Genomic DNA, 109,701 nt, shown 5'->3' with positions numbered 1-109,701 from the left:
CTCGACCAGGACCTGCGCACCCAGCTCGCCGCGGTGGTCGACTCCACCCCGGTCACCGTCCTGCTCCAGGACGCACTGGTGATCGTCACGCGCCTGGACGTGGGGCCCGAGCCACGGGGATGACCGGCCCCCTCGCGGCCCCCCTACGTGAGTGATGTTCCCGGCTATGGCCGTGAACATCACTCACGGGTCAGGGGTGCACGGGGTCGGGCCGGGGTCGAGCATCGGCTCCGGGTCGTCGGGCAGGGCGACGGTGCGCCGGGGGCCGGCGCGGTGCCCGAGGAACGCGGCCCGGTTCGCATGGCCCATCAGCAGCGGGAGCAGCTCCCGGGCCGTGACGACGCCGTACCAGCCGGCGTGGGCGGGCGCCTCGCCGAACGCGGTGACCGCGTCGGGGCGCACCGTCGGGCCGGCGACGACGAGCGGGGTCGGGTCGCCGGTGTGCAGCACCCCGCCGGTGGACGGGGTGGCGTGGTCGCCGGTGACCGCGACGACCGCGCGATCGGCCCGGTCGAGCAGGCCGGCGAGCCCGCGATCGGCGGCCTCGAGGACGTCGAGCTTCGCCCGCGGCCGCTTCGTGTGCCCGGCGTCGTCGGTGGCCTTGATGTGGACGTGGACGAAGCGCGCGCCGGCGTCGATCAGCTCGTCCGTCGCGGCCAGGCGAGCTCGGAGATCCGCCGTCACGTCCTCGCCGGGCCGCAGGTGCCGGGACGCCATCCCGAGCACGGAGGCGAGGCCCCGGTAGAGCCCGGTGCTGGTCACCGCGGCGCCGGCGACGCCGTTGTGCTCCGTGAACGACGGGACCGCCGACCGCGCGCCCGACCACTTCGTCGTGAGCACCTCCAGCGTCGGGAGACCGCGGTCGGCGCGGGCGCGGTTGACGGGGTGGGCGCGCAGGGCGGCGCGGGCGTCGCGCAGCAGCGCCTCCAGGGCCGCGGCCGTCGGGGCGGCCTCGGGGGCCTCGGGCCCGTCGGACAGGGGCAGCACCCGCAGCCACGGGTGGCGGTCCTCGAAGAACGGGTCCGAGTCGGTGACGGCGCCGCTCGCGTGGCCGGTGAGCGCCAGCAGCGCCTCGCCGCGACGGGGGAGCGGGGTGAGCTGCGCGTCGTGCCGCCGGGCGAGCCCGGTCAGGTCGTCGAGCAGCCGCGCCGCGTCGTCGGTGTCGTCGGGCCCGACCCGCCCGGTGATCCAGACCCGGCCTGCCTCGTCGGTCTGCGCCGTCCGCAGCGCCGCGTGGGTGACCGCGACCCCGGCCGGCACGTCGACGCCCGCGCCGAGGGCCTCCAGCACCGCGCGGCCGGGGAACGGCACGTCGGCGAACCCGAACATCGCCCAGTGCGCGAGCTCGGACGACGGCGCGCGACCCCAGCCGAAGGGCAGGTGCCAGCCGGACGCCCCGCGGGCCGCCAGCGCATCGAGGACGGGCGTGTCCGCGGCCTCGGAGGGCGTGCGCCCGCCGAGCTCGGGCACCGGGCGGTCGCCCAGCCCGTCGAGGACGACGAGCACCAAGGGCAGCCGGTCGTCGTCGAGACGCGGCTGGGTCTCGCCGTACCCGGGCGACCTCACGGTCGCGCCGCCAGGAGCTCCCGCAGCACCGGCACCGTCGACGGGAGCGCCATCGCCTCCCACGTCCCGTCGGCGAAGCCGTCGCGGATCGCGGCGGCGTCGAGCTTGGTCGCGGGATCGCCGTCGACCACCGTCACCGCGTAGCCGCCGTCGGCGAGCCGGCCCGCCTTGTCCTTCTCCCACGCCGAGAAGGCGCGCACGAAGTGGCGGGCCCCGAGCGGGACGTACTCCGGCCACAGCTGCGGGCGGGTGAGGTCGAACGGCACGACGGAGGCGCGGTCGGCCAGCCCCGCCCCGGCGAGGGCCGCGCGCAGCAGCCGCAGGCGCTCGAAGTAGGTGAACGGGTTGGCCGCGTCGGTGTGACGGTGCGTCGACGTCTCTGCCTCGTGGCGGGCCCCGGAGTCGGGGTTGGTGACGGCGACGACGAGGTGGTCGTGCTCGGCGAGCGCCAGCGCGAACAGCTCGAGGTGCTGGTGGTGGACCGGCTGGAAGCGTCCGGTGACCGCGGCCAGACCGCGGGGGCGGAGTCTCATCGCCCTCGCCGGAGCAGCCCGCGCGCGATCGCGTTGCGCTGGATCTCCACCGTGCCCGCAGGGATCTTCAGGTTGCGGGCGAGGCGGAAGAGCTTCTCCTCCGGCGAGCCGAGCCGCAGGCCGGTGCCGCCGTGCACCTGGACGGCGCGGTCGGCGACGCGGAAGAACGCCTCGTCGTTGATCACCTTGACCAGACTCATGAGACGCGGCGCATCGGCGTGCAGCGGGATCCCGAAGGCGCCGCCGGGCATCGCGTCGAGCTCGGTCTGCGCCTGCAGCGACGCCGCCCGCGCCGCGTACACGTCGGCGTCCATGTCGGCGAGCATGTGCTGCACCGCCTGAAGCTCGGCGATCGGCCGCCCGCCCGAGGTCCGCTCCCGGGCGCGGTCGATCGCCCGCGCCAGCAGCCACTCGCCCCAGCCCGCGCACATCCCGCCCCGGCAGAGGCGTCGCCAGTTGATCCAGGCCATGGCCAGCGCGAACCCGTCGCCCACCTCGCCGACGACGTTCTCGGCCGGCACCCGCACGCCGTCGAGGTGCAGCTCGCCGGTGAGGCCGTCGTCGAGCATCGTCGGGATGTCGCGTCCGCGGGAGAACCCGCGGGCGCTCGCGTCGACGAGGAACATCGACAGCGACCGGGTGCCGGCGCCGGGCTCGGTGACCGCGGTGACCTGGACGACGTCGGCGAAGTGGGCGTTGGTGATCCAGGCCTTGGTGCCGTCGAGGATCCAGTCCGAGCCGTCGCGGCGCGCATGGGTCTCCATCGCCAGGACGTCGGTGCCGACGGAGATCTCGGTGTTGGCGAACGCCGCGGTGATCTCGCCGGCCAGCAGCGGCTCGAGCCACCGTTCGCGGGCGGCGTCGGAGCAGTGCTCGATCGCCGGGTTGGCGCCCTCGGTCCAGCCCAGCGCCGCCAGCCCCAGCCCGAGACCCGAGTGCCGGTAGACGAACTCCTCGACGTGCTGCATCTCGGCCCGGGTGAAGCCGCCACCGCTCGGCACGTGCGGGTTGTAGAGCCCGGCCGCGGCCGAGCGGCGCTGGACCTCCCGGCGCGCCTCCCAGACGGCGGGGTGCATGCGGCCGGCCTCGTCGAGGCGTGGGTTCCAGGGCGAGCCGACGTCCCGGCGGGCGAGGTCGGCCTCCAGGGGCTCGACCTCCGCGGCGAGGAAGGCGGCGAACCGCGTGGTGTAGTCGGCGACGCGGTCGGTGGCGCCGGCGGGGGAGATCGTCACGGTCATGCCCTACGGCCGGTGGGGGTGCCGCGTCAACCGTCCTAGGGTCGGGGCATGCCGCTGCTGTCCGCCGGGTCCTCGGTCCTGCTCGTCGTCGACCTGCAGGAACGCCTGATGCCGGCCATCAGCGCGGGGGCGGAGGTGGTGCAGAACGCCGCCCGCCTCGTCCACGGCGCCGGCCTGACCGGCGTCGACGTCCACGCCACCGAGCAGAACCCGGCGGGCCTCGGCCCCACCGTCGGCGAGATCGCCGACCTGCTGCCCCGTCCCGCGCAGCCGAAGACGTCCTTCGCCGCGAACGTCGACCCCGGCCCGGGGACGATCGTCGTCGCGGGCTGCGAGGCCCACGTGTGCGTGCTGCAGACCGTGCTCGCCCTGCGCGCCGCCGGACGGGACGTCGCCGTCGTCGCCGACGCCGTCGGCAGCCGCGCCCCGGCGAACCACGGCCGGGCCCTCGAACGCATGCGCGCGCACGGCGTCGACGTCGTCACCACCGAGATGGTGCTGTTCGAGTGGCTGCACGACAGCGACCACGCCGCCTTCCGCGACGTCCAGAAGCTGATCCGCTGAGTCAGGCGCCGGGGGAGCGGACGACGAGCAGGAGCGTGTCGTCGTCGCGGTGCCCGTCGGTGTGCACGTCGACGGCCGCCAGGACGGCGTCCGCGACGGCGTCGGCGTGGGCCCCGGCCGGCAGCGCCTCGAGGGCCTGACGCAGCCGGTCCTCCCCGAACTGCTCCCGCCTGCCCGCCGCGCGGGCCTCGGTGACCCCGTCGGTGTGGAGCACGAGCGCCGCGCCCGGCGGCAGCGTGATCGTCTGGCTGGCGACGTCGGCCTCGGCGCGGATACCGAGCACGCGCCCGCCGCCGTCGAGCTCGGTGACCTCACCCCCGGGATGCCAGACGACCCCCGGCGGGTGCCCGGCGGCGGCGAGCTGGACGGTCAGTCCCGCGGGCTCGGGGGCGTCGTGGTCGGTGATCTGGGCGTAGACGGCGGTGACGAAGCTCCGCGCGGTGTCGAACCAGTCGTGCAGGACGCCGTTGACGGCGGTGAGCACGAGGGCCGGGTCGGGCTCGCTGTGCCCGAGGGCGCGGGCCGTGGAGCGGGCCAGCGCCGTGGTGCGGGCGGCGTCGGCGCCGTGCCCGCAGACGTCGCCGACGACGACGCCCCAGCCCGTGGGCGTGGCGAACACGTCGTAGAAGTCGCCGAGGACCTCGCCGCTGTACGAGTGCCCGTCGGTGGGGCCCCGGTGCCGCGCGGCGATCTCCATGCCGGGGACGCGCGGGGGGTGCTGGGGCGTCAGGGACTGCTGCAGCGTCTCGGCGAGCTCGACCGCGGCACCCGCCTGCCGGCGGGCGGCGTTGGCGAGGGCGTCGGCGCGCTCGGCGCGGTCGTAGGCCCGGCGGGCGTCCCGGTCGGAGGCGCGGGCGGCGCGGTCGGAGACCAACAGCCGGTGGGCGAGCTCGTCGGCCGAGCGCTGCGAGACGTCGAGGTCGGCGCGCAGGGCCATCTCGTCCCCGGCCGCCCGGGCGATCCCGGCGAGCCGGCGGACCTGCTCGTCGGTCCAGGGTCGCGCGTGGGTGTCGACGACCGTGAGCGAGCCGAGCACGGCGCCGTCCGTGTCGCGGATCGGGAATCCCGCCCACGCGCGGATGCCGACGGCGAGCACGGCGCCGGACTCCCCGTCGCGGGAGGCGCCGTCGGCGTCGGGGACGACGACGGGGCGCTGCGCGTCGGCGACGAGCCGGCAGAGGGTCTCGGCGACCGGCACCTCCCGGTCGATCGCGTCCGCGCCGGGGGCCGCGTGCCACACCCGGACGCCGTCGTCATCGAGGCGGCTCACCAGGGCGATCGGGGCGGCCGCGACGTCGCAGGCCAGCTCGGTCAGGCGGTCGAACGGCTCCGCCGGGTCGGGCGGCGGGGTCGGGACGGGGGATCGGTGCTCTTCGACGTCACCACTCACCTTCTCCACCTCCCTGACGCGGCTCGGCTGCCTGACGACGGCTTGAGTGCCTGACGACCTCGCTGTGCGCGACCGACGCGACCGATTTACCCACGACGGTCGCGCACAATCATTCCAGGCGCCGGCCCTTCCCGTCGCCCGAGGCGACGCCTCGGCGCGGCGTTGCTCCCTGCGGCTCAGCGCCGGTACGCAGCTGCCGGATGGGAGTCCGCGACCCGGGGGCCCGCCCCGCCGAGGACCTCGCGCAGCGTCCCGGTCGCCGGGGTGGCGGGCATCCGTCCGCGGCGCCGCAGCTCGGGCACGACGAGCTCCGCGACGTCGACGAACGTGCCCGGCGTGACCGCGTAGGCGAGGTTGAAGCCGTCGGCGCCGGTCTCGTCGACCCAGCGCTCCATCTCGTCGGCGACCTCGCCCGGCGAGCCCACCGCCACCGGACCGCGGCCCCCGACGGCGAGGTGCGCTGTGACCTCGGCGAGCGTCCACTCCCGGTCCGGGTCGTCGCTGGTGAACGACGCGAGCGCGGAGCGGCCCGCATCGGTCTCGACGTGGCGCAGGGGCTCGTGCGGGTCGACGCCGGACAGGTCGAGGCCCGTCCAGCCGCCGAAGAGCGCGAGCGCGCCCTCGGTGGAGGCCACCGCGAGGTACTCCTCGTACTGCGCCCGCGCCTGCTCCGAGGTCTCGGCCACCACCGGCGCGAGCTGCACGAACACCGTCACCGACTCCGGGTCGCGGCCGGCCTCCGCCGCCGCGGCGCGGATGCCGGCCACCGACTTCGCCACCACCGTCGTCGACGGCCCCGAGACGAACACCGCCTCGGCGTGCCGCCCGGCGAACGCCAGGCCCCGCGGCGACGCGCCGGCCTGGAAGATCGCCGGGGTGCGCTGTGCCGAGGGCTCGCAGAGGAACGGGCCCGGCACGTCGAACCAGGTGCCGTGGTGGCCGATGTCGTGGACCTTCGCCGGGTCGGTGTAGACCCCGCGCTCGGCGTCGCGCACGACGGCGTCGTCGTCCCAGGAGCCCTCCCAGAGCTTGTAGCAGACCTCCAGGTACTCCTCGGCCATCTCGTAGCGCTGGTCGTGGGCCAGCTGGTCGCCCAGCCCGAGGTTCGCCGCCGCGCTCGCCAGGTAGCCGGTGACGACGTTCCAGGCCACGCGGCCCTTCGTCAGGTGGTCGAGCGTCGTGAAGCGGCGGGCCAGGGCGTAGGGGTGCTCGTAGCTCACCGACACCGTGATGCCGAACCCCAGCCGCGACGTCGCCGCGGCCATCGCCGGAACGGGCAGCATCGGATCGCCGAGCGGGACCTGGGTGCCGGCGCGCAGCGCGCCGTCCCGCGAGCCGCCGTAGACGTCGTAGATCCCCAGCACGTCGGCCAGGAACAGCGCGTCGAACCCGGCGTCCTCGAGCACCCGGGCGAGGCCCACCCAGTGCTCGACGTCGGTGTAGCGGAACCCCTCGTCGCGCGGGTGGCGCCACAGCCCCGCCGACTGGTGGCCGGCGCAGTTCATGGCGAACGCGTTGAGGTGGATGCGGCGGGACACGTGCCTCCTAGGGTGCGAGCGGCTCGAGCGCAGTCTCCCGCGCCAGCAGGGCGGCGGCCGTCGTGAGCACCGACAGCACCGCGAGGAACGCCACGACCAGCCAGAACGAGCCCGTCGCGCCGACGAGTGCGGCGGCCACGAGCGGCGCGAACCCGCCCGCGACGACGGATCCGATGCCGTAGCCGAGCGAGGCGCCGCTGTAGCGCAGGCGCGTCGAGAACAGCTCGGCGAACCACGCCGCCTGCGGCCCGTACATCGCGTCGTGGGTGACGTTGATGCCGAGCACCATCGCCAGGACGATCAACGTCGTCGAGCCCGTGCCGACCGCGAGGAAGAACAGGGTCAACGTGATCGTGCCGCCGACCGAGCCGACGAGGTAGGGCGTCCGCCGGCCGATCCGGTCGGACAGGACCGCCCACAGCGGCGTCGTCGCGAGCCCCAGCGCCGAGGTGATGACCACCGCGAGCAGGCCCGCGCTGCTGGCCTTGCCCAGCTCCCCGGCGATGTAGGTCAGGCCGTAGGTCGTGAGCAGGACGAACAGGGCGATCTGCGAGAGCCGCAGCCCGGTGGTGAGGACGACGTCGCGCGGCGCGGCGCGCAGCACCTCGACGACCGGGAGGCGGGCGACGTCGCCGCGCTCGCGCAGGGCCCGGAACTCGGGGGCGTCCTGGATGCGCAGCCGGATGAACAGCCCGACGCCGACGAGCACGATGCTCGCGACGAAGGGCAGACGCCACGCCCAGGCCAGGAACGCCTCGTCGCCGGCGATCACACGGACTCCGAACAGCGAGCCGGTGGCGAGCAGCATCCCGGCCGGCGACCCGAGCTGGGTGAAGCTGCCGAAGAACCCGCGGCGCCGCTGCGGGGCGTGCTCGACGGCGAGGATCGCCGCGCCCGCCCACTCGCCGCCGACGGCGAGGCCCTGGACGATCCGCAGGACCACCAGCAGCGCCGGCGCCCAGACGCCGATCGTGGCGTAGGTGGGCAGCAGCCCGATCGCCGTGGTGGCGACGCCCATCGTCACCAGCGCCGCGATGAGCACGGCCTTGCGTCCGAGCCGGTCGCCGAGGTGACCCGAGATCACCGCGCCGATCGGGCGGGCGCCGAAGCCCGCCGCGTAGGTCGCGAACGCCGCCAGCGTGCCGGCCGTCGGGCTGATCGACGGGAAGAACAGCTGGTTGAACACCAGGGCCGTGGCCGTGGCGTAGAGGTAGAAGTCGTACCACTCGATCGTGGTGCCGATGGCGCTCGCGAGGGCGACGCGGCGCGGGGTGTGGGCCGACTCGGTCGGCAGTGGGCTGGCGGTCGTGGACACACGGGCTCCCGGGACGGGGGAGGGACGGGGAGGCGTCGTGAGCCCGGCGCCGGGCTCGTGTGTCAGCGACAGCCGGAGCTGACGACGCGCATGAGGTCGACGTGGAGTCGCCACGTCAGCACCCTGCGCTCACCCATGGCGGGGGATGTTCGCGACCCCAGACCCGGCGAGTCAACCGCCGGGGAGCAGCGTCACGTCTCCGCCGGGGTCGCGGCCCCGGCGAGCGCGGGTCGTCCCGTCGCCGCTCCGCGAGGGCCTGACAGGATCACCTTGCCGGCCGCGGTGACCGGGAGGGCGGTGATCGCGCCGAGCAGCCCGCCCGCGAACGCGCCGACGAGGACCGCGAGCAGGCCGGTGACGCACGATCATGGTGGGACGCCGGTGGGTGGTCCTCACCGCAGCGCGTGACCCGGGGTCAGGTCGTCCGCGGGGCGTCGATGAGGCCGATCTGGCGGGCGCGGGCCACGGCCTCGCGACGGCTCCCGACGCCGAGCTTGTGGTAGATCGCGCGCTGATGGGTCTTGATCGTGTTCAGGGAGACGGCGAGGTCCTGGGCGATCTCGACCGACGAGCGCTGGCTCGGGAGGAAGGCGAGCACCGCGCGTTCGCGGTCGGTGAGGGGGTCCCGGACCGCCTCGAGATCATCCGGACGGTGGGCGAGCACGTCGTCGACCAGGGGATCCAGGGCGCCGAACGCCCCCTGGTGGGCCGCGAGGTGGGCTCGCAGGGGTTCGGCGAGCGCTCGGAGCGGGCGCAGGAGGTCGAACCGGGCGGCGAGGCGCAACGCGCGGCGCAGCTGCTCGTGGACGTGGGCGTGCTCCTCGAGCGTCGCGGCGATCTCGGCGTCGACCAGGAGCGGCTCGACGATGCCGAGCGAGGTCAGGAGACGGAGCCGCCGGGCGAACACCGGGGCGAGGAGCCTGCGCGCGCCGGGGTCGCGCGCGGTCACCCACAGCAGCCGCGCGTGGAGCAGCGCCGCCTCGGCGGACCCCACCAGTCGGGGGGCGACGGCCCGCGTGACCTCACCGGCCTCCCGGGCCCGGCCGAGGCCGAGGGCCGCGTGCTGCTCGAGGACGGCCGCGAGAGCGACCTGCGGGATGGGCAGGGCGAGGTCGACGGCCGCCATCCGTGCGTGGCGCATGCCCTGCCAGCCGGCGAGCGGCAGGCCGGTGTCGTGGTCGGCGGCGGCGCGCAGCGTCCCGAGCGCCGACGCCACGTCGGGGTGCGCGCGGTCGCGGGCGTCCTCGGCGGCGTGGAGGTGCGTGAGCGCGGCCTCGGGGCGGCCACCCAGGATCTCGTCCGTGGCCATCAGCACCCGGGCCCGCAGGTGGCCGGGGCTCAGGCTCCAGCCGTGGCTCGTCGCGCGGACGATCGCGGCCCGGGCGTGGGCGCGGGACCCCGACCGGTCGCCGCCCAGGGACCGAGCCAGGCCCAGGGTGCTCTGGGCCTGCACCGCGAGGTACGGCCAGTCGTGCCGCTCGGCCAGGGCCAGCGCCTCGGTGGCGTCGCGGCGCGCCTGGTCCGGCTCGCCGTCCACCAGCCCGCTGGCGCGCGCCATCAGCGCCAGGGCCCGCAGCGGGGCGCCTTCCACGACCTCCGGCCGGATCGCCCGGGCGGCGGCCCCCACGTCGTCCGGGCGTCCCCGCGCGAGGGAGGCCCGGATGGTCACGGCCCGGCGGAGGACGGCGACGTCGTCGCACTCGTCGCCGGGGGCCCCGGCCGCGGCTGCGGCGACGAGCTCGTCGGCCCGGCCGAGGTCGCCGTTCTCGAGGGCCGCGAGGCCGAGCAGGAGACCGACCCGGGGATCGGCGGCGGCCCCGATCAGCTGCTCGGACCGCGCCAGGGCGGTGAACTCCCCGCGTCCGAGGAGCTCGACGGCGCGGGTCCGGACCAGGAGCTCGGTGGCCTCGACGTCGCCCGCGAGGCCCGCGCACCGGAGGGCCTCGACGTGGTCGCCGCGGGCGTCGTGCCACTCGGCGGCCCGCCGGTAGAGGCCGCGGAGGTGCTCCGGCTGACCGCGCCGCAGCCGGGCGAGCGTGTGGGACCGCAGCAGCTCGTGCACGCGGTAGTACTCGCGACGCCGGTCGGTGGCGGTCACCATGGCGGTGCTCGTCGCGAGCCCGTCGAGGACGTCGCCGGCGTCGTCGTGGCCGGTGAGGGCGACGGCGAGGTCGAGGTGCATCGGCGAGGTCACCGTCGCGGCGGCGAGGACCGCGTGCTCCCGCTCCCCGAGGTGGGCCAGGACCTCGCCGACGAGGTAGTCGGCCACGGACCGGTCGTCGCCGGCGAACTCGCGGACGAAGGCGGCCGGGTCGTCGCGGCGGTGCAGGGACAGGCTGGCGAGACGCAGGGCAGCGACCCAGCCCTCGGTGCGGGCGACGAGCGTCGCGGTCTGGTCGTCGTCGAGATCGAGCCCCTCACGACGGAACAGCTCCGCCGCCTGCGGCTCGGTGAACGCGAGCTGATCGGCGCGCACCTCCCCGAACCGGTCGTCGAGCCGCAGCCGGTCGATCCCCACGGGCGGGTCGTACCGGCTGCACAGCACGATCGTGAGCATCGGGAGGGGATGGCGCAGGAGCTCCTGCAGGCCGGTCAGGGCGCCGTGGTCGGCGATCGTCTGGAGGTCGTCGAGGACCAGCCGGACCCGGACGGTCATGGCCTCGAGCGCCTCGAGGATGGCGGAGACGGTCTCGACGCGCGCGGAGTCGTCGCTCCACGAGGGCGCGACCCGGTGCAGCGGGCTGTCCTCGGCCACGGCCGGGCAGACCGTCAGGGCGGCGAGCACGGAGGTCCACCACCGGCGCTCGTCGCGGTCGCCTGCGTCGAGCCCCACCCACGCCGCGGCGACGTCCGGGTCGGCCCGGACCCAGTCGGTGACCGCGGCCGTCTTGCCGTACCCGGCCGGCGCGCTGACGAGCACGACGCGACCGCGCTCGCGGGGAACGCTCTGGGCCTCCAGGGCCGCCCGCACGGACGGACGTTCCACGAAGCCGGGCGGCCGGAGCGGCACGGTGATCTTCGCTCGGCGCATGCCACCCCCCGCGACCGGTCTGGTTCAGTCGTCAGGCCTGTTCTAGCGCGCCGGAGGGTCGCGTGGATCCCCAGCCTGCCGACTGATCAGGTCGGATTTCGCGGGTTGCCACGTGTGTCGCACCCGGTTCTCCCGGCTTGGTGACGCCCGAACAGGTGGTCGATCGTCCGTCTGCGAGCCCGTCCGTGACTCATGTAAAGCGCTCCGGGCGTTGATCAGCTCGGGCTTGCAGGGTTGCATGCGCATCCCGGCTGGTCCGGTGGGTGGCGATGAGGTGCCTCTGAGGGCGGGCGATCTGAGGGTCGTTCGGGCCTTGTTCGGCTGATTGCCACCGCTGGCCTGGCCACGGTGTCCCGGATGAGGGAAGTAGGCCGATGCCGGTCGAGGTCGGGCCTGGTTGCAGCACATGAGTGGGAGCCGTCGTCAGGACGCGCACGCCGCCTTTGGGGACCGTGGCCGAGCAGACACGCCGCCCGATCCGGGCCTGGTCGGAGCTGATGTCAGCGACGACGAAGGAGTGGGGCAGCGTGGGTCGACGGCTGGTCGGGATCGATCTGGGGATCGCGAGCGCGCACACGGTGCGGGTGCTCGACGGCGAGGGTCAGCAGGTGTGTCGGCGTCGTTGTGCGCCGACGGTCGAGGAATTCGCTCGGGTCGAGTCCGCGGCGCTGGCCGGGGCCGAGGCGGGAACGCGGTTGGAGGTGGTGATCGAGCCGACCGGACCGGCGTGGTTACCGGTGGCGGTGTTCTTCACCGGCCGCGGCCACACCGTCTACCGAGTCTCGAGCGCCAAGGCCGCGGACCTGCGGCGGTTCCTGTCCCGGCACGCCAAGAGCAACGGCATCGATGCCGACACCCTGGCCCGGCTGCCGCTGGTCGCCTTACAGGGGCTGGCGCCGGTGGAGTTGCCCGGGGTCGAGGCCGCAGCGCTGGACCGGCGGGTGCGGGCCACAGATCGGTTGACCCGGGCCGCCACCGAGCACAAGGTGCGGATCAAGGACCTGGCCCGCCAGCTGATGCCGGCCACTGCGCTGACCGGCGATCTCGGCGTCGCCGATCTGGCCGTGCTCGAGCGCTTCGCCGACCCCCGCGTGTTGCTGCGGGCCGGGCCGGCCCGGCTCACCGCCGTGATCGTGAAGGCCTCGCACGGCCATCAGGGCGCCGAGCGGGCTGCGGCCTGGCGGGCGGCGGCGACCGAGGCGGTCGAGCTCTACCGGGCCTACCCGGCCATGCCGTTCACCGATCTGGCCGCCGAGGTCGCCAGCGAGGTGCGACTGCTACGCGCGACCCAGGCCGAGCTCGCCGGTCACGCCCAGGCGCGCGAGGAGGCCTATCGGTGGGCCGATCCCGGCCAGCTGGCCCGCAGCCTGCCCGGCCTGGCCGCCGTCGGTGGCCCGGCCCTGGCCGCGATCATGGGACGGGCCGATCGCTTCCCGTCGGCCCGTCACTTCAAGTCCTTCACCGGGCTCGCCCCGCGGGCCTCGGAGACCGGCGAGACCGACCGCAAGGGCCAGCCCATGAGCAAGGCCGGCCCGGCGCTGCTGCGCACCACCCTGGTCCGCGCCGCCGACCACGCCCGCAAGCAGGACCCCCAGCTGGCAAGGATCTACTACACCCAGGTCGTCGAGCGCGGCGCCGAACACACCAAAGCGCTCTGTGTGGTCGCCGCTGCCCTGGCCGAACGGGCTTGGACGGTCATGCGCCGCCGGATGCCCTACGTCGTCTGCGACACCGACGGCACCCCGGTGAACCCCGAGCGGGCCAAGACCATCATCGCCGAGCGGTGGACCGTCTCCACCGAGGTCCGCGCCCGCCGCCGCAGCCGCAAGCACCAGCCCCCCAAGACGAAGGCGGGGAAGGCCCCTCAGCAAGTCCTCGCAGGACATGAACGGTCAAACGCACGCGGCGTCGACAAACGAGGCGACCTTCCCCACCACGGATCCTCACGCCGGCCCACCACCACGCGCAAGGCTCCTTGACACCCCGATCCCCGATAGGGAATCAGCCGACGAGGGCCGAGATGCCGTCCCCGAGGAGCTTCAGCCCGATGACCACCAGCAGCACGCACATGATCGCGGTGTTGTGGGCGGCCATCCAGCCGCGCAGGCGTTCCAGGATCCGCTGCGACCGTGCGCCGAGGCCGAGGTAGATCGCGAGCGGGACGCCCGGCCCGAGGGTGCCGAGGAGCACGAACAGCCCGAGGGCGACCGCCTGCCCGCCCGTGGAGACGCCGGTCTGGGCGATGGCCGCCGCGGCACCCACCGTGATGAGCAGGTTCTTCGGGTTCGCCGCGGAGAGCGCGAGGCCCAGGCCCGCCGACTTCAGGGGGCTGAAGCGGTCGATGCTCGCCATCCAGCCGGGGAGCGCCGCGGTTCCGCCGCGGGGGCGGCGGCGCCACTGCAGCCCCGCGAGCACGATCAGCGCCACCCCGAGCAGGAGGCTCACGACGCCGACCCAGGTGGCCGGCGCGCTCCCGTCGCTCCCGTCGGTACCTCCGGAGACGAGCAGGACGATCGTGCCGACCACGGAGAGGCCGACCAGCCAGCCGAGCAGGAACGACGGTCCGTTCACCCCGCCGCGCGGGGTCGCCAGCATGAGCACGACCGCGATGATCGGGATCGGGCTCAGGGCCACCCCGAGGGCGAGCGGGAGGACGGCGCCGATCGCGCTACCCATGGTCGGTTCCCTTCTCGAGGATCCCGACGCGACGGCGCGATCGGCGAGGTCGAGGCACGTCAGAGCGTCGGGTGCCGACGATGGTGGCGCCTCACCCCCCGCGGGTGACCTCGCGCTGCGCGGCCGGGCCGGTCGAGGTCGGCGGCGTCCCTCCGCCCGCCGCGTCGCGACGTCGCGGCACCGCCCCGTCGTCCCGGCTCATCCCCGTCGGAGGAGGCGCACCCGCACACGCCACCGCCATCGTCTCCCTCGATGGCAGCGAGCCCAGGGAGGCCGGACATGTCGAGCGGCCGCTACGAGTTCCGCGTCCAGGGTCGGCTCTCCGACGACGTCGCGGGCGAGTTCGACGAGCTCGAGGTGGCCGAGGCGGTACCCGAGACCGTCATGCACGGCGAGGTCGTGGACGAGGCCCACCTCCACGGCATCCTCGCCCGCTTCCAGTCGCTCGGGCTGCGCGTGGTCTCGATGCGCGAGGTCCCCCGCTGACGTCGCCGGAGCCCGCTCCGCCCGGCCGTCCCACCCGACCCTCCGCGCCCGGGCCTACGCTCGCGGCGTGAAAGCCCTGCTCCTGGAGAACATCCACCCTGTGGCCGCGGATGCGTTCCGTGCCCAGGGTGTCGACGTCGACGCGCGTTCGGGCGCGATGAGCGGGCCCGAGCTGGCCGATGCCCTGTCCGGGGTGTCGGTGCTGGGGATCCGGTCGAACACCACGATCACCCCTGACGTGCTCGAGGCCGGCAAGGACCTGCTGGCTGTGGGATGTTTCTGCATCGGCACCAACCAGGTCGACCTGGGTACGGCGGCCGAGCGGGGGGTGGCGGTGTTCAACGCCCCGTTCTCCAACACCCGCAGCGTGGTCGAGCTGGTCCTCGGGGAGATCATCGCGCTGGTCCGGCGGCTGCCGGAGAAGAACGCGCGGATGCACGAGGGTGTGTGGGACAAGTCGGCGCGCGGCAGCCACGAGTTCCGCGGCCGGACCCTGGGGATCGTGGGGTACGGCAACATCGGCACCCAGCTGTCGAACATCGCCGAGGCGGTGGGGCTGCGGGTGATTTTCTTCGACACCGCCGACCGGCTCGCGCACGGCAATGCCCGCAAGGTCGAGTCGCTGGAGGCGTTGCTGGCCGAGGCCGACATCGTGAGCCTGCACGTCGACGGGCGCCCGGGGAACGCGGGTCTGTTCGGCGCGGAGCAGTTCGCGTTGATGAAGCCGCGGTCGATCTTCATCAACGCCTCGCGCGGCATGGTGATCGACGACGAGTCGTTGCGGGAGAACCTGCTCTCGGGTCACATCGCCGGGGCGGCGATCGACGTGTTCCCCATCGAGCCCAAGGCCCAGGGCGACGTCTTCGAGTCGCCGTTGCGCGGACTCGACAACGTGATCCTGACCCCGCACGTGGGCGGGTCCACCCAGGAGGCGCAGGAGGAGATCGGCGGCTTCGTCTCCACCAAGCTCCTGCAGTTCACCGGCACCGGCGTCACCGCCCTCTCGGTGAACCTCCCCGAGGTGGCGCTGCCGGCGGCGCCGACGGCGTCGCGCATGGGCTACCTGCACACCAACACGCCGGGCGTGCTGGCCGGGATCAACCAGGTCCTGCTCGACAGCGGGGTGAACGTGGTCAGCCAGGCGCTCTCGACCCGCGGCGAGCGCGGCTACGTGCTCACCGACACCGACAGCCCCGTCCCCGAGGACACGCTCGCCGAGCTGCGCCGCTCCCCGCACACGGTGTGGCTGCGCACCTGGACGTCCTGACGCCCTGACCTCGGTGCCGCCCGACCCGCGAACCGGCGCCGTCTGAGCGACCATGCCTCGTATGAGTGACGGGGGAGAGACGGCCGTCTCGGCGGATGAGGACACCAAGCTCGCACGCACCGTCGGCACGGTGCTGCTCTTCTTCTTCATCGTCGGGGACACGCTGGGCGCGGGCATCTACACGCTCGTCGGGACGATGGCCGAGGACGTCGGCGGCGTGCTGTGGCTGCCGCTGGTGATCGCCCTGGTCGTGGCGCTCCTGACGGCCGGGACCTACGCCGAGATGATCAGCAAGTACCCGCACGCCGGGGGCGCCGCGCGGTACGCGGAGCGGGCGTACAAGACGCCCTTCCTCACCTTCCTCGTCGGCTTCTTCATGCTCTCCTCCGGCATCGTCACCGCGGCCCTGCTGGCGAACGCGTTCTCCGGCGACTACCTCGCGGCGTTGGTCGACCTGCCGGTCGTCCCGGTGACGGTCGTGTTCCTGCTGCTCCTGACCGCCATCAACCTCCGCGGCGTCCGGGAGTCCCTGGCCGCCAACGCGGTCGCGACGATCATCGAGACCAGCGGGCTCGTGCTGGTGATCGTCGTGGCGGCCATCGTGTTCGGCAGCGGCGGCGGCGACCCGTCGCGCGTCCTCACCCCCTCGCCGGACCAGCCGCTGCTCGTCGGCGGGTTCGCCGCCTCGGTGGTCGCGTTCTTCTCCTTCCTCGGCTTCGAGGCGGCGGCGAACATGGCCGAGGAGGTCAAGCGACCGGGCCGGGCCTACCCCCGCGCACTGTTCGGGGCGGTCGCGACGGCCGGCCTCGTCTACCTCCTGATCGCGCTCGGGGCCGCGATCGTGGTGGAACCGAACGTCCTGGCGACGTCCACCGGCCCGCTGCTCGAGGTGATCACCGCGTCCGGGCTGCCGATCCCCGGGTGGCTGTTCTCGCTGGTCGCGCTGGTCGCCATCGCCAACGGCGCGCTGCTGTTCATGGTCATGGCCAGCCGCGCGACCTACGGGCTCGCCGAGGCCGGCCTGCTGCCGTCGGTGTTCGGCCACGTCGCCTCGACCCGGCGCACGCCCTGGGTGGCCATCGTCGTCGTCGGCGCGGCCACGATCGGCATGAGCTTCGTCGGCACCATCAGCACGCTGGCCGACACCACCGTGCTGCTCCTGCTGTTCGTGTTCATCTCGACGAACGTCTCGTGCCTCGTGCTCAAGCGCGACGAGGTGGCGCACGAGCACTTCCGGGTGCCCTCCGTCGTCCCGGTCCTCGCGATCATCGCGAGCATCGTGCTCCTCACCCAGCAGTCGCTCGAGATCTGGCTGCTCGGCGGCGCCTTCGTCGTGGTGGGCACGGTGCTGTTCCTGCTCGCCCTCGTCGGCAGGCGCCGTGTGGAGCAGGGACCCCAGGAGACGACGCCGGCGTCCTGACGCCAGCGCGCTCCCTGCACGTACGTCGGCGTCCTCGTGGCGAGGTCGTCGGGCTCCACCCACCGGGCCGGAGTGGGACCGGGCCGGGTCAGCTCCGGGTGCCGACGGCGGTCATCAGCAGGGTCGCGAGGTCGGGGTGCACGGCGAGCACCTGGCCCGGCACCACGTCGAGCTCGTGGAACGCGCCGCTGCGCCGGTGGACGGCGTAGACCGCGCTGCTGCCCTGGGCGAGGACGAGGTGCTCCTCGAGCTCGCCGCCCTTGGACCGACGAGCTCGGCGACGCCCGCGCGTCAGACCGCGTAGCGCTCGGCCATCGCGGCGGCGCGGTGGTGCAGCGCGGCCCGCAACGACGGCGGGGTCACGGCCTCGGCGTCGGCACCGAGCTGCCACAGGGCCCATTCGGCGTGGCGGGCGTCCTGGAACGTCACCTCCAGGCACCGCCGGCCGTCGGGGTCGGCTCCCTCCGCGCGGACGGCGAGCGCGGTGCCCAGCAGCTCCTCCCGCCGGGCGGGGTCCAGCCGGACCTGCACGACGAGGTGCTCGCTGCCGGCCAGGAACTGCGCGCACCGCTCCCGCCAGAACCGGTCCAGGTCGACCTCCTGCGGGCGCTGCGCCGGCTCGGGGAGCTCCCGGGCGGCGAGGATCCGCGACAGCCGGTAGGTCCGGTCCGCGCCGGACCTCGTGGCCAGCAGGTAGCCCTTGTCCCGCACGGTGACGAGGCCGATCGGGTCCACCGTGCGCCAGCGCGGCGCCTCGTCCGGGGCCGCGTAGTGCAGGCGCAGGCGGCGTCCGGCGACCACCGCGCGCCGGACCTCGCCCATCGTCGTGCCCGGCACCTCGTCGGCGACCAGGCGGCGTGAGAGCAGGTCGGTCTCCGGGTCGACGAGGATGCGCCGGGCCGCGTCACCGGCGGTGTCCCGGTGCCCGTCGGGCATCCCGTCGACCACCTTGCGCATCGCTGACGCGAGCGCAGGCCCGAGGCCCACCATCTGCTCACCGCGCCCCGACCCCGCCGTCAGCAGGGCCAGGGCCTCGTCGTGGTGCAGCCCGGTGAGCTCGGTGCGGTAGCCGGGCAGCAGTGCGAAGCCGCCGTGGCGGCCGCGCTCGGCGTAGACCGGCACACCGGCGGCGGAGAGCGCCTCGATGTCGCGCAGCACCGTGCGGGTGGAGACGTCCAGCTCGCGGGCCAGCGTCTCGGCCGTCGACCGACCGCGCCTGCGCAGCAGCAGCACCAGGGAGATCAACCGGTCGGCGCGCACACCGAGACCGTAGGCGAAATCACGACACGAGGTGTCGTACTTCGTCGCGAAGGTGCTCGCACGGCGTCCGAGGGGACGCGACGAACGGGATCGGAGCTGGTGGAGCGATGGAGCGGACGGCGGTGAACCCGGTGACGTGGTCGCTGGCGATGGGGTTCAACCAGGGTGAGCTGGTCGCCGGGCACACCCGGACCCTGTACTGCTCGGGGCAGACGGCGATGAGCAGCGAGGGCGAGCCCCGGCACGACGGCGACCTCGCGGCGCAGCTGGCCCTGAGCCTGGACAACCTGGAGGCCGTGCTCGGCGAGGCCGGCATGTCGGCGGCGGATCTCGTCCGGCTCACCGTCTACACCACCGACGTCGACCTGCTCCTCCAGCACTACGGCGTACTCGCGTCGCGGCTGGGCGCCGCCGGGGCGGCGCCGACCACCACGATGCTCGGCGTGACGCGGCTGGCGATCCCCGGCCAGATGGTCGAGCTCGAGGGGACCGCCGTCGCATGAGGTGACGATCGGGGGTGCGACGGGTGCGATCGGTGCGGCGATGGTGGGTACGCCGTCACCCGTGCCGCGGCGCGACGACGTGCCGCACGACCCCCAGGAGGACCGCATGACCGCCCCCGACGACATCGCCGACCCCGTCGACGACGACCCATACGCCTCGGCCACCGCGGTGGCCGTGTCCGCGAGCAGCATCCCGGGCGAGTTCCTCGTGCCCGACCTCGTCGAGACCTTCACCACCGATCACCCCGAGGTGGTGGTCGACACCGTGGTGACGGACTCGGCGGGGGTGTTCGCGGCGCTGCGCGACGGCAGCGCGGAGGTGGGGTTCGCGGGCGCCGAGCCCGACGGCGACGACCTGGACGCCGAGGTCGTCGCCGCCGACGAGATCGTGCTCGCGGTGCCGCGTGGGCACGCGCTGGACACCTCGGCGCCGATCAGCGTGGCGCAGCTCGCCGCGACGCCGCTGGTCGAGCGCGAGGAGGGCTCCGGCACGCGCCGCTCGTTCACCGACGCTCTCGCCGCACGGGGCACGCCGCTGATCTCCGATCAGGAGTGGGTCATCCGGGACACGAACGAGGGCGTGATCGAGGCCGTGGCCGCCGGTGAGGGCGTCGGCGTCGTCAGCTCGTGGGCGCTGGAGCGTCACGCCCGCAGCGACGTCCGCACCGCGCGGATCGAGGGCGACCCGATCGAACGCTGCCTCTACCTCGTGCTCCGGCGCGACGACACCCTCGGCCCGGCGGCGACGACGTTCGTCGCCCACACCCGCGAGCAGGCCCAGGTCTGACGGTCAGGCCACGCCCTGGTCACCGCCGGCGGACACGAGGACCGGGGGGCTCCCCGGGTCGTCGCCCGCGGGCTCGTCGAGGGCGTGCCGGTCGAGCGCCCGCTTGAGCTCGCCGAGCTGGGCGGCGGCCCGGCGACGGCGTTCCTCGAGGGCGCCTACCGCCGCGGTGGCGGCGTCGACCCGGGTGGCCGCCTCCTGCTCGGCCGCACGGGCGCGCTCCTCCGCCCGACGGCGCCGGTCCTCGGCGTCGGCCAGGGCCGCGGCCGCCTCCGCCCGACGCGCGGTCAGGGCGGTCTCGACGTCCTCCTCGATGCGGTGCCGGCGGGTCTGCGCGTCCTCGTCCCGTCGCCGGCGGTCGGTCGCCGCCTCGTCCTCCAGCCGCGTGACCTCGACGCGGGTCCGCTCCACCAGCTCTCGCTGCTCCGCGACGAGCTCCTCGTGCTGGCGCTCGGCGTCGTCGCGGGCGCGTTCGGCGTCACGGCGCAGGGCCCGGGCCTGCTTCTCGGCCTCGGCGACGATCAACGCGGCCTGCTCGGTGGCGTGGGTCAGGCGGGCGCGGCTCCGGCCGTCGGCGTCGGCGACGATGCGGTCGGCGCGCGCGAGGGCCTCCGCCTCGGTCGCCCGGGCGCGCTCGCGGATCCGCTCGGCGACCGCCCCGGCGTCGGCGGCCGCCTGCTCGCGGACCTCGTCCGCCTCCTCCTGCGCGAGCCGCAGCAGGTGCTGCAGCCGGGTGGACGCCCCGTCGAGGGAGAGGGGCCGGGACACCATCCGGTCGATGTCGGTCCGGGCCTCGCGGAGCTCCGCGCGCGCCTGCTCCTCGGCGCGCACCATCGCATCGCGGTCGGCGGTCATCACCCGCAGGTCGGCCTGGGCGCGGTCGAGGGCCGCCTCCACCTGGTCGCGGTCGTAGCCCCGGCGCACCACGTCGAAGCCGACGCCCCACCACGGGATCCGCCGGTCCTTCGCCGGGGCTCCCGTCCCCGCGGCTGCCCCGTTCCCGGCCGCGCCCTCGTCACCCATCGCGTCCTCCCTGTTCGCCCCCAGCACGGATGTGTGTCGAGCCTCGTCCGGGGGCCGGAGGCGGGGTAGGGCCGATGGGCGCAAACACCGGTCACGGTCGGGGAACGAGGCCGGTCAGAGCTGCGGTGTGACGGTCATCTGGTCCTCCCGGTGGCGTGCACCGGTCCAGGAGAGGCCGTGCCGCCACGGCACACTCGAGGCGCTGTGAGCGGCACCATGAGCCGGGCCGCGAGGTCAGGCGGTGGTCCGACGCTCGCTGTCCAGGTCGGCCATCGCGAACGCCGGGTACCGCTCGCCGGCGACGGCGCCGCGCGGGATCAGCGCGGCCAGCTCCGTCGCCTCCTCGGCGGACAGGGTGACGGGCTCGAGCATCGTCGCCACCTGCGCGACCCGCCGTGCGCCGACCACCGGCACGATGTCGTCGCCGCGGGCGGCCACCCACGCCAGGGCCAGCTGCGCGACCGTGGCGCCGCGGCGCTCGGCCGTCTCCGTCAACCTGGCCACCAGGGCCTCGTTGTGCTGGCGGTTGCCGTCGGCGAAGCGGGGCGTGATGCGACGGCCGCCCTCGAGCGACCCGCTGCCGCCGATGAGGCCGCGCGAGAGGACCCCGTACGCGGTGATCCCCACGCCGAGCTCGCGGCAGGTCGGCAGGATCTCGTCCTCGAGGTCGCGCTGGAGCAGGGAGTACTCGATCTGCAGGTCGCTGATCGGGGTCACCGCCGCGGCCCGCCGGATCGTCGCCGCCCCGACCTCGGAGAGCCCGACGTGGCGCACCCAGCCCTGCTCGACGAGCTCGGCGATCGCACCGACGGTGTCCTCGATGGGCACGGCCGGGTCGAGACGGGCGGGCCGGTAGACGTCGACGTGGTCGACGCCGAGGCGCTGCAGCGAGTAGGTGAGGAAGTTCCGCAGCGCCGCGGGGTGGGCGTCGACGCCCTGCAGCGTGCCGTCGGGGCCGCGCCGGGCGCCGAACTTCACCGAGAGCACGACGTCGTCGCGGTCACGGCCCCGCAGCGCCCGCCCGATCAGCGCCTCGTTGTGGCCGCTGCCGTAGAAGTCGCCGGTGTCGATCAGGGTGCCGCCGGCGTCGAGGTACGCGTGCACGACGCGGAGGCCCTCGTCGTCGTCGACGGCGCCGTACGCGCCGGAGAGGCCCATGGCGCCGAGGCCGGGCGAGGTGACCTGCGGGCCGGTGCGGCCGAGGCGGCGCCGTGCGGGGGAGTGCTCGGGGGAGGTCGTCATGGCTCCACCGTGCGTCGCCGGAGCGCGGACGGGCAGGGTCGACCCATCCAGGGAGCGGTCGACCCTGGCTGGGCACGCCCCGGGCGTCGATGCTGGGGGACGTGATCGACCGCGCCGGGCTCGCCGACTTCCTGCGTCGGCGCCGCGAGCTCCTCCGCCCGGCCGACGTGGGGCTGCCGCCGGGAGCGCGGCGCCGCACGCCGGGGCTGCGCCGGGAGGAGGTCGCGGCGATCGCCGGGGTGTCGGCGGACTACTACACGCGCCTCGAGCAGGCCCGCGGGCCGCACCCGTCCGCGTCGGTCGTGGCGGCGGTGGCCCGGGCGCTGCGCTGCGAGGTCGACGAGCGCGACCACCTGTTCCACCTCGCGGGCCACACCCCGCCCCCGCGCCGCGCCGGCCGGCACGTCCCCCCGGGCCTGATGCGCCTCGTCGACCACCTCATCGAGGTGCCCGTGCTGGTGCTCAGCGACCTCACCGAGGTCCTCTGGCAGAACCGGCTCGCCGACGCCCTGACGGGCCCGCTCGCGCCGGAGCCGGGGCGCGCCAACAACGGGGCCTGGCGCTGGTTCACCGATCCGTCGTTGCGCGCGATGTGCCCGCCCGAGGACCGGGCGGGCCTGTCGGCGTCGCACGTGCGCGACCTGCGGGCGGTGTGGTCGCGACGGGGCGGGGACGCGGACGTGACCTCGCTGGTGACCGACCTCCGCGCGGCGAGCGCGGAGTTCGCGACGCTGTGGGAGCGCCACGAGGTCGCCGAGCGTCGCGCCGACCGCAAGCGGTTCCACCACCCCGAGGTCGGCCTCGTCGCGGTGACCTGCGAGGTCCTGCTCACCCCGGAGTCCGACCTTGCGCTGCTCGTGCTCTTCCCCACCGAGGGCACCGACGCGCGGGAGAAGTTCGACCTGCTGCGTGTCATCGGCACCCAGGAGCTGCACCCGACCCGGTCGTGATCCCGGCGACACACCCGGCTGAACACCCGGATGACGTCGGTGCGCCTCGACGCTCCGGAGCCGTCGCTGTGGTCCCATCCGCGGCACGGGCTGCCTCAGCGCGTGACGAATCGACTACTGCGGGCACCGGTGCCCGCGTGAGGAGCAACCGCTCGTGATCATCCTCGGTGTCATCCTGATCATCCTGGGCTACGTGCTCAGCATCCCGATCCTCTACACGATCGGCATCATCCTGGCCGTCGTCGGCCTGATCCTCACGATCCTGGGTGCGGTGGGACGCGGGGTCGGGGGCCGCAAGACGTACTTCTGACCCCGGTCCGCCCGCCGGGCGCCGACGGCCTGTCGGCGCCCGGCGGCGGGCCGGCTCGGGGTCCGTCAGCGCGGCGCGACCGTGCGCGCTCCGCGCTGGGCGGCGGCGGTGCCGCGGGACGCGCCGCGGCCCACGAGGGACAGGCCGCCCGCGGCCACCACGCCGATCACGCGGCCGGCGATGCGCACCGGGTTGAGCGCCTTCGCGAGCTCGTCGAGCGGCGCGGCGGCCGACTCCGTGACGGCGTGGATCTGCTTGCCGATGCGGTCGGCCGCCGTCTCGGCCTGCTCGTCGACGCCCGCACCGATGGTGGCGGCGCGGTCGGCGCCCGACACGAGCTGGTCACCGGCCTCGCGGGCGGTGGCGCCCACGCGGGCGGCGGCGCGGCGGCCCGCGGCGCGGGTCTCACCGGCGACCTCACGACCGGTGCGGTCGACCTGATCGGTGATCTGCGCGCCGGCGGTCTCCGCGATGGTCGCGGCGTCGTCGGCGGCGGCCTCGAGGCTCTTCTCGCCGCGGCTGACGGCGTCGACCTGCTCGCCGATCCCGGAGGCGGCGGCGTCGGCGGTGGCGCCGGCGTGCTCGGCCCCGGTGCGGGTGTGGCCGGCCACCTTCTTCGCGGTCACCGACGCGTCGTCGGCGACGTCCTCGGCGGTGTCGGAGACCTCGGCGGCGGCGGTCGAGGCGGTCGTGCGCGCGCCTTCGCCCGCCGCGCTCGCGGCGAGGGCGGCCGCGGTGCGGGCCGTGTCCTGGGCGTCCGACGCGACGGTGCGGGACTCCCGGACCTTGCCGTCGGTGCCGTGCACGACGACCTCGCCGCCGCCGTCGTTGGCGACGATCTCGACGGCCCGCTTCACGGCCTCGGCCTGGGTCGGGGTCTTGGCGCTCGGACGCTGGGCGTCGGGCCTCTCGACGGCCCAGCCGTCGTCGGTGGGCTTGACGTGACGATCGGACACGGGCGGGCTCCTCAAGAAGGGGGTACGACAGGGGACTGCCCGCAGGACGAACGGGCAGGCCCCTTCGTCACCGGATCACCTGGTGACCCTGGACTCACCGTACGTCCGCGTCGGGCCGGGCGCCGCCGTTGTCGCGACCGTTCTGTGGTCGCGTCCCGGTCGATCGATGGTGAGATGGCGACCGTCCCCCGCCCCGCACGGACCGCCCCGGGAGGCGCGCGTGGAATCCGCGATCGACACCCACCTGCAGTGCCCGCGCACGTTCTCGCGCCGGGCGGGGGAGGACTACCGGCCGCCGTTCCCGGTGTGGGTCGCGCGCGGCGCCGAGGACCTCACGCAGGTGGTGATGGGCTACTTCGGCGTGCAGTTCCGCGGCGAGGAGCACCGGGCCGAGGCGCTCGCGGCCCTGCGCCACATCGTCGACGGGTTCGGGTGCGACGACGGCCCGGGCGCCTGGGACACGACCCACCACGAGGACGCGGCGGGCTACGACAACCTCGTCGCGGTCGGCTACTGGCGCGACCCCGACACCTACGGGCGCTGGCTCGCGCGGCCCGAGGTCGCCGGGTGGTGGGACTCGGACGACCGGCTCACCGCGAACGTCGGGTTCTTCCGCGAGATCGCCTCCCCGCGGGTCGACCAGTTCGAGACGCTCTACCCGTTCACCGACCGCCTCCCCGGCGTCGGCGGGGTGATGGACGGCGTCAGCGACGAGGTCGAGGAGCACGCCTACTGGGGCTCGATGCGCGACCGCATCCCGCTCTCCCAGACCGACCGGATGCGCCCGGCGGGGGAGCTGTCGGCGGAGGGCGACCCGGCGCGCGGCGGCCGTGTGATCGTCCGGGGCCACGACAACGTGGCCCTGATCCGCTCCGGCCAGGAGTGGCCGGACGCGGAGCCCGACGAGCGCGAGCTGTACCTGACCGAGATCGAGCCGGCGCTGCGGGCGGCCATGGACTTCCTGCGCGACCGCGGGCACCGCCTCGGCTGCTACAGCAACCGCTACGTCCGGTCCGTCGACCTCGACGGCGTGCCGATCGACAAGACCTACGCCATCTCCCACTGGCGCTCGCTCGACCGTCTCGAGCAGTGGGCCGAGACCCACCCCAGCCACCTGCGGGTCTTCGTCGCGTTCGTCAGCACGGCGAAACGGCTCCCGACCCTGCGGCTCTACCACGAGGTCTCGGTGTTCGACGCCGGCGAGCAGTACTACGAGTACGTCAACTGCCACCCCGCCACCGGCCTGCTGCGCGACGCCGTGCCGGCTCCCGCCTGACCGAGGTCGCCGTCACGGATTGGACGAACCGGTGAGTGCGCACCCTTCGGTGACCCCCACCTGAGGAGTGCGATGTCCAGCCTGACCCGCCCGCTCGTCGTCGGCGTGACCGGGATCGCCGGTCACGCGCTGGCCGAGCAACTCGGTCCCCAGGAGAGCCACACGCTCGGTCTGGCGCGCCGGGGCACGTCCCCGGTGGACGGCGTCGAGCCGCTGCACGCCGACCTCACCGACCCGGAGGCGCTGCGGACGACGCTGCAGGGGACGAAGCCCACCTCGGTCTTCCTCACCGCCTGGGCGCGGCAGGAGACCGAGGACGAGAACATCCGCGTCAACGGCGCCATGGTCCGCGACGTCCTGGACGCCGCCTGCGCCGACGGCACCGTCGAGCACGTCGCGCTCGTGACCGGGATGAAGCACTACCTCGGCCCGTTCGAGGCCTACGGGCAGGTCGACCTCCCGGAGACGCCGTTCACCGAGGACACCCCGCGGCGGGACGCGCCCAACTTCTACTACGCCCAGGAGGACGAGCTCATCGCCGCCGCCGGGCGGCACGGGTTCGGCTGGAGCGTGCACCGCGCCCACACCATGATCGGCTACGCGGTGGGCAACGCGATGAACATCGCCTCCACCCTCGCGGCCTACGCGGCGCTCTGCCGCGAGACCGGCCGCCCCTTCCGCTTCCCGGGCTCCGCCCAGCAGTGGCACGGGCTCACCGACATGACCGACGCCGGCCAGCTCGCCGACCAGATGACGTGGGCGGCCACGACGCCCGGCGCGCGGGACGAGCCCTTCAACACCGTCAACGGCGACGTCTTCCGCTGGCGCTGGATGTGGCCCCGGCTCGCCGAGCTCCTGGACGTCACCCCGGAGGGCTTCGACGGGGAGGTCGTCCCGCTCGAGCAGCAGACGGAGGGCATGGCGCCGGTGTGGGAGCGGATCGCCGAGCGCGAGGGCCTGCGTGAGTCGCAGCTCGACCGCGTCGCGTCCTTCTGGCACACCGACGGCGACCTGGGTCGCGATGTCGAGTGCGTCACCGACATGACCAAGTCGCGTCTCGCGGGCTTCACCGGCTACGTGCGCACCCTCGACGCGTTCGCCCGCGTCTTCGACCGTCTCCGCGACGAGCGGGTCGTCCCGGCCTGAGCGCGATCACCGTCGCCGGTAGGCGTCCCGGAAGGCCGGCACGGCGTCCGCCCCGCTCACCGCGTCGGGGCTGATCACCTCCTCGACCGGACGGCCGCGCAGCACCTGCTTGACCGGACGTTCGAGCTTCTTGCCGGTCAGGGTCCGCGGCACGGCCGGGACGGCGGCGATCAGGTCCGGGACGTGGCGCGGGGACAGGTGGCGGCGCAGCCCGCTCGCGATCCGGGCGCGCAGGTCGTCGTCCAGCTCGGCACCGGGCACGAGGGCGACGAACAGCAGCAGCTCGCCCGAACCGCCCTCGTCGTCCTCGAGGTGCACGACCAGGGAGTCGGCGACCTCCGCCATGTCCTCGACGACGTCGTAGAACTCGGCGGTGCCCAGCCGCACGCCGCCACGGTTCAGCGTCGCGTCCGACCGGCCGGTGATCACGCAGCTGCCGCGGTCGGTGAACCGCACCCAGTCCCCGTGGCGCCAGACGCCCGGGTAGGTGTCGAAGTAGGCCTCGCGGTAGCGCTCGCCGACCGGGTCGTTCCAGAACCCGACCGGCATCGACGGCATCGGCGCCCTCACCACGAGCTCGCCCAGCTGCCCGACCACCGGGTGGCCGTCCTCGTCGAACGCGGCGACGTCGTGGCCGATCCCCGGGCCGGACATCTCCCCGCGGTAGACGGGTTGCCAGGTCCCGCCGCCGACGAAGCCGCTGCACACGTCGGTGCCCCCGCTGAAGGGGTTGAGGATGAGGTCGGGCCCGAGGTGCTCGTAGACCCAGTCGAACGCCTCCGGCGGCAGCGGCGCCCCCGTGGTCCCCAGCTGGCGGAGCTCCGGCCACCGCGGCGGGACGACGCCCTCCTTGCGGCAGGCCGTGAGGTACCCGGGGCTGGCGCCGAGCAGCGCGACGCCCGTCTCCGCCGCGAGCCGCCACTGCGCCTCGAGGTCCGGCCACAGCGGGTTGCCGTCGAGCAGCACGACGGCGCCGCGGTGCAGCAGCACCGAGATGGTGATGTTCCACATCGCCCAGGCGGTGGTGGTGAACCACAGCGTCCGGTCGCCGGGGCGGATGTCGAAGTGCAGGCCGAACAGCCGCAGGTGCTCGAGCAGGATGCCGCCGTGGCCGTGGACGATCGCCTTCGGCAGCCCGGTGGTGCCCGAGGAGAACAGCACGTAGAGCGGGTGGTCGAACGGGACCTCGTCGAAGGACGGCTCCCCGGGCTCGGCGAGCAGCTCGTCCCAGGCCATCGCGTCGGGCACGGGGTGCGGCCCGTAGTCCAGGCCGACGACGTGCCGGACGCTCGGCAGCCCCTCGCGGATCGTGGCCAGCTCGTCGCGCTGGTCGATCTCCTTGCTCCCGTACCGGTACGACGCGACGGCGAGCAGCACCGTCGGCTCGAGCTGGCCGAGCCGGTCGACGACGCTGCGGGCACCGAACTCCGGCGCGCACGCCGCCCAGACGGCCCCGAGGCTCGCCGCCGCCAGGAACGCCACGATCGTCTCCGGGACGTGCGGCAGGTACCCGACGACCCGGTCGCCCCGCCCCACCCCGAGGCGCTGCAGGCCGGCGCGGGCGCGTCCCACCTGCTCGCGCAGCTCGCCGAACGTGAGCTCCCGCGGCCCGCGCGTCTGGGAGCGGGCGATGATCGCGGTGCGGTCGGTGTCGGCCTCGGTGCCCATCATGTGGGCGGCGTAGTTGACGCGGGTTCCCGGGAACCATTGCGCGCCGGGCACCGACGACGAGCCGAGCACCCGCTCGTAGCTCCCCGGAACCCCGTAGTGGTCCCAGATCGACGCCCAGAACGCCTCGGGCTCGGCCACCGACCAGCGCCAGAGGTCCCGGTGGTCGTCGAACTCCAGGCCGCGCGTCGACGACAGGTGCTCGAGGTAGGCCCCGAGCCCGGTCCCGTCCACCGGGCCCGCCGGTCGCATCAGCGTCGGTTCCCCGGGAGCGCTCATGCTCGGAGATGGTGCCGTGGTGGGTGCGTCACCGCGAGGGTCGCGCGCGGTCCCGGAGCTGGGTCGCGATCGACCAGCGATCGATCAGCGAGGTCACCGCGGCGATGCGGCCCTCGTCGAACCGGTAGAAGACGTGCTCCGCGAAGGCGACCTGCCCGCCGTCCGGCGTGAACCCGAGGAACTCCTCGCGGGGCGTGCACCGGAAGACGAGGCGGCACGCCACCCGGTCTCCGGAGACGACCACGAGGTGCGGGTCGAACACGAGGTCGGGCACGGCGGCGATGTCGGCGGCGATCATGTCGCGGTAGCCGCCCCCGGTGATCTCCTCGTCGTTGTAGGTCAGGCGCTCCTGGACGAAGTGCACGAGGTCGTCGAGGCGCCGTTCGTTGAGGACGGCCAGGTAGGCGTGGTAGCGGGCCTCGAGGTCGTCGGTCATCGTGTCGGCTCCATCGCTTCCGCGAGCAGGGGACGGTAGCGATCACTGGCGAGGCGCGCGGTGTCGAGGTCCGCGCGCGTGAACCAGGCGATGCGGTCGTGCTCCTCGGGGGCGCTGTTGGCTGGCACCCCGACCCATGCGCGCACGGTGAACAGCGTCAGCTCGACGAGCGGGTCGCCGGTGCTCACGGGGACCCCCGTCGCGTCCAGGAGCCGGACGCCGAGCTCCTCGCGGCACTCGCGGTCCACGGCCGCCCGGGCCGTCTCGTCCGGGTTGACGTGCCCTCCGGGCAGGTCCCACACGTCGGGGTACCACCGCCGGTCCGGCCGGCGGTGGCACAGCAGGACGCCGCGGTGGTCCACGAGCGCCGCGGCGACGACGACGTGTCGCTCGCCCTCGGGCATCATCGCGGATCCGCGGACCGGGCCACCCTCAGGGCCCAGGCCACGAACGCCGTGTTGCTGATCAGTCGCAGCGTCACTCCGGTGGGGCGTTCGATCCAGCGCCCGCGATCCGGCCGGGTCCGCAGCGCCGCGTCGACGTGGGTGACGAGGAAGACCGCGATGAGGCCGGCGGCACCCTGTGCGCCCCGCCGCCGGGTCGCGGGGTGGAGCAGGGCCGCGCTGACGGCCAGCTCGGCGGCACCCGAGACGGCCACGGCGGGCCGCGCCCACGCGGCCATCCACGGGGGGACGACGGGTTGGAGGACGGTCGGCACCGCGAAGTGGGCCACGCCGGCCGCCGCGAAGATCGCCGCCAGGACGTCGGTGTCACGGGGTCGCCGGTCGCGCGTCATGACCGCGCCCTCTCGGCCACCGCGGGAGCCGGGGACCGGTCGTCCGGCTCCCGCAGCCACCACACGCTGATCGCCAGGATCCACACGACGAACAGGCCGAGCGGTGCGGCGATCCCGCCGAGGATCCCGTTGCCCGAGTTCCACGGGCCCGTGAGCGTGCCGACGCCGCCGACCGCGCCGACGTTGGCGACCACCCCGACGACCGCGATCCACCCCGACCACCGGGGCAGGACGTCGGAGGCGAACGCCACGACGGCGACGGCCAGGAAGAACGCGACCCCGGCGAACGCGGCCGGTGCAGCGAGCACGAACCCGCCGACGTGCAGGGCGTAGGCGCTCGCCGGATCGACACCCGCCACCAGGCCGGCGGCCAGGACCAGGCCGATCGCCACGTTCAGCGCCGTCGTGAACATCCACGCCGCGCCGACCGCCGTCCAGGACCACGCGCGGACGCGGACGTCGGCGCCGAGCCGTTCCGCGAGCGCGCCCAGGAAGACGAGCAGGAAGAGGTAGCCCACGCTCACCGAGAGCGCCACGACCTGCATCGTGGCCAGGTCGGTGGACCAGTAGCCGACCACCGTGCCCGCGGACCGGAGGTCGGGGAACCTCGGGACCGCCACCGCCATCGGGGCCCAGCACAGGCACAGCAGGACGCCCGCCCACGGTCCCCAGCGCACCCGTCCCGTCATCGCCCGCTCCCCTCCGCGAGGAACCGGGCGAGCCGCTCGGGATCGGCGTGCAGCATCGTCGATCGCACGACCACCCCGTCGCGGACGTCGTAGATCCCGACCTCGTCCTCGTCGAGCCGCCGCCCCCGTGCCTGGTCGACGGCGTGGTGCCGGAACACCGCAACGACCCGCCCGTCGTCGGTCTCCCCGAAGCTCGCCCCGAGCGGCTCCCGCCGACCTCGGTAGGGACCCCACGCCCGGACGAACGCCTCGGCGTGGTCGCGCGCCCCGCGCCGGCCGCGGTACACCCCTCCGTACGGCAGCGACGGCGCCTCGCGGATCTCGATCCCGTCGCCGTAGCAGTCGAGCAGCGCCGGCAGGTCCCCGGCCTCCACGGCCGCGAAGAGCCGGCGCACCACGTCCGGTCGCTCCGACATCGGGGACCCCCCTCGTGTCCGACCGAGTTAGTAGACCATATCGTCTAATTGATCGGCACCCCGTGCGGCCGAGGTCGTCACGCGGGCTGCAGAGCCGCCCGCACCGCGCGCCCGAGCGGCTCCCGGAGATCCGGGGGCGGCGGCCGCCGGACGAGGAGATGGCGGCGGATCGCTCCCAGGGGGAGGTCGACGACGGCGAGGACCGTCTGCTCGACCGCGGCGCGGGTCGCCCGGCCGTGGAGGCGGGTCGCGAGGTCCTCCAGCCCGCGCTCGAGCGGGGAGTTCACCGTCGCGAGCTGCCGGGAGAGCTCCTCGTCGCGCAGGTGCCGCCCGACGTCCTGCTGGCGGAGGAGGATCAGCAGGGCCGCGTCGTCGGGCTCCTCGCGGGCGAAGTCGTAGAGGCTCAGGGCGGCCGCGACGCCGACCGTGACCGCGTCCTCGCCCTCCAGCGAGGCGAGGAACCGGGCCTGCGACGCCCGGACCGCCCGCAGCCACATCGTGGCCAGCAGGTCGTCCACCGTCCCGAAGCGGTGGTAGATCGAGCCCTTCGGCGCCCCGCTCGCCACGACGATGCGGTCGACCGTCGCGGCACGCAGGCCCTCGCCGAGCACCAGCTCCCGGGCGGCGTCCAGGATGCCGCCCACCGGATGACGTTCCGCGCGGCCCACCCGGCGCAGTGAACCAGAGTCAGTACAGGAGCTTGCGGTAGTTCTCCGGCGCGTAGCGGTTCTCGAGGTCCTCGAGCGAGGAGTCGGGGCTGGTCCGGTGCGCGATCTCGGCGACGCTCGGGAGGTCGACGGCCGGCCACGCGTCCGGGTCCCAGAGGTGGGAGCGCATGAGGGCCTTGGGGCAGTGGAAGAAGACCTCGTCGACGGTGACCTCGGTGAGGATGCGCGGACGGTGCCCGCGGATCTCGAACGCCGCCGCCTCGTCGGGGTCCAGCAGGAGCCGCGCCCGTCCGTTCACCCGCAGGGTGTCCCCGCGTCGCGGGACGAGGAACAGCAGCGCCACCTGGGGGTCGTCGAGGAGGTTGATCATCCCGTCGACCCGGCGGTTGCCCGGACGGTCGGGGAGCAGCACGGTCCGGTCGTCGGCCACGAGCACCGCACCCGCCGGGTCGCCCTTGGGGGAGACGTCCATCGAGCCGTCCGCCCCCGTGGTGGCCAGGAAGTGCAGGGTCGAGCAGGCGATGAAGGCGCGGTCGACGTCGTCCAACGTCGCGCGGACCTTGGTGCGGGCGCGGGCGATGGGCTCGCCGACGACCGCCCGCAACTGCTCGAGACTGGTGATCTGCGTACCGCCGCGCGTCCCCGACCCCGTCATCCTCCCGACGGTAGTGACCCGTCCCCGCGATCCGCGAGCACGACCGGTGCCCCCTGCGCCGGGGTGAAGAGCTGCCGCCGGACGGCCTCGCGCACGTCGGAGCGCGTGCGGGCCCCGTGGTCGGCGGCGATGAGCCGGTCGGCGATCGCCACCGAGAAGGCGATCAGGCAGCGGGCCTCGAGGTCCTCGTCGTCGGCGCAGACCGGCCCCAGCAGCGTGCGCAGGTAGGCGATCCGGACGTTGTCGACGCGTCGCAGGCGCTCGGCGACCGCGGCGTCCCGGCGGGCCCAGTCCCGCACCGCGAGGTCGATCGGCCGCAGCTCGGCGCTGAAGGTGAGCTCGGCGGCCCGCCGCGCCCGGCCCATGGCGTCGCCACCCTCGCGCTCGACCTTCTCGATGACGCGCTCGGTGCTCCGGGACTCCCAGGTGTCGAGCACCTCGTCCAGCAGGGCGCGCCGGTCGCCGAAGTAGCCGTAGAAGCCGCCCTTGCTGACGCCCAGCGCCCGCGCCAGCGACTCGATCTGGACCGCGTCCGGGCCGCCCGCGGCCAGCGCCTGCAGCCCCTCGTCGATCCACCGGTGCCGGGCCGTGCGGGCCACCGCCATGGACCGCCCTCTCTGTCGGACAACTTCTATACGGCACCGTACACATGCTGGTAGCGTCCCGAGCCCGGTATACGACGTCGTATAGACGAGGTCACCATGAGCATCACGACGTGCCACGGCCTGCGGATGCCGCCGGGCCAGCGCCCGGTCGAGGGGTTCCCGAGGTTCGGCACCCATCTCCACCACCCGCCCCCGGAGGTCCCTCTCGACCACGCGATCGAGGTCGGCGGGGCGGTGACCGCCGCGGTCTCGATGACCTCGGCGGACCTCGCCCGGCTGCCGCGCTGCGAGATCCGCGCCGATCTCCACTGCGTCGCCGGGTGGTCGGCGGTCGACCTGCGGTGGGAGGGGGTGGCCTTCGAGACCGTCTTCCGGGAGGTCGTCGAGCCGGTCCTCGACCGGAGCGCCCCGGTGACCCACGTGGCCTTCGTCGGACTGGACGGCCACCGGTCGGTCGCGACCCTCGAGGACGCCCTGGCCGCGAACGTCCTGATCGCGGAGAACCTCGACGGCCGGCCGCTCGACGCCGACCACGGCGCGCCGGCCCGGCTCGTGAGCCCGAGCCAGTACGGCTTCATGAGCACGAAGCACCTGAGTCGCATCGAGATGCGCACCGCCGGGCGCACCGGCGCTCCGCGGTCCCTGGCGGACCGGCTGCTCGAGGAGCACCCGCGCGCCCGGGTCTGGGAGGAGGAGCGCCACGGCAGCCTCCCGGGGCAGGCGGTGCGACCGATCTACCGGCTGCTGATCCCGCCGATCCGATACCTGAGCGCTCGGGGCCGACGGAGCACGCCTGCCAAGTGATCCCGGACGTCAGCGCACGCGGGCCGGCTCCGGGGTGGGCGTCGTCGTCGCCGTCATCGCCCGGGAGGTGCAGTGGCCGAGCAGGTCGAATCACCGGCGAGAAGCAGCCGGCGTCACCGCCCGCGCGGCGGACCGGGACAGATCCTCGACGAGCTGGATGCCGGTGGCCTCGTCCGGCTGGTGCTCGGTCAGCGCGACCAGGAGCACCGGGTCGCCGGCGACGGTGACGGCGCCGACGGACCCGACGACCCATCGCCCGCCGTCGGACTCGTCCGGTGTCCATCCGTTCTTCAGCGCGGACGTCGTACCCGGGTCCGCGGCAGCGCTGACACCCCACCGCTGGTCGTCGGCGACGCGGGTCATCAGGTCGAGGGCGTAGGCGCGGGAGGTCGGGTCGAGGGGAGAGGGGCCGGTCAGCGCCGCGAGCAGCGTGACCTGGTCGGACGCCGGTGTCGTGCTGCTGCCCCAGTGGTCGACGAGGCGGGTGGCCCGTAGCCCGAGACGGTCGTTGGCGGCGTCGATGGCGGGCACGCCGCCGACGGCCTCCCACAGGGTGGAGGCGGCGTCGTTGTCGCTCTGCGTGATCATCGGCGCGGCCAGCTCCCGGTCGCCCTCCGAGGGCTGCCCGCCCGCGTCCTGGCTCTGCAGCAGGAGGGTCTGCAGGACGTCCAGCTTGACGACGCTCGCCGTGGCGATCGGTGTGTCGGGCGCGTAGCCGAACGTCGCGCCGGTCGCGAGGTTGCGTGCGGCCACCGAGACGTGGCCGATCGAGTCGCCCTGCACGAGGCGGTCGATCGCCGCGGTCGCCTCGCGAGCGGCCTGGGCCGGGTCGACCACCGGGGCGGGGTCGGGGGGGCGCGGCGCGGCGACCGGCGTGGGACCGGACGCCGCCGGCCGACCGGCATCGGTGGCGGCGGCGAGGGCGACCAGGGCGAGGACCAGGACGAGGAGGAACGCTCGCCCGAGGGCTCGGCGTCGCGGCCGAAGGGGCTCGATGTCCCGGGTGCGGGGCACCACCAGCGGAACGGTCGGCGGGTCGCGCGGCGGCGCGGGGCGAACCGCCCGGGGCAGGGGCTGGTCGTCGAGCGCGCGCCGGGACTCGACGATGCGGATTTCGACGAGTCGCCGCCGGGGCTCGCGACGGGCAGGGCCGACCGTGACCGCGTCCGGGCCGCGCCAGCCGTCGTCGCGCACCGCTCCTCCTCCACCCCGTGTGCGCACGGTAGCGACTGGTGTGGCAGATGCGTCAAGAGGGACGGATGTGACTGCTGTGACGATTCGTTCGTGGGTGTACCCGTTCGCCGGGGGAGTGGCCACCACGTCGTGTCCGCGTGGGCGCGGCGGTGGCGGCCCTGACTCCGGAGCGCTGAGCACCGCAGCCGGGCGGCGGTGACACCCGGAGGATCGGACCGTTTCACCGGGATCGCTCGCCGGGGAAGCCTGCTGCATGACGCGCGCCGCATGGCAGGGGACGGGGCCGACGACGCCGGGGGACGGGTCCCGCCCGCGGGTGGTCGTGGTCGGTGGTGGGTTCGCCGGGTACAACGCGGCCCGCTCCCTGTCGCGCACCATGGGCGGCGCGGTGGAGATCGTCCTGGTCAGCCCGACCAACTACTTCCTCTACCTGCCGCTCCTGCCCGAGGTGGCGAGCGGCGTCCTGGAACCCCGGCGCATCTCGGTGTCGTTGGACGACACGCTGGCGACCTCGGTGACCCACGCCCAGGGCGAGGTCGACGGGCTCGATCTCGCGCAGCGCACGGTGCGGTGGATGGACCCGGAGGGCCGGCACCACGCCACGACCTACGACCGCCTCGTGCTGGCCGTCGGCAGCGTCCACAAGCTCATGCCGATCCCCGGGCTCAGCGAGTTCGCCCACGGCTTCCGCGGCATCCCCGAGGCGCTCTACACACGCGACCACCTGATCCGCCAGATCGCGCTCGCGGCCGGCAGCGACGACCCCGACGAGCGCCGGGCCCGGTGCACCTTCGTCGTCGTCGGCGCGGGCTACACCGGCACCGAGGTCACCGCCCAGGGGCAGCTGTTCACCCGCGACCTGGCCCGCGCCCGCGGGCTGGACGAGGACGACGTGCGCTGGGTGCTCGTCAGCCGGGGCCAGGTGCTCGCCGGTCTCGACCGGCACCTCTCGGCGACCGCCGACCGGGTCCTGCGCGAGCGGGGGGTCGAGGTGCGCACCGGCGAGACCGTCGAGCACGTGACCCCTGACGGGGTCCGGCTGGACAGCGGCGAGCACGTGCCGACGCGCACCCTGATGTGGTGTGTCGGTGTCCGCCCCGACCCGCTGATCGAGGACGTCGGCCTCGAGCTCGCCGAGGGACGGGTCGTCGTGGACCCCACCCTGACGGTGCCCGGCCACCCCGAGGTGTTCGCGTGCGGCGACGCGGCGGCCGTCCCCGATCCCGGGAGGCCCGGGGAGTTCACCGCGATGACCGCCCAGCACGCGGAGCGCCAGGGGAAGCTGGCCGGCCGCAACGTCGCGGCGTCCCTCGGGCACGGCCGGGCCCGGCGCTACCGCCACCGGGACCTCGGGTTCCTCGTCGACCTCGGCAGCACCGACGCCGCGGCGAACCCGCTGCACCTGCGCCTCTCCGGCCTGCCCGCCAAGACGATCACCCGCGGCTACCACCTGCTGTCGATGCCCGGCAACAGGCTGCGCACCGCGGCGGACTGGGTGCTCGACGCCGTCCTGCCGCGGCAGTCGACGCAGCTGGGTCTGGTCCGCTCGGTCTCGGTGCCCCTCGACACGTCGTCGCCCGAGGTGCCGCACCATCCGCAGATGGCCTTCCCACCCGAGCGATCGGGCTGAGGCCCCGGATCGCGGCTCAGACGCCGGACGGGTCCGGAGACCCCGACTCAGGGCGCGAGCACGTCCGGGAAGCCGAACATTGCGACGAGCGCCGGGTCGTGGAACTTGACCACCCGGGAGACGCCGCCGGCCGTCGGGGCGAGGACCACGATGCCGTCGGCCCGCGGGGTGCCGTCGCGGTCCCGGCGGTACACCGCCGCCGCGGGGTGCCCATTGGCGGTGGTGGCGATCATGCGCCAGTCGCCCGGGGCTCCCAGCACGTACGTGTCGAGCACGTGGAGGCACATCGCCCGGCCCGACTGCCAGTCCCGGAAGGGCGTCGCCTCGAGGGTGGCGTCGGTGCGCAGCACCTGTTCGAGCAGGCGGGCGTCGGAGTGCTCGAAGGCCGCGATGTACCCGTCGAGCAGTGCGCGGGCCCGTCGGTCGGTCGGCGGCAGCAGTCCGCTCGGCTCCGGCGCGACCTCGTCGAGGCGGGCGCGGGCGCGCTGGAGCCCGCTCTTGACCGCGGCGGTGGTGGTCCCGAGCACCTCGGCGGTCTCGGCCGCGGAGAACGCCAGCACGTCACGCAGGATGAGGATCGCGCGCTGGCGGGCGGGGAGGTGCTGCAGGCCGGCGACGAGCGCCAGCCGCACCGTCTCGCGGGCGACCACCACCGCGGCGGGATCGTCGGCCGGAGGGGCGATCCAGGCGTCCGGCAGCGGTTCCAGCCACGAGACCTCGCCCGGCGGGACGGGACCGGGCGGGTGATCGGTGCCGTCGGCCGGTCCGGCCAGGCCGGACGGCAGCATCCGGACCGGGCGCGCCGCCGATGCCGACAGGCAGACGTTGGTGGCGATCGCGTAGAGCCAGGTCCGGAGCGAGGCCCGGGCCTGGAAACCCGAGTACGACCGCCACGCGCGCAGATAGGTCTCCTGCACCAGGTCCTCGGCGTCGTGGGCCGAGCCGACCATGCGGTAGCAGTGCGCCAACAGTTCCCGGCGGAACCGTTCAGGCTCGCCGCGAACGTGGTCCCGCCCGCCGACTCCAGCACGACATCGACGCCGGCCCCGTCGGTCAGGCGCAGCACCTCGGCCGCGATGTCGCCGCCCCGCGAGTCCAGGACGTGGTCGGCGCCCAGGGCGAGCACGACGTCGTGCTTGCTCGGCGACGCGGTGGCGATGACCGTCGCGCCGAGGTGCTTGGCCAGCGTGACCGCCGCCTGACCGGTGGCGCCGGCCGCGGCATGGATCAGCACGCTCTGCCCGGCGGTGGCGCCGCCCAGGAGCCGGAGGGTCGCGAGAGCGGTGGGCCAGTTCACGACGAGCCCGAGCGCCTGCTGCTCCGTCCACCCGGCCGGCACCGGCACGGCCGCGGCGGCGGAGAGCACCATGTACTCGGCGAAGGCGCCGTCGCCGACGCCGACGACGTGCGCCCCCACCTCCGGGCCGGTCACCGCCCCTCCGCGGGCGACGACCTCGCCGGCGGCCTCGAAGCCGGCCAGGTAGGGCGGCCTCGGTCCCTCCGCGAAGGCGCCGTGGGCCTTCGAGACATCCGCGAAGTTGACGCCCGCGGCGCTCACGCGGATCAGGACCTCGCCCTGGCCGGGCCTCGGCACCGGCGCGTCGGTGATCAGGTGCATGTCCTGCGGGCCGCGCAGGGACGTCTGCTGGAGCGCGCGCATCGTCGCGGGGAGGCCCATGGTGATCCGTCCTTCGGGGTCGGTGTCTCGGGGGAGGCCGACCTGTCCTGCGGTCACGCCTCACACCTGTAGACCGCCGCGACCCCGCAGAGGAATCGGTCGCCCGGCGTTCTGCCGCATCCGTATCGGGCGTAGCGGACGTAGTACCCGGCATCACCGTCCGCCCGAGGTTGGAGCTCCATGATCCCGACACGCAGGATCCTCACCGTCGTCGCCGCCGCGACACTCGCCCTCAGCACGTCCGTGGCGCTCGCCGGAGCCGCACAGGCGGCGGAGGGTGACCAGCCGGCGCAGGTCTCGGTGGTGCACGGCATTCCAGGGCAGCCGGTCGACGTCTACGTCAACGGCACGGAGACCGTGTCGGACTTCGCGCCGGGCACGGTCGCGGGCCCGCTCGAGCTGCCCGCCGGCACCTACGACCTCGCCGTCCGGGCTGCGGGCGCACCGGCGTCGGAGGCCCCGCTCGTCGCGGCCGAGGACGCCGAGGTCCCGGCCGGGGCGAACATCAGCGTCGTCGCGCACCTGTCCGAGCAGGGCCAGCCGACCCTCACCCCGTTCGTCAACGACGTCGGCTCGCTGCCGGCCGGTGACGCCCGGCTCGTGGTGCGGCACACCGCGGCGGCTCCCGCCGTGGACGCCCGGGTCGACGGGCAAGCGGCGCTGAGCGGGCTCACCAACCCGAACAGCGCCCAGGCCGACGTCCCCGCCGGCACCGTCTCGGCCGACGTGGTCCTCGCCGGGACCGACGACGTCGTCATCGGTCCGGCATCCCTCGAGCTCGGCGAGGGCACGGTCAACATCGCCTACGCCATCGGCTCGGCGAGCGACGACACGCTGCAGCTGGTGACGCAGACGATCACCGGTGCGCACAGCGCCCCCGGTGGCGTGGCCGGCGGCTCCGGCGGGCTGGCGGACGACGGCCTGCCCGTCGGTCTCGGCCTCGGGGTCCTGGGCCTGCTGGTGCTCGCGGGTTCCGGCGCGGCCTGGGTCCGTGCGCGCTCCTGACACATCACGCCCGACGCCGCCCCGCCCGGGGCGGCGTCGACGCGTGTCCGCCCTGACCGGCGTCGCCGTCGGCGCTCTCCTCCTGTCCGCCGGTGCCTTCTGGCCGGCCGGCGACCCCGCGTCCTCGTCCCCGTCGGCCGCCGCGGCGCTCGCCGCCCCCGCGCCCCCACCCCGCGTCACGGCGGCCGCGTCCACGCCGCGCCCGGAGGCGTCACCGGTCGGCCTCCGGATCCCCTCCCTCGGTGTCGACGTGCCGGTCGTCCCGGTCGGCGTCGACCGCGCGAGCGGGGGCATGGCGATCCCCGAGGACGTCGCCACCGTCGGCTGGTACCGCTACGGCCCCGGGTTCGACGCGCAGCAGGGCTCGACGGTCCTGGCCGGCCACGTCGACCGTGCCGGGCAGGAGGGCGCGCTGTTCGACCTGCGGGAGCTCGAGCCGGAGGCGACACTGGTCGTCGCGGGTCCGGACGGTCAGGTCCGGTCCTACGCGGTCGTCTCCCGCGATCAGTGGTCGAAGGACCAGGTGCCCCTGGAGCGGCTGTTCGCGCGGACCGGTGCGCCTCGTCTCGTCGTGATCACCTGCGGCGGCCCTTTCGACGAGGGCACCCGGTCGTACCGGGACAACGTGGTGATCACCGCGGTTCCCACGGGAGGGCCATGACGTCCGACGACGAGGTCCGGCTCGCCGAGAGCTTCGTCACCGGCGACGAGGCCGCGCTGCGCACCGCCTACGACCGGTGGGGACGTCTGGTGTTCGCCCTGGGCCTGCGAAGCCTGCCCGACCGGGTCGACGCGGAGGACATCACCCAGCAGACCTTCGTCACCGCGTGGCGCGGCCGGCACACGTTCGACCCGCACCGGGGCACGCTGCCGGCGTGGTTGCTCGGCATCGCGCGCCGGCAGGTCGCCGACCGGCTGCGGGTGCTCCAGCGCGAGGCCCGGCTCCAGCGCGTCCTCGAACGAACTGAGGACCCCCCCGCGCCCGAACCCTCGGCGGACCGCGTCCTCGACCGCATCGTCGCCGCCGACGAGCTGACCCACCTCGTCCCCCAGCAACGGCGCGTCATCGAGCTCGCGTTCTACGACGACCTCACGCACGCACAGATCGCCGCCGTCACCGGTCTACCCCTCGGTACGGTCAAGAGTCACCTCCGGCGGGGGATCGAGCGTCTCCGGACGAGGAGGGAGGTGGAAGGTGCCGCATCCCGACCGTGAACGACTGACCCTGGTCGCCCTGGGCGAGCAGCCCGTCGTCGACGCCCTCTCCACCCACCTCGACCAGTGCGCGCAGTGCCGCAGCGAGGTGACGGCGATGCGCGACACGGTCGCGCTCGCCCGCGAGGCCGGACCGGCCCCGCTGGAAGCGCCCCCCGACCACGTCTGGTCCAGCATCGCCGCCGAGCTCGCCCTCGAGGCCGACCCTGCGCCCGGCCCGGTTCGTTCGGCCCGGCCGTCGCGCCGGCGTCGGGGCCTCGTCGTCGGCGCGCTGGCCGCGGCCGCCGCGCTCGTCGCCGCGGTGGCGATCGCGGTCGCCGGTGCGTTCACCGAGGACCCGCCCGCGACGGAGCAGATCGCGTCCGCCTCCCTGTCCGCGTTCGCGGCCGGACCGCCCGGTGCCACCGGGCAGGTCAGCGTCGTCGAGGCCGGCGGCGAGCGGCGCATCGAGGTGAGCGCGACGATGCCGCCTGCCCCGGAGCAGGGCTACTACGAGGTCTGGCTGCTCGACGAGCGCACCAACAGCATGATCGCGATCGGCGCCCTCGGCGAGAACGGGCACGGCACCTTCACGATGCCCGCGGGCCTGGACATGGCCGGCTACTCCGTCGTCGACGTCTCCGCCGAGCGCTACGACGGCGATCCCGCCCACGCGGCGAGCGTGCTGCGGGGGACCCTGTCGTCCTGATCGTCGGGACGTTCGGCCCTCCCTGGGGCCTCGGCGAGGGACGATGCTGGCGACCGCGGATGTCGTCGCGTTCACGCTCGTCGTCCCCGGTCGTTCCCCCCGAACCCGCTGAGCTGCAGGAGAAGGAGCGTGCCGTGACCACGGTGTTCCTGGTGGACGATCATGAGGTGGTGCGGCGGGGGGTGTCGGACCTGCTGGACGGTCACGAGGATCTCGAGGTCGTGGGTGAGGCGGGGTCGGTGGCCGAGGCCCTCGGTCGCATCCCCGCGCTGCGGCCGCAGGTGGCGGTGCTCGACGTGCGCCTGCCGGACGGCACGGGGATCGAGCTGTGCCGGGAGCTGCGGTCCCGGATGCCCGGGTTGGCCTGTCTGATGTTGACCTCGTACACCGATGAGCAGGCCATGTTCGACGCGGTGCTGGCGGGGGCCGCGGGCTATGTGATCAAGGACGTCCGGGGCAACGACATCGTCAACGCGGTGCGCGAGGTGGGGGCGGGGCGTTCGTTGCTCGACGGACGGGCGGCGAGTGCCCTGATGGCTCGGTTGCGCTCGCGCAGTGAGGCTCCGGACCCGTTGGCGGAGCTGACGGTCAAGGAGCGGGAGGTGCTGGGGTTCATCGGGGAGGGGCTGACGAATCGGGAGATCGGTCAGCGGATGTACCTGGCGGAGAAGACGGTGAAGAACTACGTGTCGGCGTTGCTGGCGAAGTTGGGGATGCAGCGCCGGGTGCAGGCCGCCGTCCTCGCCAACAAGGTGAGGCCCGAGGAGTACTGACGGGGACCTCGTCGGGATCACCGACCCCTCGGAGTCGTGCGGCCGGTCGACTCGGGCCCTCCGGCCCTGGTCGTCGGTCGCCGGGAGGCGCGACCCTCGCGGCAGGACGAGGAGGTGGGCCGTGTCGGATCCGATGGTCTCCGCACCGATGGTGGGTGGACCCGCACCCGAACCCGCACCGGAAACCGCAGCGCCGAGACCGAGGGCGGGCGCCGACGTCGTGGTGGGCGTCCCTTTCGGGGGACGGGCCGGGGCTGCCGTCCGCTGGGCCGCTGCCGAGGCCCGGGACCGCGGCGTCGCGCTCCGGCTGGTCCTCGGGCTGGTCGTCCCCGGCGGGAGCTACCCGGGCCGCTCGGTCGTCGGCGTCGACGCCGAGTGGGGCTTGTTCTGCCTGGCCCGTCAGGAGCTCCGGGACATGCGGCTCGTCGCCCGGGAGGTGTCCCCGGACCTCCCGATCGTCGAAGACCTCGTCGAGAGTGATCCTGTCGCCGTGCTGCGGGCCCAGGCCCGCGTCGCCTCCCTGCTCGTCCTCGGCAGCGACGGATTCGGCAGGCTCGGCGAGCTCGCCCTGGGCGGGACCACCCGGGCCCTCGCCGGCCACGTCGCCGTCCCGGTCGTCATCGTGCCGCACCACTGCGACGCGCGGGCGCGTGAGAGAGCGGAGGCCCACGCCCCCGTCGTGGTCGGGGACGACGGCTCGGAGGGCTGCCGGGGCGCCCTGCGGTTCGCCGCTCTCCGCGCGGTGTCCCGCGATGCTCCCCTGGTGGTGGTGCGGGCAGGCAAGGACGTGCGGCTGCTCGGCGAGGACGTCCCCGAGATCGGGCCGGCGCGTCCGGCCGGGGTCCGCGTCGTCCTCGCCGAGGAGCGCGCGGACCGGGTCCTGGCCGACCAGGCCCGGGACGCGGAGCTCGTGGTGCTGGGCGTGGGGGAGCACGGCCGGCTGCGTCATCGCCACCCGCGCACGCGCCCCGGCCTCGTGCGGAGGGCGACGTGCCCGGTGGCGATCGTGCCCCCGGGTCACCGCCTTCCCGGGAAGGACCACGACAGGACGTGCTGACTTCTCGCCGCCCGAGCGGCCCCGAGCCGGACGCACCCGTCCGCAGCGCCGCGCCCGGCGGCCACCACGACGACGCCGCCCACGCCACTGCCGCCGCCGTGGCGCGCCTCTCCGTGGAGTTCCCGGCCCGGCGCGCCGCGGTCGTCTCCCGCACGGTGGACCAGTGCCGGCGGGACCTCGACGGGGCGCCGCCCGGTGCGCTGCCGGAACTGCTCGAGAGGCTGGCCCGGCAGCGGCTGCAGGACGGCGTTTGCTGAGGACTCCTGCCGCGGTCCTCCCCGTCCGGGACCGTGGGCGCCCCCGGAGGGGCCGTTGGTCCCTGCCCGTCGCCGGGGAGTGGCGGGACGGTCCTCTCGACGAGTGTCCGTCGTATCGCCGGGAGGTGGAGACGTCATGACCCAGCAGACCGATCCGCGGGACTACCGCGGGGCACCGGGTACGGGTGCTGGTCCGGCCCCGATGGGGACCCGACCGGAGGGGAGTGGGGCGGCCGGGTGGGTGCGCTTCGGCGCCGTCGTGATGATGATCGTCGGTGTCTTCGGTGTGATCGAGGGCCTGGTCGCCGTGCTGACGCCGTCGTACTTCGTCTCCGTCGGCGGCGCGGTGTTCGTGCTGTCGCTGGCGGGGTGGGGATGGGTGCACCTGGCCCTCGGCGCGCTCGTCGCGATCGTCGGGGCGAGCCTGCTGGGCGAGGCGCCGAGCTGGGCGCGCGGGACGGCGGTCGCCCTCGTGGCGCTCTCCGCGATCCTGCACCTGACGTTCGTCGCCGCCGCGCCGGTGTGGTCGATCCTCGTGATCGCGCTCGATGTGGTCGTGCTCTACGCGCTGATCACCACGTGGGACGAGCCGCTGCGCACGCGGCGCTGACGCCAGGGTCGGTCCGGTCGGCGCTCGGGGCCGGCCGGACCGGGTGAGCGTTCCCGGGCGCCCGGCCCCTGCCGGAGGTCCCGAGTGAGCCGGTGCCGATGGCCCTGTTCGGCGCTCCGCCGATGTGAGGACCTCGAACGACCACACGGTGACGGCGGCGAGGAGGCTCGGGATGAGGGCGCAGGTCGGGAACTGGCTGATCGTGGAGGGGCTGACCGACGCGTCGTCCCGCCGACAGGGAGAGATCGTGGCGGTCACCCACCCCGACGGCACGCCGCCGTTCTGGGTCCGGTGGCTCGACGACGACCACCGCAGCCTGGTGTTCCCCGGCCCCGATGCCCGGGTCGAGCCCCACCCCGTGCACCAGCCGGCGGGCTCCCCGGCGGTGGCCGAGCCCGTCCCGGGTCGGGCGGAGTGATCGTGTCGATCCGTGACGTCGTCGGGCCCCTGCTCGTCGCCCGCACGTCGGCACCGTCCGGATGATCGACTCGTCCGTCCCGGACGAGGGTGGGAGCCCGACGCCCGACCCCGGGATCGTCCGGGCCTTCGCTCCGCCCGGACCGGGACGGCACGCCGTCGTCGCCTGGGCCCGCCGGCACGCGCGTCGGACCGGCGCGCGGATCGAGCTCCTGGTCGATCCCGACCTCGAGCCTCCGCCCGACCGGCCCACCGACGCCCCCGCCGGCCCGATCGCGCTGGTCGGCGCCCTGCTCGGGCACGTGTGGGGCCTGGTCGTGGACCCGGGGTCCCTGACCGAACGGCTGGGTCGCGCGTCGGCGGGGGCACGGCTGCTCGTCGTCCCCCAGTCGCTCCCCGAGGTCGACGTCCTCGTCGCCACCGCCTACGAACCGGTCACGGTCGTGCCCACCGACCCGCCACACCCGCACGGTGCCGTCGTGCTCGCCCTGGCCCACCGCACGACCGAGGAGACGATCGGGGCGGCCTTCGACGCCGCCGAGCAGCGGGGAGCGCCGGTCCACGTCCTGCGCCTCCGTGATCCCGCCCGGTGGACCGTCGTCACCACCGAGGACGCCGCCGCTCGCGCGGACGAGGAACGACGGGACTGCACGGACCGGCTGTCCGCCTGGCGCATCACCCACCCGTCGGTGCCCGTCGAGGTCCGGGTCGGCGACGGTGATGTGACCGTCGAGCTCATCGGCTCGACGTGCGAGGCCCGGCTCCTCGTGGTCGGGCGCTCCGCGCGGGGCCGACTCCTGGGCACGGTCACGCCCTCACCCGTCGCCCGGACGGTCCGGCGCGCCCGGTGCCCCGTCCTCGTCATCCCTCCGCCCGGGCCACCTCGGCGCTCCTGGTGGTCCCGAGCCCGGACGCTCCCGCTCGGGACCTCCGGCCCCGGTGCCCGGGACGAGGTGTGACCGTCCGGCACCGACCGGGGACACCCCTGCGCGCCACGGTGGTCCACGGCACGAGCGGAGCACCACTGGTCAGTCCACCTCGGTCAGCACATGGTCGAGAGGGCGGCGCGGTGTCGGGTGCAGGGGTGCGGCGCGGTCGGAGGGCCATCCGAGGCGCAGCGCCACGACCGGTGGGCGATGGGCGCCGACGACCAGGTGCCGGAGGCGCTCCCGGGTCTCCGCGACCTCGAGCACCTGGGTGATCGGTGTGGTGGCCAGGCCGCACGCGGTCGCCTCGAGCAGCACCGCGCTGAGGGATTCCCCGGCGCGCAGGACGGAGACGGGCTCCTCGTCGACCGCGGTGATGATGGCCAGCATCGACGCGTCCTCGTGATCCATCCCGCCGTGGGGCTGGCGGAGCGTGCCCTGCGGGAACCAGCGCAGCACCAGGTCGCGGTACGGGGGAGGCGGACCCTCGAGTCGGGCGCCGGCCGGGATGCCGTCACGGGCCCCGGCGTAGCGGTGCGTCCACCGGTACAGCTCGGCGGCGTAACCCTCGTGGTCGCGCTGGCGCTCCGCGGCCTCACGCATGGCCTCGGCGAACAGGGTGCGGTGTGTGCCGAACGCCACGTGCAGGACCCCGCCGAACGGCCGCGCCGCGTCGGCGACGGCACCGAGGACGTCCGGAGGCACCGACCGGCTCGAGAACCGGCGACGATCCGTGTGTCGCCGGTCGATGGCCGCGGCCTGCCGGTGGGCGTCCTCGTCGACAGCGCCCCCCGCCGGACGGAGTCGTACCCGGGCCAGCGGGCGGCCCTCGGGGCCCTCGGGCTGGTGACGCACCACGGCGTGCCAGCCGCGGTCGGCGAGCGCCACCCGCAGGTGGTGCAGGGCGCACCCACAGCCCAGGAGAACGCCGTGGCCGCGGTCGTCGGTGAAGGGCAGGCGACGTCCCCGGTCGACGTGGAGGTCGAGGTGGTCGGGCCCGAGCACCCACCGCCACGGCTGCGCGTTGTGCTCCGACGGAGCGCGCAGTGACGTGGCGACGGCGTCGCGCAGCGCGGTCCGGACGGCCTCCGTGGTCGGGGTGGTCATCGCCGGTCATCCCCCGACGAGGGACGGGCCAGGTCGCGGGCGGCGACCTGCAGGGCGACGTCGACGCGGGCGTCGGCGTCGCCGTGCTCGAGTGCGCCGAGGATCCAGGTGAGCGTGCGGCGGGCGTTCCGGCACGGTTCGTGGTGCAGCGACCTCCGGGCCTGGTCGAGAGCGGCGAGCAGCGTCACGCGCGGCGCGCCGCCCCGACACAGATCCACGGCGTGGGCGACGAGCTCCCAGGCCTCGGTGCTCCGGCGCTGCGGTGTGGTCTCCATGGCGACTCCTCTCCTCCGCACCAGCTCACCGACGGTGTTCGTCGCGGTCGAGGTCCGGAGGTCACCTCCTGGAGCGGCGCAGGTCCCGGGTCCTCGGCAGGCGGCGAGAGCACGCGCTGAGCAGGCCCTCTCAGCGGGGGAAGACCGTGTCGCGCACCGCGCGCGCCACGTCGTCGAGCTCGGCGACCTGGGCGAGCAGGTGGTGGCGCAGGGTGGGATCGGCCACCGAGGCCGTACTGGTCAGGGCGAGCCCGACCCGCTGGACCCGCTGGAGGACCTGCTCGGACAGCGAGAGCACCAGCCGCTCCCGGTCCTCGAGAGCACGGACCGTCTCGCGGTCGCGCCGGCCCCGCGCCAGCTCGATGGCCGTGGTCGCGTGGACGCCGAACCCGAGCAGCATCTCGGCCTCCACCGCGCCGAAGACGTCCCCGCCGGCGGCGCGCGTCAGGACCAGCACCGAGCGCGTGCCGGGCCCGCCGCGTGCGGGCGACAGGGGAACCGCGAGGACCGATCCCACGTCGGGGGCCCGATCGACCACTCCGGTCGTGCGGGCGTCCGACGCGGCGTCGGCGATGAGGACGGGCCCGTCCTCGTCGAGGGCGGCCTGCGTGACCGAGCCCGGGGTGGCGACCGTCCGCCCGGCCCAGTCGTCGAGCTGCCCTGCCGCGGCGGTGACCGCCGCGCATCCGGGATCGGCGTCGGCGACCTCGGTGATGGCCGCTCCGTGGGCCCCGGCCACGTCGACCGCGGCCTCGAGGAGATGCTGGAGCTCCCTCTCGGGCGGGAGCTCGCCGGCGAGCAGGTCGCTGGCGAGGCGGGCCGAGGCGGCCTGCCACGCCTCCCGGCGGCGGGCGGTGTCGAGGAGCAGCGCGTTCTCCACGGCGATCCCGGCCGCGCCGGCCAGGGCGGTGAGGAGCTGCTCGTCCTCCGCCGAGAAGGCGTCGCCGCGCTCGCTCTCGGTGACGTAGAGGTTGCCGTAGACGGTGCCGCCGGCGCGCAGGGGAACCCCGAGGAACGAGTGCATCGGAGGGTGCCCCTCCGGGAAGCCGACGGCGGCCGCGTGGGTGCCGAGGTCCGACAGACGCAGGGGCTTCGGGTCGTCGATGAGGCAGCCCAGCACCCCCTTGCCCTGCGGGAGCGCGCCGATGCGCGCGACGGTCGCGCGGTCCATGCCGACGTGCACGAAGCGGATGAGGCGGCCGTCCCGGACCACGCCGAGCGCGGCGTAGTGAGCGCCCACCAGGGCCCGGGCACTCTCCACGATCCGCTGGACGAGGTCGTCGAGCTCGAGACCCGCCGTGATGTGGTGCGTCGCGTCGAGCAGCCCACGGAGCCGACCCTGGGTGAGCTTGACCTCGGTGGCGCGAGTGATGAGCTGGTCGAGCAGCTCGTCGAGCTCGAGTCGGGCCACCGAGGGGAAGGAGAGCCCCTCCGAGGGGATCGCGGGGTCGGGGTGCTCGAGCACTGCCCACCCTCTCTCCGACGGCATCGCGCGCGGCGTGTGGATCCTCCATCGTGGACCGCCGCCGCCCGGAGTCAAGCGCGGGCGCGGGGCGTCGGTCGGCGCGGCGGCAGGGGAGGGGACCAACGACCCTGACGGCGAACCGGCGCCATGTCGGACCCTCATCGTCGCCGACGTCCGCTGGCGCCCGTATCTCTGGGAGGAGGCGCCGGGATGCTCATCCGCGACGTGATGACACCGGCACCGCTCACCGTGTCGTCGGGGACGTCGGTGCACGACGCCGCCGGGCTCCTGACCCGGTACGGGTTCGCCGTGCTGCCGGTCGTCGCAAGTCGGGCGCTGGTGGGAGTCGTGACCGTGTCCGACGTGCTGCGGGCCCGCGACGCCTGCCCGGGGTCGCCGGTCCGGGTCGGCGAGGTGATGACCCGGACCGCGGACGTCGTGCACGCCGACACCGACATCGCCGAGGTCGCCGTGCTCATGGTGGACCGCGGCCTGCGCAGCCTGCCCGTCGTCGCCGACGACCAGCTCGTGGGCATCGTGACCCGGCTCGACGTCACCCGGGTCCTCGCCCGCAGCGACGCCGACCTGCGTGCCGCGGTGGAGCGCACGCTCGACGCCTACGCCGGATGGAGCCGGTGGACGGTGCACGCGAGGGAGGGCGAGGTCGCGCTCTGCGACGATTTCGACGACCCGGTGGAGCAGCACCTCGCCACGGTCATCGCCGCCGCCGTCCTCGGCACCGTGCACGTCGACACCCACCACCGGGCCGACTGTCCGCACGAGCGGCGGGATCTCCGACCCCCTGGTCACGCGGGAGGCCCGGGGACACGATGGGGCCAGGACTCCGCCCCGGGGAGCAGGAGACACACATCGTGGGCGACAGCACCGGCGCCGGGCCGTGCGAGGTGACGTCGGCGGGTCGGCACGAGGGTCCCGTCGCCGGCACCGGCGTTGGCACCGGGAGCCCGGAGCGCGCCGGGGCCCTGTACTCCTCGATGATCGCGGTCGCCGAGGGCCTGGACCTGGACGCGACCCTGCACCGGGTGGTCGAGGTGGCGTCCGAGCTGGTCGACGCCCGTTACGGCGCGCTGGGCGTCCTCGACGAGGCCGGTACCGGACTCGCCCGTTTCGTCACGACGGGGATCGATGACGACACCCGGGCGCGGATCGGGGACCTGCCCCGCGGCCTCGGGCTGCTCGGTGAGCTGATCCGCCGCCCCGAACCCCTCCGGCTCCGCGATCTCCACGCGCACCCGTCCTCGGTCGGCTTCCCGGCCCACCACCCTCCGATGGCGAGCTTCCTCGGGGTGCCGATCCGGGTCCGGGGCGTGGTGTTCGGCAACCTGTACCTCACCGACAAACGTCGCGGTGACTTCACCTCCGAGGACGAGGACGTGACGGTCGCCCTGGCGGCCGCGGCCGCCGTCGCCGTCGAGAACGCGCGCCTGCACCAGGCCACGGAGAGGCTGGTGGTCGAGGGGCAGCGTCGACGGCGCTGGCTGGAGGCCTCCGGTGAGATCACCACCCAGGTCCTGGCCGGGGCGGACCCGGGCGAGGCGCTCGTGCTCGCGGCCGAGCGCGCGGCGGAGCTCGTCGACGGATCCGGCGCGATCATCACGACGCCGCCGCCCGTCGTGGCCGAGGGCGACGTGGCGCCTCCGGTGCGGGTGACGGTGAGCGTCGGTCTCGAGGACCGGCTGCCGGTCGGGGCCCGGCTCGGGCTCGACGGCTCCGCGCTGGCCACCGTCGGACGCATCCACGCGCCCCGCGTGGAGGAGGACCTCGTGCTGACCGTGGACGGGCAGGACCGTCGCTTCGGCCCGGCCCTGCTGGTGCCGCTCGACGGCACCACGGCGATCACCGGCGTGCTCGTCGTCGTGCGCCGTACGGGCTCGGAGGCGCTCGACACCGAGAGCCTGTCCGCCGTGGCCTCCTTCGCCGACCAGGCCGCCCTCGTCCTGCGTCTCGCGGAGTCGCGACGCGCGCGCCGCCAGCTCGACGTCGCGTCCGACCGCGAGCGGATCGCCGCCGACCTGCACGACCACGTGCTGCAGCGGCTCTTCGCGGTCGGTCTCGGGCTGCAGGCCACGCAGGCCCGCCTCGCCGCGCTGCCCGAGGCGGCGCACAGGGTCAACGAGGCGGTCGACCAGATCGACGGCATCATCCGGGACATCCGCACGAGCATCTTCGACCTGCACGCCGTCGGAGGGGGCACCGGTCTCGGTGGGCGCCTGCGCGGTGCGGTCGCCGAGATGTCCGCCCACGTCGCCCTCGAGCCGGTGGTGCGGCTCTCGGGGGCGGTCGACGCCGTGCCCGAGGAGCTCGTCGTGCAGGTCGAGGCCGTCGTGCGGGAGGGCGTGTCGAACGCGGTGCGACACGCTGCCCCGCAGTCCGTCGTCGTCACCGTCTCGGTGGACGACATCCTCGCGGTGGACGTCACCGACGACGGAGCCGGAATCCCGGAGAACGTCGCGCGCAGCGGCCTGGCCAACCTCGTGGCCCGCGCCCGTGCCCTCGGAGGGGACGCCGACGTGAGCCGCTCGGCCGACGGGTCCGGGACGCGGCTCTCGTGGTGGGTCCCCCTCGACCCTCAGTGTCCGGAGTGACGTCGCGGCGTGAGGTACACCGGGCGGCACCGCCCCAGCCGGAGCAGGCCCTGGGGCCACATCACGCCGCCGAGCAGGGAACGGACCCCGGTCCGGACGTCCGGGAGCTCCACCGGCGGTGCGATGAAGGAGGCGCCCACGCCCCGGGCGGTCGCGGTGAGCAGCACCTGCTGCATCGCCTGTCCGGCCCGGACGTGGGCGAGGGCGGTGTCGTCGTAGGACGTGAGCACGGCGATCGTGGGCTCGTCCTGCCCCGGCTCCGAGGGCGCGGACCACCGGTCGGCGTCGGGGACCGCCCCGGCGAAGTCCCGCGGACGCCACGCCCCGTCCGGGCGGGGTGCGCGCCGGGCGTGCGCCGGCGGGAGGCCGTCGTCGACACGGTCGGGGTGCCCGACCCAACGCTCCCACTCCGCCAGGAAGGCGGGATCGCTCTGCTGCCGCCGGTGTGCCTCGACGGTGATCTCGCGCAGCCGGCGTCGTTCCCGGGGGTCCGCCACGACGATGAGTCGGCAGCGCTCCCGCCAGGCGGCCCGTTCGAGCTCCGCGCGCAGGGTGATCGACAACGGTGGCCCGGTGAAGGGGTGCCGGTCCGTGTGCCGGCGCGGGATGGCCGCGGCGAGCTCGACGTCCCGGTCGGACGGGACCAGCGCCGCTCCGGGACGCACGCGTCCGAGGAACCAGGGGTCGTCGGGGTCCGGCATCAGCTGCGCGTGCACCCGGCGGCCCTGCGTGCGCGCCTTCAGCCGCACGTTGACCAGCGCTGCCCCGCACGCCATCCGGAGCTCCCGTCCACCGGGGTCCGCGGCGGTGAGCATCCGCTCCGGGTCGCCGTGCACCTCGACCGCGCCCTCGTGCCAGCACAGCCGCCACGGCTGGCTGTTGTGGCTCGACGGGGCGAGCGCCGCAGCGTGCAGGAGTTCCGCGACCTCGGCCCCGGTCGGCGGCCCGCTCCCGCGGACCGGCGCGCTCGGCATGTCCTGGTGCACGGGGCACCTCCTCGTCCTCGATCACAGCCTCCGTGGCGCCGCGGCGGGTCACCAGGGACCGAAGGACCCCCGAGGCGGGGCCGTCCGCCTCCGGCGCCCGGGCCCTGCCCGTCGGCACGCTGTGTCCCTGCAGCACCGCAGGTCGGACGACGGGGAGTGCACGATGGACGCCACGGAGGACGGCCGCGGCGCAACGATCGTGGTGGGGCTCGACGGCTCGACCCGCTCGCCTGAGCCGCACGCCGACCGCGGCCCACCCCGGCTCACGAGAGCGGCCCGTCCACCGTCGACCTCGGCCGGCCGGTGGTCCCCGTCCGAGATCACGGCCCTCCTGCAGGCTCTCGAACCTCTTGGCGGGCCGGCGGTACCCGCGTGCTCGGTGTCGGTCCACGACCGGCGCATCGACCTTTCGCCGGATCCGCCCGCAGGGACCCCGCGGCACCAGGCGCTCGTGCAGGCGGGGCGCCTCGTCGGGGCGGTCGAGAACACCCTGCGCGCACTCGGGTGGGCGTCTCGCACCGTCATCGCCGGGACCCCGGACGCGCGGCCCCTGGCCGTGGTCGTGGGCACCGGCCGGCGACCCGCGACACCGACGGACCTCGCGCGACGTCGCGTCGACCGGTGCCGGGGGAACGGGGCGTCGCCGCGCTACGCCGCACCCGCCGGCCGGGCGCGGGTCGTCGACGTCGCCCACGCGGCGGCATCCCGGGGCGCCTGGCTGCACCTGCTCAACGGTCCGACCCGGGACGGGAAGCCGGCCTGGAACGGTCCGGGCTCGGCGCCCGCCGACACCCTCACGCTCGATCTGCCGTGGCGGCGTGACCCCGTGCTGGCGGTGTGCACCCGCACCGACACCGTCCGGGAGGCCGTCGTGGCCGGCATCGTGCTCGAGTCGGCGACCGTGGAGGCGGCCCTGCGCGGCCTGCGCGGGGACGTGTACGTCGAGGTCTTCGACGGCGAGGCGGTCCGACGAGCCGTCCTGCCCGCGGACCCGCACGGGACCGGCGTCGGACACGCCGTCCTCCGGCTCCGGCCCTGAGAGCCCCTCGGACGCGTCACGTGCCGGCGTTCCCCCGGGGCCCGGGTCCGCACGGCAGGGTGGCCCGCACGGTGGTGCCGATCCCGCGCGGACTGGTGATCGCGAGGCTGCCCTCCGCGGCGTCGAGGCGGTCGAGCAGTCCGACGAGCCCGGTGCCCAGGGTCGGGTCCGCGCCACCGACACCGTCGTCGCGGACCTCGGTGATTAGGTCGTCACCCTCCAGGTCGACCTGCACGCGGGCCCGGCGGGCGCCGGCGTGCTTGACCACGTTCGTCAGTGCCTCTGCGACGACGAAATAGGCGGTGGTCTCCGTCGGTGGGGCCCTGCAGGGGCTGATCGACGGATAGGACGCGCGTCGGCCCGGCTCCGCAGCTGAACCGGTCTAGGTGACCTGGCACACTGGCGCGCGGCGACTCTCGACGAGGAGAACATCGTGCGTATCGGGATGCTGACCGGCGGTGGGGACTGTCCGGGGCTCAACGCTGTCATCCGCGCCGTCGTGCACCGTGCCGACGCCGCGGGCGACGAGGTCATCGGTTTCCGGGACGGCTGGCGCGGGCCGCTCAAGGGGGCGTCGCGGCCGCTGCACATCGCCGACGTGGCCGGGATCCTCGCGCGGGGCGGCACCATCCTCGGCTCCTCGCGCACGAACCCCTACGCCCAGGGCGAGGGCGGCGCCGACGCCGTACGCGCCACGATGGCGGCCCAGGGCGTCGACGCACTCGTCGCCATCGGTGGGGAGGACACCCTGGGTGCGGCGGCCCGGCTCGCGGCGGAGGGCGTCCGGGTGGTCGGGGTCCCCAAGACGATCGACAACGACCTCGCCGCCACCGACTACACCTTCGGCTTCGACACCGCGGTGCACATCGCGACCGAGGCGGTCGACCGTCTGCGCACCACCGCGGAGTCGCACCGGCGGGCGCTGGTCTGTGAGGTGATGGGACGCCACGCCGGCTGGATCGCCCTGCACGCGGGCATGGCCGGCGGCGCGAACGCGATCATCGTGCCCGAGCGGCCGTTCACGGTGGGGCGGGTGTGCGACTGGGTGCACAGCTGCTTCCGCAACGAGTACGCCCCGGTCATCGTCGTCTCCGAGGGCGCGGTGCCCGACGGTGGTGGCGAGCTCATCGCCGCCGGCGGCACCGACGCCTTCGGCCACCGTCGGCTGGGCGGGGTCGGCACGTGGCTGGCCGACGAGATCGAGCGGGAGACCGGCGCGGAGTCCCGCGCCGTCGTGCTCGGCCACATCCAGCGCGGGGGCACGCCCACCGCGTACGACCGTGTCCTCGCGACACGGTTCGGCGTGCAGGCCGTGGCGGCGCTGCACGACGGGGAGTCGGGCGTCATGGTCGCGCTGCGCGGCACCGACATCGTGCGGGTCTCGCTCGACGAGGCCACCGCCGAGCTCAAGACGGTCCCCACGGCCCGCCTCGACGAGGCCGAGGTGTTCTTCGGCTGAGGTGTTCTCCGGCTCACAGGAGCTGGACCGTGCCGCGACGGCACGGTTTCTCCTGGTCCCCGGAGCGAGAACGCTCGTCAGGGGAGAGGAGCACGCCGATGACCGTCCAGCTGGTGCATCCCGAGCAGGTCCACCGGGTCGACGTCCACCACCAGGTCGCCGTCGCGGAGGGCTCGCGCACCGTGTACCTCGCCGGGCAGGTGTCCTGGGACGTCGAGGGCACCCTCGTGGGCCGCGACGACGTCGCCGCGCAGGCCGAGAGGTGCTACCTCAACATCGCGGCCGCGCTCGACGCGGTCGGGGGGACGCCGGCCGACCTCGCGAAGGTCACGGTCTACGTCGTGGAGCTCGACGAGGCGAAGGCCGAGCAGTTCGTCCTCGGCCGCGAGCGGGCGGCCGCGACGCTGGGCGTCGCGCTCCAGCAGCCGAGCACCTGGATCGGGGTCACCGCGCTGGCCGCGCCGGGCTACCTCGTCGAGGTCGACGCCGTGGCGGTGCTGCCCTGAGATCGCTCGAGCGGTCGTTGTCCTAGATTCCGTCCGTGACCCACTACAGCGTCGACGCCGCCGACCTCAGTGTCGGTCGGGGGCCCCATCCCGCGGCGAGCCCGTTCGAGAAGCGCGTCGGTGAGGCCCTCGGGCTCACGGCATTCGGTCTCTACCAGATCGAGCTGCCCGCGGGGGAGGAGACCGTTCCCCACGACCACGTCGACGACCACGCCGAGGACGCCTACGCCGTCCTCCGGGGCGATGGCTGGGTGATCGTCGACGAGGAGGAGATCCCGGTCGGCCCCGGGCAGTTCGTCGCCGTCACGGTGGAGTCCTCCAGGTTCCTGCGTGCGGGCCCGGACGGCCTGGTGTTCATCGCCGTCTGTGCCACACCATCGATGTCCTGACGCCCGGCTCGACCCCGCTCGTCACCCCGTCGGTGCGCCCTCGAGCCCGGCGACGAACGTCCGCACGAGGTGGTCGAACAGCGGCGGGTCCTCGAGGTTGGTGAGGTGCCCGGCGCGGGGGAGCACCGCGAGGCCGGCGTCGGGCAGCGTCCCGCGCAGCATGAGGTTGGCGTCGATCGCCTCCGCGTCCTCGTCGCCCACCACGAGCAGGGTCGGTACGGACATCCTGGCGAGGTCGACGCGCAGGTCGAACAACGACGGCCGCGCGGCCTGCACCCCGCGCATGGTGAGGGCGGCGCCGACGGGGTCGTGCTCGGCGAGGATGCCTAGGTGCTGCTCGTGGGCGGCGGGGTCGCGGCGGCGCAGGGCCTGGCGGGCGGGGCGGTGGCCGTACTCGGCGGCGACCGCCGCGGCCCCCACGCGGTCGTAGGCGTCGGCGAGGGCGAGCGCGTCGGCGCGGAAGGCGTCGGCGTGCTCGGGGGCGGCGCCGTAGCCGCAGCCCGCGACGACGAGGCCGAGGCAGCGCTCGGGGTGGCGCAGGCCGAGGTGCAGGGTCGCGAACCCGCCCATCGAGTTGCCGACGACCACGGCGCGCTCGGTGCCGGTGGCGTCGAGGACCGCGAGGGCGTCGGCGACGGCGCGGTCCTGCGAGTAGGCGGCGGGGTCGCCCGGCACGTCGGAGGGCGGGTAGCCGCGGGCGTCGTAGGTGACGCAGCGGTGCGCGCGCGAGAAGTCGGCGACCTGCGGAGCCCACGAGCGGTGGTCGCCGCCGAACTCGTGGGCGAACAGGATCGGCGGGGCTTGCCGGTGCTCGGCGCCGGGGTCGGTCGGCCCGGTGACGTGGACGGCGAGGCCGACGCCGTCGTCGGTGGTGATCCTCACGGGTGCTCCTGCGTGCCGAGGGCGGTGCGCACGATCTTGCCCATGGCGTTGCGGGGCAGCGCGTCGACGAACCGCACGGACTTGGGCACCTTGTAGCCGACGAGCTGCTCGCGGGCCGCCGTGAGCAGCGCGTCCTCGTCGGGCGGCTGGTCGCCGGGGACGACGAACGCGGTCACCTCCTCGCCCCAGCGCTCGCTGGGGAGGCCGGCGACGGCCACCTCGACCACGCCGGGCTGCTCCTCGAGCACCACCTCGACCTCGCGGGGGACCACGTTGTACCCGCCGGTGATGATCAGCTCCTTGAGACGCCCGACGATCGTCAGCCGGCCCTCGTCGTCGAGGCGACCGAGGTCGCCGGTGCGGAACCAGCCGTCGGGCAGGAAGGCCTCCGGGGCCGCCCCGGCGAGGTAGCCGGAGATCACCTGGGGGCCGCGGAGCTGGATCTCGTCCTGGTCACCGAGGCGCAGCTCGATGCCGGGCAACGGGAACCCGACGGTCCCGGCGACGCGGGGGCCGTCGTAGGGGTTGGAGACGTCGAGCCCGCTCTCGGTGAGCCCGTAGCGCTCCAACGGCACCTGGCCGATCGCGGCCGCGACGCGATCGGAGAGCGCGGCCGACAAGGGAGCGGAGCCGGACACCGCCAGGCGCAGCGAGCGCAGGGCGCCGGTCCGGGGGTGGTCCACGAGGCGCGCCCAGATCGCCGGCACCGCGAACAGGACGGTGCCGCCGGTCGCGAGGAGGCGGTCGGGGTCGAACCGGGAGGCGATCCGCGCGGTGGTGCCGGCGATCAGCGTCATGTGCAGCCCGCCCAGCCCGTGCTGGTGGAACAGGGGCAGCGCGTGCACGAGGACGTCGTCGTCGGCCCAGCGCCACGCGGCCATCGCGGCGCGGGCCGAGGCGAGCAGGTTGGCGTGGGTGATGGGCACGCCCTTCGGGGCGTCGGTGGTGCCCGACGTGAACGCGAGGACGGCGACGTCGCCGGGCAGTGGCTCGTCGCCGACCGGCACGGGATCGGGCTCGTCCGCGGCTCCTTCGAGGAGGTCGCGCAGCGCCGGTTCGTCGAGGACGAGCCGGGCGCGGGCGAGCCCGGCGACGCGGTCCCTCGCAGCCACGGGCTGGGCGGGGTCGAGCGGCACGACCGTCGCGCCCAGCCGCAGGACGGCGAGGTAGGCGACCACGAAGGCGAGGGAGGTGCCGGCGACGAGGACGACGGCGTCACCCCGGGCGACGCCACGGCCCCGCAGACGTGCCGCGGCGCGCCCGGCGACGGCGTCGAGCCTCTCGTGGGTGAGGGCGTCGCCGTCGACCTCGACCGCGGTGCGGTCGCCGGCTCGGGCAGCGGCGGCCTGCGCGGCGGTGGGCAGCGACCCCGCGGCCAGCTCCCGGCGCAGCGTCGTCGGATCGCAGGCGCGCCCGAGGTGCCGGGCCCACGCCCGGACCGCGGCCGGGTCCGTGTCGCCGGACGCTGTCGGGCCCACCCCTCAGGCCTCGGCGGCGAGCTCGCGCTGCCGGGCGGCCGCCGACTCCACCGCGTCGACGATGCCGACGTAGCCGGTGCAGCGGCAGATGTTGCCGGCCATCTCGGCGCGGATGCGGTCGCGGCTGGGCGCGGGTTCGGTGTCGAGCAGGTGCTGGGCGGTCATGAGCATGCCCGGGGTGCAGGCGCCGCACTGCAGGCCGTGGCAGCGCGAGAACGCCTCCTGCAGCGGGTGCAGGGTGCCGTCGTCGGCGGCGAGGCCCTCGACGGTGGCGATCGAGGCGCCGTCGGCCTGGACGGCGAACATGAGGCACGCGCGCACGGGTCGGCCGTCGACCACGATCGTGCAGGCGCCGCAGACGCCGTGCTCGCAGCCGAGGTGGGTGCCGGTGAGCCCCAGGTCCTCGCGCAGGGCGTCGGCCAGGGTGCGGCGGGGCTCGACGTCGACGCGGTGGCGTTCGCCGTTGACCGTGAGGGAGATCTGCACGTCGGCCTCCTCAGGCGGGGACGGGGCTGCGGTCGCTCGCCGGGGTCCCGGCGAGCTGGGCGAGGGCGCGGCGGACGACCTCGCGGGTGAGGGCGCGCCGGTAGTCGGCGCTCCCGTGCAGATCGGAGGCCGGCTCGACGCTCCGGGCGGCGGCGTCGGCGATCTCGGAGACGCGGTCGTCCTGCACCGCCCCGGAGACGGTCAGCAGGTCGGGGGCGCTGTCGGGGGGCGGGACGAGGTGCGGGACGCCGCCGACGCCGCCGACCACGACGCGGAGGCGGTCGCCGAAGCGGGTGGCGACGGCCGACACGATGGCGAAGTCGCCGTGGCGGCGGGCGAACTCGGAGAAGCCCCAGCCGTCGGGGACGGGCAGCTCGACCTCGGTGATCATCTCGGCGTCGCCCAGGTCGGTCTGGAGTGCGCCGACGAAGAGGTCGGCGGCGCCGACCCGCCGGGTCGTGCCCGGCCCCGCGACCTGGACGGCGCCGTCGCACGCGAGCAGGACCGACGGGAGCTCGGCGGACGGATCGGCGTGCGCGAGGCTGCCGGCGACCGTGCCGCGGCTGCGGATCGCGGTGTGCCCGATCCAGCGGGCGGCCTCCGCGAGCAGCGGGTGCTGGTCCTGCTCGGCGAGGGTCAGGTGGCGGACGAGGGCCCCGAGGTGGAGCGTGTCGCCGCGCCGCTCGAGCCGGTCGAGGCCGGGGACGTGGTTGATGTCGACCAGCACCGCGGGCCGAGCCATGCGCAGCGCGAGGACCGGCATCAGGCTCTGGCCCCCGGCGAGGATCTTCCCCTCGTCGTCGGCGGCGTCGAGGGCGGCGACGGCGTCCGTCACGCCGGTCGCCCGGTGGTACTCGAACGGCGGGCACTTCATCGGGTCCTCCCGGGAGCGGTGGTCGGTGGCCCGGCAAGGCGGTCGTCGAGGATCACGACGTCACCCCCTGCAGGAGCGTCCACACCGACGCCGGGGTGACCGGCAGGTCGTCCACCTCGACCCCGAGCGCATCGGCCACCGCGCCCGCGACCACGGCGTTCGGGGCGAGGGTGCCGCCCTCGCCGACACCGCGGACGCCGGTGGGATTGGCGGCCGGGGTGCTGACGTGCCCGATCGTCAGCTCGGGGATCTCGCCCGAGGTCGGCATGAGGTAGTCGAGCAGCGTGCCGGTGGTCAGGTTCCCGGCCTCGTCGTAGACGAGGTGCTCGTACATCGCCCCGCCGATGCCCTGGGCGATCGAGCCGGCGATCTGCCCGTCGACGATCACCGGGTGCACGATCCGTCCGGCGTCCTCGACGCACACCCAGCTCAGGATGCCGATCTCGCCCGTGGCGGGATCGAACTCCAGCGCGCCGAGTTGGACGCCGGCGGCGAAGGCACCACGGATCGGGTCGTAGAACTTCGTGCCCTCGAGCCCCGGCTCGAAGCCCTCGGGCAAGCGGTCGGACTGCAGGTAAGCGACCCTCGCGACCTCGGCCAGCGAGATGATCGGCTTCTCCTGCCCGGCCATGTAGACCTCGCCACCACGGAGGTCGAGGTCCTCGACGGGGGCTTCCTTCAGCGCCGCCGCCAGCGCGAGTGCCTTGCCCCGGACGTGCTCGCCGGCGAGGTGCGCGGCACCGCCGCCGATCACGGCCTGGCGGGAGGAGAACGCGCCGAAGCCCCAGAGCGACTCGTCGGTGTCGCCGATCCGGACCTCGACCGCCTCGTACGAGACGCCCAGGGCGTCGGCGACGACCTGCGCCATGGTCGTCTCGAGGCCCTGCCCCTGGGACGTGACGCCGGAGAAGACGGTGACGGCACCGTCGGGGTTGATCCGCACGGTGCAGGCGTCGTGACCGGTGCGGAACGCCATGCGGGGGCCTGCCGACGCGGCCCGCCCGAGGCCGGTGAGCTCGTTGTAGATGCCGATCCCGATGCCGAGCGGCTTCCCGCCGGCGGCCCGCCGCCGTTGCTGCTCGGCCCGCCAGCCCTCGAGCCCGAACGTCTCGAGTGCCTGGTCGAGGCAGGCCTCGTAGGCCCCTGAGTCGTCGACGAGCCGCGACGGCATCGTGTGGGGGATGTCCGCGGGCAGGATGAGGTTGCGCCGCCGCAGCGCGATCGGGTCCATGTCGAGCGCCCGGGCGCCGGAGTCCATCAGCGCCTCCATCGCGAACACCGTGGAGGGACGCGCGACGCCGCGGTAGGGACCCGACGGGCTGGTGTTGGTGGTGACGCCGCGGACCGTGCACTCGTAGTGCGCGAGCTTGTACGGGCCGGTGAGCAGGCCACCGGCCATGAGGGGCTCGATGCCGGCGGTCCAGGGGTAGACCGAGTAGGCGCCGGCGTTGCACCACGCGTCGGCCTTCACCGCGAGCAGCTCCCCGTCGGCGGCGAACCCGGCGCGCAGCACGTAGCGGTGCTCGCGGGCGTGGGTCGCGGACAGCAGGTGCTCGACGCGGTCCTCGACCCACTTGAGGGCGACCCCGGGCATCGCCATGGCCATCAGGCACAGGGCGACGTCCTCGGGATAGAGCACGGCCTTGACCCCGAAGCCGCCGCCGACGTCGGGGGCGATGACCCGGATGTTGCCCTCGGGCAGGTCGAGCAGCTCGGCGAGCTGGGTGCGCACGATGTAGGGGACCTGGGTGCCGGACCAGAACGTCAGCTTGCGGTCGGCGACCTCGTAGAGCGCGACCCCGGCCCGGCACTCGATGGGGTTGCCGCCGTGCCGGTTGGTGGTCACCTCGCGGTCCACGATCACCGCGGCCTCCGCGAGCGCCGCCTCGACGTCGCCCGCGCGAAAGGTGCGGGAGAGCAGGACGTTGTCCGGCGCCTCGTCGTGCACCGGGTCGGTGATCTCCTCCGGGGACGCCCAGGCGCACACCTGCGGGGTCAGCGGTTCGTACTCGACGTCGACGCCCTCGGCGCCGTCCTCGGCGTGGTAGCGGTCGTCGGCGACGATCGCGGCCACGGCCTCGCCGGCGAAGCGGACCTTGCCGCGCGCCAGCGGCGGCTGGTCGGTCTCGACGTAGCCCGGGAGCCCCGACTGCGCGCGCAGCGAGACCGACGCCAGGGCGGGGTGATCGCCGGTGAACACCGCGCTGACGCCGCCGGTCTCGAGCGCCTCGCCGACGTCGACCGAGGTGATCCGCGCGTGGGCCAGCGGGCTGCGCACGAACGCGACGTGACGCATCCGCGGCAGGGCGAGGTCGGAGACGTAGCGGCCGCGGCCGGTGAGCAGCCGGGCGTCCTCCTTGCGCCGGACCGCGGTCCCGCTGGCGGTCGCCTCCGGCGCCGGTGATGTGGTGGTCATGGTCCTCCTCTCGCTGGTGCGTCCGTGCGGCGCGAGTGATCAGGGCATGGCGAAGCCGCCGTTGACCGAGACGACCTGGCCGGTGGTCCAGGCCGAGCACGGCGAGGCGAGCAGCAGGATCGTCGGGGTCACGTCCTCGGGGCGGCCGAGACGACGCAGCGGGTACAGCGCGGTGATCTTCTTGAGGCGTTCCTCGTCGGTCCCGCCGGCGTGGGCGGAGAACCGGTCGGTCTGCACGAGCCCGATCGACACGGCGTTCGCCCGGATGCCGTGGCGGGCGAGCTCCTTGGCCAGCGACTTCGTCAGCCCGAGGGTGGAGGAGCGGGCGGTGGCGGTGACGGTGAGCCCCGACTCCCCGACGCGCCCGGAGTCGCCCATGAGCGACACGATGGACCCGCCGCCGTGGGCGGCCATGCGCTGCGCGACGGCGTGGGAGATGCGCAGGGTCCCGGTGACGGTCACGTCGATCTCGGCCGCGAAGTCGGACGCCGACCGCTCGAGGAAGCGACCGCGGCTGGTGACCGCGGCGTTGTTCACGAGCACCCCGATCGGCCCGAGCTCGGACTCCACCGCGTCGAGCGCGCGGGCGACGCCGGCGTCGTCGCGGGTGTCGACCGCGACCGCGGTGGCCTTGACGCCGGTGGCGCGCACGGCCTCCGCCGCGGCCTCGGCGCCCTCGCCGGAGGTGTTGTAGCCGAACGCGACCTGCGCGCCCTCGGCGGCGAACGCCTCGCCGATGGCGCGGCCGAGGCCCTGCCCGGCGCCGGTGACCAGCACGGTGGTGCCGGCGAGCTGCAGATCCATGGAGAGCTCCTCAGACGGTGACGAAGCGGCGGCGATCGCCGAAGGTGACGATCCGGCCGTGGGCGAGGCCGGGGAGGTGGGCGGGGACGACGAGGTCGGCGGTGTCGGTGACCTCGCGGACCAGGGCGTTGCGCATCGCCTGCGCGGCCCGGGGGTCGACGTCGAAGGTCGCCTCCCAGTCGGGCTCCTCGAGCTCGACCACCGAGTGCGCGACGTCGCCGACGAGCAGTGCGCGCTCGCCCCCGCCGGACACGACGTAGGTGGTGGACCCGGGCGTGTGGCCCGGGGTGGGTCGGGCGTCGAGACCGGGCGCCAGGGTCGTGTCGGTGTCGAACACCTCCAGACGGTCCCGCAGCGGGGCGAGCTTGCGCACCGCTCCTGGCTCGGCGTCCGTGGCGTCGACGAAGTGCGCCCAGTCCGCGGCGTGCACGCGGTACGTGGCGTTGCCGAACACCACCTCGCCCTTGCTGGTGGCCCACCCGACGTGGTCGAAGTGCAGGTGGGTGAAGACGACGTCGGTGACGTCGGCGGGGGAGACGCCGTGCGCGGCGAGCGCGTCGAGGAACCCGCCGCCGGCGTAGTGGTCGTTGTGGATGCGCCCGACCCCGGCGTCGACGAGCACGGTGCGGTCCCCGGTGCGCAGCAGGAACCCGCCGAGGGTCAGCTCGAGGTCGCCGACGGCGTCGAGGTGCTCGCGGTGGCAGGCCCACCGGTCCTCGCCGGGCACCGAGAGCACCTCGCGCGCGTTCTCGCGACCGGTGCCGTCGACCACCGGCAGGATCTCGACGTCGCCGACCTTCACCGCCGGGCCCCCTCGTCGGCGGGCGAGGTCGATCTCGCGATCTCCGTCACGAGCGCGCTGCTCAGCTCCACGTCACGACCTCCTGGTCGAGGCTCCGGGGTGCGGGCGCCGGGAGCGGCGGCCCGGCGAGGTCGTCGAGGCGCCGGGCGAGCTCGAAGCGCTTGATCTTCCCCGAGCCGGTGCGGGGGATGGTGTCGGTGAGGTGGAAGCCGTCGGGGACCTTGAACCACGCCAGCTGTCGGCGGCAGTGCTCCCGGAGGGCCTCGACGTCCGGTCCTCCGCCGGCCTCGGTGTCGGCGACCACGAACGCCACCGGCACCTCGCCCAGGTCGGGATGCGGACGTCCGACGACGGCGACGTCCGCGACGCCGGGGGCGCCGAGCAGGGCGTTCTCGATCTCGGCGGGGTAGATGTTCTCCCCGCCCCGGATGATCATCTCCTTGGTGCGGCCGCTGATCGTGAGGTAGCCGTGGACGTCGGTGCGGGCGAGGTCGCCGGTGCGGTACCAGCCGTCGACGAGCACGTCGGCGGTCTGCTGGGGCTTGCCGTGGTAGCCGCGCATGACGCTCGGGCCGCGCACCCACAGCTCGCCCTCGCCGCCCGGCGGCGCGTCCACCCCGGTGGCCGGATCGACCAGCCGGACGGCGAGACCCGGGATCGGCAGCCCGCAGGAGCCGTACGGGCGGGACCCGTGGGGCCAGTTCATCACCACCATCGTCGAGGTCTCGGTGATCCCGTAGCCGTCGAGCAGGATCGCGCCGAACGACCGCTCGAACGCCTCGTTGACCGCCGCCGGCAGGATCGCGCCGGCCGAGACCGCGACACGGAGACGATGCGCGGGGGTCCCGCCGCCGTCGCGCGCGCTCGCGGCCTGCAGGAGGTAGGAGAACGTCGTCGGCACACCGGGGAGGACCGTGTAGTCGCCGGTCGCGAGCAGCTCGAGGACGCGGCTCGAGGAGAAGCGGGGGAGGATCCGTTCGCCCGCTCCCGTGGCCGCGACCCCGAGCACGCACAGGTCCAGGGCGTAGGAGTGGAACAGCGGCAGCGCGGACAGGACGGTGTCGTCCGGACCCAGGCCCATGATCGGCGCCCAGCAGGCCGCCACCACCCACAGGCAGCTGCGCAGGCTCAGCTCCACGCCCTTCGGGCGCCCGGTGGTGCCCGAGGTGTAGAGCATGAACGCCGTGGCGTCGAGGTCGTCGGGATCGGGCGCGGGCACGTCCGGCTCGCGGCCGACCAGCTCGGCGTACGACGGCCAGCGCGGCGCCGTCCCGCCGACCAGGACCACCGGGACGTCTGGTGGGACGAAACCGGCGACGACGTCGGCGTGGGCGGCGTCGGTGACGACCAGGCGCGCGCCGCAGTCGCCGAGCATGTACTCGAGCTCCCCCGGTCCGGCGTCCGGGTTGAGGCACACCGCCACGGCACCGGCCCGGGGCACGGCGAGGTAGGTCTCCGCGGTCTCGACGGCGTTGGCCATCACCATTGCCACCCGGTCGCCGGGCCCGACGCCGAGGGCGACGAGGTGGCCGGCGAGGCGGGCGGTGGTGCGGGCGAGCTCGCCGTAGGAGATCTCGCGGTTCTCGTCGGCGAACGCCGTGGCCTCGCCCCGTGTGCGGGCGTGGCCCTCGAGCAGCATGTGGAGCGGCCGGATCACCTCGGTACGCAGCATCGCGCCTCCTCGACCAATTAACGCTCGTTAGGAACGGTAGGGGTGAGCGGTGGACGGGAGCAAGGCTTACTAATGCTCGTTCGTTCTGAGACCATGGCTGGGATGTCCGGACCGAGGCGGTGATCGATGAGCACGAACCGGACGGACCTCGCGCCCCGGCGCGCCACCCGCGCGGCGCTGACCCGCGAGGTCGTCCTCGACGCGGCCCTGACGCTCTTCGCGCGGCGGGGCTACCACGGCACGGCGCTGAGCGAGATCGCCGACGCGCTCCAGGTCCGGACCCCGAGCCTCTACAACCACATGGACTCGAAGCACGAGCTGCTGCGCACCATCGTGGACCGCACCACCGCGGGCGTGCTGGCCGACTTCCACGCGGCCGTCGACCCCGGCGACCCACCCGTCGAGCAGCTCCGGCGGGCCGCCGATGTCTACGCCCACCGTCACGCCACGCATCGCCGCGAGGCGCTCGTGGTCAACCGCGACACCGGCAGCCTCGAGGAGCCGGCGCGCAGCGACCTGCAGGCCCGTCGTCGCGCGCACGAGCACGCCCTGCGCGCCGTCATCGCTCGCGGCGTCGAGCAGGGCGATTTCCGGGTGGAGTCGCCGGCCCTCGCGTCGTTCGCCATCCGGGAGCTGTGCGTGAGCATCGCGCGGTGGTTCTCCGACGACGGCGAGCTCACGGCCGAGGCCGTCGCCGACCAGTACAGCCGTTTCGCCCTCCGGATCGTCGGTGCCTGGGACGCCCGGCTCCCACCGCGCTGAGACGATGACGGCCGTGAGTGCCCCTGCCGCGCCCGGTGATCGCGCCGCCGTCACGCCCGCCACGGTGCGCGACGCGGCGACGACCCTGTTCGCGGAGAAGGGCTATCACGGGACGGCGCTCAGCGAGGTGGCCGCGCGGCTCCGGATACGGACGCCCAGCCTCTACAACCACATGAGATCCAAGCAGGAGCTGCTGGCCGAGATCGTGCTGACGACGTCCCAGCAGGTGTGGGCCGAGTTCGAGGCCGCCGTCGACGGTCGTGACGACGTCGTGAGCCGGCTACGCGAGGCAGCGAGGGTCTACGCGCTGCGTCACGCCACCCACCGACGCGAAGCGTTGATCGTGAACCGGGACGTCGCCAGCCTCGACGAACCCGTCCTGACGCAGGTCCTCGAGCTCCGTCGACGCCACGAGCGCGCCGTCCGGGACCTGATCGCGGAGGGGGCGGACCGGGGCGTGCTCGTCGTCGAGACCCCTCGGGTCGCGTCGTTCGGTGTGCTGGAGATGTGTGTCAGCGTCGCCCGGTGGTTCTCGCCCGGGGGCCCGTTGACGGCCGAGCAGGTGGCCGAGCAGTACAGCGAGTTCGCGCTCAGGGTCGCGGGCCACGTCGGCGCCCCCTCCTAGTCAGGGCGTCCCGGCGCGGCACTTTCGTGTCGCGACACCCACAGCGCGCCGTCCCTCGTGAAGAGTCCGGGCCGGCAGCGATCACCCTGCTCGACGACCGCGAGGCGCACACCATGACCGCCACCACCACGCGACCGACGTCGACGGATCGGCGGGCCGGCCGTGCGTCCCGCCTCTGGCACCTGCTGATCGTCGTCGACGTCGCTGCCGCCCTGGTCATCCAGCTGTGGCTCATCCTCACCGGGGGCCCCGATCCCAACACCGGCGAGGCCGTCGCCTCGGTCGGGATCGGTACCCGGATGATCCAGACGCTGAGCTACTTCACGATCCAGAGCAACATCCTCGTGCTGATCGCCGCGGCCACCCTGGTGGTCCACCCCGCCCGGGACGGACGGGTCTGGCGCATCCTCCGGCTCGACGCGCTCCTGGGCATCACCATCACGGGCCTGGTCTTCGACCTGGTCCTCATCCGCTACGTCCACCCCACCGGATGGCCGCTCGTCGCCACCATCGGCTTCCACTACATCGCCCCCTGGGCGACCCTGCTCGGGTGGCTGATCTTCGGCCCCCGCCCCCGCATCGACCGCGGGACCATCGCCTGGGCGTTCCTCTGGCCGATGCTCTGGATCGCCTACACCTTCGTCCGCGGCGCGCTGGTCGGCTGGTATCCCTACCCGTTCCTGGACGTCGACGTGATCGGCTACTGGGCGTCGATCCGCAACACCGCGGTCGTCCTCGGGGTGGCCGTCGTCCTGGTCGCGATCTTCATGGGACTCGACCGGTTCCGCGCCGTCGGCTCGGCCCCTGCCCACGAGGGGGAGGAGCGGGAGCCTCCGGCGGCGCCGTGAGCGGGCTACAGCAAGGTCCGGTACTCCTGGTTCGACGGCCGCAACCGCGGGTCGGCACCGAGGTAGACGTGCTTCGACATGTCCGGTGAGTACCTGCTGGCCGGCGGGGTGCGCCCCAGCGTCTCGGCCATCGCCCGCAGGTGGTGCGGCGCCGCGCCGCAGCACAGGCCGAAGTAGCCCACGCCGGCCGCCCGGGCCCGGCGGGTGAAGTCCGCGATCTCGTAGCGGTGGCAGGTGAACGGGTCGAGCGCCGTCGGGAACGGGAGATCCTCCGGGAGCGTGGTCGGCCCGTGGTCGCGCAGCGCGTGGAAGGTCGGCTGCTCGGGGTGGGTGCGGTAGGGCACCGGCAACGCGGCGACCGGGACGTCCACCGCCGCGGCGATCGGCCCCAGCAGCGGCAGCATCGTGGCCGGACCGCGCACACAGTTGAGGCCCACGACGTCGGCGCCACGAGCGGCCAGCTCGCGGCACGCCTGCGGGATCGCGACCCCGTCCCGGGTCACCGGCTCCTGTCCGGCCACCAGCAGCAGCACCGGGGGCAGTCCGGCCGCGCGGATCACCTCGAGAGCGATCTCGGCCTCCCCGAGGTACCGGAACGTCTCGGCGATGACGAAGTCGACACCGGCCTCGGCGGCCCAGCCCACCTGCTCGGTGAACATCTCCCGCACGGTGGCGTGCGTCGCGGGATCGCCCGGGTCGTAGACGCCGGTGTTGCAGATGTTGCCCGCCAGCAGCGTGCCGGTGCCGTCGGCCACCCCGCGGGCGATCTCGAGCGCCTGCCGGTTGAGCGGTTCCAGGATGTCGCCCTTGCCGATCACACGCAGCTTCTCGCGGTGCGCGTAGTACGTGAACGCCTCGACGACGTCCGAGCCCGCGTGCACGAACTGCCGGTGCAGGGCGGCGACCTCCTCGGGATGGTCGAGGACCACTTCCGGGACGAAGGCCCCGGCCTGCAGGTAGCCGCGCCGCTCGAGCTCGAACAGGTAGCCCTCGCCGCACACGACCGGCCCGGCCGCGAGGCGCTCGGTGAGGCCCGGACCGCGCAGCGACTCCGGCACCGGCTGGGGAACTGTCATGGTGGCCTCGCTTCGCCGTCGTGGATCTCCCAGAGTCGCGGTCGGTGGGGGAGATGACCCCGTCCAATCGATGCGCAGCGTCACTGATTCGAGAAGGTCCGCCTTATGAGCGCTCCCGGCGGCGTGATCACCCGCCATGGTCACATGAAGTTGCGGGTGTGCAGGGCAGAGAGCTCGGCGGCCTCGTCCGGCGGGAAGCCGAGGCGTGCCAGGCGTTGACGTCGGCCGTCGTCCATGGCGTGGTGCAGATCCTGGACCGCGTCGTGACCACGGGCGATCGCCTCCGGGGTCCAGTCGCCGGCGGCGAGGACGACGAGGGCGTCGAAGACGTCGGCATTGAGCCCGGCGGTGTCGACGAGGGCGTCGTGGCGTCGCTCGATCGCGGCGCGCAGCTTGCCGGGCAGCGTCGGGTCGCGCCGGCCCTGGTGCTCGAGGTGGGCGACGCCGAACGCGACGTGGCGCGCCTCGTCGATCCGCGCCAGGTGGGTCACCCGCGCCCGATCAAGACCGCGACCGTCGTGGAACGACGACGAGCCGTGGGGGCCGATGGGGACCGGTCAGGGTGACGACGATGCCGATCTCTCGCGTGACGCTTCGCGGCGCTGCTCGCCGTCGTAGGCAGCGGCTTCGACCGCGGCATCGCTGTCGAGCCCCGAGCCGATCGCTCCCGCGACCGTCGCGAAGCCCGTGGCCAGCCACGCCAGCCGCACGTGGTCGACGAATCCCGGCCACGTGGCGGCATCGCTGGAGTAGACCGGGGGCTCGAGGAAGAACACCGTCACCGCGATGTTGAAGGCGAGCACGGCCACCGACATCGTCACGACCCGACCAGCAGGGTCAGAACGGTGGACGCGTTCCACAGGACCGGGTCCCAGCCCTCGCCCAGCTCGTCCCGGCTCCGCCAGAGGTGGTGGGCGCCGATGATCCAGACGACCATCATGAGCACGGCGGCCACCATGGTCACGACCAGCTTGGTCGTGCTCAACGAGCCGGCGAGCTGCCAGATCGTCGAGGTGATCACCAAGTAGGCGCTGGTGGCCATCACGGCCGCCAGCGCGCTGCGCATACCGAGCACCAGACGCCACGGACGGTTCGCGATCACCATCCCGGCGAGGAGCCGCATCCTGCCGGTGGGTCGCGGTGTCATGGGCGACATGCTGCACGATCATGGAGTGAGGGCTTCGCGAGGCCGTCCCGCGAGACCGGTGGGCGTCCGCCGACTGCGGCGGGACTCCGTCCCGCGGTCGGCACGGGATCAGACGGCGGTGTAGCCGCCGTCGACGGGGAGGGCGACGCCGACGACGAAGGCGGCGCCCGGGCTGCAGAGCCACAGCACGGCAGCGGCCATCTCGTCAGCGGTGCCGAGGCGGTTGATGGGCTGGTTGGCCTCCGCCTGCGTGCGGTCGAGGTCCCCGGAGTCGATCATTCGTGTGACCATCGGGGTCTCGATGGTGCCGGGGCAGATGGCGTTGATGCGGATGCCGCGGGGGGCGTACTCGACGGCGGCGCTCCGGGTCAGACCGATGACGCCGTGCTTGGACGCGTGGTAGGCGGCGCGGCCGGGCAGGCCGACGAGCCCGCCGAGCGAGGAGCAGTTGACGATCGCGCCGGAGCCCTGGGTCCGCATCTGGGCGAGCTCGTGCTTCATGCTCGCCCAGATGCCGCGCAGGTTGACGCCGTTGACCCGGTCGAAGACCTCGGCGGGCTCGTCGGCGGCGTCGGTGACCGGCGATTGGATGCCGGCGTTGTTGTAGGCCAGGTCGAGGCCGCCGAAGGTCTCGACGGTCCGGCGTACGGCGGTGGCGACCTGGTCCTCGTCGGCGACGTCGCAGGACAGGGCGAGCACGCGGTGCCCGGCGTCGCGCAGCTCGTGCTCCGCGGCGTCGAGCGCCTCCCCCGCGAGGTCGGCGAGCGCGACCGCCGCACCGGACTCGGCGAAGGCCCGCGCGGTGGCCAAGCCCATGCCGGAGCCGGCGCCCGTGACGAAGGCTGTCTGCCCGGAGAAGTCGTAGGTCGGCATGGCGATGTCCTCTCGGATCGTGGACTAGACGGTCTGGCCGCTGTCGACGACCAGCGCGTGCCCGACGGTGAACGCGGCCTCCTCCGAGCAGAGCCAGAGCACCGCCGCAGCGATCTCCTCCGGGCGGCCGAGGCGGCCGATCGGTTCCTGGGCGACGACCGACGCGTAGCCCTCCTCGGTGCCGCCGGTGAGGCGCCCGATCATCTCGGTGTCGATGATGCCGGGGCAGACGGCGTTGATGCGGATGTCCTGCGCCGCTTGTTCGAGGGCGGCCGAGGTGGTCAGGCCGATCACGGCGTGCTTGGTGGCGGCGTAGGCGGCCTGGTCGGGGAAGCCCCGGACGCCCGCCCCGGAGGCGGTGTTGACGATCGCGCCGCCACCGGTGCCGGCCATGACCTCGATCTCGCGACGCATCGACAGGAAGGTCCCGCGCAGGTTGATCGCCACGAGCCGGTCGAACTCGTCGTCGGTGATCTCGTGGACGGGCTTGCGAGGCTGCTCGACGCCGGCGTTGTTGAACGCGACATCGAGACGTCCGAAGCGCTCGATGACGGCGGCGAGTGCGGCGTCGACGTCCTCGACGCGAGAGACGTCGCAGGACACGGCGAGGGCCTGACCGCCGTCCTGTTCGATGAGCCGGGCGGTCTCCTGCGCTCCGTCGAACCTGATGTCGGCGACCACGACTCGGGCGCCCTCGCGGGCGAACGCCAGGGCCGTGGCGCGCCCGATGCCGGTGGTCGCGCCGGTCACGAACGCGACCCTGCCGTCGAACCGCCCGGTCACGTCGTGGCCTGCTGGTGCTGCTCGTCGGTGACGGGCTCGACGATGTCGACGTCGACGTCGCCGGTGGAGCGTTCCACCGGCGCCTTCGCGGTCGGACCGACGGGTTCGAGTTCCATGGACCTCTCCTCGGGACGGAGTGGGTGTGTCCGGGGTCGGGCGACCCGGCTACGGGGTGAGCAGCGTCTTGATGGCGCGACGCTCGTCCATGGCGCGGTAGCCCTCGGCGGCCTCGTCGAGGGGGAGGGTGAGGTCGAAGACCTTGCCCGGGTCGATCTCGCGGCGGGTGATGAGGTCGATCAGCTCGGGCAGGAAGCGCCGGACCGGGGCGGGGCCGCCGTGGAGGTGGACGTGGGAGAAGAACAGCGGCAGGCCGGGCAGGGAGACGTCGTGGGAGACCCCCACGTAGCCGACGTGCCCGCCGGGGCGGGTCGAGTCGATCGCCTGCATCATCGACTCCTGGGTGCCGACGGCCTCGATCACCGAGTGCGCGCCGAACCCGTTCGTCATGTCCTTGATCCGCGCGACGCCCTCGTCGCCGCGCTCGGTGACGATGTCGGTGGCACCGAAGTGCCGGGCGAGCTGCTGGCGGGACTCGTGGCGGCTCATGGCGATGATCCGCTCGGCGCCGAGCTGCTTCGCGGCGAGCATGCCGAGCAGCCCGACCGCGCCGTCGCCGACGACGGCGACGGTCTTGCCGGGGCCGGCCTCGGCGGCGACGGCGCCGAACCAGCCGGTGCCCAGCACGTCGGAGGCGGCGAGCAGGCTCGGGAGGAGGTCGGCCGACGGGGTGTCGGGGGTGGCGACGAGGGTGCCGTCGGCCAGCGGGACGCGCAGGTGCTCGGCCTGGGCACCGAGGGTGCCCATGATCTCGGCGTGCGGGCAGGAGGGCTGGTACCCGGCGCGGCAGATCTCGCAGGTGTTGTCCGAGGCGAAGAACGAACCGACCACGAACTGCCCGGGACGGATGTCGCGGACCTCGCTACCGACCTCCTCGACGATGCCGACGTACTCGTGGCCCATCGGCGCCGGTCCGGTGACGTCCTCGATGCCGCGGTAGGGCCACAGGTCCGAGCCGCACACGCAGGTGGCGGCCAGACGGATGACCGCGTCGGTGGGCTGCTCGATCTCGGGGTCGGGACGGTCCTCGACGCGGACGTCGCCGGGGGCGTGCAGTACTGCTCCTCGCATGGCGGTTCCTTCTCGGTGCGTGGGTGATCGCGTCGCGGTCCGGGTGGCGGACCGACGACCACGAGACAACGCCTCATCGCCGGCGCGTGGGAGGAGCCCCTGACACGGGTGCCAGCAGGGGGGTGCTGCCAGCACCCCTTGCGGCGGCACCCCGCACACCCGGCGAGCCGGACCTACCGTGGAGCCATGAGTGGTGCCGACAACCGCGTCGAGCTCGGCGAGTTCCTGGCCTCCCGGCGAGCCCGGATCACCCCGGACCAGGTCGGGCTGCCGGTGTACGACGCCGGCAAGCGTCGCGTGCCCGGGCTACGGCGCCAGGAGGTCGCGACCCTCGCCGGGCTGTCGATCGACTACTACACCCAGCTCGAGCGCGGCAAGGCCGGCGGCGTGTCCGAGGCCGTGCTCGATGCGATCGCCCGCGCCCTGCAGCTCGACGAGGCCGAGCGGGCCCACCTGGCCGACCTGCACCGCAGCATCGCCACCGGCCCCGCACGAGCACGCCCCCGAGCCCGCCGCTCGAGCACCGTCCGGCCGATGGTCCAACGGTTGCTCGACGCGATGACCGTGCCGGCCATCGTGGGCAACGCCCGCCAGGACCTGGTGGCGGCGAACGCGCTGGGCTACGCCTTCTACGCCCCGCTCTACCCCGACCCGCAGCACCCCGACCCGAGCGTGCCGGTGAACTTCGTGCGGTTCTGCTTCCTCGACCCCCGGGCGCACGAGTTCTACCCGGACTGGGAGTTCATGGCCGACGTCGGGGTCAACAACCTGCGCACCGAGGCCGGGCGCGATCCCTACGACCGCGGCATCTCCGACCTGGTCGGAGAGCTCTCGACACGCAGTGAGGAGTTCCGGGTGCGGTGGGCCAAGCACAACGTGCGCCTGCACCAGACCGGCACCAAGCGCTTCCACCACCCCGTCGTCGGCGCCCTCGAGGTCGGCTACGAGACGATGCCGATCCCGGCCGATCCCGGGCTCGTCCTCACCGTCTACAGCCCCGAACCCGCCACGCCGTCGGCCGACGCGCTGTCCCTGCTCGCCAGCTGGACGGCGAGCCGGCCCGCGGCCACCAGCGAGCAGGACGACATGTCGCACTGACTCCGCGGCGCACGCGGGCGCTGCGGGCTACGGCCATGCCGGAGGTCGCGAGGGCTGCCCGGGGACCTTCTCGGTCGGGGTCGGTTCGGATTCGACCGCGAACACCGACGTGAGTGGACCTGTGATGAAGCGACCGGTCGCGATGAGCTCGCCGTGCTCGCCCTCGACCGGCACGAGCTCGGCGAACCCGAAGCTGTGGCCGTCGACCTCGAACGTCCGCTGTTCCACCTCGTGCCACCCGTCGGCGAGGAGCACACGGGTCACGTCAGGCTGTTGTCGTCGGGGGATGGCGCTCATCGTGTCTCCTCGGGGTGCTGCTGCCTCAAAGAGTCCTCACTCCTCGCGCTGGTCGGCGATGGTGCGCCGCGCCTCGTCGAGCTGGTCCTCGAGGACCACGATGCGGCACGCGGCGTCGAGGGCGGTGCCGTGGTCGAGGAGGTCCCGGACCCGGGCGGCCAGCCGGAGCTCGTGGCGGGAGTAGCGGCGGTGACCTCCTCCGGAGCGCTGGGGGTCGAGGAGCTTCGCCTCGTCCAGGCTGCGCAGGAAGCCGGGGGTCGCGCCGACCATCTCAGCGGCACGACCGATGGAGTACGCGGGGTAGTGCTCGTCATCGAGCCGCTGCGTCACGGCCTCGGACTCTCGGGCCAACATCACCTCCACACGGACGAGGGGCCCCGGCGCACCTTGCGCCGGGGCCCCTGGGGGATCAGGTCTGCACACTGTCGGCCGGCTCGGGGGCCGGCCTCGTACCGCAGGAACCGACGAGCGGGTGCTGCGGGGATCGGGGAAGCTCGATAACCGAAGATCACCATCCGTTCCGACGAGTCGATGAGCCCGGGTCGTGGCCGACCCGGACGGGCTGACGGTGCGCCGACCTCCCTTCCCGTGTCTCTTGATCTTCTCCTTGCGCGACGCAGAAAGTACACCTGCCGCCGAGACCATGTCTAGCGTGGCGGAGCGAGATTTTCTCGGTCGCCGGGGTGCGGTGTCCTCGTCGCCACCTCACGGGCTGCCGTCACCTGATGCGGGGTGGGCGACGTGCGGCGCAGACCCCGACAGAATCATCCGGAGGTCGAGGGTCGAGGCCGGACGTCGTCGGTCACCGCCCCGGGGTCAGCGGGCGGTCCCGTCCCGGTAGAACCACCGCCCGGCTTCCCGGACGAAGCGGCTGCGTTCGTGCAGGACCCCGCTCCCCGGACCCTCGCGGTGGTGGGCGCGGAACTCGACGACTCCGTCGCTGTCGAAGAGGCCGCCGCCCATGCGGTCGAGCACCTCCAGCTGCGTCCAGCGGATCGCGGGGTCGAGCGCCAGCGTCGTCGGGCGGGTCGACGGGTGCCAGGTCCGGAGCAGATGGTCGACGTCGCCACGCGCGAAGGCCGTGTAGCGCGAGCGCATGAGTGCCTCGGCGGTGGGAGCCGCGGTGTCGGACTCGCCGAGGTACCGGCCGCAGCACGCGTCGAACGGTTCGGGCAGGCCGCACGGGCAGGGTCGGGATGGCACGGCCCTCGAGTATGCCGTCCGGTGGACGGCGACGAGGGCGCGGTGGCGATGCTATAAGACTGGACTAATATAAATCGAAGTCGCTAGTGTGCGTCGGCCGGCGAGGACGACCTGGAGCATTCCGCCATGAAGTACACCGTCTCGATAGAGATCGCTCTGCCGCGGGAGAGGGTGGCCCAGCTGCTCGCCGACCCCGCACACATGCCGAACTGGCTACGAGGTCTGGTGCTGCACGAACCGATGAGCGGGACGCACGGGCAGGTCGGTACCGAGTCGCGTGTCGTGATGCAGACGGGCAAGCAGACGATGGAAGCGACCGAGACCATCACGCGCCGGGAGCCGGCGGACCTGCACGGCATCCCGCGGGACAGCGTCGTGCACTTCGACCGCGAGATCGTCGCCGAGGGCATGTGGAGCGCCGCGCGGGAGCGGCTGACGGAAGCCGGTCCGGAGACGACCCTCTGGGAGAGCGAGAACGAACACCGGTTCAGCAGCGTCCCGATGCGACTGGTGGGGCTCGTCATGCCCGGTGCCTTCCGCAAGCAGACGCGCCGGCACATGCAGGACTTCAAGGCGTTCGCCGAGCAGGGAACGGACGTCCGCGAAGCGACGCGCTGACCCACACCGTCGGCGCCCTGCGCGGCTGCGGCGCGTCATGTCCGGTCGCTGGGCCTCGCTCGATCATCTCGGCGCCTCTGTTCGACCCGGTAGCCGGCGACGACGTGAGCAAGGCCCGCCAGGGCGACCACGATCGCGGCCAGGGGATAGACGGCGGCCGCGACACACGTGACGACGGCCCAGAAGCCGATCACGAGGAAGAGCGCCCGGTGATAACGCTGCCGCGCGCCCCACGGGCCGAGCCGCTGCGGTGCGCCGGCCCCCTGACCACCGGGATGCGGCTGACCCCATGTCAACAACCGCGCGAGCGGAACCGCGAAACGAGACGCCACTGCCGACCCCCGATGAACCGCGAGGAGGGTCCCCCGACCCACTCGGCGACGGTACCGGGACACCGCCTCCGACCGGGGGGTTCTCGGGTCTCGACCACCCACACGCGCTTCCGTGGCGCCCCGCCCCTCGGCGGATCGGCGCCCCGCCGCCTCCGTCGGCGGTCGCGCGAGATCGGATCGGGGTCTCCCGGGTCACCGGGAGGGGTTGTCGCGGGTCCGGACGAGGAGTACCACTGATACCCCCTGGGGGTACCTATCCCATGGAGGAACTCGGCGTGGGAGGCACGCGATGGAGGACGGACCGTCGTCGGTCGGCGCGAACGACGAGTCGGCGCACGCGCACGACGGAGACGACACGGCCGGTGGCTGGGCGTCGGTGTCCTGGTCCGTGGCGGCCCGGGCGACGGCGCACTGCCTGACCGGGTGCGCGATCGGTGAGGTCCTCGGCATGGTCATCGGGACCGCGCTGGGACTGCACGATGCCGCCACCGTGGTCCTGGCGATCGCGCTCGCCTTCGTCTTCGGTTACGCCCTCACGATGCGCGGCGTCCTGCGAGCCGGGGTCGGGTTCCGTCAGGCGCTGCGCGTCGCCCTGGCCGCCGACACCGTCTCGATCACCGTGATGGAGATCGTCGACAACGCCGTCATGCTCGGCGTCCCCGGGGCGATGGACGCCGGCCTCACCAGTGCTTTGTTCTGGGGAGCGCTCGCGTTCGCGCTGCTGGTCGCCTTCGTCGTCACCACCCCGATCAACCGCTGGATGATCGGTCGGGGGAGGGGGCACGCCGTCGTGCACGCCCACCACTGAGCGAGATCGAGCACCGGGTCTCCGTAGCAGGCACGCTGGTTCGCTTCCACTGGAACGACCTCGCCCAGGAGCCGGACGTCGTCCTCGTCATCGTCGAGCGACGGTCAATCTGCCGGCCCGGTACGCGACGCCGACGGCGAGGACGAGCAGTCCGGACAGCACGGCCTGCCGCGGCAGGGTGGCCACGAGGAGCAGGCACCCGGCGGCCCCGACGACCTGCAGCCAGCGCGGGAACCGCCGTTGTTCGGGCGGCTGGGTGAAGGCCGAGAGGTTGGCGATCAGGTAGTACACGAGCACGCCGAACGACGAGAAACCGATCGCGTCGCGCAGGTCCACCGTGAGCACGAGGACCGACACGACGACGGCGACCGCGACCTCCGCGCGGTGCGGGACCTCGTGGCGTGGGTGGACCGCAGCGAACCACGGGGGGAGATCGGCCCGGCGGGCCATGGCCAGGGTGGTGCGGCCGACGCCGGCGATCAACGCCAGCAGCGCCCCGAGCGCTGCCGCCGAGGCGCCGACGGCCACCACCGGGACGGCCCAGGCCCAGCCCCCGACGGCGACCAGGTCGGTCAGCGGGGCCCGCGACGTCGCGAGCCGGGCCGGACCGAGCACGAGCAGGAGCGTCACCGCGACGACGGCGTACACCGCGACCGCGACGGCGAGCGCCGTGACGATGGCGCGCGGGATCGTGCGCCGGGGGTCGCGCACCTCCTCGCCCATGGTGGCGATCCGGGCGTACCCCGCGAAGGCGAAGAACAGCAGCCCCGCCGACTGCAGGACCTCGAGAGGACTCGGCGACGGAACCGCGACCAGGCCGACGATCCCCGGCGTCCCTCCCGTGAGCCCTGCGACGACCGCCACCGTCAGCGCGAGCAGCACGATGGTGACGATCACGCGGGTGAGCCGGGCCGTGCGGGTGACCCCGCGGTAGTTCACCGCGGCGAGCGCGACGACGGCGACCACGGCCGCCGGGCGCTGCCATGCGGCGGGGACGGCGTAGGCGGCGAAGGTGAGGGCCATCGCGGCGCAGCTGGCCGTCTTGCCGACGACGAATCCCCAGCCGGCGAGGAAGCCCCACCAGGCGCCCAGCCGCTCGCGGCCGTAGACGTAGGTCCCTCCCGAGACCGGGTACTGCGCCGCGAGCTGGGCCGAGGCGGTGGCGTTGCAGTACGCGACCGCGGCGGCGATCCCCAGGCCGATCAGCAGCCCGCCGCCGGCGGCCGCCGCGGCCGGTGCGAATGCCGAGAACACCCCGGCCCCGATCATCGAGCCGAGTCCGATCAGCACGGCGTCGGTCGGTCCGAGCCGGCGCGCCAGCGGGGGGTCGGTCACCTCGGCTCCCTCGGTCGAGCTCCGACCACGGTCCACGAATTGTGCTCGATGCCGTGGCCTCTCGGCGTGCTCCCGTCATCACCTTGTACGGCAGGGCGCGGGAGGTCTGCCCGGAGGAGTACGCCGGCGTCCGCCGACGCCGACGGGAACCTGGTCGAACTGTTCCCGCCGGCGGGCGCGCAGGTCACACCGACGACCGGGACCGTGTGAGGGCGAGTCCATCGGGAGCGGCAGCGGAGTCACGCACGCGCGCGCAGGCCCCGCAGCCGCGCCACTCTTCTAGAGTCGGCGACGACGTGGCTGACCGGCCATCGATCGCGCAGTGACGCCGAAGGTGATGCCGTGAAGCCGTTCGTGATCAACCGCAGTGGTCGCCTCGTCTTCCCGGCCAACTTCTTCGGCGAGCTGGACTTCTCGGTCCTCGACACGCTCGAGCAGTTCACCGCCGTCATCGAGCGGGACTTCGAGGCGAAGGCCCCGACGGGGACCGACATCCTCCACCGGGTGGAGAGCGGCTCCTACCCGAGCCGCTTCGAGCTGCTGCGCGACCTCGGCCAGAACCTGTTCTGGGTCAACCGCTACTCGATGACGATGTTCGACAAGCGTCCGATGCGGTGGCGTGACGTGCCCCGGCACCGCGACGACATCTTCCTCCCGGTGCTGACCCCGTGGGAGGACCGCGACCGCAAGGTCGCGGCGGTCGAGCGCGCGTACCACGCGCTCCCGGCGCGCTGGGCCGCCGACACCGAGGACCGGGTCTTCGCCCTGCTGTTCGACGTGTTCCGGCACAAGCTGCACCACGCCACCGAGCTCCCGGCGATCAAGCCGACCGTCGCCGAGTTCCTGGCGCAACCCGATGCCTTGACCTTCGTCATGCCCGACCACGATCCCGATCACCACCTCTTCCCGGTGGACGAGATCCTCGACGCCGACGAGGAGGTGCCCGAGCTCGAGGCCCTCATGCGCTGGGCGATGGTGCTGCACAACCTCTATCCGTGGGACGGCTCCCGGACGACGCTGCGCCACCCCGCCGACATCGGCCCCGACGACTTCGTCGTCACGTTCCACCCGCGCAACCGCGACGTCATGGCGTTCATCGACCGGGTCAAGCAGGCCCGCGACACGGGCCCCGCCGTCGCGGGAACGGCGAGTGAGCCGGTCGAGACCGTGTCGCCCCGGACGCCGTACCCCCCGGTGCGGGTGCGCGAAGCCTTCGCGGTGCGCCCCGCGCTGGAGGCTCTCGCCGTGGTGCGCGGTGAGCACGTCTGCGACAACGACGACGTCATCCGCAACGCCAGCTTCTCGTGGTCGCCGATGAGCGCCGAGGAGATCGCCCGGAAGACCGGGATCCGCCGGCGGTGCTACACGGCGCGCGAGCCGAACCACCTCGCGTTGGACGCGGGGCGCGCGGCCCTCGCGAAGTCCGGCCGGTCGCCCGACGAGATCGGCGCGGTCCTGGTCAGCACCTGCACCAGCAACCGCCAGATCCCCTCCATCGCCTGCTGGGTCTCCGGTGAGCTGGGGCTGGCGCAGACCCACACGTCGATGGACATGGTCGCGGCCTGCGCCGGGCTGCCCTACGGGCTCGCCGAGGCGGTCCGGCAGATCCAGGAGGTCCGACGGCCCGTGCTCCTGGTGTGCGTCGAGAAGTTCTCCGACAAGATCGGGAGCGCCCGCACGTCGAGGATGATCTTCGGCGACGGGGCGGCGGCGATGGTCGTGGCCCCGGCCGCGGAGGGCGCTCCGGTCGACGTCGAGGTCCTGCAGACCTACGCGAGCGGGCCGGCGTCGGAGGTCAACTCGATCATCTGGCCGAATCCGGAGTTCGACAACGACATCACCGTCTACGGCCCCGAGGTCAAGTCGTTGGTGCAGCGCTACCTGGACCAGATGCTCGGCGAGCTCTCCGAGCAGACCGACCCCGACGACCCCGGCCGCAGCCTGCTGGAGAGCATCGAGCTCATCGTCCCGCACCAGGCCAACAAGACGATGATCCTCGACCTGGCGGCGAAGGCCGGGCTCTCGGCCGACCAGCTCTACTTCAACATCGAGTCGATGGGCAACGTGTCGGCCGCGAGCATCCCCATCGCCATCCACGATGCCGTGCGCGACGGCGCGATCGATCGCCCCTCGAGGATCTTCGCCCCCGGCTTCGGGGCCGGTGCGGTGGGTGGCTACGCGGTCCTCCGCATCGACCCCGCGATCGTGGCGGACGAGGTGGTGTCCGACTCCGGCGCGAGCGTCCCCCTGGGTCCGGCACGCCGGACATCGACCACGACCGACGACGTCCAGGTGGCCTTCGGCGAGTAGCGGCGGCCGCGGCGTCCGATCACGAGGGGTCGTGCCCGGAGCGTGCGACGGTCGGGCTCGTGCTCTCGGTGAGCCATTGCGCGACCGCCGTGAGCTTGAGGTTGGTGTCCTGGGAGGACTTGACCAACATCCGGAACGCGTCATCGTCGTCGACCCCGAAGCGCTCGGCGAGGATGCCCTTGGCTCGGCCGATGACGTCGCGGTTGTCGATCGCGCGCCGTAGGTGGTGCGCCTGGTGGGCGCCGTAGAGCAGCAGCCCCGCCTGGACACCGAACAGGCCGGCGAGGACGCGGGAGTGGTCGTCGAAGGCGTTCGGGGTGGTCGAGTAGAGGTTGAGGGCCGCGCGGAGGCTGCCGTCGGTGGCCAGGTGGGTCGAGAGCAGCGCCCGGTAGCCGGCCTCGACCGCGTGCGGCGCGAAGTTCGGCCAGCGTTCCGCGTCGTCGCCGGCGAGGTCCTGGGCGAGGATGATCCCGCTCTCGGGCGGGTCCTCGATCGCGCTGATGCAGGGGCCTTCACCCACCTCGCTCTGGGTGTGGTCGAGCTTGCCGATCAGATCGGTGGTGGGGTGGCGGGTCTCGATGCGGCCCTTGTCGGTCATGGACAGGCTGCCGGCGTCCGCGCCGGGGATCGTCTGGACGGCCGACGCGACGATCTGGCTCAGCGTCTCTTCGAGGTCGCGGATGCTCTGGCGCTCGGCCAGGTGGCGCGCCGCCGTCCGCAGGGCGACGACGATCTGGTCGGGTCCGGTGGTCATGATCATGCTCCTCGTCGACGAGGCACAGGTGGCGGCTGTCCGCGACGCATCAGGTGCATCGGTGGAGCAGGGCTGGAGCGCCGAGCGCTGCGATCTGCCCGCTCGAGTCGGGCGCGACGGTCGGGAACGCACGGGGACCGGGACCGAGACAGGCGGGTCAGCGGTGGCAGCCTCGTGTCCGGCTCACGGCCGTGAGGTCGACCGGAGAGCCACCGTACAACCGCTCACCGTGGTCGGCGGGGCGGCGCGACCCCGCCGCCGATGAGCTGGGGCGGATCGCCGGCCGGGAGCGTCAGCGCCCGGCCAGCGCGTCGTAGGCCAGGCCGGTGGCGCCGGCGTAGACCAGGTGGTGCCAGGCGTCGGTGGCGGCGGCCGAGGCCCCGTAGCGAGGGGTCGGCGAGCCGAGACCGAGTGCGGGCATCATCACCTGCTCGGCGCCCAGGACGCGGCGGCGAGGTGCAGCAGGGAGGCCAGGGGGGGGCCCGCGCAGCCCGGCCAGGTCGAGAGCGCCCCGCCCGAGCCCCCAGACGGTGCCGTAGCCCCAGTGCGCGAGGGTGTTCAGCCGTAACCGACCTCCTGAGCCGCCTGTGCGCGGAGGCCAACTGGTCCTACCTGCTGCCGCGTCGGGCCTCGGTGTACGACCGCTTCAAGCAGCGCCTGCGCACCCATCTCGAGCGCGCCGAGCCCGGCAGCCTCGCCGCGCTGATCGCCGAGACGCCCCGGGCCACGCGCACGGACCCCGTCGACCAGGTCCCGCAGTGGCTCTTCGCGTTCGACCCGGCGGGGATGGTGGCGATCCGGGCCCTGGCGCTGCTGGCGACCCACCCCGAGCCCGCCCGGGAGGTCCGCGAGGAGATCGACGGCGTCGACCTGTCGACCCCGCAGGAGCTGCGACGGACGCGGGCCGCGATGCTGGAGTCGGTACGGCTGTGGCCGACCACTCCTGCGGTCCTGCGTGACTCCACGACCGAGACGACCTGGCCCAGCGGGACCCTGCCCGCAGGCACCGGGTTCCTGATCTACGCGCCGTACTTCCACCGTGACGCCCGCACGCTGGACTACGCCGACCGGTTCGCCCCGGAGGTGTGGCTCGACGAGCGCGGCCACGGCGACTGGCCGCTGATCCCCTTCAGTGAGGGGCCCGGCGTGTGCCCCGGCCAGAACCTGGTGCTGCTGACCACCAGCACCTTCCTGGCCTGCCTCCTGCGATCCCACGAGTTCCGGTTGCTCGGTCCGGACCGACTGGACCCGGCCCGTCCGCTGCCGGCCACCCTGAGTCCCTTCGACGTCCGGTTCGCGGTCTCCGACCGGGGGCGGCCGTGATGACCGGCCGGGATCAGGCGCCCACGGTGGTGAGGGTGCCGGCGCTGCTCACGCTGGTCGCGGTCCTGGTGGGAGGGCCGCTCGACGGCATCGTCGGTGTGCTGATCGCCATCCCGGTGGCCGCCACCGTCCACCTCCTGATCCACGAGATCGTGTTCCCGCGGCTGGACACCGTCAGCGATCCGGCACGCTGATCGCGACGTCCTCGGGGCTGGTGACGGTGCGCCAGGGCAGGAGGTGGGGGCGCTTCGCCGCCCGACCGATCCCCGCGGGTCGCCTGCGCAGCCGTTCGCCGGCCCACGGCAGCAGGTGCTCGCGGGTGAAGGCCAGGTCGTCCCGCCGACGGGTGAGCCAGGGCCGTCCGTCCCGGTCCGGCCACGGTGCCCGCCAGTCGCCGTCCACCGGCAGACCGAGCACCGCTCCGCCGGGCTGTGAGCCAGATGTGTCGCGATCCGGCGTCACCGGGCGCGCAGTGCCGGGAGCACCTCGTTCCGGTATGCGGCGAAGAAGTCGTCGTGGTCGGGCCCGATCTGCTGGACGTACACCTCGTCGTAGCCGGCGTCGGCGTAGGAGGCCAGCTGCCCGACGTGGGCGTCGACGTCCGGGCCGCAGGAGAACGTGGCGGCGATCGCGTCCCGGTCGACGAGGCCGGTCGCGTCGGCGAAGTCCTGCGGGCGGGGCAGGGTCTGGGCGAGCTGGCCCGGCAGGGCGTCGTTGGGCCAGAGCCGGTGGGCGATGTCGATGCCCTCGTCGACGCTGCCGGCCCAGCAGACCTTGGTCCCGGCCTGCGCGGGCGCGGCGCCGCCGCCGGCGTCGCGGAACGTCTGCACCAGCGACGCGTCGGGGGAGACGCCGCAGTACCCGTCGCCGATCTGCCCGGCGAGCGTGGCGGCCTGCGGCCCGAAGCCCGAGACGTAGATGGGGACCGGCTGCTCGGGCACGGTGTACAAGCGGGCGTCCTCGACGCGGTAGTGCCGCCCGCGGTGGTTGACCACGCCCCCGCCGTGCAGGGCACGGATCACCTCGACGGCCTCGGTGAGCATCTCCAGGCGCTCGGCGACCGGCGGCCACCGGTCGCCGAGGACGTGCTCGTTGAGTGCTTCCCCGCTGCCCACCCCGAGCACGAAGCGTCCCTCGGTCTGCACCGCGGCGGTGGCCGCGGCCTGCGCCACGATCGCGGGGTGGACGCGGATCGTCGGGCAGGTCACCGCGGTCGAGATCGGCAGCGTGGTGACCTGCGACAGGGCCCCGACCACCGACCACACGAACGGGCTCTGCCCCTGCTCGTCGAGCCACGGATGGAAGTGGTCGGAGATCCACAGGCGCTCGAAGCCGGCGGCCTCGGCGCGCCGCGCCTGGTCCACGAGCTCGTGCGGGCCGTACTGCTCGCACGACAGGAAGTAGCCGTAGGACGTCACGGAAGGCCCCCAGGTCGGGTGGTCGGGTCGTGCGGCCCGTGAGGTCGAGCGCCGTCCCGGGGGGCCTACCCACCCGCACCCCCGGGACCCGCGCCGGTGCGCCGTCCGGATCAGCTCACCGGCCGCGCCCGGTGAGCGCGTCGCGGAGGCGGTCCACCAGACCGGCTCCCGGGGCGAGCGCGGCCAGCGCGCCGCCCTCCGACGGTGAGGCGGGGTGCGGACGGGTCGGCGCGGTCTTCTCCGTCGACAGGATGCGGTCGCCGATCTGCTCGCGGTCCTCCTTCGCGACCGCCGCGGCGAGACGCGGGAAGAGGTACTGCTCCTCCTCGCCCACGTGCTGGGCGATGAGGTTGGTGAGGATGCGGTAGGTCATCCAGAAGTCGGCGCTCCGGGCCGGGAGGGCCTCGAGGCGCTTCATCGTGCGTTCGGCGGCGTCGTGCTCGGCGATCTCGCGCTCGGCGAGCGCGTCGCCGTCGTCGAGGACCCGCCGCACGAGCGGGTAGAGGTGCACCTCCTCGGCCACGGAGTGCTGCACCAGCCGGGTCACCACACGCTGGGCGATGTCCTCGACCTCCGGGCCCGAGGCGCCGAAGCGGGCCTCGAGCTCGGCGAAGAGGGCCTCCACCTCGCGGTGCTCGGCGGCGAGGACGTCGATCAGGTCGGTCGACTGCCGGTGCTGGGACGCGGTGGTCATGGGACTCCCGTCGGTTCGTGGTGGGTCGTCGAGGCCGGCTGGGAGCTCAACCGTCGGGGGTGTACCCCACCGGCGCCGGCGGAGTGCGGTGCCGGCGCCGGTGGGCCAGGACGGCGAGCGGACGCACCGCCGGCGCCGCCACCGCGAGGACGAGCTGGAGCGCCGTCGGACCGCCGGCGGCGTGGACCGCCATCCCGACGCCGATGAGGACGAGCCCCCAGCGCCGCGCCGCCGCCGGCGAGCACCTCGGCGCTCGGGTCCGGCCACCGCCGCGATCGCGCGGGCTGGAGCACGTCTCCTCCTCGGGGTCGGCCGGTCAGACGCCGCGGGACGCCGACACGCCGTCACGGGTGCCGTCGGGCCGCTGACCGTTCGGACCGCCCGGGACCGTGGCGTACAGGTACGGGTCGGCCGAGGGCGGCGTGGGCTCCGCGGCCAGCGGCTCCGGGCTGTCGACGTAGCTGAACGAGCCGCGCCCGTCGGGTCGCTCCCCGGAGGCCCAGCGCCCCTGCGAGGAGTCGCTGCCGGCCGAGAGGTTCCACAGCTGGCCGGAGTACTCATCGAACTCCTCGTCGATGATCCCGGCCGGCACCGGGTCGTACTCGAGTCCCTCGTCCTTGAGCTCCTCGATCGCGGCGAGCCACTGGTTCTGGTGCATCGAGTCGCGGGCCAGGTTGAACTTGAGCATCTTCTTGACGCCGGGGTCGTCGGTCATGTTATAGACCCGGGCCGCCTGGATCTTGCTCTGGCCCTCGGCCGCGGCGTTGACCCGGAAGTCGGCGAGCAGGTTGCCGCTGGCGACGATCCACTTGCCGCTCCAGGGCGTCCCCGCCGAGTCGGCGAGCACGGGCCCGCCGCCGGAGACGATGGAGTGCTGCGGGTTCTGGCCGCCGACGATCGCGGCGAGCATCGGGTTGTCCTCGCAGGCCCGGGCGGTCTGCTCGGCGGGCGCGCCCTCGAGCAGCTTCGCGATCATGTTCGAGATCATCTCGACGTGGGCCAGCTCCTCGGTCCCGGTGTCGAGCAGCAGGTCCTTGTACTTGCCGGGGATGCGGCAGTTCCAGCCCTGCATCAGGTACTGCATCGCCACCGTGAGCTCGCCCCAGTGTCCCCCCAGGAGCTCCTGGAGCTTCATCGCGAGCACCGGGTCGGGGCGCTCGGGCGTGGACTCGAACTGCAGTCCCTTGTAGTGGAAGAACACGAGCACTCCTCGCGGACGGGACGCGCCGGCGGAGCCGCCGACGACACGACGGACCATGCCGAACGGCCGTCCGCGCGCCGTGGCGTCGCGCGTGCCCCGGGGCATCACGCGCCGCGTCACCGTGTCGTCACGCGCGCGTCCCCACTCCGGGTTGCCGGGGCGTCCCCGGGCCCCCAGGCTGGGGGCGAGGGGTTCAATCGCGAGCCGCACCGTGCACCGACGGGCGGAGGCTCGGATGGATCCGACGGAGCTGACCGTGCTCGGCCGCTTCTCGTGCCGAGTGGCAGGACGACCGCAGCTGCTCTCGCCGCGGGGGGAGCGCCTGCTCGCCTATCTCGCGCTGCACCGGGTGCCGCTGCGCCGTGATCAGCTCACCGGCGCCCTGTGGGGGGACTCGAGCGAGGCCCGGGCGTCGTCCAACCTCCGCTCCACGCTCTGGCGCCTGCCGCGACCCGACACGGGTCCGCTGGTGGAGGCCGAGGGCGGGCACATCGGGCTCGCCGACCACGTCGTCGTCGACCTCTGGCGGGTGGAGGCCGGGGACGCGGAGGGGCGCGAGCTCGACCTGCTCGCCGGCGACCTGCTCCCGGGCTGGGACGACCCGTGGGTGTTCTTCGAGCGCGAGCGCTACCGGCAGCTGCGCCTGCACGCCCTCGAGGACATGTGCGCCCGCCACCGCGACCAGTCGCGCTACGCCGACGCGCTGCGGCTGGGCCTGCTCGCGGTGCAGAGCGAGCCCCTGCGTGAGACCGCGCACCGACAGGTCATGCAGGTCCACCTCGCCGAGGGCAACGCCGGCGAGGCCCTGCGCCAGTACGACGGCTTCCGTCGCCTGCTCCAGGCCGAGCTCGGGCTGCCCCCGTCCTCGGCGATGCGCAGTCTCGTCGACGACGTCCGCCACAGCGGTCCCTGAGCGGCGGGGAGCGGTCGGACGGGCCAGCCCGTCATCAGGGATCCGCATCGGCTCGGTGCGGATCCGGACACCGCCTTCTCGTCCGACGCCGCGACCCGCCGTCGGGACCGCCTCACGGCGATGGAACCGGACGCCGTCCGTGCGACGACCCGTGGGCCGACCGGAAGCGTGACGGTGACGTCGCGAACTTCGCCACGAACGCCTGCCGCAGCGACTCGCCCGAGGCGAACCCGCACCGGCGCGCGACCGCGCTCGTCGGCTCGTCGGTCTCGACCAGCAGGTGCGACGCCGCCTCCAGGCGCGCGTCGCGCACGAACCGTGCCGGTGTCCGGCCCACGTGCTCGTTGAAGAGCCGGGCCAGGTGGCGCTCGCTGACACCGACGAGACCCGCCAGCCGCGTGGCGGCGAGGTCGTCCTCGAGGTGGGTGACCACGTGGTCGCACACCTGCCGCACGATCGCGTGCTCCGGGCGCGGCAGCGTGGTGAACATGCTCATCTGGGCCTGGTTGCCGGGCCTCTGGAGGTAGCTCACCATTCCGAGCGCCACCCGCCGGGCGAGCTCCGGTCCGTGGTCCTCCTCGATGAACGCCAGGGTGAGGTCGAGGGCGGCGGTCACCCCGCCCGACGTGGCCAGCGATCCGTCCCGCACGTAGATCGGCCCCGCGTCGACGCGGACGCGCGGGTACCGGGCCGCCAGCCGCTCCGCGTAGAACCAGTGCGTCGTGGCCCGTCGTCCGTCGAGCAGGCCCGCTGCGGCGAGCAGGGTCGCCCCGGTACACACCGAGGCGGTCCGGCGGGAGAGCCCTGCCAGGCGACGGACCTGGCCGACCAGCCGGTGGTCGCGAGCGGCGTTCTCGTGGCCCAGCCCCCCGGAGACGACCAGCGTGTCGATCGGGCCGTCGAGGGTGTCGAGGCGTTCTTGGGCCCGCAGCTCGAGCTGTGAGTCGGTGTGGATCGCCCGGCCGACCGACGTCGCCAGGGCGACCCGGTACGCGGGGTCGGCGCCTAGCCGGTTGGCGTGGTCGAAGCCGGTGGTCACGCACGCGACGTCGACCAGCTCGATCCCGTCGTACCCGACGACGACCACCCGCCGATCCGTCATGCGCCCACCGTAGAGCCGACGTCCCGTTGTCCGGACGACACGAATCCCAGGATTGCGGACCTCTCCGCCGCCGCGGCCTCGCCCGATCGGCCGGACCCACCGACGATCGCCGGCAAGGCGCACACGTGGCGTGCTCGGCAGGAGGGGTCGGAGGATGAGCGCTGGGACGGGGACGACGCCGGAGCCGGCCGGGGGTGGCCACCTTGAGCACGGGCGGGCGCGCCGGTCGGTGCGGGTGGCCGCCCTGGGGCTGGTGCTGCTGCTGGCGTTCGCCGTGGTCCCGGCGGCCGTGCTGGCCGTGGGCTCGGCCGGGTTCGACCGCAGCCGGTACGCGCCGCCTCCGCCGTCCGCGCCCGCCCCCGCGTCGACGATGGGCGCCGCACGGCCCCCGCACGACCCGGGGAAGCCGACGGCGGTGGTGGTCGTCGGCCACCACGGGGCGAACGTGGCCGATGCGCTGGTGCCGTTCGACATCCTGGCCACGACGGGGGCGTTCAACGTCTACACGGTGGCGCCGGAGCGTCGCCCGGTGCCGCTGCTCGGGGGGCTCGACCTCGTGCCCGACCTCGGCCTCGCCGAGCTCTCCGCGATGCTCGGTGGGGCGGCCCCGGACGTCACGGTCGTGCCCGAGATGCCGGACACCGACCCCGGCACCACTGCCGACGATGCTCCGGTGACGGCGTGGCTGCGGGACGTCGCGGGCGAGGGCCTGGTGCTGGGCGTGTGCACGGGCGCCCGCGTGGTCGCCGAGGCGGGCCTGGTCGACGGGCGCCCGGCCACCTCGCACTGGTACCGGCTCGCCGGGCTCGAGGAGGACCACCCGTCGGTGCGCTGGCAGCGCGGGCTGCGCTACGTCGACGACGGCGACGTCGTCACGACCGGGGGCCTGCTCTCGTCGGTGGACGGGACGCTGCGGGTCGTCGAGCGACTGGCGGGGCCCGCGACCGCCGCCGCGGCCGCTGCCGACGTCGGGTGGCAGCACTACTCGCCCGGGGTCCCGGCGACGCTGCCGGCGCACGCGGTGACGCCGACCGACGGCGCCGTGCACGTGCTGAACCTGGGCTTCCGGTCCGGGACGACGACCATGGGCGTCCTGCTCGCCAACGGCGTCGGGGAGCTCGAGCTGGCGTCGGCGTTCGACCCCTACGCCGAGGGCAAGGTCGCGCGCACCCTCTCGCTCGCGGCCGACCCACGGGGCGTCCGGTCGCGTCACGGCCTGACGTTCGTCCCGCGCGCGGGCCTGGACGCCGTCGGCGGCACCGACCGCCTCCTCGTGCCCGGTTCCGGCGGCGGCGCGGAGGTGACCGCGGCCCTCACGGCCGCGGGCTCCGTCGGCGTCCCCACCGCGCGCCTGCACCCCCGGCCCGGCTTCGCGTTCGACGGGGCTCTGCAGGACATGGCGCTCGCGACGGACGTGCCCACCGCGCGGTGGACGGCGGAGATCCTGGAGTACCCGGCCGCGGACCTCCGGGTCACCGGTCGGTCCTGGCCCTGGGGTCCCACGCTCGGCGCGCTCGCCCTGGGCCTCGCCGGTCTGGGCGTGGCCCTCGCCGCGATCGTCCTCGTCCACCGGCGCCGCGCCGCTCCGGCTCCGCCTCGCCGGTGAGGATCCTGCCGCCGGCCCGCCCCTCGAACGACGTGATGCCGAGGACGTCCTCGAGACGCATCGCCTCTTGGTTATCGCTTCATCCGTGAGCTGGTATTGGTCTGATGAGTCGGCGCGGCCTCATGGACCGGATCACAGCGACGTCGGAGGCCATCGACCCCGGGCGTCACCTCGATCCGGAGGCTTCCGATGACGTCGACAGGTGCGCCCGTGTTCGACCCGGCCTCGCCGTCGTTCCACGATGTCGTCGCCGGCAGGACCACCCGGCCCGAGCGCCCCCGGCTGACGGTGTTCAAGTCCGTGGGGATGGGCCTGTCGGACCTCGCGGTCGCCCGCCTGCTGCTCCCCGAGGGAGGGCGCTGACGGCGCTGGTGCGAACGACGCCGTCACCCGCGCGCACCGAGGAGCGTTGTGCCGTCAGGTGCCCCGCGACCCCAGGAGCGCGTCATGGTCCTCTCCGGCCTTGCCCTGAAAGTCCTCGGCTCTGCCCTGAAGTTCGTCGCGATGGCCGTGGCTCCGGTCGTCGGTGTCCTCGCGTGGGGGGCGATCGAAGACGGGAGGGACAAGAGGAAGACCAAGGAGGACGCAACGAGCAGGTAGGCGCTCGCTCAGGCCGTGTAGACGGTCTGGAGCCCGGCGTGGCGGCGCCCGTCGGCGAGGGCGACGAGGTGTTCGGGGGCCTCGAGGAGCGGGACGCGGTCGGTGACGAGGTGCTCGACGATGTCCGGGCCGCGGGCGGCGAGCAGGTCGAGCGTCACGGCGGAGAGCCGGTCGCGGTTCCACGTCCCGCGGAGCGCCCGTGGCACGCGCCCGATCTGCGCGCACCGCACGCCGAGGCCGTTGTGGTGGAACTCCTCGCCGAGCCGGACCGCGTCGGCACCGTCGGCGTAGAACGCCAGGTCGATCACCGTGGACTGCGGGCGCAGCAGCCGCAGCGCCAGCGCCAACGCCGCCGCCCGGCCGCGACACTGGAACACGACGTCGGCGCCGTGGTCGCCGGGCCCGTGGCGCCAGCCGCGCTTGAGGTCGGCGACGGTGCCCGGGTCGTCGGGGTCGCGGGCGACGAGGCCGAGCTTCTCGGCCACGGCGCGCCGGCCCGGGGTCGGGTCGAGGACGGTGACCGACGCGGCGCCCCGCTCGGCGGCGAACAGTCCGGTCAGGAGGCCCACCACACCGGCGCCCACGACGGCCACCGTACGGTCACGGACGCCGGCGTCGAGGTCCTCCGCGCCGTCCTCGGCCGCCGCGTGCAACACGCCGTTGGCGCAGATCGGACCCATGTGCGCGGCGTAGATACCGAGGATCGGGTCGAGGCCGTGGGGGAGCGGCACGATCCGCTCGCTCGCCGGGTCGGCGCGGTGGGCGGTGCGATGCCCGTAGGTCATCGCCACGAGATCACCGACCGTGCGCCCGGACGACCGGCCGGCGGCCACGACCTCGCCGACCTGCATGTAGCCGACCTTCCGCACGGGATAGCCGGCGCCGGGGCGGGTGTCGTCGAAGAGCCCCAGCTCCGCGTCCCAGGCGGACGACAGCATCGGGTTGGTGCCCTTGACCCAGCTGAGGTCGGTGCCCGCGGAGAGCCCGGAGAACCGTGTCCGCACGTCGACACCGCTGTCCGGCAGTGGTCCGGAGGGCTCGTCGGACACGAAGCGCACGTCGCCCGGGCCGTCGACGACGAGGACCTGGGCCGTCATCGGGCACCGTCCAGGGCGACCGGCCCGCCGGAGGCCACGGAGTCGGCCAACGCGCACGCGAGCCGGTGGGTGCGGAGGGCCTCGCCGTAGTCGACGACGATGCCGCCCCCGGACGGGGGACGCCCGAGGAGGTGGTCGACGAAGGCGCGGTCCGCGGCGGTGCGGGCGTCCGCGGGGTCGACCTCGACGGTCCGGATCCCCTCGCTGTCGCGCACGGTCAGCTGCTCCTCGCTGACGCTCAGCGCGAGGTCGTCGGCGTAGAGCTCGATGCCCGCGCGGTGCTTCCAGGCCAGGCGGCAGGTGGCGGCGAGCGTTCCGACGGCCCCACCGGCGAAGCGCAGCGTGCCGGCGGTGGCCGAGTCGACATCCGTGCCGGGGGAGGGCGGGGCGGCGTCGGCGACGGCGTGCACCGCGGTGACCTCGCCGGCCAGCAGCCGCGCGAGGTCGAGCACGTGCACGGCCTGCTCGACGACCTGGCCGCCCGAGGACCCGCGCTGCGCCCACCACGGCACCGGGGGCACCTTGTCCAGCCAGGTCGCGCTGACCAGCCGGATGGTCCGGCCCGCGACCAACTCGCGCGCGCGGGCCACCACGGCCGACGATCGCCAATGGTGACCCACCGACGTCGGCACCCCGGCCGTCACGACGGCGGCGTGCACCTGCTCCGCGGCCGCGACATCGAGCCCCAGGGGCTTCTCGACGAACAGGGCGACGCCGGCCACGGCGAGCCGTGTCTCCACTTCGCCGTGGGCGAACGGCGGCACGCAGACCCAGGCCGCGTCGACACCCCGCGCCAGCAGCGCGTCGAGGTCGTCCGCCGGTGTCGTGCCCACCGTCGCAGCCAGGTCCGCGGCGCGTCCGCCGTCCGGGTCGGTGACGCCGACCAGACCCACGTCCGGCATCGAGGCCAGTGCTTCGGCATGCCGGCGCGCGACACCGCCCGCCCCGACGATCCCCACCCTGACCTCGGTATCGATCACGAGGGCGCTGGTACCCGATCGTGCGAATCGGGCACCACGCGACATGCTCCACGAGGTCCGCAGCTGGCTCTCCCGTCGCACCAGCCGCACCGAGGACTGGGAACTCGAGCGCATGGTCGAGCAGAAGGCCGGCAGACGGGTCGGCCTCGTGCTCCCCGCCCGGGACGAGGCCGCCACGATCGGCCGGATCGTCGCCGTCATCCGCGAGGCCCTCGTCGACCGCACCGGTCTCGTGGACGAGGTCCTCGTCGTCGACTCCCGGTCGCAGGACGCCACCGCCGAGGTCGCGGCGGCCGCCGGCGCCACCGTGGTCGGGCAGGACTCGGTGATGTCGGGTCTCGCCCCCGCGCACGGCAAGGGCGAGGCGCTGTGGAAGGGCCTCGCCGCGAGCACCGGCGACCTCGTCGCCGCGATCGACGCCGATCTGCGTGACGTCGAGCCGGACTTCGTCACCGGACTGCTCGGCCCGCTGCTCGACGATCCCGGCGTCGCCTTCGTCAAGGGCTTCTACCACCGGCCGCTGATCGGTGACGGCACCGTCGACGTCGACGGCGGCGGCCGGGTGAGCGAGCTCGTCGCCCGCCCGCTCCTCAACCTCGCCTGGCCGCAGCTGGCCGGGTTCGTGCAGCCGCTCGCCGGCGAGTTCGCCGCGCGCCGCGAGCTGCTCGAGGCCATCCCGTTCGTCACCGGCTACGGCGTCGAGCTGGGCATGCTCGTCGACGTCCTCGACCGCGTGGGGCTCGACGCCATGGCCCAGGTCGACCTGGGCGTGCGGGTGCACCGACACCACGACCTGCAGACGCTCGGGCGGATGTCGGCCCAGATCCAGCTCGCCGCGTCCGCCCGGCTGGCCCGTCAGGGCACGCTGACGCACGTTCCCGAGATGACGACGCTCGTGCAGTTCCGACGTCCCTCGACGCCGGGACCGGCCGGCCTCGACCGCGAGGTGGTCGAGACCGACGTCGCCGTCGAGGAGCGGCCGCCGCTGCGCGAGGTCCTCGCCCACTACCGGCCGGTGGCCTGATGGCCGGGCGTCCCCTGACGGTCCTCGTCGACGCGGGCCCGTGGCTGCCGGTGCCGCCGGAGGGGTACGGGGGGATCGAGGCGGTGCTGGCCACCCTCATCCCGGAACTGAGGCGCCACGGGGTCCGGGTGGTGCTCGCGACCGTGGGGACCAGCCGCATCGACGTCGACGATCGGGTGACCACGTTCGACGAGCCCCGCTTCGCGGCGATCGCGGCGCCCTACAACCGGGTGATGGGCGTCGTCGCCGCCCACGTCGACCGCGTGCGGCAGGAGCTGCGGGGCCGCGACGACATCGACCTCGTGCACTCGCACCTCGAGGCCTGGGGCCTCGTCTCCTACGCCGACGCCGGCGCACCGGTCCTGCACACCCTGCATTGGGACCTCGCGAAGCACCCCGAGCTCTACGGCCGATTCGACGGCCAGGGGCGGGTGTTCGTCAACGGCGTGTCCGGCGCCCAGCTCGCGGGGGCGCCGCCCGCGCTGCGCCGCCACGCGCTCGGGCACGTGCACCTGGCCACCCCGCTCGCCGACGAGCCGGGCCCGCGGGTGGACCCGGCCGACCACCTCGTCGTCCTCGCGCGCCTCACCCCCGCCAAGGGCCAGGACGCGGCGGCCCGGCTCGCGCACCGGACGGGCCGGCGGGTCGTCCTCGCCGGTCCCGTCGGACCCCACCACAGCGCCGCCGCGCTCGAGGCCGCGCTGGCCACGGACCCGCAGGCGCGGGAGCACCCCGACGTCCGCTGGTTCCTCGACGAGGTGAGCCCGTTGATCGACGGCGACCGCGTCCGCTGGGCGGGTGCCCTGCGCGGCGCCGAGCGTGACCGGCTCGTCGCCGGCGCCACGGCCCAGCTCTGCCCCCTGCAGTGGGAGGAGCCCGGCGGCACCGGCGTCGTCGAGTCGCTCGCCCTGGGAACACCCGTCGTCGGGTACGCGCGCGGATGCCTGCCCGAGCTCCTCGACGAGGGCAGCACCGGTCTGCTCGTTCCGCGCGACGACGAGGACGCCCTCGCCGAACTGCTCGCCGCCCGCGCCGACCGGTCCCTCGACCGCGACGCCTGTCGGGCCGCGGCTCGGCGTCGCTTCACCCCCGCTGCGATGGCCCGCGGCTACCTCGAGCTCTACCGCGAGGTGCTGGCGCTGGCGACGGGCCCGGCCCGCTCGCCGCTCCTCACCCCGACCGGCTGACGTCGGCCACGTCCGTCGCTACGTCCGTGCGTGGGTCGGCGACCAGCGCTGAGCACGCGCGGGCGTCCGCTTCCTACGGCCCGGACGATCCGGCCCGTTCTGCGAGTGCGAGGAGCTCCTGGTGGAGTCGGTCGGGCTGTTCGAGGGGCAGGAAGTGCGTGCCGACGAGAGGCACGAACCGGGCCCGCGGGATCGTCGTGGTGACGGCGTGGATGTCGGCCGCCGCGACGGCGATGTCGAGGGTGCCGCCCACGAGGGTGACCGGGAAGGAGACGAAGCCGGTGTCGATGGGGGGATGGTTCCCGGCGGCCAGGAGCAGCTCGGAGTACCAGGTCCAGGGGTGTGTCGCGAACTGCCGGGCGACCTGCGCCGACGCTGCCAGGTCCGGCACGGGGGCGACGTGGTCGACCCCGAGCGCCCGCGCGACGTTCACCGTCGGGTACGCCAGCGCCGCGGCGGGCGGCCCCATCAGGCGCAGCAGCCACGCGGCGCTCCGAGCGAGCCCCTCGCGCACCGCCGCAGGCTGACCCGGTGGGCCGAACGCCCGGAACGACCCGCCGGGCAGCCCGCCGATCCCGAGGATCCCCGCCACCCGTCCGGGGTGGGCGCGGGCGAACTCGAAGGCGACGTCGACCCCGATGGACCACCCGAGCAGCACCGCGCGCTCGAAGCCCGCCTCGTCCATGGTCGCTTCGAGGTCGGCGGCGTGGTCCACGACGGAGATGCGGGCCGGGTCGTCGGGGCGCTCGGAGCCACCGAGGCCGCGGTGGCTCCAGGACACGGCGGAGAAGCCTCCGCCTTCTGCCAGTCGGGGCCACGCCGCCGGCGGCGCCCCCAGCCCGTTGCTGATCACGAGTGGGACGCCGTCGGCGCCGTTGGTCCACGTGCGTAGTCCGGTCCCGTCACGGCTGACCAGGCCTCCGGTCGACGCCGTGCCTCGTGCCGAGTGCGACGGGGATGTCACGTGGTGCCCTCCCGATGCCGTTGTTCTTGGGGACAGCGACGGAGGGGCGACGCTAACGACCGAACGGCCCGGACGAACCCACGCGCCCGACCGCCGCGAGCCTCGCACCCACAAGGCGGCCCGCCGCGTGCTCTCGCGGCGACGCCTCGGGGTCGGCGGTCTCGAAGCGACCGGGGCCTCTCCGAGCTCTAGGTCAGATCGGGAGTGTTGACCCGGTCGGGGTGGAACACGCGGTGGACCATGGGCTCGAAGAACTCCAGGGGCTCGGTGGGGTAATCGGGGTCGAAGGACTTCTGGTCGTAGTTCGCGCAGAAGTCGACGCAGGCCTGGTACCAGGGGTGGTCGGCGTAGCGGTCGCGGGCGTGGGGGTCGGCGCCGACGTGGTGGAACCAGTAGACGCCCTGGAACACCCCGTGGTGCTTCATGATCCAGTGGTTGCGTTCGGAGACGTAGGGGCGCACGACGGCGGCGGCGACCTCGGAGTGGTTGGCCGGGGCGAGCACGTCGCCGATGTCGTGGACCAGGGCGCAGACGACGGTCTCCTCGTCCTCGCCGGCGCGGTGGGCGCGGGTGGCGCTCTGGAGGCTGTGCTGCAGGCGGGTGACCTGGTAGCCGGTGTGGTCGTCCATGGCGCGCAGCCAGCCGAGGACACGCTCGGGGAACCGGGCGAGCTCGTCGTGCTCGTAGGTCTCGAGCAGCCGGTAGTCGGCGGCGGTGCCGTCGGCCATGGCGGTGAAGCTCACCGTGGGGCGTGTGGTGGTCACGCGTCCTCCTGCGGCTGGGCGGGCAGCGGCTGGTGCTCGCCGCGCAGGACGCGGCGGCGGGCCATGAGGTCGTCGAACTCCATGTAGACGTCCTGGAGGTGGCGGGCGCCGCTGGTGGGGTCGTAGGGCATCCGGCCGTGCAGGACGCGGTGGGAGTGCACGGTGAGCAGGTCGCCGTCGGCGGACTTGAAGGTGGCTCGGTAGCGGCCGGAGTCGATGATCTGTCCGAGGTGGCGGTAGGCGTCGTAGAACGCCTCGACCTGGTCGAAGGGCGCCGACAGGGGCTGGGCGAGCTGGTTGGAGAACCGGAACAGTCGGACCTCGCCGTCGGTGCCGAGCTGGACCATCGGGTTCTCGGCCCAGGTGTCCTCGTCGGCGCTGAACAGCTGGAAGGGCACCGGGACGCGGGTGAGGGTGTCGAAGTGCCGGGGGGCGTCGCGGCGCAGCTCGGTCAGCGCGGCCCAGCCGTCGACCAGGGTCGATTCGCCGCCGGCGGCCTGGTTGGTCAGGAAATGCAGGAGCTGGATGGACGGTGGCCAGTTGTAGCTGGGCATGTCGGTGTGGGGCTTGAGCTCGCCGGGGGTGTGGGCGACGTTGTAGCCGGCCGGGTCGTGGCGCACGTTGTGCACGCGCTCGAAGGCGACCTCGCGGACGTGGCCGAGGGTCCGGGCGAAGCGCTCGACCTCGTGGTGCTCGGACGGGACGCCGGTGACGACGGCGGCCCCGACCTCGCGGACGGCGTCGAGGTAGGCCAGCTGCCCCTCGGTGCTGCCCACGACCTCGGCGTGCGGGAAGCGCGGCGGCTCGCCCGCGGTCTCGGGCCACAGCGTCACGGTGCGCCGCCGGGCGGCCCGCGCGGTGGGGGAGTAGTCGTAGCGGCGCAGCCACGCCGGCGAGTAGCTCGCGGCCTGTCCGTCGTTCCACAGCACCTCAAGGCCCCGCTCGGGGTCGAAGGAGGCGGCGGTCGGGGCGATGTGCGGCGGGATCGAGGCGGTGAACAGCTTGCGCTCGCCGCTCTGGCGGACCCGGTCCTCGGCGGCCCAGCTGTTGTCGCGCAGCCACACGTAGTGGAACCGGCGGACCTGGCCGTCGAGCACCACGGACAAGCTCCGCTCGTCGAGCTCGAGGGTGCCGTCGGGCAGGGTCGTCTCGGGGCTGGCGCGGCCGAGGGTCTGGCTCACCGAGGATCTCCTGGAGGTGGGTGTCACGGGCCGTGGTCTCGTCCAGCGTGGCCGGGCGCCAGGACGAACTCAAACGACGGGAACAGCGCCTGAGACGTCGAAATGGTGTGGCTCGTCGAGTTGCGCGCCTAGGGTCGCGTGGTGCGTGACCCGCTGCCCCCGTTGCCCGGCGTGCAGGCGTTCGAGGCCGCGGCGCGGCTCGGGAGCTTCGCTGCAGCCGCGGCCGAGCTGCACCTGTCGCCGGCCGCGGTCAGCCAACGCATCCGGTCGCTGGAGACCCACCTCGGTGTCCCGCTGTTCGAGCGACTCGCGCGCAGCGTGGAGCTCACCGAGCTCGGCCGGGCCTACCTGCCCGCGGTCCGCGAGAGCCTCGACGACCTCGCCGCCGCCACCGGCGGCCTGTTCGCCCCCGCCCGCCGCGAGCAGCTGACGGTCCGGACCCAGGTGTCGTACGCGACGACCTGGCTCGCGCCGCACCTCCACCTCTTCCAGGCCGAGCACCCCGAGATCGACCTGCGTCTGGTGTGCGCGGTCTGGTCGGAGGCCCTCACACCGGGCGAGGTCGACCTCGACATCCACCAGGGTCGAGGTGCCTGGCCCGGCGTCCACGCACAGCTGCTGCACCACGACGACGCCGTCGTCGTCCACGGGCCCGGCCACGTCGAACGCTTTGGTCCGGTCGGCGACGCCACCGACCTCGCCGACCGACCCCGCATCCAGGTCCTCGGCTTCGACGACGTCTGGCAACGCCTCCTACCGTCCGCCCCGACGAGCGGACCCGCGGAGCAGGCAACCACCGTCGACACCACCATCGCCGCACTCGAGCTCGTCACCGCAGGCGACGCCACCGCGGCGGTCCCCGAACGCTTCGCCCGCACCGCCGTCCGCGCCGGACGGGTCAGCCTCGCCCTCGCACGGTCCTTCCCCATGCGCCAGGCCCACTACCTGCTGCGGCCCCTCGACGACCCCACACCGACCGCGCAAGCCCGGGCCTTCCTCCTCTGGCTCACCCGACTCGACGACCACCTACCCGCGCTGCCCCGCCTCACCGACGGCGACATCGGCTGATCGAGTGCTGCGTGCGGCGTCTCCACGGCGCCGTCGTCCACCGTTCCCGTCGGTCGGTAGCGGCCGGCCACCGCCCGCTCCGAGTAGGCCTCGTCGTCGTCGTCCGGGGCGAGGTCGAAGAGGTTCAAGGCGTGGATCGCACGCGAACGCTGCTCGTTCTCATTGACCTCATGGGACTCCGGCCGCAGGACCGTGTGCCGACCGCTCGCCGGAGCGCCGCCGAGGAGGTCTTGACCACGGGCCGGCCCGGAGTACCGTCCGCCTCGGTGTGCCGGGAAGCCTGGTCGGCGTTTCTGTCGGAGATCCCGGACGGAGCGCACCATGAGCACCCTCACCGTCGGCCGGACCGTCGTCGATCTGGTCGAGGTGGACCCGACGCGACCCGACCTGGTCGGCGGCAAGGCCGCGGGGTTGGCGGCGCTCGTCCGTGCCGGCGAGCGCGTGCCGTCCGGGTTCTGCGTCACGGCTCCGGCTCAGGAGGGGGCAGGGGAAGCCGTCGGAGAGGCGGTGCGCCGGGAGATCGTGGAGGCCTACCGGCGTCTCGGTGCGGGGCCGGTCGCGGTGCGGTCGAGCGCCACCGCTGAGGACCTGCCGCACGCCAGCTTCGCCGGCCAGCACGAGACCGTCCTCGACGTGCGGGGCGCGGACGCGCTGATCGACGCCGTGGAGCGGTGCTGGGCGTCGTTGTCCAGCGATCGCGCCCTCGCCTACCGCGAGGCGACGCCGGTCGGCGGGCCGGTGGCGATGGGCGTCGTGGTGCAGCGCATGGTCGAGCCGTCCGCGGCCGGCGTGCTGTTCACCGCCAACCCGATCACCGGGTGCCGCACGGAGATGGTCGTCGACGCCGTGCCCGGGCTTGGCGACGCCGTCGTCGACGGCAGCGTGACCGCGGACCACTACGTCCTGCCGGAGGGGCGGTCGGTCGAGGGCTCGGGCGGGTGCCTGGACGCGCCCCGGCTCGCGGAACTGCGGGCCGCCGGCGAGCGGCTGCAGCGCCTCACCGGCGCACCCCAGGACGTCGAGTGGGCCTTCGACCGCGACGGCCTGCTCTGGCTGCTCCAGAGCAGGGCGATCACCACGTTGTTCCCGCTGCCCCGGAATCCCCGACCCGGCGACCGCGTCTACCTCGAGGCCGGGCACATGCAGGGCATGCTGCGGCCGTTCACGCCGATGGGCATGTCCGCGATGCGGGTCGCGACGGCGCAGTACCTGGAGAGCGTCGGCGTCCCGAGCGACCCCTTCGGCCACCCCCTGATCGTCGACGTGGCCGGGCGCATGTACCTCGACATGACGGGCGTGGTGCGCTACGGCCGCGCCCGGACCAGGCTCCCCGCCGCCATGTCGATCTACGGGCCACGCGTGACCGCGGCCCTCGAGCGCGTGCTCGAGGACTCCCGTTTCGCGCCGGTACGGGGCCGGCCCTTCCGGTGGCGCTCGGTGGCCCCGGTCGCCGCCCGGGTGGCGCCGGGCCTGCTCGTCGGGTTGGTCGGGGCCCTCGCGGGGCCGGGTCGCGCCCGAGCCCGGGCGATGCGCGCGGCCGCGCTGGTCCGGCACGACAGCCGGCCGCCGGAGGGCCTCACCGACGCCGCCGACCGCGTGCGGTTCGCCATGGCGGTCCAGGGCGCCTTCCTGCGCGCCGGGATGGGCGACATGCTCGGGCCCATCTACGCGATGATCGTCTGCCGATCAGCGGCGCTCGCCCTGCTCGCGGGGGTGGCCACCGAGAGCGAGGTCGACGAGACCCTGCGGGGGATGCCGCACAACGTCACCACCGAGATGGACCTGGCCCTGTGGCGGCTGTCCACGGACGCGCGCGCACACCGAGAGCTGCTCCTCGCGACCCCGCCCGCCGAGCTCGCCACCCGCTACCGCGCCGGGGCGCTGCCCGACCTCGGGCTCGAGGAGTTCCTGGCCCGGTACGGGCACCGCAGCGCCGCGGAGATCGACGTCGGCGTGCCGCGCTGGAGCGAGGACCCGACGCCCGTGTTCGCCGCGATCGCGAACTACCTGCGCCTCACCGATCCCGCCCAGGCACCGGATCGGCGCTTCGCCGCCGCATCCCGCGAGGCGGAGGCGAAGATCGACGAGCTGGTGGGCCGGGCCCGCCGCACCCGCCCGGCGCGAGCCGTCGGTGCCGCCTTCTTCCTCCGCCGCTCCCGTGCTCTCGCCGGGCTGCGCGAGCTGCCCAAGTTCGCGTGGCTCCACGCCTTCGCCGAGATGCGCCGCCAGCTCCTCGCGGTGGGGGAGGAGCTCCACGCACGCGAGCTGCTGGACCGGGCCGACGACATCGTGTTCCTCGATCTCCGCGAGGCCCTCGACGCCGTCGCCGGCGCCGACCTGCGGGCGCTCGTCGCCGACCGACGCAGCGAGTACGCGCGGGAGACCGCACGGCGCAGCGTCCCCGGGCTCCTGCTCTCCGACGGCACCGTCCCCGAGGCACTCGCCCCGGTCGGCCCGGCCGCGGACGGGAGCCTCGTCGGGGCCGCCGCCGCACCGGGTGTCGCCACCGGACGGGCGCGCGTCGTGCTCGACCCCACCGATGCCCACGTCGAGCCGGGGGAGATTCTCGTCGCGCCGACCACGGACCCCGGCTGGACGCCCCTGTTCATGACGATCGGCGGGCTCGTCACCGAGACCGGGTCACCCATGGCCCACGGCCCGACGGTGGCCCGGGAGTACGGCATCCCCGCCGTCATCTGTGTCCGCGACGCGACCCAGCTGATCAGGACAGGGCAGGTCGTCAGCATCGACGGCGCCGCGGGCACCGTCGTCGTCGAGGAGCACGACTGACGCCGGCGGCGCGTCACGCGGTCTCGGCTCGGCCGCCCACGCTCGGTCGCGTCATCGCCACGGGACGGGCACAATGGACGACGGAGTGCCGGGAAGTCTGGTCGGCGTCGCCGTTGTCGCGCGCGCCGAACGGGACCGGGCCGTGCCTGTCCGTCCCCGCTCCGGTGCGTCCCTCGACGGTGATGCCTCTGCACATCGACGGGGTGGATTCATGAACGGCGTACTGATCGTGCTCGTGGTGATCGCGGTGGTGGGACTGCTGCTGATCGCATCGAGCGTGCGGATGGTCCAGCAGTACGAGCGGGGAGTCGTCCTGCGCTTCGGACGTCTGCTGCCCCAGGTCCGGCAGCCCGGCCTCCGGGTGATGGTCCCGATCGCGGACCGCATGCGGAAGGTCCCGGTGCAGACGATCGTGCTGGACGTCCCGTCGCAGGGAACGATCACGCAGGACAACGTGACCGTCGGGGTGGACGCGGTCGTGTACTTCCGCGTCGACGACCCGGTCCGCGCAGTGATCAACGTGGAGAACTACCTGCAGGCGACCTCGCAGGTCGCCCAGACCTCCCTGCGGTCGGTCATCGGGCGGGCCGACCTCGACACGTTGCTCTCCGACCGGGACCGCATCAACGGCGAGCTGCGCGACGTCATCGACGCTCCCACCGAGGACTGGGGGATCAGCGTCGACCGGGTGGAGGTCAAGGACATCTCCCTGCCCGAAGGGATGCGGCGCTCGATGTCCCGGCAGGCCGAGGCCGAGCGCGACCGGCGAGCCCGGGTGATCAACGCCGATGGCGAGCTCCAGGCCTCGACGAAGCTGTCGCAGGCCGCCGCGGCCATGGGGGAGACCCCCGGGGCCCTGCAGCTGCGGCTGCTCCAGACCGTCACCGACGTGGCGTCGGACAAGAACAGCACACTGGTGATGCCGTTCCCGGTGGAGCTGCTGCGCTTCTTCGAGCACGCCGGCGGCGTGTCCAGGACGGCCGGAGACGCGGCGGCGCCCCTGCGGTCGGGAGGACGCTCCACGGACGAGCTCGCGCCCGGTGACGTGGGTGACGTCGGCGGGGAGGGCCACGAGCTCGGGGCCGAGCTGCCCGCGGCCGGCGTCTCACCCGCCGTCCCGGACACCGCCGACACGGCGGAACGTCGGGAGCAGACGTGACCCCGGGCTGACGGTCGGGTCGACTCCGGGACAGCGCCCTCCCGCGGTCCTGTCGAGCGCGTTTCCGCCACCCCCGGCGTCGGCAATGTCCTGGGGGTGACCACCCCCACGGCGCGAGCGCCCTCGGACCGCGTCGTGACATGTCGTGCGGTCGCCTCGGACGCCGGCACCTGATGTCGGACGCGACCACGGGCGAGGCCGACCCGTCGAGCGCCCCGCGGCGCGACTGGCAGGGCTGGTCGTGCTCGGCCGCGGCGGCCGCCGGCTTCGTCGTCTGCCTCGTGGGGTGGCTGCGGGGAGGCGGCACGGTGTCGCTGCCGTGGGCGCCGACGCTCGGCCTGGACCTCGAGTTCGCCGTGGACGGGCTCGCGGCGCTGTACGCGCTGCTCGCCACCGGCGTCGGCGCGATCGTCTTCGGCTACGGCGCCCGGTACCTCTCGCAGCACCTCGCCGAGGACGGGCGCCCGCGCTCCGAACGATGGCGCTTCTGGCCGTGGATGCTGCTGTTCGCGATCGCGATGGTCGGGCTGGCGACGGCCACCGACCTCGTACTGGTGTTCGTCTTCTTCGACCTCACCGCGGTCTGCTCCTATTTCCTCATCGGCTTCGACCGCGAGCGGCGCGAGGCCCGCACCGCGGCCCTCACCGCGCTCCTGGTCACGATCGTGCCCGCGGTGGCGCTGCTCGCCGGCGCCGTGCTCCTCTACGCGACCTACGGCACGTTCTCGGTCCCGGAGCTGGTCGAGCGCGTGGAGCCGGGGACGACGACCACGGTCGCGGGCCTCCTGATCGCGGTGGCGGCGCTGGCCAAGAGCGCCCAGGTCCCGCTCCACTTCTGGCTCCCGCGGGCGATGGAGGCCCCGACGCCGGTCTCGGCGTACCTCCACTCGGCGGCGATGGTGGCCGCCGGCGTGCTGGTCCTGGGGCGTGTCCACCCGCTGCTGGCGCGCAGCGAGGTCGTGCTCACCGTGCTGCTGGTCGTCGGGCTGGCGTCGATCGCGGTCGGCGGGGTGCTGGCGCTGGGGCGCGACGAGCTCAAGCAGGTGCTGGCCTACTCGACGATCTCGCAGTACGGGTACGTGGTCACGCTGTACGGCATGGTCGGCGCGGCCGCGAGCGGCGCCGCCGCGTTCTACGTGGTCGTGCACGCGGTGGCGAAGAGCGCGTTGTTCCTGTCCGCCGGCGCCGTCACGACGGCGACCGGCGAGGACCGGCTCTCGCACCTGGGCGGGCTGGGCCGCCGCCTGCCCCTGCTGGCGGGCGCCACGGGCGTCGCCGCCGCCACGCTGGCCGCCCTGCCGCTGACGGGCGGCTTCTTCAAGGACGAGCTCTTCTTCGGGGCCGCGAAGGAACAGGGCCCGGTCCTGGTCGTCGCCGCCGTGCTCGCCGCCGCCCTGACCTTCGCCTACATCGGCCGGTACTGGATGCTGCTGTTCCTCGGCCCGATGACGACGGCACCGGGGCGCCTCTCCCGCGTCCTGGTCGTCCCGGTGGCGCTGCTGGCCCTCGTGGCGCTCGTCGTGGGAGTGCTCCCCGCGCCGATCACCCGGCTCGCCGAGGACGCCGGCGCCGTCACCCTGGCGGCTCCGGTCGCCCTGTCGCCCGCCTACCACCTCGACCTGCGCGCGACCAACGTCATGGCCCTGGCGGCGTGGACCCTGGGCGGGCTCCTGCTCGCGGCCACGGGGCTCCGGGACCGGGCGTCGCGCGCCCTCGCGACCGCCGGCGACCGCCTCGGGCCGCGACGGGCCTACACCGCGTCCCTGCTGGGACTGCGGCAGTGGTCCGGCCGGGTGCACGACTGGGAGACGCGCGACCTGCGGAGCAGCATCGCCGCGGTCCTGGTCCCGGCGGGTGCGCTCGCCGGCGCCGCGTTCGTCACCACCCCCATCGCCCAGGCGTACTCGGTGGGCCCGATCGCGGGGACCGACTGGCTCGTGCTGCCCCTGCTGGCGCTGACCGGCGTCGCCACCGTCGTGGCGGCCCGCACACGGGAGCGATTGAGCATCGTGCTCGCGCTGTCCGCGGTCGGGTTCGCGCTGGCCGGGGTCTACGCGCTGCGGGCGGCGCCGGACGTCGGGCTGGTGGCGGTGCTGGTCGAGACGATGCTGACCCTGGTCTTCCTCGCCGCGCTGGCCCGGTTGCCGGGCACCGAGCCACGACGGGAGGGTGAACCCCGCCCGGGACGGCGGTGGCGTGACCCCGTGATCGGCGCGATCGCCGGCCTCGGCGCCTTCGCGGTGATCTGGGGCTACCTGTCCGAGCCCCGGCAGGCCCCGTCGGTGTCCGCCGACCAGATCCGGCTCACCCCGGCGGCGCACGGGCAGGACGTCGTCACCGTGATCGTGGCGGACTTCCGCGGGCTGGACACGCTCGGGGAGATCACCGTCCTGCTCATCGCGGCGGTCGGCGTGGCCACGCTCCTGCGGCGGGGGAGGCTCTGGTGACCGCGCCCGGTTCGTCCCGGGGCCCGACGGTCATCGTGCGGGTGGTCGCCCGGCTCCTGCTGGGACCGAGCGTCGTGGTCGCGGTCGCGCTGATCGTCAAGGGCTACACGAAGGTCGGTGACGGGTTCGCCGCCGGCATGGTCGTGGGCCTCGCCGTGGCGCTCAACGCGGTCGCCCTGGGCGCCCGTGGCGCCGAGGAGGCCCTGCCAGTCCTGCGTCACGCGCCGCGCGTGGCGGCCGCGGGCGCCGCGCTCGCCCTGGTCAGCGGGTTCTTCCCCCTGGCCCTGGACGAGCCGGTCTTCAGTCACCGGCCGGGGCCCGACGAGAAGGTGGTGAGCGTCGGCACGGCGGAGCTGATGACCGCCGTCAGCTTCGACGTCGGCATCTTCCTGCTGGTGGTCGGCGTGGTCACCGTGCTCGTCCACCAGCTCGCCGAGCCCGACCAGGAGCACCCCACATGACGCTCGCGATCGCGGTGATCGCCGCCGTGCTGTTCGGGGCGGGGTCGTACCTGCTGCTCCAGCGAAGCCTGATCCGGGTCGTCGCCGGGATCGCGCTGATCTCCCAGTGCGCCATCGTCACGATCATCGGGTCGAGCTTGTCGGAGGGACGCGCGGCGATCGACCCGGAGCAGGGCGGGCCGCTGAGCGACCCGCTCCCGCAGGCACTGGCCCTCACCGCGCTCGTCATCGGCATGGGGACCCTCGCGCTGCTGCTCGCGCTCGTCCACCGGGTCGTCGTCGCGCACGGCACGGCCGAGCGCGACGAGCTGCGCGACGTCGACCGACCCGCGGTCACCGAGCCCGAGGGCGCCGGGCGCCGCGAGGGGGACGAGACCGAATGACCGCCCTCTCGCTCGCCCTGCTCGTGCCGTGGGCCGCCGGACTGGCGCTCGTGGTGCTCGACGGGCGCCGTCGCGCCGTGGCATGGCTGAGCGTGGCGGCGCTCGCGGCCACCCTCGCGGTGCTGGGCGCGCTCGCCGCCGACGTCCTGCGCCGCGGCGCCGTCGAGTACGTGACGGGCGGCTGGCCCGCCGGGGTGGGCATCGTGCTGCGGGCCGACGCCCTCGGCGTGACCTTCGCCCTGCTGTCCGCCTTCGTGCTGCTCGTGGCGGCGGCCGCCGAGGCCGTCGTCGGCGTCCGGGAACGCACGTTCCCCGGGCTGCTGGTCCTCCTCGCGGCCGGCCTGAACGGTCTGTTCCTCACCGGCGACGTCTTCAACTTCTACGTGTTCTTCGAGATGGCCATGATCGCGGCGTACGTGCTGACCGCCTACGGCGCGCAGCGTGCCCAGCTGCGGGCCGCGGTCATCTTCGCCTCGGTCAACCTGCTCGGGTCGTTCATCTTCCTGCTCGCGGTCGCCGGCACCTACCGGGTCACCGGCACCCTGGCGATGAGCGAGGTAGCCGTGCGGATCACCGGGGTCCCGGCCAACGCGGCCGTCGCCGTCGCGGTCGGCTTCTTCGTCGCCTTCAGCGTCAAGCTCGGGCTGTTCCCGTTCCACTACTGGCTGCCCACCGTCTACGCGGACACGCGGCCCGCCGTCGCGGCCGTCCTCAGCGGGGCGGTCGCCAACATCGGGGCGTACGGCCTGCTGCGCTTCGGCGCCGGCATCTTCACCGACCAGCTCCGCTTCTCCGCCACGGTCCTGATCGTCCTGGGCGCCGCGTCGATCATCTACGGGGGAGTCCTCGCGGTGGCCCGGCGGCGACCGGCCGAGATGCTCGCCTACTCGGCGATCGGCCAGGTCGGGTACGTGCTCGTCGCGGTCGGGGTGGGCGGCCCGGTGGGGCTCGCCGCCGCGGTGCTCTACAGCGTGGTCAACGCGCTCAACAAGGCCCTGCTGTTCCTGACCACGGCCGTACGGGGACCGCTGGTCGCCGCCGCCTTCGCCGTCGGGGCGCTGAGCGTGGCCGGCGTCCCGCCCGCGGTGGGGTTCGTCGGCAAGCTCGCCGTCTTCCGCACCGCGGTCGACGCCCGGAGTCCCGCCCTCGTGGCCCTGCTCGTCCTGGGGAGCGCGTTGTCGCTGCTCTACCTGTTCCTCATCTACCAGCGGGAGTTCTGGGCCGAGGACGACGACGAGGTCTCGGCCGACGGCGACGACGCCCGCGGGAAGCACACGCGATCGGTGTCCCTGCGGGCGATCACCGTCGCGCTCGCCCTGGTCCTGCTCGTCGGCGGGGCCTGGCCCGAGCCCCTGGCGGCGCTGTCGGCCGCTGCCGCCGACAGCCTGGCCGCCGCAGCGAACGGAGCGACACGATGATCGGGATCCTCCTGCGGGTGGCCGTGCTCACGGGCCTCTACCTGCTGATCGTCTCGAGCACCGCGCCCGGCGACATCGGGACGGGTCTCGTGCTCGCCTCCCTGGTCGTCGCGGTGGGGCGCCGTCACCGCGGGACCTCGGCCCCGACCTCGGCCCGCGCGACGCTGCGCCGGCTCGCCGGGGTCCCGGCCCTGGTCGGCGGCACGCTCGTCGACGTCGTCACCGGCAGCGTCGACGTGATCCGCTGCTGCCTGCGCCGGCCCCCCGACCCGGGACTGGTGTGGCTCCCCACCGGGCCCACCTCGCCGTCCTCGTTCGCGGCGTGGGGCATCCGCCTCGGCATCACCCCCAACACCGTCGTCGTCGACGTCGACGAGGAGCGCGGGGCGGTGCTGGTCCACGTGCTCGACGCGCACGATCCCGACACCGTCCGCGCCGAGCAGATGGCGGCCTACCGGACCCGGCAGCGGAAGGTCTTCCCGTGAGCGCGCTCGTCGCCGTGCCGGCCCTGGTCTGGGTCACGGTGCTGGTGGTGGTCGGTGGCCTCGCGCTGCTGCGGGGCCAGGACGTGCTCCAGCGCCTCATCGCCCTCGACCTGCTGGCGGTGCTCGTCGTGGCGCTGCTGGCCCTGCTGTCCTACCTCCGGGACGTGCCGCACTATCTCGACGCCGCGGTCGCCCTCGCGCTGTTGTCACTCGTCGCGACCGTGGCCACGGCCCGCTACCTGGCGATCGGAGGGCCGCTCGAATGATCTCCGTCGTGCTCGACGTCGTCGGCGGGCTGCTCCTGGTGCTCGGTCTGGGCCTGATGACGATCGCCCTGGTCGGGGTGCTGCGCATGCCCGGGACCTACAGCAAGCTTCACGCCCAGAGCCTCGCCACCGGGCCGGGGGTGTGCTGTGTGCTGGCCTCGTCGGTCGCCACGGAGAACGTCGCGACGATCTCCTACGCGACCGTCGGCATCGTGTTCACGGTGCTCACCGCCCCGGTGGCCAGCCACGCCATCGCCCGTGCGGCACGCCGGCGCGGCGCCGAGGCGGAGCCGCGCTGAACGAGCCGACCCACATCGAGGTCAGAGCACGCCTCGCCGCATCGCCCACAACGCCACACCGAGCGGGCCGATCAGCACCATCACGGCGAGCAGGCCGCCCAGCCATTCGGTGGGCAGCAGCGCCACGACCAGGACGACGACGACCACCACCTGGATGAGGAGGTTCCGCACGCGGGGGCTCAGCCGGCGTCGCGGTGCCGACTGCGCCGCGAGGAGGTCGAACCACTCGGGGTCGTCACGGCGGGCGTCGGCGGCGAGCTTCGCCAGCGCGGCCTTCTCCCGTTCGGTGAGCGGCCGCGACGGTTCGGGGGGTGTGGGTCCTGTCGCACCGTTCGTCATGGGTCGCCGTCCTCCCGTCGCGCGTCACCGTCGCCAGGCGGACCGGACTTCCCGGCACACCGCGGACACGTGGGCCTCGTCCGGGCGGATACCCCACTGAAGTCCCTTCGCACGGATCCCCGGACGTGGGAAACTCGTCCGGTTCCGACTCGGGGCGCTGGTGCGGTGACGAGTGGAGGGCGCGATGAGCGAGGTACAGACGGATGCGCCCACGGCGGGCCCCGAGCCCGGCGCCCGGATCAAACCGGTCGTCTTCTACGGGTCCGCCGCGGTGACGCTCGCGGTCGCGCTCTGGGCGATCATCGCCCCGACGTCCGCCTCCGACACCATCGGTGCGGTGGTCGGCTGGACCTCGGAGTGGTTCGGCTGGTTCTACATCCTGCTGACCACTCTCGTCCTGGTCTTCGTGATCATCGTGGGGGCGTCCCGTCTCGGGCGGACACGGCTCGGGCCGGAGCACTCGCGTCCCGAGTTCGGCACGTTCGCCTGGGCCTCGATGCTGTTCGCCGCCGGCATCGGCACCGACCTGATGTTCTTCGCCGTCGTGGAGCCCGTAACCCAGTACCTGACCCCGCCCCGGGGCGAGGGCGGCACCCTGCAGGCGGCCGAGGACGCCACCGTATGGACCCTGTTCCACTACGGGATCAGCGGGTGGGGGCTCTACGCGCTGATGGGCATGGCGCTGGCCTACTTCGCCTACCGCCGCAACCTCCCGCTCGCGATCCGGTCCGCGCTCTACCCGATCTTCGGCAAGCGGATCCACGGAGGGTTGGGCACCGCCGTCGACCTCGCCGCCATCCTCGGCACGATCTTCGGGGTCGCCGCGTCGCTCGGCATCGGCGTGGTGCTGCTGAACTACGGGCTGTTCTTCCTCTTCGGTATCCCGGAGGGAACGGCGGCCCAGGTCGGGCTGGTGGTCGTGGCGGTCGCCATCGCCACGGTCTCGGCCGTGACCGGCGTCGACCGCGGCATCAAGTTGCTGAGCCAGCTCAACGTGATCCTCGCGATCGGGCTGGCCCTCTTCCTCCTCGTCGCCGGCGACACGGTGTTCCTGCTCAACGGGCTCGTGCAGAACGTCGGTGACTTCGTCAGCTCCTTCCCGGGCCTGACGCTCGAGACGTTCGCCTTCGACCGGCCCGAGGACTGGCTCAACGCCTGGACGCTCTTCTTCTGGGCCTGGTGGATCGCCTGGGCGTCGTTCGTGGGGCTGTTCCTGGCCCGCATCTCGCGGGGCCGCACCATCCGGCAGTTCGTCGCGGGAACACTGATCATCCCGTTCACCTACATCGTGATGTGGGTGTCGATCTTCGGTAACAGCGCGATCGACGTCATCCGCGACGGCAACGCGGCGTTCGGGCAGGAGACGATCGACAACAACGCCCAGGGCTTCTACCAGCTGCTCGCGCAGTACCCCGCGGTCCCGTTCATCGCGGGGGTCGCCACCTTCGTGGGTCTGCTCTTCTACGTGACCTCGGCCGACTCGGCCGCCCTGGTGATGGCCAACCTGAGCTCCCACCTGAAGACCCCGCAGTCGGACGGGGCGCCGGCGGTCCGCATCTTCTGGGCGGTGGCCACGGGCCTGCTCACCGTGGGGATGCTGCTGGTCGGCGGCGTGAGCGCGCTGCAGAACGCCACCATCATCATGGGGCTGCCCTTCGCGTTCGTGATCCTGCTGGTCATGTACGGCCTGTACAAGGCGCTGCGGCTGGAGGACATGCATGCCGCGAGCCAGCAGTACGCCCTGCGCTCGTCCATCTCGGGCCGCAGCCCGGCCGACGGGCACCACCACGGCGGACTGGGATGGCGCCAGCGGCTGGATCGGGCCATGTCGTTCCCCGACAAGCACCGCGCGGAGGAGTTCCTGGCGGAGGTGGCCCTCCCGGCCGTCCAGGAGGTGGCCGCACACCTGCAGGAGCGCGGGGTGGAGGCCGAGGCCAGAGAGGGCCGCGACGACGACGGCACGACGACCGTCGAGCTGGTCGCCGACCTGGGGGAGGGGCACCAGTTCCTCTACCGGATCCGGCCGCGTGAGGTCCCCATCCCCGTGTACGGGCACGCCGTGCCGAAGGGCACCGACACGTACTGCCGCCTCGAGGTGCACCTGCAGGACGGCGGCCAGGACTACGACGTCATGGGCTACACCTACGGGCAGCTGACCGACGACATCCTCGACCAGTACGAACGGCACCTCGAGTACGTCCGCATCCAGCAATTCAGCGGCTGATGTCGTAACGTGGGATCGGAGGTCCCCGACGGGGTAGTAGCTGGCGGTGGTCAAGGTCAGCCGGC

At 74.1% G+C, this 109,701-nt stretch carries 119 protein-coding genes and 1 pseudogene (2 of these 120 only partly in view); 58 read left to right on the top strand and 62 right to left on the bottom strand.

Features of this window, described 5'->3' with window-relative positions:
* A protein-coding gene (locus OG774_RS07540) for an OsmC family protein (RefSeq protein WP_328308159.1) crosses the window boundary here: on the top strand, positions 1-123 show its end. 294 nt of this gene lie to the left of the window's left edge; only the last 123 of its 417 coding nucleotides appear in the window; its start codon lies off the left edge, out of view; the stop codon is at positions 121-123.
* Positions 124-183: 60 nt separating this feature from the next.
* Here OG774_RS07540 and OG774_RS07535 read toward each other — a convergent pair whose 3' ends face one another.
* The 3 genes from OG774_RS07535 to OG774_RS07525 are packed head-to-tail and all read right to left on the bottom strand — an operon-like array spanning position 184 to position 3,331.
* Positions 184-1,566 carry an alkaline phosphatase family protein gene (locus OG774_RS07535; RefSeq protein ID WP_328308158.1) on the bottom strand — a complete coding sequence of 461 codons (1,383 nt, stop codon included), beginning with the start codon at positions 1,564-1,566 and terminating at the stop codon, positions 184-186.
* Positions 1,563-2,099, bottom strand: a complete 537-nt coding sequence (locus OG774_RS07530; RefSeq protein WP_328308157.1) for an adenylyltransferase/cytidyltransferase family protein — start codon at positions 2,097-2,099, stop codon at positions 1,563-1,565. The genes OG774_RS07535 and OG774_RS07530 overlap by 4 nt, the downstream gene beginning before the upstream one ends.
* Positions 2,096-3,331, bottom strand: a complete 1,236-nt coding sequence (locus OG774_RS07525; RefSeq protein ID WP_328308156.1) for an acyl-CoA dehydrogenase family protein — start codon at positions 3,329-3,331, stop codon at positions 2,096-2,098. Before OG774_RS07525 ends, OG774_RS07530 begins: the two co-directional genes overlap by 4 nt.
* A 54-nt stretch (positions 3,332-3,385) precedes the next feature.
* On the opposite strand from OG774_RS07525, the gene OG774_RS07520 reads away from it, so the two are divergent.
* Positions 3,386-3,901, top strand: coding sequence for an isochorismatase family protein (locus OG774_RS07520; RefSeq protein WP_328308155.1), 516 nt, complete (start codon positions 3,386-3,388; stop codon positions 3,899-3,901).
* Position 3,902: 1 nt separating this feature from the next.
* Here the strand turns inward: OG774_RS07520 and OG774_RS07515 are convergent, their stop codons facing one another.
* From OG774_RS07515 to OG774_RS07500, 4 genes are all read right to left on the bottom strand, one after another.
* Positions 3,903-5,291, bottom strand: coding sequence for a PP2C family protein-serine/threonine phosphatase (locus tag OG774_RS07515; RefSeq protein ID WP_328308154.1), 1,389 nt, complete (start codon positions 5,289-5,291; stop codon positions 3,903-3,905).
* Positions 5,292-5,467: 176 nt separating this feature from the next.
* Positions 5,468-6,829, bottom strand: coding sequence for an LLM class flavin-dependent oxidoreductase (locus tag OG774_RS07510; protein ID WP_328308153.1), 1,362 nt, complete (start codon positions 6,827-6,829; stop codon positions 5,468-5,470).
* A 7-nt stretch (positions 6,830-6,836) separates the two neighbouring features.
* Positions 6,837-8,144, bottom strand: coding sequence for an MFS transporter (locus OG774_RS07505; protein ID WP_328308152.1), 1,308 nt, complete (start codon positions 8,142-8,144; stop codon positions 6,837-6,839).
* A gap of 415 nt (positions 8,145-8,559) precedes the next feature.
* Positions 8,560-11,175 carry a LuxR C-terminal-related transcriptional regulator gene (locus OG774_RS07500; RefSeq protein ID WP_328308150.1) on the bottom strand — a complete coding sequence of 872 codons (2,616 nt, stop codon included), beginning with the start codon at positions 11,173-11,175 and terminating at the stop codon, positions 8,560-8,562.
* Between the two features lie 452 nt (positions 11,176-11,627).
* On the opposite strand from OG774_RS07500, the gene OG774_RS07495 reads away from it, so the two are divergent.
* Positions 11,628-13,154 (top strand): transposase, encoded by a 1,527-nt coding sequence (locus tag OG774_RS07495; RefSeq protein WP_328303196.1) that lies wholly within the window; start codon positions 11,628-11,630, stop codon positions 13,152-13,154.
* Positions 13,155-13,176: 22 nt separating this feature from the next.
* On the opposite strand, the gene OG774_RS07490 is transcribed toward OG774_RS07495, so the two are convergent.
* Positions 13,177-13,851: a GAP family protein gene (locus tag OG774_RS07490; RefSeq protein ID WP_328308148.1), complete on the bottom strand. Its 675-nt coding sequence runs from the start codon at positions 13,849-13,851 to the stop codon at positions 13,177-13,179.
* Positions 13,852-14,130: 279 nt separating this feature from the next.
* On the opposite strand from OG774_RS07490, the gene OG774_RS07485 reads away from it, so the two are divergent.
* The 4 genes from OG774_RS07485 (at position 14,131) to OG774_RS07470 (ending at position 17,328) form a co-directional block, all read left to right on the top strand.
* Complete coding sequence (locus OG774_RS07485; protein WP_328308146.1) at positions 14,131-14,337, top strand: hypothetical protein; 207 nt, start codon at positions 14,131-14,133, stop codon at positions 14,335-14,337.
* Positions 14,338-14,404: 67 nt separating this feature from the next.
* Positions 14,405-15,604 carry a phosphoglycerate dehydrogenase gene (gene serA, locus OG774_RS07480; protein ID WP_328308144.1) on the top strand — a complete coding sequence of 400 codons (1,200 nt, stop codon included), beginning with the start codon at positions 14,405-14,407 and terminating at the stop codon, positions 15,602-15,604.
* 61 nt (positions 15,605-15,665) lie between these two features.
* Positions 15,666-17,024: an APC family permease gene (locus OG774_RS07475; RefSeq protein WP_328308142.1), complete on the top strand. Its 1,359-nt coding sequence runs from the start codon at positions 15,666-15,668 to the stop codon at positions 17,022-17,024.
* A 136-nt stretch (positions 17,025-17,160) separates the two neighbouring features.
* Positions 17,161-17,328, top strand: coding sequence for a hypothetical protein (locus OG774_RS07470; RefSeq protein ID WP_328308140.1), 168 nt, complete (start codon positions 17,161-17,163; stop codon positions 17,326-17,328).
* On the opposite strand, the gene OG774_RS07465 is transcribed toward OG774_RS07470, so the two are convergent.
* Positions 17,316-18,284, bottom strand: a complete 969-nt coding sequence (locus OG774_RS07465; RefSeq protein WP_328308138.1) for a helix-turn-helix transcriptional regulator — start codon at positions 18,282-18,284, stop codon at positions 17,316-17,318. The genes OG774_RS07470 and OG774_RS07465 overlap by 13 nt on opposite strands.
* 107 nt (positions 18,285-18,391) lie before the next feature.
* Between OG774_RS07465 and OG774_RS07460 the strand changes: the two genes are divergently transcribed.
* Together OG774_RS07460 and OG774_RS07455 are read left to right on the top strand one after the other, a co-directional pair.
* Positions 18,392-18,787 (top strand): RidA family protein, encoded by a 396-nt coding sequence (locus tag OG774_RS07460; RefSeq protein ID WP_328308135.1) that lies wholly within the window; start codon positions 18,392-18,394, stop codon positions 18,785-18,787.
* Positions 18,788-18,893: 106 nt separating this feature from the next.
* On the top strand, positions 18,894-19,574 hold the full coding sequence (locus tag OG774_RS07455) for a LysR substrate-binding domain-containing protein (protein WP_328308133.1): 681 nt from the start codon (positions 18,894-18,896) through the stop codon (positions 19,572-19,574).
* A gap of 3 nt (positions 19,575-19,577) precedes the next feature.
* Here the strand turns inward: OG774_RS07455 and OG774_RS07450 are convergent, their stop codons facing one another.
* Positions 19,578-20,594, bottom strand: a complete 1,017-nt coding sequence (locus tag OG774_RS07450; protein ID WP_328308131.1) for a DivIVA domain-containing protein — start codon at positions 20,592-20,594, stop codon at positions 19,578-19,580.
* Between the two features lie 234 nt (positions 20,595-20,828).
* Positions 20,829-21,836, bottom strand: a complete 1,008-nt coding sequence (locus OG774_RS07445; protein ID WP_442873956.1) for an aldo/keto reductase — start codon at positions 21,834-21,836, stop codon at positions 20,829-20,831.
* A 104-nt stretch (positions 21,837-21,940) separates the two neighbouring features.
* On the opposite strand from OG774_RS07445, the gene OG774_RS07440 reads away from it, so the two are divergent.
* Entirely contained in the window at positions 21,941-22,786 is an 846-nt protein-coding gene (locus tag OG774_RS07440) for a helix-turn-helix transcriptional regulator (RefSeq protein ID WP_328310842.1), read from the top strand.
* 154 nt (positions 22,787-22,940) lie between these two features.
* Positions 22,941-23,096, top strand: coding sequence for a DUF6131 family protein (locus OG774_RS07435; RefSeq protein ID WP_274187030.1), 156 nt, complete (start codon positions 22,941-22,943; stop codon positions 23,094-23,096).
* A gap of 65 nt (positions 23,097-23,161) precedes the next feature.
* On the opposite strand, the gene OG774_RS07430 is transcribed toward OG774_RS07435, so the two are convergent.
* Positions 23,162-24,052, bottom strand: a complete 891-nt coding sequence (locus OG774_RS07430) for a DUF2188 domain-containing protein (protein ID WP_328308126.1) — start codon at positions 24,050-24,052, stop codon at positions 23,162-23,164.
* Positions 24,053-24,272: 220 nt separating this feature from the next.
* Between OG774_RS07430 and oxdA the strand changes: the two genes are divergently transcribed.
* Positions 24,273-25,328 carry an aliphatic aldoxime dehydratase gene (oxdA, locus tag OG774_RS07425; RefSeq protein WP_328308124.1) on the top strand — a complete coding sequence of 352 codons (1,056 nt, stop codon included), beginning with the start codon at positions 24,273-24,275 and terminating at the stop codon, positions 25,326-25,328.
* A gap of 72 nt (positions 25,329-25,400) precedes the next feature.
* Positions 25,401-26,474, top strand: coding sequence for an SDR family oxidoreductase (locus tag OG774_RS07420; protein WP_328308122.1), 1,074 nt, complete (start codon positions 25,401-25,403; stop codon positions 26,472-26,474).
* A gap of 6 nt (positions 26,475-26,480) precedes the next feature.
* Here OG774_RS07420 and OG774_RS07415 read toward each other — a convergent pair whose 3' ends face one another.
* The 9 genes from OG774_RS07415 to OG774_RS07375 form a co-directional block, all read right to left on the bottom strand.
* Complete coding sequence (locus OG774_RS07415; protein ID WP_328308121.1) at positions 26,481-28,421, bottom strand: acetoacetate--CoA ligase; 1,941 nt, start codon at positions 28,419-28,421, stop codon at positions 26,481-26,483.
* A gap of 28 nt (positions 28,422-28,449) precedes the next feature.
* Positions 28,450-28,857, bottom strand: coding sequence for an ester cyclase (locus tag OG774_RS07410; protein ID WP_328308119.1), 408 nt, complete (start codon positions 28,855-28,857; stop codon positions 28,450-28,452).
* Entirely contained in the window at positions 28,854-29,264 is a 411-nt protein-coding gene (locus tag OG774_RS07405) for an NUDIX domain-containing protein (RefSeq protein WP_328308117.1), read from the bottom strand. Before OG774_RS07405 ends, OG774_RS07410 begins: the two co-directional genes overlap by 4 nt.
* Positions 29,261-29,653, bottom strand: a complete 393-nt coding sequence (locus tag OG774_RS07400; protein ID WP_328308116.1) for a hypothetical protein — start codon at positions 29,651-29,653, stop codon at positions 29,261-29,263. Before OG774_RS07400 ends, OG774_RS07405 begins: the two co-directional genes overlap by 4 nt.
* The gene (locus tag OG774_RS07395; protein ID WP_328308115.1) at positions 29,650-30,342 is read right to left on the bottom strand and encodes a hypothetical protein; all 693 of its coding nucleotides are present in this window, start codon (positions 30,340-30,342) and stop codon (positions 29,650-29,652) included. Before OG774_RS07395 ends, OG774_RS07400 begins: the two co-directional genes overlap by 4 nt.
* On the bottom strand, positions 30,339-30,758 hold the full coding sequence (locus OG774_RS07390) for a nuclear transport factor 2 family protein (protein WP_328308113.1): 420 nt from the start codon (positions 30,756-30,758) through the stop codon (positions 30,339-30,341). Before OG774_RS07390 ends, OG774_RS07395 begins: the two co-directional genes overlap by 4 nt.
* A 77-nt stretch (positions 30,759-30,835) precedes the next feature.
* Positions 30,836-31,402: a TetR/AcrR family transcriptional regulator gene (locus OG774_RS07385; protein WP_328308112.1), complete on the bottom strand. Its 567-nt coding sequence runs from the start codon at positions 31,400-31,402 to the stop codon at positions 30,836-30,838.
* Between the two features lie 43 nt (positions 31,403-31,445).
* Entirely contained in the window at positions 31,446-32,081 is a 636-nt protein-coding gene (locus tag OG774_RS07380) for an MSMEG_1061 family FMN-dependent PPOX-type flavoprotein (RefSeq protein ID WP_328308111.1), read from the bottom strand.
* Complete coding sequence (locus OG774_RS07375) at positions 32,078-32,686, bottom strand: TetR/AcrR family transcriptional regulator (protein WP_328308110.1); 609 nt, start codon at positions 32,684-32,686, stop codon at positions 32,078-32,080. The genes OG774_RS07380 and OG774_RS07375 overlap by 4 nt, the downstream gene beginning before the upstream one ends.
* Positions 32,687-32,782: 96 nt before the next feature.
* Between OG774_RS07375 and OG774_RS07370 the strand changes: the two genes are divergently transcribed.
* Positions 32,783-33,490: a molybdopterin-dependent oxidoreductase gene (locus OG774_RS07370; protein ID WP_328308108.1), complete on the top strand. Its 708-nt coding sequence runs from the start codon at positions 32,783-32,785 to the stop codon at positions 33,488-33,490.
* Positions 33,491-33,580: 90 nt separating this feature from the next.
* Here OG774_RS07370 and OG774_RS07365 read toward each other — a convergent pair whose 3' ends face one another.
* On the bottom strand, positions 33,581-34,684 hold the full coding sequence (locus tag OG774_RS07365; protein ID WP_328308106.1) for a serine hydrolase: 1,104 nt from the start codon (positions 34,682-34,684) through the stop codon (positions 33,581-33,583).
* 253 nt (positions 34,685-34,937) lie between these two features.
* Between OG774_RS07365 and OG774_RS07360 the strand changes: the two genes are divergently transcribed.
* A complete protein-coding gene (locus OG774_RS07360) occupies positions 34,938-36,314 on the top strand; it encodes an NAD(P)/FAD-dependent oxidoreductase (protein WP_328308104.1) in 1,377 nt (458 codons plus the stop codon).
* 47 nt (positions 36,315-36,361) lie between these two features.
* Here the strand turns inward: OG774_RS07360 and OG774_RS07355 are convergent, their stop codons facing one another.
* Together OG774_RS07355 and OG774_RS07350 are read right to left on the bottom strand one after the other, a co-directional pair.
* Positions 36,362-37,285, bottom strand: coding sequence for an RNA polymerase subunit sigma-70 (locus OG774_RS07355; protein ID WP_328310840.1), 924 nt, complete (start codon positions 37,283-37,285; stop codon positions 36,362-36,364).
* A gap of 74 nt (positions 37,286-37,359) precedes the next feature.
* Positions 37,360-37,932: pseudogene (locus OG774_RS07350) on the bottom strand (alcohol dehydrogenase catalytic domain-containing protein); the annotation flags it as partial.
* Positions 37,933-38,172: 240 nt separating this feature from the next.
* Here OG774_RS07350 and OG774_RS07345 point away from each other — a divergent pair.
* From OG774_RS07345 to OG774_RS07300, 10 genes are all read left to right on the top strand, one after another.
* Positions 38,173-38,997, top strand: coding sequence for a DUF4397 domain-containing protein (locus OG774_RS07345; protein WP_328308102.1), 825 nt, complete (start codon positions 38,173-38,175; stop codon positions 38,995-38,997).
* Positions 38,998-39,040: 43 nt separating this feature from the next.
* Positions 39,041-39,658 carry a class F sortase gene (locus OG774_RS07340; RefSeq protein WP_328308100.1) on the top strand — a complete coding sequence of 206 codons (618 nt, stop codon included), beginning with the start codon at positions 39,041-39,043 and terminating at the stop codon, positions 39,656-39,658.
* A complete protein-coding gene (locus OG774_RS07335) occupies positions 39,655-40,212 on the top strand; it encodes an RNA polymerase sigma factor (protein ID WP_274195223.1) in 558 nt (185 codons plus the stop codon). The genes OG774_RS07340 and OG774_RS07335 overlap by 4 nt, the downstream gene beginning before the upstream one ends.
* On the top strand, positions 40,193-40,900 hold the full coding sequence (locus tag OG774_RS07330) for an anti-sigma factor (protein WP_328308096.1): 708 nt from the start codon (positions 40,193-40,195) through the stop codon (positions 40,898-40,900). Before OG774_RS07335 ends, OG774_RS07330 begins: the two co-directional genes overlap by 20 nt.
* 134 nt (positions 40,901-41,034) lie before the next feature.
* The gene (locus tag OG774_RS07325; protein ID WP_328308094.1) at positions 41,035-41,673 is read left to right on the top strand and encodes a response regulator transcription factor; all 639 of its coding nucleotides are present in this window, start codon (positions 41,035-41,037) and stop codon (positions 41,671-41,673) included.
* 223 nt (positions 41,674-41,896) lie between these two features.
* Entirely contained in the window at positions 41,897-42,730 is an 834-nt protein-coding gene (locus tag OG774_RS07320; protein WP_328308092.1) for a universal stress protein, read from the top strand.
* Complete coding sequence (locus OG774_RS07315; protein ID WP_328308090.1) at positions 42,724-42,987, top strand: hypothetical protein; 264 nt, start codon at positions 42,724-42,726, stop codon at positions 42,985-42,987. Before OG774_RS07320 ends, OG774_RS07315 begins: the two co-directional genes overlap by 7 nt.
* Positions 42,988-43,123: 136 nt before the next feature.
* A complete protein-coding gene (locus OG774_RS07310; RefSeq protein WP_328308087.1) occupies positions 43,124-43,597 on the top strand; it encodes a DUF7144 family membrane protein in 474 nt (157 codons plus the stop codon).
* A gap of 172 nt (positions 43,598-43,769) precedes the next feature.
* The gene (locus tag OG774_RS07305) at positions 43,770-44,015 is read left to right on the top strand and encodes a DUF1918 domain-containing protein (RefSeq protein ID WP_328308085.1); all 246 of its coding nucleotides are present in this window, start codon (positions 43,770-43,772) and stop codon (positions 44,013-44,015) included.
* 61 nt (positions 44,016-44,076) lie between these two features.
* Positions 44,077-44,973: a universal stress protein gene (locus OG774_RS07300; RefSeq protein ID WP_328308083.1), complete on the top strand. Its 897-nt coding sequence runs from the start codon at positions 44,077-44,079 to the stop codon at positions 44,971-44,973.
* A gap of 69 nt (positions 44,974-45,042) precedes the next feature.
* Here OG774_RS07300 and OG774_RS07295 read toward each other — a convergent pair whose 3' ends face one another.
* From OG774_RS07295 to OG774_RS07285, 3 genes are all read right to left on the bottom strand, one after another.
* The gene (locus tag OG774_RS07295; protein WP_328308081.1) at positions 45,043-46,047 is read right to left on the bottom strand and encodes an Acg family FMN-binding oxidoreductase; all 1,005 of its coding nucleotides are present in this window, start codon (positions 46,045-46,047) and stop codon (positions 45,043-45,045) included.
* Positions 46,044-46,322: a hypothetical protein gene (locus OG774_RS07290; RefSeq protein ID WP_328308079.1), complete on the bottom strand. Its 279-nt coding sequence runs from the start codon at positions 46,320-46,322 to the stop codon at positions 46,044-46,046. The genes OG774_RS07295 and OG774_RS07290 overlap by 4 nt, the downstream gene beginning before the upstream one ends.
* A gap of 130 nt (positions 46,323-46,452) precedes the next feature.
* Positions 46,453-47,787 (bottom strand): GAF domain-containing protein, encoded by a 1,335-nt coding sequence (locus tag OG774_RS07285; protein WP_328308077.1) that lies wholly within the window; start codon positions 47,785-47,787, stop codon positions 46,453-46,455.
* A 210-nt stretch (positions 47,788-47,997) separates the two neighbouring features.
* On the opposite strand from OG774_RS07285, the gene OG774_RS07280 reads away from it, so the two are divergent.
* Positions 47,998-48,696, top strand: coding sequence for a CBS domain-containing protein (locus tag OG774_RS07280; protein ID WP_328308075.1), 699 nt, complete (start codon positions 47,998-48,000; stop codon positions 48,694-48,696).
* The gene (locus tag OG774_RS07275; RefSeq protein WP_328308073.1) at positions 48,660-50,393 is read left to right on the top strand and encodes a GAF domain-containing sensor histidine kinase; all 1,734 of its coding nucleotides are present in this window, start codon (positions 48,660-48,662) and stop codon (positions 50,391-50,393) included. Before OG774_RS07280 ends, OG774_RS07275 begins: the two co-directional genes overlap by 37 nt.
* Here the strand turns inward: OG774_RS07275 and OG774_RS07270 are convergent.
* Positions 50,378-51,379: an Acg family FMN-binding oxidoreductase gene (locus OG774_RS07270; RefSeq protein ID WP_328308071.1), complete on the bottom strand. Its 1,002-nt coding sequence runs from the start codon at positions 51,377-51,379 to the stop codon at positions 50,378-50,380. The genes OG774_RS07275 and OG774_RS07270 overlap by 16 nt on opposite strands.
* Before the next feature lie 379 nt (positions 51,380-51,758).
* On the opposite strand from OG774_RS07270, the gene OG774_RS07265 reads away from it, so the two are divergent.
* The gene (locus OG774_RS07265) at positions 51,759-52,418 is read left to right on the top strand and encodes a hypothetical protein (RefSeq protein ID WP_328308069.1); all 660 of its coding nucleotides are present in this window, start codon (positions 51,759-51,761) and stop codon (positions 52,416-52,418) included.
* Positions 52,419-52,434: 16 nt separating this feature from the next.
* On the opposite strand, the gene OG774_RS07260 is transcribed toward OG774_RS07265, so the two are convergent.
* Positions 52,435-52,755 (bottom strand): sensor histidine kinase, encoded by a 321-nt coding sequence (locus OG774_RS07260; RefSeq protein ID WP_328310838.1) that lies wholly within the window; start codon positions 52,753-52,755, stop codon positions 52,435-52,437.
* 96 nt (positions 52,756-52,851) lie between these two features.
* Between OG774_RS07260 and OG774_RS07255 the strand changes: the two genes are divergently transcribed.
* The 3 genes from OG774_RS07255 (at position 52,852) to OG774_RS07245 (ending at position 54,772) form a co-directional block, all read left to right on the top strand.
* Positions 52,852-53,877 carry a 6-phosphofructokinase gene (locus OG774_RS07255; protein WP_328308067.1) on the top strand — a complete coding sequence of 342 codons (1,026 nt, stop codon included), beginning with the start codon at positions 52,852-52,854 and terminating at the stop codon, positions 53,875-53,877.
* 98 nt (positions 53,878-53,975) lie between these two features.
* A complete protein-coding gene (locus OG774_RS07250; RefSeq protein WP_328308065.1) occupies positions 53,976-54,383 on the top strand; it encodes a RidA family protein in 408 nt (135 codons plus the stop codon).
* 35 nt (positions 54,384-54,418) lie between these two features.
* Complete coding sequence (locus OG774_RS07245; protein ID WP_328308063.1) at positions 54,419-54,772, top strand: cupin; 354 nt, start codon at positions 54,419-54,421, stop codon at positions 54,770-54,772.
* Between the two features lie 21 nt (positions 54,773-54,793).
* Here OG774_RS07245 and OG774_RS07240 read toward each other — a convergent pair whose 3' ends face one another.
* The 8 genes from OG774_RS07240 to OG774_RS07205 form a co-directional block, all read right to left on the bottom strand.
* Positions 54,794-55,654 carry an alpha/beta fold hydrolase gene (locus OG774_RS07240; protein ID WP_328308061.1) on the bottom strand — a complete coding sequence of 287 codons (861 nt, stop codon included), beginning with the start codon at positions 55,652-55,654 and terminating at the stop codon, positions 54,794-54,796.
* Entirely contained in the window at positions 55,651-57,132 is a 1,482-nt protein-coding gene (locus tag OG774_RS07235) for a class I adenylate-forming enzyme family protein (protein ID WP_328308059.1), read from the bottom strand. The genes OG774_RS07240 and OG774_RS07235 overlap by 4 nt, the downstream gene beginning before the upstream one ends.
* Positions 57,133-57,135: 3 nt before the next feature.
* Positions 57,136-57,618 carry a (2Fe-2S)-binding protein gene (locus OG774_RS07230; protein WP_328308058.1) on the bottom strand — a complete coding sequence of 161 codons (483 nt, stop codon included), beginning with the start codon at positions 57,616-57,618 and terminating at the stop codon, positions 57,136-57,138.
* 10 nt (positions 57,619-57,628) lie between these two features.
* On the bottom strand, positions 57,629-58,492 hold the full coding sequence (locus OG774_RS07225) for an FAD binding domain-containing protein (RefSeq protein WP_328308055.1): 864 nt from the start codon (positions 58,490-58,492) through the stop codon (positions 57,629-57,631).
* Positions 58,493-58,544: 52 nt separating this feature from the next.
* Entirely contained in the window at positions 58,545-60,908 is a 2,364-nt protein-coding gene (locus tag OG774_RS07220; protein ID WP_328308052.1) for a xanthine dehydrogenase family protein molybdopterin-binding subunit, read from the bottom strand.
* Between the two features lie 39 nt (positions 60,909-60,947).
* A complete protein-coding gene (locus tag OG774_RS07215; protein ID WP_328308050.1) occupies positions 60,948-61,712 on the bottom strand; it encodes an SDR family NAD(P)-dependent oxidoreductase in 765 nt (254 codons plus the stop codon).
* Positions 61,713-61,722: 10 nt separating this feature from the next.
* A complete protein-coding gene (locus OG774_RS07210) occupies positions 61,723-62,514 on the bottom strand; it encodes an MBL fold metallo-hydrolase (RefSeq protein ID WP_328308048.1) in 792 nt (263 codons plus the stop codon).
* 61 nt (positions 62,515-62,575) lie between these two features.
* Complete coding sequence (locus OG774_RS07205) at positions 62,576-64,186, bottom strand: class I adenylate-forming enzyme family protein (RefSeq protein WP_328308046.1); 1,611 nt, start codon at positions 64,184-64,186, stop codon at positions 62,576-62,578.
* Between the two features lie 126 nt (positions 64,187-64,312).
* Between OG774_RS07205 and OG774_RS07200 the strand changes: the two genes are divergently transcribed.
* The 3 genes from OG774_RS07200 (at position 64,313) to OG774_RS07190 (ending at position 66,421) form a co-directional block, all read left to right on the top strand.
* Positions 64,313-64,948: a TetR family transcriptional regulator gene (locus OG774_RS07200; protein ID WP_328308044.1), complete on the top strand. Its 636-nt coding sequence runs from the start codon at positions 64,313-64,315 to the stop codon at positions 64,946-64,948.
* A gap of 4 nt (positions 64,949-64,952) precedes the next feature.
* Positions 64,953-65,573 carry a TetR/AcrR family transcriptional regulator gene (locus OG774_RS07195; RefSeq protein WP_442873955.1) on the top strand — a complete coding sequence of 207 codons (621 nt, stop codon included), beginning with the start codon at positions 64,953-64,955 and terminating at the stop codon, positions 65,571-65,573.
* Between the two features lie 113 nt (positions 65,574-65,686).
* Complete coding sequence (locus OG774_RS07190) at positions 65,687-66,421, top strand: Pr6Pr family membrane protein (protein ID WP_328308040.1); 735 nt, start codon at positions 65,687-65,689, stop codon at positions 66,419-66,421.
* A 5-nt stretch (positions 66,422-66,426) separates the two neighbouring features.
* Here OG774_RS07190 and OG774_RS07185 read toward each other — a convergent pair whose 3' ends face one another.
* From OG774_RS07185 to OG774_RS07155, 7 genes are all read right to left on the bottom strand, one after another.
* Complete coding sequence (locus OG774_RS07185) at positions 66,427-67,497, bottom strand: homocysteine S-methyltransferase family protein (protein ID WP_328308038.1); 1,071 nt, start codon at positions 67,495-67,497, stop codon at positions 66,427-66,429.
* Positions 67,498-67,637: 140 nt separating this feature from the next.
* The gene (locus OG774_RS07180) at positions 67,638-67,988 is read right to left on the bottom strand and encodes a hypothetical protein (protein ID WP_328308036.1); all 351 of its coding nucleotides are present in this window, start codon (positions 67,986-67,988) and stop codon (positions 67,638-67,640) included.
* 66 nt (positions 67,989-68,054) lie between these two features.
* Positions 68,055-68,306 carry a hypothetical protein gene (locus OG774_RS07175; protein ID WP_328308034.1) on the bottom strand — a complete coding sequence of 84 codons (252 nt, stop codon included), beginning with the start codon at positions 68,304-68,306 and terminating at the stop codon, positions 68,055-68,057.
* Between the two features lie 8 nt (positions 68,307-68,314).
* Positions 68,315-68,644 carry a hypothetical protein gene (locus OG774_RS07170; protein WP_328308032.1) on the bottom strand — a complete coding sequence of 110 codons (330 nt, stop codon included), beginning with the start codon at positions 68,642-68,644 and terminating at the stop codon, positions 68,315-68,317.
* Positions 68,645-68,752: 108 nt separating this feature from the next.
* Positions 68,753-69,517, bottom strand: a complete 765-nt coding sequence (locus tag OG774_RS07165) for an SDR family NAD(P)-dependent oxidoreductase (protein WP_328308030.1) — start codon at positions 69,515-69,517, stop codon at positions 68,753-68,755.
* A 24-nt stretch (positions 69,518-69,541) separates the two neighbouring features.
* On the bottom strand, positions 69,542-70,300 hold the full coding sequence (locus OG774_RS07160; RefSeq protein WP_328308028.1) for a glucose 1-dehydrogenase: 759 nt from the start codon (positions 70,298-70,300) through the stop codon (positions 69,542-69,544).
* A 165-nt stretch (positions 70,301-70,465) separates the two neighbouring features.
* Complete coding sequence (locus tag OG774_RS07155) at positions 70,466-71,488, bottom strand: zinc-dependent alcohol dehydrogenase family protein (RefSeq protein ID WP_328308026.1); 1,023 nt, start codon at positions 71,486-71,488, stop codon at positions 70,466-70,468.
* A gap of 186 nt (positions 71,489-71,674) precedes the next feature.
* On the opposite strand from OG774_RS07155, the gene OG774_RS07150 reads away from it, so the two are divergent.
* On the top strand, positions 71,675-72,586 hold the full coding sequence (locus OG774_RS07150) for a helix-turn-helix transcriptional regulator (RefSeq protein WP_328308024.1): 912 nt from the start codon (positions 71,675-71,677) through the stop codon (positions 72,584-72,586).
* A gap of 27 nt (positions 72,587-72,613) precedes the next feature.
* On the opposite strand, the gene OG774_RS07145 is transcribed toward OG774_RS07150, so the two are convergent.
* The 3 genes from OG774_RS07145 to OG774_RS07135 form a co-directional block, all read right to left on the bottom strand.
* The gene (locus OG774_RS07145) at positions 72,614-72,883 is read right to left on the bottom strand and encodes a hypothetical protein (RefSeq protein ID WP_328308022.1); all 270 of its coding nucleotides are present in this window, start codon (positions 72,881-72,883) and stop codon (positions 72,614-72,616) included.
* A gap of 36 nt (positions 72,884-72,919) precedes the next feature.
* Entirely contained in the window at positions 72,920-73,237 is a 318-nt protein-coding gene (locus OG774_RS07140; RefSeq protein ID WP_328308020.1) for a MerR family transcriptional regulator, read from the bottom strand.
* Positions 73,238-73,699: 462 nt separating this feature from the next.
* The gene (locus OG774_RS07135; protein WP_328308018.1) at positions 73,700-74,086 is read right to left on the bottom strand and encodes a YchJ family protein; all 387 of its coding nucleotides are present in this window, start codon (positions 74,084-74,086) and stop codon (positions 73,700-73,702) included.
* Between the two features lie 126 nt (positions 74,087-74,212).
* Here OG774_RS07135 and OG774_RS07130 point away from each other — a divergent pair, with 126 nt between their 5' ends.
* Positions 74,213-74,704: an SRPBCC family protein gene (locus OG774_RS07130; protein ID WP_328308016.1), complete on the top strand. Its 492-nt coding sequence runs from the start codon at positions 74,213-74,215 to the stop codon at positions 74,702-74,704.
* A gap of 621 nt (positions 74,705-75,325) precedes the next feature.
* Positions 75,326-75,844, top strand: coding sequence for a DUF4396 domain-containing protein (locus OG774_RS07125; protein WP_328308014.1), 519 nt, complete (start codon positions 75,326-75,328; stop codon positions 75,842-75,844).
* An 87-nt stretch (positions 75,845-75,931) separates the two neighbouring features.
* Here OG774_RS07125 and OG774_RS07120 read toward each other — a convergent pair whose 3' ends face one another.
* Positions 75,932-77,179, bottom strand: a complete 1,248-nt coding sequence (locus OG774_RS07120; RefSeq protein ID WP_328308012.1) for an APC family permease — start codon at positions 77,177-77,179, stop codon at positions 75,932-75,934.
* 342 nt (positions 77,180-77,521) lie between these two features.
* On the opposite strand from OG774_RS07120, the gene OG774_RS07115 reads away from it, so the two are divergent.
* Positions 77,522-79,489 carry a 3-oxoacyl-[acyl-carrier-protein] synthase III C-terminal domain-containing protein gene (locus tag OG774_RS07115; RefSeq protein ID WP_328308010.1) on the top strand — a complete coding sequence of 656 codons (1,968 nt, stop codon included), beginning with the start codon at positions 77,522-77,524 and terminating at the stop codon, positions 79,487-79,489.
* Between the two features lie 19 nt (positions 79,490-79,508).
* Here OG774_RS07115 and OG774_RS07110 read toward each other — a convergent pair whose 3' ends face one another.
* Both OG774_RS07110 and OG774_RS07105 read right to left on the bottom strand, forming a co-directional pair.
* Complete coding sequence (locus tag OG774_RS07110; RefSeq protein ID WP_328308008.1) at positions 79,509-80,243, bottom strand: GAF and ANTAR domain-containing protein; 735 nt, start codon at positions 80,241-80,243, stop codon at positions 79,509-79,511.
* Positions 80,244-80,535: 292 nt separating this feature from the next.
* Entirely contained in the window at positions 80,536-80,664 is a 129-nt protein-coding gene (locus tag OG774_RS07105; protein ID WP_328308006.1) for a hypothetical protein, read from the bottom strand.
* Between the two features lie 212 nt (positions 80,665-80,876).
* Here OG774_RS07105 and OG774_RS07100 point away from each other — a divergent pair, with 212 nt between their 5' ends.
* Entirely contained in the window at positions 80,877-81,566 is a 690-nt protein-coding gene (locus OG774_RS07100) for a cytochrome P450 (RefSeq protein ID WP_328308004.1), read from the top strand.
* 35 nt (positions 81,567-81,601) lie between these two features.
* Positions 81,602-81,760: a hypothetical protein gene (locus OG774_RS07095; RefSeq protein ID WP_328308002.1), complete on the top strand. Its 159-nt coding sequence runs from the start codon at positions 81,602-81,604 to the stop codon at positions 81,758-81,760.
* Here the strand turns inward: OG774_RS07095 and OG774_RS07090 are convergent.
* From OG774_RS07090 to OG774_RS07070, 5 genes are all read right to left on the bottom strand, one after another.
* The gene (locus tag OG774_RS07090) at positions 81,741-81,983 is read right to left on the bottom strand and encodes a hypothetical protein (RefSeq protein WP_328308000.1); all 243 of its coding nucleotides are present in this window, start codon (positions 81,981-81,983) and stop codon (positions 81,741-81,743) included. The two genes, OG774_RS07095 and OG774_RS07090, sit on opposite strands and share 20 nt — an antisense overlap.
* 41 nt (positions 81,984-82,024) lie before the next feature.
* The gene (locus tag OG774_RS07085) at positions 82,025-82,984 is read right to left on the bottom strand and encodes a TIGR03557 family F420-dependent LLM class oxidoreductase (RefSeq protein WP_328307998.1); all 960 of its coding nucleotides are present in this window, start codon (positions 82,982-82,984) and stop codon (positions 82,025-82,027) included.
* A gap of 115 nt (positions 82,985-83,099) precedes the next feature.
* Entirely contained in the window at positions 83,100-83,678 is a 579-nt protein-coding gene (locus OG774_RS07080) for a hemerythrin domain-containing protein (RefSeq protein WP_328307996.1), read from the bottom strand.
* Between the two features lie 46 nt (positions 83,679-83,724).
* A complete protein-coding gene (locus OG774_RS07075; RefSeq protein WP_328307994.1) occupies positions 83,725-83,871 on the bottom strand; it encodes a hypothetical protein in 147 nt (48 codons plus the stop codon).
* A 123-nt stretch (positions 83,872-83,994) separates the two neighbouring features.
* Entirely contained in the window at positions 83,995-84,879 is an 885-nt protein-coding gene (locus OG774_RS07070) for a manganese catalase family protein (RefSeq protein WP_328310836.1), read from the bottom strand.
* Between the two features lie 235 nt (positions 84,880-85,114).
* On the opposite strand from OG774_RS07070, the gene OG774_RS07065 reads away from it, so the two are divergent.
* On the top strand, positions 85,115-85,792 hold the full coding sequence (locus OG774_RS07065) for an AfsR/SARP family transcriptional regulator (protein WP_328307992.1): 678 nt from the start codon (positions 85,115-85,117) through the stop codon (positions 85,790-85,792).
* 112 nt (positions 85,793-85,904) lie between these two features.
* Here the strand turns inward: OG774_RS07065 and OG774_RS07060 are convergent, their stop codons facing one another.
* Positions 85,905-86,894, bottom strand: a complete 990-nt coding sequence (locus OG774_RS07060; protein ID WP_328307990.1) for a GlxA family transcriptional regulator — start codon at positions 86,892-86,894, stop codon at positions 85,905-85,907.
* A 154-nt stretch (positions 86,895-87,048) separates the two neighbouring features.
* Between OG774_RS07060 and OG774_RS07055 the strand changes: the two genes are divergently transcribed.
* The 3 genes from OG774_RS07055 (at position 87,049) to OG774_RS07045 (ending at position 89,100) form a co-directional block, all read left to right on the top strand.
* The gene (locus tag OG774_RS07055; protein WP_328307988.1) at positions 87,049-88,500 is read left to right on the top strand and encodes a DJ-1/PfpI family protein; all 1,452 of its coding nucleotides are present in this window, start codon (positions 87,049-87,051) and stop codon (positions 88,498-88,500) included.
* 189 nt (positions 88,501-88,689) lie between these two features.
* A complete protein-coding gene (locus tag OG774_RS07050) occupies positions 88,690-88,863 on the top strand; it encodes a hypothetical protein (protein ID WP_328307985.1) in 174 nt (57 codons plus the stop codon).
* Positions 88,864-88,947: 84 nt separating this feature from the next.
* Positions 88,948-89,100 (top strand): hypothetical protein, encoded by a 153-nt coding sequence (locus tag OG774_RS07045; protein ID WP_328307983.1) that lies wholly within the window; start codon positions 88,948-88,950, stop codon positions 89,098-89,100.
* An 8-nt stretch (positions 89,101-89,108) separates the two neighbouring features.
* On the opposite strand, the gene OG774_RS07040 is transcribed toward OG774_RS07045, so the two are convergent.
* Positions 89,109-90,197, bottom strand: coding sequence for a zinc-dependent alcohol dehydrogenase (locus OG774_RS07040; RefSeq protein ID WP_328307981.1), 1,089 nt, complete (start codon positions 90,195-90,197; stop codon positions 89,109-89,111).
* Positions 90,194-91,177 carry a Gfo/Idh/MocA family protein gene (locus tag OG774_RS07035; protein WP_328307979.1) on the bottom strand — a complete coding sequence of 328 codons (984 nt, stop codon included), beginning with the start codon at positions 91,175-91,177 and terminating at the stop codon, positions 90,194-90,196. The genes OG774_RS07040 and OG774_RS07035 overlap by 4 nt, the downstream gene beginning before the upstream one ends.
* A gap of 43 nt (positions 91,178-91,220) precedes the next feature.
* On the opposite strand from OG774_RS07035, the gene OG774_RS07030 reads away from it, so the two are divergent.
* Together OG774_RS07030 and OG774_RS07025 are read left to right on the top strand one after the other, a co-directional pair.
* Positions 91,221-92,201, top strand: coding sequence for a glucosyl-3-phosphoglycerate synthase (locus OG774_RS07030; RefSeq protein ID WP_328307977.1), 981 nt, complete (start codon positions 91,221-91,223; stop codon positions 92,199-92,201).
* Positions 92,201-93,388: a glycosyltransferase gene (locus OG774_RS07025; RefSeq protein WP_328307975.1), complete on the top strand. Its 1,188-nt coding sequence runs from the start codon at positions 92,201-92,203 to the stop codon at positions 93,386-93,388. Before OG774_RS07030 ends, OG774_RS07025 begins: the two co-directional genes overlap by 1 nt.
* Positions 93,389-93,461: 73 nt before the next feature.
* Here the strand turns inward: OG774_RS07025 and OG774_RS07020 are convergent, their stop codons facing one another.
* The 3 genes from OG774_RS07020 to OG774_RS07010 all read right to left on the bottom strand — a co-directional run bounded on the left by OG774_RS07020 (position 93,462) and on the right by OG774_RS07010 (position 96,297).
* Positions 93,462-94,241, bottom strand: a complete 780-nt coding sequence (locus OG774_RS07020) for an alpha/beta fold hydrolase (protein ID WP_328307973.1) — start codon at positions 94,239-94,241, stop codon at positions 93,462-93,464.
* Between the two features lie 299 nt (positions 94,242-94,540).
* Entirely contained in the window at positions 94,541-95,116 is a 576-nt protein-coding gene (locus tag OG774_RS07015; RefSeq protein ID WP_328307971.1) for an HD domain-containing protein, read from the bottom strand.
* Positions 95,113-96,297 carry a TauD/TfdA family dioxygenase gene (locus OG774_RS07010; RefSeq protein WP_328307969.1) on the bottom strand — a complete coding sequence of 395 codons (1,185 nt, stop codon included), beginning with the start codon at positions 96,295-96,297 and terminating at the stop codon, positions 95,113-95,115. The genes OG774_RS07015 and OG774_RS07010 overlap by 4 nt, the downstream gene beginning before the upstream one ends.
* Positions 96,298-96,438: 141 nt before the next feature.
* Between OG774_RS07010 and OG774_RS07005 the strand changes: the two genes are divergently transcribed.
* The 10 genes from OG774_RS07005 to OG774_RS06960 all read left to right on the top strand — a co-directional run bounded on the left by OG774_RS07005 (position 96,439) and on the right by OG774_RS06960 (position 107,073).
* Complete coding sequence (locus OG774_RS07005) at positions 96,439-97,365, top strand: LysR substrate-binding domain-containing protein (RefSeq protein WP_328307967.1); 927 nt, start codon at positions 96,439-96,441, stop codon at positions 97,363-97,365.
* A gap of 321 nt (positions 97,366-97,686) precedes the next feature.
* A complete protein-coding gene (locus OG774_RS07000) occupies positions 97,687-100,155 on the top strand; it encodes a PEP/pyruvate-binding domain-containing protein (RefSeq protein ID WP_328307965.1) in 2,469 nt (822 codons plus the stop codon).
* A gap of 211 nt (positions 100,156-100,366) precedes the next feature.
* Entirely contained in the window at positions 100,367-101,314 is a 948-nt protein-coding gene (locus OG774_RS06995; RefSeq protein ID WP_328307963.1) for a slipin family protein, read from the top strand.
* A gap of 173 nt (positions 101,315-101,487) precedes the next feature.
* Entirely contained in the window at positions 101,488-103,761 is a 2,274-nt protein-coding gene (mbhE, locus tag OG774_RS06990) for a hydrogen gas-evolving membrane-bound hydrogenase subunit E (RefSeq protein ID WP_328307961.1), read from the top strand.
* Positions 103,758-104,222 (top strand): MnhB domain-containing protein, encoded by a 465-nt coding sequence (locus OG774_RS06985; RefSeq protein WP_274197817.1) that lies wholly within the window; start codon positions 103,758-103,760, stop codon positions 104,220-104,222. The genes mbhE and OG774_RS06985 overlap by 4 nt, the downstream gene beginning before the upstream one ends.
* Positions 104,219-104,605, top strand: a complete 387-nt coding sequence (locus OG774_RS06980) for a sodium:proton antiporter (protein WP_328307955.1) — start codon at positions 104,219-104,221, stop codon at positions 104,603-104,605. Before OG774_RS06985 ends, OG774_RS06980 begins: the two co-directional genes overlap by 4 nt.
* Positions 104,602-106,023: a complex I subunit 5 family protein gene (locus OG774_RS06975; RefSeq protein ID WP_328307953.1), complete on the top strand. Its 1,422-nt coding sequence runs from the start codon at positions 104,602-104,604 to the stop codon at positions 106,021-106,023. The genes OG774_RS06980 and OG774_RS06975 overlap by 4 nt, the downstream gene beginning before the upstream one ends.
* On the top strand, positions 106,020-106,508 hold the full coding sequence (locus OG774_RS06970; protein ID WP_328307951.1) for a Na+/H+ antiporter subunit E: 489 nt from the start codon (positions 106,020-106,022) through the stop codon (positions 106,506-106,508). The genes OG774_RS06975 and OG774_RS06970 overlap by 4 nt, the downstream gene beginning before the upstream one ends.
* A complete protein-coding gene (locus OG774_RS06965) occupies positions 106,505-106,774 on the top strand; it encodes a monovalent cation/H+ antiporter complex subunit F (RefSeq protein ID WP_328307949.1) in 270 nt (89 codons plus the stop codon). Before OG774_RS06970 ends, OG774_RS06965 begins: the two co-directional genes overlap by 4 nt.
* Positions 106,771-107,073 carry a monovalent cation/H(+) antiporter subunit G gene (locus tag OG774_RS06960; RefSeq protein WP_328307947.1) on the top strand — a complete coding sequence of 101 codons (303 nt, stop codon included), beginning with the start codon at positions 106,771-106,773 and terminating at the stop codon, positions 107,071-107,073. Before OG774_RS06965 ends, OG774_RS06960 begins: the two co-directional genes overlap by 4 nt.
* A gap of 21 nt (positions 107,074-107,094) precedes the next feature.
* Here OG774_RS06960 and OG774_RS06955 read toward each other — a convergent pair whose 3' ends face one another.
* Positions 107,095-107,412 carry a DUF3040 domain-containing protein gene (locus OG774_RS06955; RefSeq protein ID WP_328307945.1) on the bottom strand — a complete coding sequence of 106 codons (318 nt, stop codon included), beginning with the start codon at positions 107,410-107,412 and terminating at the stop codon, positions 107,095-107,097.
* 184 nt (positions 107,413-107,596) lie between these two features.
* On the opposite strand from OG774_RS06955, the gene betT reads away from it, so the two are divergent.
* Together betT and OG774_RS06945 are read left to right on the top strand one after the other, a co-directional pair.
* The gene (gene betT, locus OG774_RS06950; RefSeq protein WP_328307942.1) at positions 107,597-109,636 is read left to right on the top strand and encodes a choline BCCT transporter BetT; all 2,040 of its coding nucleotides are present in this window, start codon (positions 107,597-107,599) and stop codon (positions 109,634-109,636) included.
* Positions 109,637-109,682: 46 nt separating this feature from the next.
* On the top strand, positions 109,683-109,701 hold the 5' end (the start) of the coding sequence (locus tag OG774_RS06945) for a TrkH family potassium uptake protein (protein ID WP_328307940.1). Its footprint extends 1,340 nt past the window's final position; the window shows 19 of its 1,359 coding nt (coding positions 1-19); it begins with the start codon at positions 109,683-109,685; the stop codon falls past the right edge of the window.

The sequence above is a fragment of the Actinomycetospora sp. NBC_00405 genome, assembly GCF_036044095.1.
GTDB classification, from domain to species: domain Bacteria; phylum Actinomycetota; class Actinomycetes; order Mycobacteriales; family Pseudonocardiaceae; genus Actinomycetospora; species Actinomycetospora callitridis.
Note: the sequence above shows the minus strand (reverse complement) of the source record. Positions and strands in the feature narration are given on the sequence as shown.

Excerpts from the sequence above, each read along its gene's own strand:
- OG774_RS07375 (WP_328308110.1), bottom strand. The coding sequence starts at position 32,686 with ATGGCGGTGGCCCGCACGGCCCGGCACCGGTGGATCGACGAGGGGCTG.
- OG774_RS07170 (WP_328308032.1), bottom strand. The coding sequence starts at position 68,644 with ATGACACCGCGACCCACCGGCAGGATGCGGCTCCTCGCCGGGATGGTG.
- OG774_RS07125 (WP_328308014.1), top strand. The coding sequence starts at position 75,326 with ATGGAGGACGGACCGTCGTCGGTCGGCGCGAACGACGAGTCGGCGCAC.
- OG774_RS07205 (WP_328308046.1), bottom strand. The coding sequence starts at position 64,186 with ATGCTGCGTACCGAGGTGATCCGGCCGCTCCACATGCTGCTCGAGGGC.
- OG774_RS07310 (WP_328308087.1), top strand. The coding sequence starts at position 43,124 with ATGACCCAGCAGACCGATCCGCGGGACTACCGCGGGGCACCGGGTACG.
- OG774_RS07025 (WP_328307975.1), top strand. The coding sequence starts at position 92,201 with ATGGCCGGGCGTCCCCTGACGGTCCTCGTCGACGCGGGCCCGTGGCTG.
- OG774_RS07080 (WP_328307996.1), bottom strand. The coding sequence starts at position 83,678 with ATGACCACCGCGTCCCAGCACCGGCAGTCGACCGACCTGATCGACGTC.
- OG774_RS07250 (WP_328308065.1), top strand. The coding sequence starts at position 53,976 with ATGACCGTCCAGCTGGTGCATCCCGAGCAGGTCCACCGGGTCGACGTC.
- OG774_RS07455 (WP_328308133.1), top strand. The coding sequence starts at position 18,894 with ATGACCGCCCCCGACGACATCGCCGACCCCGTCGACGACGACCCATAC.
- OG774_RS07140 (WP_328308020.1), bottom strand. The coding sequence starts at position 73,237 with ATGTTGGCCCGAGAGTCCGAGGCCGTGACGCAGCGGCTCGATGACGAG.
- OG774_RS07110 (WP_328308008.1), bottom strand. The coding sequence starts at position 80,243 with ATGACCACCGGACCCGACCAGATCGTCGTCGCCCTGCGGACGGCGGCG.
- OG774_RS07415 (WP_328308121.1), bottom strand. The coding sequence starts at position 28,421 with ATGAGCGCTCCCGGGGAACCGACGCTGATGCGACCGGCGGGCCCGGTG.
- OG774_RS07060 (WP_328307990.1), bottom strand. The coding sequence starts at position 86,894 with ATGACGGATCGGCGGGTGGTCGTCGTCGGGTACGACGGGATCGAGCTG.
- OG774_RS07190 (WP_328308040.1), top strand. The coding sequence starts at position 65,687 with ATGACCGCCACCACCACGCGACCGACGTCGACGGATCGGCGGGCCGGC.
- OG774_RS07075 (WP_328307994.1), bottom strand. The coding sequence starts at position 83,871 with ATGGCGGTCCACGCCGCCGGCGGTCCGACGGCGCTCCAGCTCGTCCTC.
- OG774_RS07000 (WP_328307965.1), top strand. The coding sequence starts at position 97,687 with ATGAGCACCCTCACCGTCGGCCGGACCGTCGTCGATCTGGTCGAGGTG.
- OG774_RS07155 (WP_328308026.1), bottom strand. The coding sequence starts at position 71,488 with ATGCGAGGAGCAGTACTGCACGCCCCCGGCGACGTCCGCGTCGAGGAC.
- OG774_RS07500 (WP_328308150.1), bottom strand. The coding sequence starts at position 11,175 with ATGCGCCGAGCGAAGATCACCGTGCCGCTCCGGCCGCCCGGCTTCGTG.
- OG774_RS07185 (WP_328308038.1), bottom strand. The coding sequence starts at position 67,497 with ATGACAGTTCCCCAGCCGGTGCCGGAGTCGCTGCGCGGTCCGGGCCTC.
- OG774_RS07055 (WP_328307988.1), top strand. The coding sequence starts at position 87,049 with ATGAGCGCTGGGACGGGGACGACGCCGGAGCCGGCCGGGGGTGGCCAC.
- OG774_RS07295 (WP_328308081.1), bottom strand. The coding sequence starts at position 46,047 with ATGACCACCCCGACCACGGAGGCCGTCCGGACCGCGCTGCGCGACGCC.
- OG774_RS07360 (WP_328308104.1), top strand. The coding sequence starts at position 34,938 with ATGACGCGCGCCGCATGGCAGGGGACGGGGCCGACGACGCCGGGGGAC.
- OG774_RS07395 (WP_328308115.1), bottom strand. The coding sequence starts at position 30,342 with ATGACGGGACGGGTGCGCTGGGGACCGTGGGCGGGCGTCCTGCTGTGC.
- OG774_RS07200 (WP_328308044.1), top strand. The coding sequence starts at position 64,313 with ATGAGCACGAACCGGACGGACCTCGCGCCCCGGCGCGCCACCCGCGCG.
- OG774_RS07030 (WP_328307977.1), top strand. The coding sequence starts at position 91,221 with ATGCTCCACGAGGTCCGCAGCTGGCTCTCCCGTCGCACCAGCCGCACC.
- OG774_RS07450 (WP_328308131.1), bottom strand. The coding sequence starts at position 20,594 with ATGGGTGACGAGGGCGCGGCCGGGAACGGGGCAGCCGCGGGGACGGGA.
- OG774_RS07475 (WP_328308142.1), top strand. The coding sequence starts at position 15,666 with ATGAGTGACGGGGGAGAGACGGCCGTCTCGGCGGATGAGGACACCAAG.
- OG774_RS07400 (WP_328308116.1), bottom strand. The coding sequence starts at position 29,653 with ATGACGCGCGACCGGCGACCCCGTGACACCGACGTCCTGGCGGCGATC.
- mbhE (WP_328307961.1), top strand. The coding sequence starts at position 101,488 with ATGTCGGACGCGACCACGGGCGAGGCCGACCCGTCGAGCGCCCCGCGG.
- OG774_RS07405 (WP_328308117.1), bottom strand. The coding sequence starts at position 29,264 with ATGATGCCCGAGGGCGAGCGACACGTCGTCGTCGCCGCGGCGCTCGTG.
- OG774_RS07345 (WP_328308102.1), top strand. The coding sequence starts at position 38,173 with ATGATCCCGACACGCAGGATCCTCACCGTCGTCGCCGCCGCGACACTC.
- OG774_RS07335 (WP_274195223.1), top strand. The coding sequence starts at position 39,655 with ATGACGTCCGACGACGAGGTCCGGCTCGCCGAGAGCTTCGTCACCGGC.
- OG774_RS07195 (WP_442873955.1), top strand. The coding sequence starts at position 64,953 with ATGACGGCCGTGAGTGCCCCTGCCGCGCCCGGTGATCGCGCCGCCGTC.
- OG774_RS07390 (WP_328308113.1), bottom strand. The coding sequence starts at position 30,758 with ATGTCGGAGCGACCGGACGTGGTGCGCCGGCTCTTCGCGGCCGTGGAG.
- OG774_RS07520 (WP_328308155.1), top strand. The coding sequence starts at position 3,386 with ATGCCGCTGCTGTCCGCCGGGTCCTCGGTCCTGCTCGTCGTCGACCTG.
- OG774_RS07225 (WP_328308055.1), bottom strand. The coding sequence starts at position 58,492 with ATGAAGTGCCCGCCGTTCGAGTACCACCGGGCGACCGGCGTGACGGAC.
- OG774_RS07280 (WP_328308075.1), top strand. The coding sequence starts at position 47,998 with ATGCTCATCCGCGACGTGATGACACCGGCACCGCTCACCGTGTCGTCG.
- OG774_RS06975 (WP_328307953.1), top strand. The coding sequence starts at position 104,602 with ATGACCGCCCTCTCGCTCGCCCTGCTCGTGCCGTGGGCCGCCGGACTG.
- OG774_RS07045 (WP_328307983.1), top strand. The coding sequence starts at position 88,948 with ATGGTCCTCTCCGGCCTTGCCCTGAAAGTCCTCGGCTCTGCCCTGAAG.
- OG774_RS07290 (WP_328308079.1), bottom strand. The coding sequence starts at position 46,322 with ATGGAGACCACACCGCAGCGCCGGAGCACCGAGGCCTGGGAGCTCGTC.
- OG774_RS07130 (WP_328308016.1), top strand. The coding sequence starts at position 74,213 with ATGAAGTACACCGTCTCGATAGAGATCGCTCTGCCGCGGGAGAGGGTG.
- OG774_RS06960 (WP_328307947.1), top strand. The coding sequence starts at position 106,771 with ATGATCTCCGTCGTGCTCGACGTCGTCGGCGGGCTGCTCCTGGTGCTC.
- OG774_RS07490 (WP_328308148.1), bottom strand. The coding sequence starts at position 13,851 with ATGGGTAGCGCGATCGGCGCCGTCCTCCCGCTCGCCCTCGGGGTGGCC.
- OG774_RS07410 (WP_328308119.1), bottom strand. The coding sequence starts at position 28,857 with ATGACCGACGACCTCGAGGCCCGCTACCACGCCTACCTGGCCGTCCTC.
- OG774_RS07380 (WP_328308111.1), bottom strand. The coding sequence starts at position 32,081 with ATGACGGGGTCGGGGACGCGCGGCGGTACGCAGATCACCAGTCTCGAG.
- OG774_RS07530 (WP_328308157.1), bottom strand. The coding sequence starts at position 2,099 with ATGAGACTCCGCCCCCGCGGTCTGGCCGCGGTCACCGGACGCTTCCAG.
- OG774_RS06980 (WP_328307955.1), top strand. The coding sequence starts at position 104,219 with ATGACGCTCGCGATCGCGGTGATCGCCGCCGTGCTGTTCGGGGCGGGG.
- OG774_RS07220 (WP_328308052.1), bottom strand. The coding sequence starts at position 60,908 with ATGACCACCACATCACCGGCGCCGGAGGCGACCGCCAGCGGGACCGCG.
- OG774_RS07050 (WP_328307985.1), top strand. The coding sequence starts at position 88,690 with ATGACGTCGACAGGTGCGCCCGTGTTCGACCCGGCCTCGCCGTCGTTC.
- OG774_RS07305 (WP_328308085.1), top strand. The coding sequence starts at position 43,770 with ATGAGGGCGCAGGTCGGGAACTGGCTGATCGTGGAGGGGCTGACCGAC.
- OG774_RS07065 (WP_328307992.1), top strand. The coding sequence starts at position 85,115 with ATGGATCCGACGGAGCTGACCGTGCTCGGCCGCTTCTCGTGCCGAGTG.
- OG774_RS06995 (WP_328307963.1), top strand. The coding sequence starts at position 100,367 with ATGAACGGCGTACTGATCGTGCTCGTGGTGATCGCGGTGGTGGGACTG.
- OG774_RS07040 (WP_328307981.1), bottom strand. The coding sequence starts at position 90,197 with ATGACGGCCCAGGTCCTCGTCGTCGACGGCCCGGGCGACGTGCGCTTC.
- OG774_RS06955 (WP_328307945.1), bottom strand. The coding sequence starts at position 107,412 with ATGACGAACGGTGCGACAGGACCCACACCCCCCGAACCGTCGCGGCCG.
- OG774_RS07485 (WP_328308146.1), top strand. The coding sequence starts at position 14,131 with ATGTCGAGCGGCCGCTACGAGTTCCGCGTCCAGGGTCGGCTCTCCGAC.
- OG774_RS07165 (WP_328308030.1), bottom strand. The coding sequence starts at position 69,517 with ATGCCGACCTACGACTTCTCCGGGCAGACAGCCTTCGTCACGGGCGCC.
- OG774_RS07150 (WP_328308024.1), top strand. The coding sequence starts at position 71,675 with ATGAGTGGTGCCGACAACCGCGTCGAGCTCGGCGAGTTCCTGGCCTCC.
- betT (WP_328307942.1), top strand. The coding sequence starts at position 107,597 with ATGAGCGAGGTACAGACGGATGCGCCCACGGCGGGCCCCGAGCCCGGC.
- OG774_RS07460 (WP_328308135.1), top strand. The coding sequence starts at position 18,392 with ATGGAGCGGACGGCGGTGAACCCGGTGACGTGGTCGCTGGCGATGGGG.
- OG774_RS07105 (WP_328308006.1), bottom strand. The coding sequence starts at position 80,664 with ATGCCCGCACTCGGTCTCGGCTCGCCGACCCCTCGCTACGGGGCCTCG.
- OG774_RS07300 (WP_328308083.1), top strand. The coding sequence starts at position 44,077 with ATGATCGACTCGTCCGTCCCGGACGAGGGTGGGAGCCCGACGCCCGAC.
- OG774_RS07420 (WP_328308122.1), top strand. The coding sequence starts at position 25,401 with ATGTCCAGCCTGACCCGCCCGCTCGTCGTCGGCGTGACCGGGATCGCC.
- OG774_RS06970 (WP_328307951.1), top strand. The coding sequence starts at position 106,020 with ATGATCGGGATCCTCCTGCGGGTGGCCGTGCTCACGGGCCTCTACCTG.
- OG774_RS07215 (WP_328308050.1), bottom strand. The coding sequence starts at position 61,712 with ATGGATCTGCAGCTCGCCGGCACCACCGTGCTGGTCACCGGCGCCGGG.
- OG774_RS07445 (WP_442873956.1), bottom strand. The coding sequence starts at position 21,836 with ATGACGACCTCCCCCGAGCACTCCCCCGCACGGCGCCGCCTCGGCCGC.
- OG774_RS07145 (WP_328308022.1), bottom strand. The coding sequence starts at position 72,883 with ATGAGCGCCATCCCCCGACGACAACAGCCTGACGTGACCCGTGTGCTC.
- OG774_RS07370 (WP_328308108.1), top strand. The coding sequence starts at position 32,783 with ATGAGCATCACGACGTGCCACGGCCTGCGGATGCCGCCGGGCCAGCGC.